Consider the following 115,343-nt stretch of genomic DNA (forward strand, 5'->3'; position numbering starts at 1 on the left):
GACTCAGCGGTGTCCTCATCGCCTCACCCGCTCTGGACTTCCATCTGACCGACACCTATTTCATCGTCGCCCACCTGCACTACGTCCTGTTCGGAACGATCGTCTTCGCCATGTTCGGCGGCTTCTACTTCTGGTGGCCCAAGCTGACGGGCCGCATGCTGGACGAGCGCATCGGCAAAATCCACTTCTGGACCCTGTTCGTGGGCTTCCAGACCACGTTCCTCGTCCAGCACTGGCTGGGAGAGGGCGGGATGCCGCGGCGCTACGCCGACTACCTGGCCGCCGACGGGTTCACCGCCCTGAACACCGTGTCGTCGATCGGTGCCTTCCTGCTCGGGCTCTCCACCCTTCCGTTCCTCTACAACGTCTGGAAGACCGCCCGGTACGCGCCGAAGGTGGGCATGGACGATCCCTGGGGATACGGCCGGTCACTCGAATGGGCCACCTCCTGTCCCCCGCCCCGGCACAACTTCACGGCGCTGCCCCGGGTCCGGTCCGACTCACCGGCGTTCGACCTGCACCACCCGGAGTTCAAGGAGCAACTGCCCCGGCAGGCGCACGGAGCCGTGGAGGCGACCCCCGACCCGGAAGGGAAACAGAGCGAATGAAGTCCGAGGCGTACCTCTTCGCCGGCGTGGCCGTCTTCTTCCTGGTCACCGACGTCGCCTACATCTGGTTCGCACGGGAGCCCGTCGGTATCGCGGCGCTGGGCGTCTCCTTCCTCATGGCGTCGGTGATCGCGTTCTTCTCGATGGTCAACCACCGGCGCAAGGGCTCTCGTCCCGAGGACCGTTCCGACGCGGAGATCCAGGAGCGCGGTGGCCGCATCGACTTCTTCCCCCCGCACAGCCGGCACCCGGTCGTGACCGCCGCCGGCGCCACGCTGGTCGCCAACGGGATCGTCTACGGAGACTGGCTGATCCTGATGGGCCTCGGCGTCCTCGGGCTCGGGATCTTCGGCCTGGTCTTCCAGTACGGCGGACGCGAGAGCGAGTGAGGCGGGGGGCAGCGGGGACTCAGCCCGTCCCCTGCTCGTCCCCGACGCCGCCCGCCACCGGATCGGCGATGCGGGAGCTGACCTGGAGGCGTTCCTCCGCGGTGGCCGGCATGTCGACCCGGTCGCCGTAGTACCAGGAGCTGAAGGACGCCTGGATCCTGCTCCGCCACGGCGCCCGCCGCCCCGGGTGCTTCAGCGGCTGCGGGATGTCTCGCACCAGCAGCTTGTAGCGCTGCTCCGGACCCACGGGCTCATGCTGCTCGCTGATCCCGCCCGCCAGGTCCTGATACACCTCGCCGGTCTCCTCGCCCTCTTCCAGCAGTTGCCGGTCATGCCGTTGCAGGGCCAGGCAGACACGCTTGGTGACCAGGAAGGAAAGGACCGGCAGAACGAACAGCGCGACCCGGAAGATCCACGTCAGTACGTTGACGGGGACGCCGAACCAGACGGTCAGCACGTCGTTGCCCCCGGCCATGAGCAGCACCGCGTACCAGGCGATGCCCGCCACCCCGAGCCCGGTCCGGGTCGGCCGGTCCCGCGGCCGGTCGCACAGATGGTGCTCCACCATGTCACCGGTCACCCAGCGCTCGAAGAACGGGTACATGTAGAGCAGCACGAACAGCAGGGCCGGCAGCACGACAGCGGGCAGCAGGACGTTCCACATGACCGTGTGCCCGGCGACGTTCCACTCGACGCCGGGCATCAGCCGAAGGGCTCCTTCGAGGAACCCGACGTACCAGTCGGGCTGGGCGTCGGTGGAGACCTGGTCGGGCACGTAGGGGCCGAAGAGCCAGACGGGGTTGATCTGCGCGAGGCCGCCCAGAAGCGCCGTGACGCCGGCGACCATCAGCGACAGCCCGGCCGACTTGGCGGTGAACGAGGGGAACATCGGCTGGCCGACGACGTTCCGGTTGGTCTTCCCGCGGCCGGCCCACTGCGTGTGCTTCAGATACACCACCAGGATCAGGTGCACGGTGATGAGCGCGAGCAGCGCACCGGGGACGAACAGGACGTGGACGATGTACAGACGCCGGTCGATCGCGGTACCGGGGAAGGGGCCGTCCCACAGGAGGAAGCTCAGGTAGGTTCCGACGACCGGGATCGACAGGACGATGGAGTTGGCGGTGCGCAGACCCGTACCGGACAGCAGGTCGTCCGGCAGCGAGTAGCCGCAGAAACCCTCCAGCAAGGACAGCAGGAACAGGGTCACGCCGATGCTCCAGTTCAGCTCCCGGGGCCTGCGGAAGGCACCGGTGAAGAAGACCCTCAGCATGTGGACCCCGATGGCCGCCACGAAGACGAGCGCCGACCAGTGGTGCATCTGACGGATCAGCAGACCGCCGCGCACGTCGAAGCTGATGTGGAGGGTCGACTCGTACGCCTTCGAGACGAGCAGCCCCCGCAAGGGCTCATAGGAGCCGCTGTACGGCACCTCGGCGAGACTGGGGTCGAAGTAGAGCGTCAGGTAGCTCCCCGTCAGCACCAGGACGACGAAGCTGTAGAGCGCGATCTCCCCCAGCAGGAACGACCAGTGATCGGGGAAGGCCTTGCGCAGCAGCCGGGCGGACAGTTCCGACACGGGCGACCGCCGGTCGGTCGCGACGTAGGCCCGGAACCCCGCCTGCCGTACCCATCCCCTCATCCTCTCCCTGCGCCGCCGTAGTAGCACGCCCGACCACTCCTCTTCCGCCCTGCCCTCGTGTGCGCCGCACGGCCTGACGGCTCGCACGACGGGCGCCCGGATACCCGAAGGCCGCGTTCCTCAACCAGCCCGCCCTCGTGCCGGAATGAAACGGCGGCGTGGCGGGCATCCAGGACCGGCATCCGCCGGTGACCACCGGTGCCTCACCTTCAGGGAGCTCGTGTGGGGAGTGACAGCGGCATCATCGAACAGCTCACGGCGGACCACCGCGCGATCCAGGACCTTCTCGACCGGGTGCGGTCCGCTCCGCCCGGCAGTGACGAGCGCGCGTCACTCGTGGCACAGGTCGGCGGCCGTCTGGTGAGCCATCTGGTGGCGGAGAAGGAGTGCCTGTACCCGCTGGTGCGCCGTTACGTCGTGGGCGGGGACCAGGGGGTGGACGAGCTGCTCGCCGTCGACGAGGACATCCAGCGGACACTGAAGTCCCTCGGGGCCGTCCCGGCACACGGCGAAGAGTACGTGCGTCACTTGCTGGGCCTCGTCTCGTGCGTCACCGAGCACGTGGTGGGGCTGGAACAGCGGTTGTTCCCCCGGCTCCAGGCCGTGGGCCCCGCCGACGCCCTGCGCGACGCGGGCGCCGGGACACGTCGCACGCAAGCCGTCGGACCCACCCGGCCGCGCCCTGGCGCGCCCGACTCGCCGGCCCTCACCAGGCTCACCTCCGCCGTCCTGGGCCCCTGGGACCGGCTGCGCGACCGGCTGGGACGCCGCGGCCTTCCGTGACCCCGCGGTCTCGAGGACACCCCTCCCACTCCGGCCGCGCCCGCCACTCGTCGTGGGACGAACGCTGACCGAAACCCCGGCACAGACCTGAGGGCGCCCCCTCCTCAGGGCGGCGGCGGAGCCGGTGCGTCCGCGTCGAGGGCCGCCGCGCGGAGGGCGGCTGCCACGCGGGTGACCGGGTCCGTCGGCGGATGGGGCAGCCGGGCCAGGAGCACGCGCCGCTGTTCCTGGGGCCCGCCGCGGACCGGGAGGACGCGGACACCCGGTGGCGCGGCGGCGGCGAGGGCGGCCGGCACGGTGGTCAGCCCGCAGCCCGCGGCCACGAGGTGGAGCTTGGCCAGCCAGTCGCGCGCGGTGTGGGCGATCTCCGGCCGCTCGTCCAGGCCCGGCCACACGCCCATCAGCTGGTCCTCGCCCGAGGAGGACCCCGCGATCCAGCGTTGCCCGCGCAGGTCGGCCACGTCGACGAAGTCGCCGCGGGCCAGCGGATGGCCGGCGGGCACCGCCAGACACAGCGCGCGTTCGGTGAGGGTCCGCACGACGAGCGGGGGCGACTCGGCGTCCGGCGGCCGGAACGGCGGCGCGGACGCGAGCAGGGCCAGGTCGAGGCTGCCGGCCCGCAGGGCGCGTACCAGCGCCGGGGTGCTGCCCTCCCGGCCGACGACCCGGAGGCCGGGATCGGTGCGGCGCAGTGCCGTGAGGGCGCGCGGCAGCAGGACGGCGCCGGCGCTCGGGAACCAGCCCAGGCGGACCGTCCCGGCCTGCCCGGGCAGGCCCGACAGCTCCCTGGCGGTCGCGTCGATCTCGTCCAGCACGACCGTCGCCCGGCGCATGACGACACGGCCGGCCGCGGTGAGCCGTACGCCCTCGCGCCGCCGTTCCACCAGCTCGGCGCCCGCCGCCCGTTCCAGTGCGGCGATCTGCCGTGACACCGCGGACTGGGTGTAGCCCAGCGACGCCGCGGCGGCGGTGAAGGTCCCCCGCTCGGCGACCGCCCGCAAGACGCGCAGCGCGGTGAGTGACACATCCGTGAAGTCCATGATGGTTCCGCATGCTAGCCGTGTATGACTTTCGCCGGACTCATGGACACGGCGCTCCGACCCATGGCTACGGCGGTCCGACTCACGGCCACGGCGTTCACGGCGTGGCGGTGTCAGGTCCCGGGGCGGACCGCCGGAACGCCGCCGGTGCGCAGCAGGGTCAATGTCGTGTCGAGCGCCGCTTCCAGGTGCCCGATGGCGCCGGTGGACATCAGGATGGTCACGCCGCCCTGCACCGCGGCGACGAGTGCGGCCGCCGTCCGGTCGGCGTCCAGCCTGCGGTCGACCTCGCCGCTGTCCTGCATGTGCCGGATGCCGGTGCGCAGGGCGGACTGCCACTGGCTGATCAACTGGCCCGTGAGTGCCTGTGCGGCCGGGGTGGTGCGGCCCAGCTCGGTGATCAGCACGCCGAGCGGACAGTTGACGCCCTGCTGCTCGTACCGCCGTACGACCGCGTCGCGCCACGCCTGCCAGGCCGCCCACGTGGTCAGGTCGCCGAGGTGCGGTTCCTGGTCCTCCAGGACGCGTTCGGCCTCGCGGCCGGCCACCGCCAGCAGCAACTCCTCCTTTCCGCCCGGGAAGTAGTGGAAGATCTGGCTCTTGCTGGTCCCGGTGCGGGCCCGGATGTCGTCGAGTGTCGTTCCGGCGGCGCCCCGCTCGCGGATCTCCTCGGCCGCGCCCTCCACGATGCGGCGCCGGGTGGCCATGCCCTTGGGCGTCAGCCGCGGTGCGGTCCCGTCATGCATGCTCACGTGCCCTCCTCCACTCCCCGCTCTGGACTTGCGGGTCCATTTTATGCGAGGGGGCGTAGCGCCGCCTTCTTCGGGCACCGCCCTGTCAACCCTCCCGTAGGGTGCCCGGGTTGGCGTGACGGAGAGGCGGGCGGGGACATGGCACCCAGGGCAGTGACGCGGGAGCGGTTGGCGGGTGCGGCACGGGCCGCGCTGGGTGGCGGGCGACGGCTGGAGGCGGTCGAGCGGGTCGCGGGCGGCAGCAAGAAGGGCGTGTACCGGCTGGTGATGGACGACGCGTCGACGGCGGTCGCCTATGTGTGGGACGACGACGAGAACTACTGGCCGGCGGCCCCGGGCGACGACGACCTCACCGACCCGTTCTCACCCGGTCTCGGACTGGACCTGTTCGAGGCCGCCCACGCGCGGCTGGACGCGCTCGGCGTCCGTGTCCCGGCGATCCGCCTGGTCGAGCGGGCCGGCGTCCACGGCCCGTCCGATCTCGCGGTCGTGGAGGACGTCCGGGGGGAGAACCTGCGGGACCTCGTCGCGCGCGACCCACGCGCCGCCGCCCCGGTCCTGGACCGGCTCGGGGAGGCGCTGGAGGCGATGCGGCGCCACCGTGCCCCCGGTTACGGCAAAGTGGCCGTGGTCGACGGCTCAGGGGCGTCACGCGGGACGTCGTGCGAGGGGGTCGTCCTCGACCGCGCGCTGCGGGACCTCGCGGAGGCCGCCTCACGGGATCCGCGGATCGGCGCGGCCCGCGTCCGACTGGAGGAGCGGCTGCGGGACCTGGCGGGCGCGGTGCGGCCCCGCGAGCGGTACGCGGTCGTGCACGGCGAGCTGGGACCCGACCACGTGCTGGTCGACGCGGACGGCCGTCCCGTGCTGATCGACATCGAGGGCACGATGTACTTCGACGTCGAATGGGAGCACGTCTTCCTGCGGATCCGCCTGGGCGACGCGTACGGTCCGCTGGCGGTGGCCGGCCTGGACGAGGACCGGCTCGCGCTCTACCTGCTGGCGCAGCGGCTCTCGCTGACGGCGGGGCCGCTGCGGCTGCTCGACGGGGAATTCCCCGACCGGGCGGCGATGGCGGGCATCGCCGAGCACAACCTGCGAGCGGCGCTCGACCTGTGCTGACCCCCCGACGCCGCTCCAGGGCAGCCGGCGCGACGGTGGTCGGTGCCCCCGGTTACCCTGGTCACCAGCGGCGGCCGGACCAGGCGGTCGCGCGGCGGTGGGGCTCGCCGCACCCCGAACCGCGGCATCGACGCCGCCGACAGTCCCTGCTTGTGAGCGCCCGCGCCCGCATGCCGGGCGGCCGCACGAGTAGGAGACGCGCGTCCATGACAGCTCCCCGCGACCAGATCACGGAGCCCACGGTTTCCGGTGTCGGTCCGTCCGCGCCCACGTGGCGCCGCGGACTCGCCGACGGGCAGGCGCCCGTGATCACGGTGGTGGCGGCCGGTGGCGCGCTGGGGGCCGTGGCCCGCTACGGCGCCTCCCTGCTGTGGCCGACCTCCCCAGGCTCCTTCCCCTGGACCACCCTCGTGGTGAACGCGACCGGCTGCGCGGTGATCGGGGTCTTCATGGTCGTCATCACGGACGTGTGGGCCGCGCACCGGCTGGTACGCCCCTTCTTCGGCACCGGCGTCCTGGGCGGCTTCACCACCTTCTCCACCTACAGCGTCGACATCCAGCAGCTCGTGCAGAGCGGTCACGCCCGCACCGGCCTGGCCTACCTGGCCGCCACCCTGCTCGCCGCGCTCGCGGCCGTGTGGCTCGCGGCAGCGGCGACCCGCCGCCTGATCTCGTGCAGGAGGACGAAGTGACCCGGTTGCACGGCTCCGCGCTACGCCTGACCATCTTCGTCGGCGAGGGCGACACCTTCCGTCACAAGCCGCTCTACGGCGAGATCATCCACCGCGCCCACAAGGCCGGGCTGGCCGGCGCGAGCGCGTTCAAGGGCATCGAGGGCTACGGCGCCTCCTCCCTGATCCACACCAGCCGCCTGCTGTCGCTCAGCGAGGACCTGCCCGTGGCGATCGTCATCGTGGACGACGCGGCCCGGGTCCGCGCCTTCCTGCCCCAACTGGACGACCTGGTCACGGAGGGGCTGGTGATCCTCGACGAGTGCGAGGTCATCCGCTACGTCGGACGTCACGGGGAGAAGCGGGCGAAGTGAACTGGCTCCTCGTCATCGCCGGTGCCGTGGTCGGAGCGCCGCTGCGGTACCTGACCGACCGCACCGTGCAGGCCCGGCACGACACCGTCCTGCCCTGGGGCACCTTCGTCGTGAACGTGACCGGCTGCCTGGTCCTGGGGCTGCTGTCCGGCGCCGTCACCTACGGCGCCGCCTCTCACTCGGTGCAACTGCTGGTCGGCACCGGGTTCTGCGGAGCGCTGTCCACCTACTCGACCTTCTCCTACGAGACGCTGCGGCTGGCCGAGGCCGGCGCCAGGTTCTTCGCCGCCGCCAACGTGGTCGCCAGCGTGGTCACCGGCCTCGGCGCCGCGTTCATCGGCACCGCCGTCGCCCAGGCGATGTGGGCCTGAACGCGACGGGCGGACGGGGCGGTCAGGTCAGAGCCGCACATGACCCCGCGCACATGGCCCGGCAGACACGACCCGGCACACATGACAAAGGCAAGGAGATCACCCACTCCTTGCCACTCTCAACATATAGCGCACAGGGGGCCTTGCGGCAAGGCCCCGGTGGTGTTGCAGAATCTCCGGCCTCGACCAGAACCTGCGGAAATGGGGGGCCTTGATGATCGACGTGCTCGTGGTCGGCGGCGGACCGACCGGCTTGATGCTGGCCTGCGAACTGCGGCTGCACGGCGTACACGTGGTGGTGCTGGAGAAGTTGACCGAGCCGACCCGGGAGTCCCGCGGGCGCGGCCTGCACGCGCGCAGCGTGGAGATCATGGACCAGCGCGGCCTGCTCGACCGGTTCCTGGCGGCCGGTGAGAAGTTCCGCGTCGGCGGGCTCTTCGGCGGTGTCATGAAGCCGTGGCCGGAACGGCTGGACACGGCTCATCCGTACGGCCTCGCCATCTCGCAGCAGGCCACCGAACGGCTGCTGAACGAGCGTGCCCTGGAAGCCGGTGCCGAGATCCGGCGCGGCCACGAGGTGGTCGGGCTGAGCCAGGACGCGGACGGGGTGACGGCCGAACTGGCCGACGGCACGCGGCTGCGCTCGCGGTACCTCGTCGGGTGCGACGGCGGTCGCAGTACGGTGCGCAAGCTGCTCGGCGTCGGCTTCCCCGGTGAGCCCTCCAGGATCGAGACGCTGCTGGGTGACATGGAGGTGACCGAGGATCCGGCCACGATCGCCGCCGTCGTCGCGGAGGTCCGCAAGACCCAGCTCCGGTTCGGCGCCATTCCCGACGTGGACGGGAACAAGGGGCTGTACCGCATCGGCGTCCCCGCCGACGGGGTGGCCGAAGACCGTACGACCGCGCCGACCCTGGAGGAGTTCACGGCACGGCTGCGGGCGGTCGCGGGCACCGACTTCGGGGCGCACTCCCCGCGTTGGCTGTCCCGGTTCGGTGACGCCACCCGGCAGGCCGAGCGCTACCGGGTCTGCCGGGTGCTGCTGGCCGGCGACGCGGCGCACATCCACCCGCCGACCGGCGGGCAGGGGCTCAACCTCGGCGTCCAGGACGCGTTCAACCTGGGCTGGAAGCTGGCCGCCGAGGTGGCCGGCTGGGCGCCGGAGGGCCTGCTGGACAGCTACCACGCCGAACGGCATCCGGTGGGCGCCGCCGTACTGGACAACACCCGTGCGCAGATGACGCTGCTGGGGACCGATCCGGGTGCGACCGCGCTGCGGGAACTGTTCGGCAGGCTCATGGACTTCGAGGAGGTGAACCGGTACGTCACCGGGATCATCACCGCGGTCGACGTCCGCTACGACCTCGGAGAGGGGCACGACCTGCTCGGCCGGCGTCTGCGGGACGTCCAGCTGAAGCGGGGCCGCCTCTACGGGCTGACGCACGGCGGCCGTGGACTGCTGCTCGACCGGACCGGCCGGCTCTCGGCGGCGGGCTGGACGGACCGGGTCGACCATGTCGCCGACGTCAGCGAGGAACTGGAGGTGCCCGCGGTACTGCTGCGACCGGACGGCCATGTGGCCTGGATCGGCGAGGACCAGCGGGAGCTGCACGACCACCTGTCCCGGTGGTTCGGCGCGGCCGTGGGGCAGTGAGCGGGCGGGTGCGGTCACCGGCGCGTACGGCGCCGTACGGCGGCACCCGCCCCTCGGGGTCAGCGGTTGACGAAGGTGAGGCTGGTCGCGTCGTAACGGCTGCCCGCGATGTGCTCGGGCGGGGCCGCGGCCTCGATCGCGGCGATCTCCTCGGCGGACAGCCCCACGTCCAGCGCCGCGAGGTTCTCCTCCAGGTACCGCTGCCGACGGGTGCCGGGGATCGGCACCACGTCGTCGCCCCGGTGCTGCAACCAGGCCAGGGCGAGCTGGCCGGCCGTGACGGACCTGGCGGCGGCCAGCTCGTCCAGCTTCGCGACGATCGCCAGGTTCCGTTCGAGGTTGCCGTCGGCGAACCGCGGCTGGCCGCGCCGTACGTCGGTCTCCGCCAGCCCGTCGACCGAGCTGTAGCGGCCGGTCAGGAAGCCGCGCCCGAGCGGCGAGAAGGGGACCAGCCCGATGCCGAGTTCACGGCAGACCGGGACGGTCTCCGCCTCCAGGTCCCGGGTCCACAGCGACCACTCGCTCTGCAACGCGGAGATCGGATGGACCGCGTGCGCCCGCCGGATGGTCCCCGCGCCGGCCTCGGACAGCCCCAGGTACCGCACCTTGCCGGCCCGCACCAGCTCGGCCATGGCCCCGACGGTCTCCTCGATCGGCACCCGCGGATCGACCCGGTGCTGGTAGTAGAGGTCGATGTGGTCGACCCCGAGCCGGCGCAGGGAGGCCTCGCACGCCTGGCGCACATAGGCGGCGTCGCCGCGGATCAGGGTGGGCTCGCCCAGGCGGTTGGCGAAGCCGAACTTGGTCGCCAGCACCACTTCGTCGCGCCGCCCGGCGACGGCCCTCCCGATCAGCTCCTCGTTGTGCCCGGCGCCGTAGAAGTCGGCGGTGTCGAGGAGGGTGACCCCGAGGTCCAGGGCGTGATGCAGCGTCGCGATCGACTGCGCGTCGTCCGAGGCGCCGTACCCGTGGCTCATGCCCATGCAGCCGAGCCCCTGCGCGGAGACCGCCAGTTCGCCCAGGTACCGGGTGGGGACGTCGGTCATACTGCTGCCTCCTGCGCTCGTCGGACCGTTCACCCGGGACGCTAGGTATTGGAGTGCGCTCCATGTCAAACGACGGCCGGCCGTGGTGGCCGAGACCCTCGTCCGGCGGGACACCGCCAGGCGCGCCCCGGCCCCGGCTCACACGGCATGACAGGACGCCTGCGGTTCGGGCAGCCAGCCCTGGGGTGCCCGGTGCCGGTGCGCCACAGCAGTGACCAGGCGTACAGCGGTGTGGGGTCGACGAGCGGTACGGAGCGCAGTCCGGGGACGTCCGGCAGGGGCACGTCGGCGGGGAGCAGCGAGAGGCGGCGCGGCCCGGCCGCCACCTCGGCGAGGAAGTGGGCGAGGCCGAGGTTGACGCTCGTGGCCCTGTTCCGGATCGCGAACCGGTCGGCGAACTGGTGGAGGAAGCGCGACGGCCCCCGCCCCCGGACGTGTCCCGGGACGAGGGCCGTGCGCGTGCCCGCCGCCGTGCGGCGCGCTACGAGGCCGTTCGGGCCGGTACGCGCAGCCGGACCGGGATGTCCGGCACCCAGTACGGGCCGTCGGTGGCCAGGGTCAGGGACGCCGTCCAGTCGCCGGGCCGGGTCAGCCGGCGCGGGTCGAGGGTCACCGTGAACGTCGCGCTCCGCCCGGGCCGGAGCGTCAGGCGGTGCGGGTTCGCGGTCAGCCAGGGGACGTCCGTCTCGGTGCGGTCGTATCCGGGCAGCACGTCCACGGTGGACACGGGGACGGGGAACCGTGGCTCGCCGCTGCCGCCCACCCGGTACAGGCCGGGTGCGCCGCCGCCCCGGTAGACGGCGGCCGGGGCGTCCGGCAGCCGCTTCCAGGAGTCCGTCCCGGGGGCGTAGGCGTACCCCTGTGCGGTGAGCACCCGGTTGGGGCCGACCCGCTTGAATCCGCCGGAGACGAGGAGCTGTCCGTTGGCGGTGGCGTACGCGCCGGACGCCAGGCCGACCGGCATGGCGGCGATGGGCTGCCAGCTGTCGGAGGCCGGGTCGTAGACGTAGCCGTCGCCGGTCTCCACGTAGTCGTGGACGCCGCCCGCGCAGTACAGCCTGCCGTCGACGGCGCCGCAGTTGGCCCAGCTGATGGTCTGCGGGTAGGCGGCGGCCCGGGACCAGGACCGCGTGCCCGGGTCGTAGGCGTACACGGTGTCCGAGCAGTCGGTGTTCGTGCAGCCGCCGACGACGTAGAGCCGCCCGTCGAGCACGGCGCTCGCCGCGCCGAAGTGCCCCTCGGGGATGTCCGGGCCCTTCGACCAGCGGCCGGCGGCCGCGTCGAAGACCTGGGTGGTCCGGCTGACGGTCTCCTGGGGGCCCCAGCCGCCCACGGTGTACAGGCGGCTGCCGATGAATCCGTGCGCGGTGGCCTGCCGGGGCTCGGGCGCGGCCGGGCCCCGCTTCCAGGCGCCGGTGGCGGGGTCGTACACGTACAGGTCGGCGGTGGGTTCCTGGCCGTCGGAGCCGAGGGCGGAGTAGAGCCTGCCCCGGTAGGTGCCGACCGCGTTGTCCATCACGGGGACGGGCAGGTCGGGCAGCGCGTGCCAGGCGGTGCCCGGGGTCGGGGACCCCGGCGCGGTGCCGGTGCGCTCGCCGACGCGGAGCCGGATCGGCGCGGTGCCGGTGTTCCGCACCGTCACCTTCCGCACCACGGTGGCCCGTCGGGAGGTGGCGTCGATCCGCCCCGGACGGACCGACAGCCGGCCCGCCTTGAGGACGAACGAGGCCTCGGTGACCCGGTCGGCGGGCACCTGGACGGCGCGCGTGGCCGTGACGTACGACGGTTTGGCCGCCGCCGCCGTGGTGGACCGGCCGGAGCCGGGCACGAACAGCCGGTAGGCACCGTCGCCGAGGCGCGGGTCACCGGTCGTGGCGACCGTCGGCGCGGCCGGCCCGTCCGCCGCGCCGGTGTGTACGACGGCTCCGATGAGCCCCTTCCCGGTGTTCGCGTCGGTGACGGTGCCGGTGAGGACGCCGCCGGGCACGGGCGTCGCGACCCGTTCGGTGACCGTGACGTCGTCCACCGCCCAGAACAGGCCGGGTCCGCTGAAGTGGAACCGCACCCGTACCGCGCGCTCGCCGGCGTAGGCGGTCAGCGGGATCTCCACCCGGCCGCTCGTCCACAGCTGGTCCTGGTGCCACACCGTGGTCCAGGTCCGGCCGTCGTCGGCGCTGACCTGCACCTCGCCCTGCTGCTCCGCGGAGCCCTCGTAGTCCGTGTCGAAGCTCAGCGCCGGGTCTCCGGCGCGGCCGAAGTCGTAGGCGGGGCTGAGCAGGGAGGTGTCCAGGGAGCTCCCGGCGTGGTCGGCGTCGGCGACGGCGAAGCCGCCGGAACCGCCGGTGGTGTTGCCCCGGCCGCCGGGGTCGTCGAACGTCCAGCCCGGGGTGCCGGTCACGCTCCAGCCGGCGGGCGGCCCGGAGGTGCCGTCGAACGTCTCGCTGCCGACGGTGTCCGCCCGCACGGTGTACGCCGGGTCGTCCTCGGCCCAGGTGTCCACGGGCAGGGCCAGGCCCACGGTGAGGTCCTTGGCGCCGACCGTCACCTCGCGCTCCAGGGACTGGTAGGCGCTGTCGTCGCTGACCACGCGCAGGGCGTAGGTGTGGTCCTCGGGGAGGTCGAGGCGGTAGGCGCCGGTGACCGGGTCGGACCACACCGGGGCGCCCGGCACCCCGGCCACCGTGATCTTCGCGTGCAGCGGCCAGCCATGCCCGGAACCGTCGGTGACGGTGCCGGAGATCCGGTGGGTGGCGAGCTTGCGCAGGCCGAGGTCGCCGCTCGCGGTGCCGCCGTCGGTGAGGTGGACGCCCGGCAGGGTGCCCGGCGCGTATCCGTAGGCCGTCACCCGGACGTCGTGGTCACCGGCGGGCAGCGGCAGGGTGTAGCGGCCGTGGGCGTCGGTGGTCGTGCTGTACGGGCCGGCCGTCACCTCGGCCGCCGCGACGCCCGCGCCCGAGCCCGCGTCGGTGACCGTGCCGGTCAGCGTGCCGTGCGGGCCCATCGTGAAGGCCGACAGGCCATCGGGGGTGCCGAGGCCGGTGGGGCCGTCGTAGCCCGGACCCGCGGTGCACAGGTAGGCCGGCGCGCAGGTCCCGTTGGCTCCCGAGGTGACGTCGTGCAGTCCCCGGCCGCCGGCGGCGTACGGGTAGACGGCGGGCCGGGAGCCCGCCGCCGGGGTGCCCGCGTTCGCGTACACGCCGGCGATGATCGGCGCCGAGGCGCTGGTGCCGCCCGCCACGCCCCAGCCGCCGGTGTCGCCGTAGCTGTCGTACACGGCGACGCCCGTGTCCGGGTCGGCCACCGCGGAGACGTCGGCGACGGTACGTCCGGGGCAGCCGGTGTCCCGCTGGAACGCGGGCTTGGGCTCGTACCGGGAGCAGCCGGAGCCCGTTCCACCGCCGTCGTGGTCCCACACCGACTCCGACCAGCCGCGCGCGGTGGCCGGGTCCTTGGTGAGCGTGGTGCCGCCGACCGCGGTGACGTGCGGGGAGGCGGCCGGGTACGCCACGCCGTACCCGTAGTCGCCGGAGGAGGCGACGACGGCCACGCCCGGGTGGTCGTAGTGGACGTCGGCCGCCGACTCCGCCGGGTCCTCCGGGAAGAAGGTGTAGTTGGAGCCGTAGGAGTTGGAGACGTACTTCGCGCCGAGCGCGACCGCCTGGTCCACGGCCGCGCCCAGGTCGTCGATCGTGGCGGTGTCCGCCTCGACCAGCAGGATGCGGGCCCTCGGCGCCACCGCGGAGACCATGTCCAGGTCGAGGGAGATCTCGGTCGCCCAGCCGGGGTCGGGGTCCGGGTAGCGGGCGCCGCCGCGCTGGTCGGTCTTGGTGAAGCAGCCGTTGGCGGTGGTGCAGGGCGGCAGCCCGTACTGGGCGCGGTAGACGGCGAGATCGGCCTCGGCGTTCGGGTTGTCGAAGGCGTCGACCACGGCGATGGTGGCGCCGGCGCCGCCGTCCGCGGGGAGGTCGTAGGCACCGCGCAGGTCGGCGGGCCCGTAGCCCTGGGGGTCGTCGTCGGCCCCGCGCAGCTTCTGACGGTCCGTCACATCCGTGCGGAGCAGCCCGAAGCAGGTGAACTCGTGCGGCCTGGGCGGGCCGCAGAGCGGTCGTACGTCGTCCCGTGAGGTCTGCGTGGCGTGTGCCGCGGGCCGGTCCCCGGCCTCCGCGCGGGCGGGGGCCGGGGCGGCGAGGGCCGTCAGTAAGGCGGTGGCCAGGGCGGCCGCGCAGGCGGCCAGGCGTCTGCGCCGGCGGGGCGCGGCGCTCGGGGACACGAGCAGGGATATGGGCAACTCAACTCCTGTGGCATGGGCGGCGATCGGACGCGCCGCCCGGCACACGTTAGTTGAGCCGTGAAGGAGTCTCTGTTCCGGACGGGATCGGGATCTGTACCAGGAGGGAAGTACCGGCGCCGGGGGGCGAGTCGATGGTGAGGGTGCCGTCGAAGGCGGACACCCGGTCCGCCAGGCCGGTCAGGCCGCTGCCGGCGGTGGCGTCGCCGACGCCGCCGACACCGTCGTCCACGATGTGGATCCGCAGGACGTCCGTGAGGTCGAGGGAGATGTCGATCCGGGACGCCTCGGCGTGTTTGACCGCGTTCGTCACCGCCTCGGCCACCACGAAGTACACGTTCGACTCCACGGTGGTGGAGAGCCGCCGCGGGTACTCGCTCCGCACGACGGCCGGGATCGGACACCGGGACGCCAGGTCCTCCACGGCCGCCGCCAGCCCCTTCACCGTCAGCACCAGCGGGTAGATGCCCCTGGCCAGTTCCCGCAGCTCGTCGATCGCCGTCTGCGCGTTGTCGATCGACTGGTCCATCAACTCGGTCACCGACGTGTCCGTGTCGGGCATCATCTCCCGCGCGAGCCGGAGCCCGATCATCAGGCTGACGAGGCGTTGCTGCGCCCCGTCGTGCAGGTCGCGGGCCGTACGCCGGTGCACCGCCTCGACGCTCTCCATGGTCCGTCTGCGGCTGTCCTGCAACGAGGTCGCCATCGTGTTGAAGGACGCGCCGAGCGCGTCGATCTCCGCCACCCTGCTGGGCGGGATCCGGACGCCGAGGTCGCCGCCCGCCAGCCGCCCGGCCGCTGCCGCCGCCCCGCGCACGGGCCGTACGACGGCACGGTGCTGGAGCACCGTGAAGGCGGCCACCAGCGCGGTCGAGGCGGCGATGCCCACGCCGGCCGCGATCACCGCCCGGTGCGCGTTGGCACCGGCGGCGTCCTCGCGCGCGGCGAGCTGGGCCCGCTCGCCCGCCGTGTACGCGTCGAACTGGTCCCGCAGGGTGTCGACGCGCCGCTTCCCCTCGGCCGTCACCGCCAGACCGGACGCGGCGGGATCGCCCCGCCGGACCGACTCCACCAGCGGGATCGAGTAGTCGTCCAGGAAGGACCGGACACCCCGCGTGATCTGCTCGGCGCTGCGTCGCTGCGCGGGGGTGGTGGCGGAGTCGCCGAACCGCCGGATCTCGGCGGGCAGCGCCTTGCGCGCCGCCTGCCACGGCTGGAGGAAGTCGTCCCGTTCGGTGATCACGAAGCCGCGCTGCCCGGTCTCCAGGTCCACGAGGAGCTGCTCCATGCTCCCGGCCTCGACGAGAGCCGTGCGGGAGGCGCGGCGCGCCGACGTGGAGTCGTTCGCGTCGTCGATCGCCCACAGCAGGACCACGAACGCGACACCTATCAGCAGGGCCAGCAGGGCGCTCGCCGCGACTGTGAGGCGCGTCAGCCCCAGCCGTCGGCTCCCGTGCCACCGTCGTACCGTCATGCTCCGCAATGTAGCCGCACATGGCTGGGAAGGTTCGGTGAGGAAGCAGAGCTAGTGGCACATGTTATGTCAATGTCATCGCCGTGGGCTCGACACATTGACTTGAGTGGACCGAAGCGCTCCCGGGACCGTACGTCACCAGGCGCCGTCGCCCCGGTCCGGCGCCACGCTGTACGCGGTCGCCGACAGCAGCCCGGTGATCGTCGCGCCGACGGCCAGGAACACGGCCGCGGTGGCGAGGCGGGCGTCGGACGCGAGGTCCGTGGTGAACGGCAGCAGGGCCAGCGCCGCGGTCGCCAGGCCAGCGATCCAGACGAAGAAGGCGCGCGGCCGGGCGACGGTCAGCAGCAGCAGGTGCAGCAGCCCGGTGCCCACGACGGCGCCGGCCGCCGCCCAGGCCGCCAGGTACCCCGTCGTCACGTCGCCCCACACGCCCGCCCCGCGCGGCGCGAACAGCGGAACGTCGAGGACACCGCGGACGAACATCGTGGCCACGACCGCGACCAGCGCCGCGACCACCGCCGTCGCGGCGCCGGTGGCCCACAGCCGGCCGGCCGCGACGGACCGCGGGCCGGGCGGCGCCTGGTACCCGGGGCCGCCTCCCTGGCGGTAGGAGGGGACGTCGTCGTACGGAGCGGAACCGGCCATGGGGAACCACCTTTCGCACGCGGTCGTCACGACGTGACGTCGCGGTCGGCCTGCGGACACTCGCGCTGACTCCAGCATGCCCCCGCCACCGCCGAGGGCGCGACCTATGCCGGCCAACGCCTGGCTTACCGCGTCCTGCTGACGGCGTGGCAGCTTGGGTGCGTCTGCGCGCACCCACCCCGCGTGCTCGCCGCTCCCCGGCCGCCGCGTACCTTCTTGACCCTCACACCGTGTCAGGCGGTCAGCTCGGAGACATCATGTTCACCATCGGAGACTTCGCCCGGCACGGCCGCGTCTCGGTCCGGATGCTGCGTCACTACGACGCGACCGGCCTGCTGCGCCCGGCCCACGTCGACCCCGTCAGCGGCTACCGCCACTACACCGCGGCCCAACTCGCCCGCCTCAACCGGATCATCGCGCTCAAGGACCTCGGATTCTCCCTCCGTCAGGTCCGCGACATCGTGGACGAGAAGGTGGGCGCCGAGGAACTGCGCGGCATGCTGCGGCTGCGGCGGGCCGAACTGGAGACCGCCATGGCCGCCGCGGGAGCACGGCTGGTCCAGGTCGAGGCGAGGCTCCGAGCGATCGAGAGCGAGGGGCACATGCCCACGAACGACGTCGTCATCAAGACCGTCCCCGGTGTCCGGGTGGCCGAGCTGACCGCGACCGCCGCCAGTTTCGACCCCGAGGACATCGGCCCGGTCATCGGACCGCTCTACGACGAGCTGTTCCGACGCCTGGACTCGGCGGGCATCGCGCCCACGGGCCCCGGTGTCGCCTCCTACGAGGACGCCCCGGAGGGCGGCGGCAGGATCACCGTCCACGCCGCCGTCCAGGTCTCCGCGCCCCTCCAGGACGACGGCGCCTTCCGCGTCCTCGACCTGCCGGCCCTCGACCGGGCGGCGACCATCGTGCACCGCGGCTCGATGGACACCGTGCTGCCCACCGCGCAGACCCTGGCCCACTGGATCGACGCGGGCGGCTACCGGTCGACCGGCTACCCCCGCGAGGTCAGCCTGGAGTGCCCCGAGAACCGCGACGACTGGGTGACGGAACTCCAGGCGCCGGTGAGCCGGGCCTGACCGCCGGCGCGAGGCGCCGACCACACGGGAAGACCACCGGGACCACGGGGGACCGGCCGCCGGGGTCCCGGCGCCCGGTCCCCGGTCGGCCCGCTGGGCCGCACCGCCCCCGTCCCGTTCCGCCGGACAGCCCTACGGCACCTCGTACCCGACCGTCGACACCGCCGCCCGCAAGTCCGTTGGCAGCCGCGCGTCTTGACGGAGGGCCGCGTCGGGGCGAGCCGGTCCGACGCCGTCGTCTATTACGGCGTAATCGTCCGCGGACGCCTTTCCCCACCCGGGTCGCTCCCGGGAGGATCGGTGGCAGGGTCCACGTCGGGGATGCCCGAGGAGAAGGAGACGCTGTTGTCCGGACGTACCGTGCTGATCACAGGAGCGTCCAAGGGGATCGGCCTCGCCACCGCGCGGCGGCTCGCCGACCGCGGACACCGGGTGCTGGGGATCGCCCGCGGTGTCCCGGACGGTGGCTTCCCGGGGGTGCTGCACGCGTGCGACCTCGCCGACGCGGGGGCCACGCGCGAGCTGTTGGAGACGGTCACCCGCGAGGAGCGCGTGGACGCGGTCGTCAACAACGTCGGCCTCGTCCTGCCGGAACCGCTCGGCGAGATCACCCTCGACGCGCTGCGAGAGGTGTACGACCTGAACGTACGCGCCGCCGTACAGGTCACCCAGGCGTGCGTCGGCGGGATGCGGGAGCGCGGCTGGGGCCGGATCGTCAATGTGACGAGCCGTGCGCAGCACGGTTCGCGCACGCGCAGCAGCTACGCGGCGGCCAAGAGCGCGCTGGTGGGGCTGACCGGCACGTGGGCGCTGGAACTGGCGGAGCACGGGGTGACGGTCAACGCGGTCGCCCCGGGCCCGGTGGAGACCGAACTCTTCCGCGCGCAGCACCCGGTGGGCGGCGCGGAGGAGGCCAGGGTGCTGCGCTCCGTGCCCATGGGCCGCTTCGGCCGCCCGGAGGAGGTCGCCGCGGCCGTCTCCTTCCTGCTGAGCGAGGACGCCGGCTTCATCACCGGCCAGGTGCTCGGCGTGGACGGCGGGGGGACGCTCCCCGGCCGGTGAGGGCCGGGCGGCAACGCCTCGGCCGGTCCTGGTGGGCCGGGGCGGCCCGCACCGGGAAGCGATGCCCCGAACGACCGGCTCGGCCCCCTTCCGCAACGAGGGACCGAGCCGGTTGCCGTGCGTACCCGACGGCATCCGGTGGGGTGGTTCAGCCGCAGCTGAGGAGGCCGGCGGCGGCCTTCGCGTCGAGGACGCGGTGCACGCTGTCGGCGACATCGGCGCGGAACGCGGCATCGGTCTTCATGCGGGCGCTGACCGCCTGCGCCATCGCCGGTACGGTGGACGCCTTCACGGTGAGGATCATGTTGCCGCCCGCCGACAGGAAGTTGACGGCCCGCTGGGCCGGGGTGAAGGACCGTACGGCGACGGCCTGCCCGAGGTCGTCCGAGATGACGACGCCCTTGAAACCGAGCTGCGTGCGCAGCAGTTTGCGGATGACCGTCGGCGAGAAGGCCGCGATGTGATGGGAGTCGATCTTCGAGTAGGTGGCCGAGGAGATCATCACGAACGGCGCGCCGGACTTGATGCCGGACCGGAAGGGGTCGAGGTAGGAACTGGAGGCGGTCGTCACCGAGTCGACGACGTTCGCGGTGGTGTCGGTGTTGCCGATCACCCGGCCGAGACCGGGGAAGTGCTTGAGCGTCGTCATCACATGGGCCTGCTTGAACCCGGCGGAGAAGGCCCCGCTGTGCGAGGTGACGATCTCGGGGGTGTGGCCGAACTCGCGGTTGTAGCGGCCGATGGGCGCGTTGCGCGTGCCGAGGCCGGCCGGCACGACGTCCGCGACGGGAGCGAGGTCGAGGTCCACCCCGGCGGACTTCAACTGCGCCGCCCAGCCCGCGGCCCGGGTGCGCAGCGTCGACGTCGACCAGGTGCCCTGGGTGAGCGCGGCCGGGATGGTGGAGAACCCGGGGCCGCTCAGCACCTGCACCTGGCCGCCCTCCTGGTCCGTGGAGACCATCAGGCCCACCCGCCGGCCGGAGACCGTGTCCGCCTGGCCCCGGAAGCCGTCCACCACCTTGCGTGTCGCCGTGGTGCCGGCGCTGCTGCGCCCGGTCAGCATGACGGAGCCCACGTGATGGTCACGCAGCGTACGCAGATCGGTCGCGCTGGGGCGCGCGGCGGACACCCCGCCCATGAAGAGCTGGCCTATGCGCTGTGCCTGGGTCATACCGGAGTAGACGCGGTCGGCGCAGGTGGTGGCGAGGGGCCCCGGGCCCGGGGTGGCGACGGCGCGGACCGGCTGGACGGTATGTGCCTGGGCGGCGGGTTCGCCGCAGGCGACCGCGGTCAGCAGCATGGTGACGAGCGGGATGCCGGTGCGCAGAGCCGCCGAACGGCCCCTTCCTGGCCGGCGGACACGTGCTGTCATGGATGGCGCTCCTGTCTCGGACGATGGGCGGGCAGGGGGATCGATGGCCCGCTGTTCCTGCACGGCGGGGACAGACCGCTCCACCGCGCGCCCCCGCTCCCACACGCTACGCCGCACCGTCCGGAGATGCGCGCCCTGCCTGGTGGGAAGCCGCGGACCGGCCCGTGGAGCCGCGCATCGGCATTGCCATGGACCCGGCCGATCCAGAACGAAGTAAGCAAATCGGACATAGATGACTATTGCTTGATATAAAGATCACTTGAAGGCGTGGCCGGTCCCGGAGGGGGCGGCGGTCGCGCCGGTTGTCTGAGATGGGAGCTTCTAAGGAGAGGCATGCGGCCCTTCAGAATCGCGGCAATCCGACAGGTCCCGGTTTCCGTGCCGCCTCGGCCGGCCCGTCCGGAAGGCACCCAGGCACACTGGTACGCCCCCCTGTCCGTCTGTGTGGATCTGGCCGGCGCGGCACTGCCGGTCACGGCGGCGATCGTGGAGGTCCACGAGCCCCACCCCCTGCGTCTGGCGGCCGTCGCCGCCCTGGTGTGGCCGCTCATCAGAGTGGTCGGCAAGCGGTACACCCCCTCCGCCTGGGGTGACGGCGGTGGCCTGGGAGCCGTGCTGCGGGACTGGCTGCTGCTGGTCGGCGCGCTGGCCACACTGCGTGTGCTGTGCGGCCTGGAGAGCGTGCCAGCCGAAGCCTTCACGGCGCTGATCCCCGCGCTGGTCCTCACCGCGGCCTGCCACAAGGTGATCCACCGTCACCTCCTGGCCGCCCGCCGCAACGGCCGCCTGCTGCGCCATGTCGTGGTGGTCGGGGAGGGTCCGACGATCGACGCGGTGGTCGGTCAGCTGGCCCAGCGCACCGACCACGAGTACGTGATCGTCGGCTGCTGCCCGGTCGGGGAGGACGAGGTGCTCTGCGGTGTCCCCGTGCATGCGCGACTGCCCCGCGAGACCCCCGAGCCCCCCGAGCCTCCCGAGCAGGACGCCACCACGGTGCTCGGGGCGGCCGACGAACTCTGCGCCGACCTGGTCTTCGTGGCGCCGGGCCCGCACCTGTCGGGCGAGCGGCTGCGCCGGCTGTCCTGGTCGATGCACGACCGGGGCTGCCCGATCGTCGTACTGCCCGGCATCGTCGAGGTCGCCCGCCGGCGGGTCCGGCTCACCTCGGCGTCCGGGCTCACCCTGCTGCACATCTCGCCGCCGCTGCGCCGTGGCATGCCGGCCCTGCTGAAGGCGGCCGTGGACCGCGTGGGCGCGCTGCTGCTGATCGCGCTGCTCTCGCCGCTGCTGCTCCTGCTGGCGCTGGCCGTGCGGCTCGGCTCCCCCGGTCCCGCCCTCTACCGCCAGATCCGGGCCGGGCAGTACAACACGCGGTTCCCGATGTGGAAGTTCCGCACGATGGTGGTCGACGCGGACCGCCTCAAGGACGAGCTGGAGGCGGCGAACGAGAACGACGGCCACATGTTCAAGATGCGCCGCGACCCCCGGGTCACGCCCGTGGGGCGCGTCCTGCGCCGCTACTCGCTGGACGAGCTGCCCCAGCTGTTCAACGTCCTCCTCGGCCACATGTCCCTGGTCGGCCCGCGTCCGCCGGTGCCGGAGGAGGTCGTCAAGTACAACCCGGTGGAGATGCGCCGGCTGCACGTCAAGCCGGGGCTGACCGGGCTGTGGCAGGTGAGCGGACGGTCGGACCTGTCCTGGCACGAGACGGTCTCGCTCGACCTGCGCTACGTGGACAACTGGTCCCCCGCCATGGACGTGAACGTGATGGTCCGCACCGTACGCGCGGTGCTGAACGGCCAGGGCGCCTACTGAAGTTCCGCCATCCGGGCAAGCCTGCCGCCAACACGCGCCGATGGCGGCGGGTCCGCCCCCCGGGGCATGAAGGATCTCCCGGAGGACCACCGGGCCGAACGCCTCGGTCCTCCGGGAGACACCGGGAAGGAACCGGAAGGAACACCGTCATGGCGCAGACCGCAGCCGCCCCGCACCGGCCCGTCGTCGAGCGATCCCTGCGCGGCTTCACCGGCGCCGGGTACGACAAGGGGCGCCCCCTGCTCGTACAGGCCGCCTGGTTCGCCGTCCACCACCTGGTCTTCGTCAAATGGTGGTGCCCGGACCGCTGGCGCCCGGTGCTGCTGCGCGCCTTCGGCGCCCGGGTCGGGCAGCGGGTGCTGATCCGGCACGGGGTGCGGGTGCACTGGCCGTGGAAGCTGGAGATCGGCGACGACGTGTGGATCGGCGAGGAAGCCTGGATCCTCAACCTCGAACCCGTCACGATCGGCAGCGACTGCTGCGTCTCGCAGAGCGCGTTGCTGTGCACGGGCAGCCATCGCGCCCGTTCCGCCACGTTCGAGTTCGACAACGGCCCCATCCGGCTGGAGCCGGGCAGCTGGGTCGCGGCCCGTGCCGTCGTCCTGCGCGGTGTCACGGTCGGCCGGGGCGGCGTGGTGGGCGCCGGCGCCGTCGCCCACCGGGACCTCGCGCCCGGCGAGGTCCTGACGACGAAGGGACGTACGGCATGAGACTGCTCCACGTGGTCACGCTCATCAGCGACGACGGTGCCTTCGGCGGTCCGCCGAGCGTCGCGGTCGCCCAGTCGGAAGAACTGGCCGCACGCGGTCACGATGTCGCGCTGATGTCGCTGTGGCGGGGCGACGGCCGGGCACCGGAGCGCGTCGGCGGCGTCCGGCTGCGCTCCCGTCCCGCCCGTACGCTGCTGCCGGGGCGGGGTTTCATCGGCCTGCTGCACCCCCTCCTCGTACGCGATCTGTGGCGGGCCATGGGCGGCGCCGAGGTCGTGCACGTCCACGCGGGGCGCGACCTGGTCTCCCTCTCCGCACTCGCCGTCGCCGCCCTGCGCCGGGTGCCGTGTGTGGCGCAGACGCACGGCATGGTCGAGCCGCGCACCGCGCTCCCCGTCCGGCTCTTCGACCTGCTGTACCTGCCGCTGCTGCGCCGGGCGCGCGCCTGCTGTGTCCTGACCGGGCAGGAGCGCGGGCTGGTGGCGCGGGTGCTGGGGCCGGACGGTCCGCCGCTGCGCATCCTGCCCAACGGGATCGAGCCGGGGCCGCCCGAACCGGAGCCGCGGCAACCGCGCGAGCCGCATGTGCTGTTCCTGGCCCGGCTGCATCCCCGTAAGCGTCCCGAGGCCTTCGTGGAGATGGCCGCGCTGGTCCACCGGGAGATGCCCGAGGCCCGCTTCACGCTGTACGGCCCGGACGACGGATCACTGCCCGCCGTGCGCCGGCTCATCGAGGAGGGACCCGCGGGCGTGGTCCGCTACGGCGGTGCGCTCGACCCCTCCGAAGCGCGCGAGGCCTACCGTACGGCGGCCGTCCATGTGCTGGCGAGCGTGAACGAGCCGTTCGGCATGACGGTCATCGAGGCGTTGGCCGCGGGCACGCCCGTGGTGTGCACCGACACCTGCGGCATCGCCGACGAGTTGGCCCGCCGTGGCGCCGCCCTCGTCACCGACGGCAGTCCCGAGTCCATGGCGGCAGCGGTCCGCCGGCTGCTAGGCGACCCGGAGCTGTGCGCCCGGATGGCGCGGGCCGGCCGCCGCGTGGTCGAGGACGTGTACTCCATCGGCGCCGTGGTGGACCGCCTGGAGGAGATCTACCTGGACACCTGCCGGAACGAGCCCGCCGGCCCAGGCGGTACGGACGGCGGGGCACGTCCGGCCGCCGACCACCCCCGGCGGGAACCGACCGCACCGACCCCGGCCGGCTGACCACCCGAGCCCGGTCGCCGGACGGGCCGGGCGGGGGGGCCGCCGACCGGCGGGCAACCGGTGCGCACCGGGCGGGCGTCCGGGCCCTCTCCCCCACCGCGCGCACGCCGGAGTCATCCGAGTCTGCGGGCCCGAACCGGGGACTGGCAGCCGGCGGGAGACCACCCGGCGGTCAACCGGTGGGCATCGGGCGGGCCTTCGACAGACACCCGGCAGACGCTCGGCGGCCCCCCTCCCGCGCCCCCCGTACGCCGGGATCACCTGAACCTGCGAACCCGGGCGCGGGGCTCGCGACCACCGGGAACACCAACGGCCCGACGCTCGACCACTTCCCCCTCCCGCGCCCGGCGTGCGTCAGGGGCATCTGAGCCTCCAGGCCGGCCGCACCATCGGCGGCCAGGACCGAGCCGCGTGGCAGCTGTGCCGCGCGGGCCGGACCGGTTCCGCGCGCCTCAGGCCGTGCCGGTCCACCAGGCCGTGACGGCGCGCTTGCGTACGCCCCACGCCTCCCCTCGACGCCAGTCCCCACCCGTCCACGCCGCCGTGGCAGCGCTCACGTACACCCCCCTCCGCGCCAGTCCCCCACCCGCCCACGACACCATGGCAACGCTCACGTACACCCCCCGCCGCGCCACCATGGCAGCGCTTGCGCGCGGGCGCCTCCCGCCGCCGGCCCACGAGCGTGCCGGCGGCGGGAGGCGTTCGTTCAGGGGCGGCGGCGGGTTCCGCCGGCGCTCACGCTGTGGAGGATGTCCTCGAAGCGGGAGGCGCAGCCCTCCAGGGCGAACTCCCGCTCGGCCAGGGCGCGGCTCTCCTTGCCGAGCCGCTCGGCGCGGGCCGGGTCGGACAGGACCTCCCGGACCCAGGTGGCCGCACCCTCCAGGGCCGACTCCTCCGGGGGGAAGACCGCCGACCCCGCCTGCCGGAGCAGCCGCGCGGCGAGGTTGTCGGCGGGCATCAGGCCGAGCACGGGCCGCCCGGCGCACAGATAGGACAGCGTCTTGGACGGGACCGAGAACTGCCCCGCCTCCGGGCCCAGCAGGACGACGAGGACGTCGCCCGTGCCCAGCACCTCGGGCAGCCGCTCGTAGGGCTGGAAGGGCAGCAGGGTCAGGTCGACGCCCCGCGCCGCGGCGACGTCCCTGAGGACGGGTACGGCGGGACCGTCGTTGACGACGACGAGACGTACCGGACTCCCCTGCTCGCGCAGGCGCTCGGCCAGCCGCACCAGCAGCGCGGGGTTGTGCTTCAGCCCGAGCGTGCCGGAGTACAGCACCGTCCGCACGCCGTTCAGACCGTGCTCCGCCGACCAGCCGTTGGTCCGTGCCACGGGGACGATCTCGTCCAGCGGCGCCCAGTTGGGGATGACGCTGACCTTGCCGGCGGTGCCCCACCGCTCGTGGACCCGTACGAACGAGTCGGCGATCACCACGACGGCCGCGGCCTGCCGCGCCGACCACTTCTCGCCCGCCCCGAACACCTTGGCCGCCAGGCCCATCGACTTGGCGACATCGGCGGCGGCGAAACTCTCCAGCGCGACCGCGGTCACGTCCTGGTGCCACAGCACCCAGGGGATGCGCAGCCTCTTCAGGACGGCCGCGGTCACGACCAGGACCGGGATCGGCAGGTTGGACAGCAGCGCCACGTCGGGTTGCTCGCGGCGGACCTGCCGGGCCAGTTCGAGACCCAGCCGGGTCTCCTGGCCGAGCCGGTGGAAGTACGCCTCCTTGCGCAGCCTGACGCCGTCCCCGATGGTGGCGAAGCGCAGGCCCGCGGCGGGTGCGGCGAGGTCGCCCTTGCCGGAGACGTAGGCCGTGCACGTCGAGTGGACGACCTGGTGACCGCGACGCGCCAGCTCCCGGCTCAGCTGGGCCTGGAACGGGTGGCCGCTGTAGTCGTGGACGAGGATCCTCATCGTCCCGTGTCCTCGCGACGGCTCCGGCGTCACTGGTGGGATCGCTTGACCTGGTCGTAGACCCACGCGTAGGTCCGTTCCAGTCCGTCGGCCAGGGAGACCGACGGCTCCCAGCCGTAGATCTCGCGGATCAGGGTGTTGTCGGAGTTGCGCCCGCGCACGCCCTGGGGGGCGTCCAGCCGGTGGCTGCGCTCGCAGCGGATGCCGGCGATCCGCTCGACGATGTCGACGAGCTGGTTGATGGTCACCAGCTCCGAGGAGCCGAGGTTGACCGGTTCGCCGCTGTTCCCCTGCATGATCATCTGGGTGCCGTGGAGGCAGTCGTCGATGTACATGAAGGAGCGGGTCTGGAGGCCGTCGCCCCAGATCTCGATCCGGTGGTCGCCCGAGAGCACCGCCTCGGCCACCTTCCGGCACACCGCGGCGGGGGCCTTCTCCCGGCCGCCGGCCCATGTGCCGTGCGGGCCGTAGACGTTGTGGTAGCGGGCGACGCGGGTGGTGAACCCGTAGTCCTCCGTGTAGTGGCGGCACATGCGCTCGGAGAAGAGCTTCTCCCAGCCGTAGCCGTCCTCGGGCTGCGCCGGGTAGGCGTCCTCCTCGCGCAGCGCGGTGACGTCCGGGTCGGTCTGCCTGGCGGCGGCGTAGACGCAGGCGGAGGAGGAGTAGAAGTAGCGCTCCACCCCGGCCTCGTGGGCGGCCTGGAGCATGTGGGTGCTGGTCAGCACCGACATCATGCAGGCGGCCTTGTTGTTCTCGATGAAGCCCATGCCGCCCATGTCGGCGGCCAGCATGTACACGTGCCGTGCGTCCCGGACACCCGCGCGCGCGTTCTCCAGGAGCGACAGGTCGGCGATCACGTTCTCCGCGGCGTCGTGGACCTGGTACCACTCGTGCCGGGGCTTGATGTCGATGGAGCGGACGGTCAGCCCCTGGGCCAGGAGGGAGCCCACGAGATGGCCTCCGATGAATCCCCCGCCACCGGCAACGACGACGTCGACCTGCTTGCCCATGGGCAACTCCTTTGTCCGAAGAGCGGATGACCTGGTGCGATAAAGCAATGCACATTTATGCTGATTTCCGGCAAATGGCACGCCGACCGGCCTCCCCGCGTCACCCGATGACGATGCTGTGCGGGCGACCGCGCGCGGCCCCCAGGATTCGCGCGCGCCTGTACGACTTCATGAGGTACGGGCGCTATAACCCTGTTGATGAGCTTTCAGGTGAAATTCCCGGCAGGCGAAGACCTTCGGTGGCGCAAGGCTCCCGTCCGCAGCGTGCCCGCGGTCTCCCTGTGGTCCGTGGCGCTGCTGGTCCTGCTGCCGGGGCTGATCCTCCAGTCGGACGGCGCGCACCTGTCGGTCCCGCTCGCCGCGCAGGGTGTGGTGCTGGCACACACCGGTGTGGCCCTCATCCGTGTGCTCACCGCGACGACGGTCCGGCTCACCGCCCTCGGTTTCTGGGTCTTCGCCTACGTCTGGCTCGGCCTCGCGCCCCTGGCACAACTCGCCACGGACACCTATCCCTGGGCCTACCGGACCGGTCAGGGGACCGCCCTCACGGCCGTGGCCGTCGTCGAACTCGGCCTGCTCGCCCACAGCGCGGGAGCCGCCGTCGCCGGCCGCCGGGAGCGCGCCCGTACGGCGGCCGGGCCCGCCGCCCCCTCGCCGGGGCCGGTGGAACGGCTGCTGTCCCGCCGCCTCGCGCCCTGGCGCCTGCTGTCGCTGTGCGGGCTCGCCCTCGCCCTGGCGGCGGTGCTCATCCCCGCCCAACCCGGCGGCATGAGCGCCTACTTCACGAGCCGTGAGGCGCTGCGCGAGGCGGGCTCCGCCGACGGTTCGGACAACGCGTTCCTGTCGGCGCTGCGCAACTGGTCCCTGTCCGTGCCCGCGTTCTGGGCGCTGCTGGGCCTGCTGCACGTACCGCGCGTGCCCGGCGGCGACCGTCTGCTGCGCGGCATCCGCCGGCTGCTGCTGCCGCTGCTCCTCGCCCTGAACGTCGTCGTCAACAACCCCGTCAGCAGACCGCGGTTCTGGTTCGGCACGGTCCTGCTGACCCTGCTGTTCGCCGTGCCCCGGCTGTCCCGGCCCCGCGCCTTCCGCGTGATCGCGGCCACGCTCATGGCGAGCGTGCTGCTGCTCTTCCCGTACAGCGACTACTTCCGCTACAGCGACCGGGAGCAGTTCACCGTCGTGTCGCTGTCCGCGCAGTTCACCGCCAACGGCGACTACGACGCCTTCCAGCAGGTGCAGACCGGCATCGACATGGCGCGGGACCAGGGATTCTCACCGCAGGACGTGCTGGGTCCCGTGCTGTTCCCGGTCCCGCGCTCGGTGTGGCCGGACAAGCCGGGGGACACCGGCATCACCCTGGCCCGGTACGCCGGTTACGACTTCCTCAACCTCTCCGCCCCGCTGTGGATCGAGAGTTACCTGTGGGCCGGCCCGCCCGCCGTGGCCGCCGTGTTCTTCCTGCTCGGCGCGGCCGGGCGGCGCATGGACGACGTGCGCCACCGGCTCCGCGACCGGGCGGGCACCCTCGCGACGTTCCTGGTCCCGGCGTTCGCCTTCTACCAGATCGTCTTCCTGCGCGGCAGCCTGCTGGGGATCGTCGGCCCGCTGACGCTGCTGGTGACCGTTCCGCTGCTCGTCACCACCCCCGGCGCCCGCGCGGCCCGGCTTGTCCCGTCGGCGCCGCCGACCGCACCCATCCGCCCCGCACAGCTCCCCGGAACAGGAGGGCACCCGTGACCGGCCCCATCCACCTCTACGACCGGTACGACGAGCCGGACCAGCTACACGACCAACTCCGCCGGCTCCTGCGCCACCGCGTCGTCATCGCCCTCGGGATCGTCCTGGGGCTGCTCGGCGGCGCCGCCCTGGCCCTCTCCCGGGCCCACACCTACACCTCCGCCAGCGAAGTCCTCGTACGCTCCACCGCCGACCCCTTCGGCACGGTCAGCGTGGCCGCCGACAACCAGGTCAGCATGGGCACCGAGCAGCAGATCGCCGCCAGCACCGCGGTCGCCGTCCGCGCGGCACGCCTCATGGGCCAGGCCGACGGCAAGGCCGCCGCGCTGGAGGGCGGTCTGCGGATCACCAACCAGGCCAGGTCCCAGGTGCTGCGCTTCGAGTTCACCGCCCGCACCCCGAAGCGCGCGGCGCGCGGCGCCAACGCCTTCGCCGAGGCCTATCTGGCCGACCGCAAGGCGCGCAACCAGGCCGCCGTCCAGCGGGCCACCCGCGGCGTGGAGCAGCAGATCAAGACGGTGGAGGCGGCGCAGAAGAAGGAGCCGGAGGACGACGACGCCACCAAGGCCGTGCAGAGCCAGCTGGACACCCTGCGCAAGCGCGTCGTCGACATCAACTCCCACGACACCGACGGGGGCGACGTCGTCCGCCGCGGCGAGGTGCCCGCCCGGCCCTCGGTGCCCGGCTGGCCGACCCTGCTCGCGCTCGGGCTGGCGGCCGGACTGGCCCTCGGCATCCTGCTGGCCTGGCTGCGCTCCGCCCTCGACACCCGGGTCCGGTCGGCCGACGAGGCCCGGGCCGCGCTGCGCACCCCGGTGCTCGGCCTGCTGCCCCCGGGGCACGGCGAGGACGACGACCTGCCGGCGGTCGGCCGCCAGGGCGGTGACCGGGCCGAGACCCTGCGCGCCCTCGCCTACCGGCTGCGCGGGACCTGCCTGCCCGCCGGCACCGGCCGGCTCCTCGTCGTCTCCCCCCGGCGCGGTGCCGCCACCGAGGAGGTGGCCGTGAACCTCGCCGCGGCCCTCGCGGAGTGCGGCGACGAGGTGCTGCTGGTGGACGCCGACCCCGGCACGGCCGCCCTCACGGCCCGGCTGCCACTGCTGCCGGACGACGCCCGCACGCCCGGGGACGCCTCCTCCCTCCCCGACGGGAGCCGGCTGGTCGACGCCGGGACCGCCGGGCGGTTCGCCTGCTGCGCCGGCGGCACCGGTTCGCCCGCCCGGACGGGCGGGTCCGCCGCCGTCCACCGGCTGCCGGCCGGGTCCGGCTCCCGTACCACGGTCGTCGTCGCCCGGCCGCTCCTGGAGCACGCCGACGCCCTGGCCCTCGCCCAGCGTGTCGACGGCGTCCTGCTGGTCGCCGGCCTCGGCACCACCCGGCGCGACGACCTCAGGCGGGCGCACGAGCTGATCGACTGCTCCGGCGGGACCCTCCTCGGCATCGTGCTCGACGCCGGCCGGCGCGGACGACTCCGTGCCGTCCTGCGCCGCCGCCCCGCGCGCCGCCCGGAGGCGGAGACCGTCACGCCGGTCGTGGAACTTCCGGCGCAGGACGACACGCTCTCGGTCTCCCGCGGATGACCGCCCCCGAAGCGACCGCCGCCGCCCCCGCCGCCGACAGCGTCGCCGCCGCCGCGCGGGGCGGGTGGTGGGGGGTGGCGGGTTCCGCGACGAACGCCGTCTTCGCCTTCGTCTTCGTCGGCCTGATCACCCGCGCCCTCGGAGCCCAGGGCGCGGGCGCGGTCTTCACGGGCGTGGCCCTGTTCACCATCCTCAGCAACACCTGCAAGCTCGGCGCCGACACCGGGCTCGTCCGTCTGGTCTCGCGCGACATCGCCGTGGGCGGTGGCCGCTCGGTGGGCGGTCTGCTGCGCGCGGCCGTCGTGCCCGCGGCCGTGGCCAGTACGGCGGCATCGCTGCCCCTGCTGCTGTACCCGGCGGTGGCCACCACGCTCCTGCCGCACCTGCCGCCGGCCGACGCGGTCGCCCTGGTCCGGCTCTTCGGGCTGTTCCTGCCCGTCGCCACCGTCGGACTGGTCCTGCTCGGCGCCACCCAGGGCCTTGGCACCGTGGTGCCGTTCGTCGGCGTGGAGCAGGTCGGCAAGCCGGTGCTGCGCGTGCTGATCGCCGTACCGGTGGCCGCTTGGGTGCCGGGCCTGCTCCCTCTGGCCGCGGCCTGGTTGCTGCCCGCGCTGGCCGGCACCCTGGCCGCCTGGCCGGCCCTGCGCCGCTGCCGCGCCCTCCGCGGCAGCGCGCGGCCGGCCGTGCGCGGGGCCGTTCCCTGGCGCGCCTTCTGGACCTTCGCGGCACCCCGCGCGATCTCGTCCGTCTTCGACATCAGCGCGGTCTGGGTCGGCGTCATCCTGCTGTCCGCGCTGGCCACCGGCGCCGAGGCGGGTGTCTACACCGCCATCGGCCGCGTCGTCACCGCGGGCACCCTGCTGCAACTGGCCGTCCGGCTCGCCGTGGCGCCCCAGATCAGCAGACTGCTCGCCGTCGACCAGGTCGCCGAGGCGCGCCACCTGCACCGGGTCTCGACCTGCTGGATCGTGCTCTTCTCCTGGCCGCTGTTCGTCCTCGTCGCCGCCTTCCCCCGGACCGTGCTGTCGGTCTTCGGCCCGGAGTTCGTCGGCGGAGCGCCCGCCCTGGTCGTGCTGTGCGTGGCCTCGATGGTCAACGTCGCGGTCGGCAACGCCCAGACCGTGCTGCTGATGTCCGGCAGGAGTTCCTGGCACCTGGCCGTCACCGCGGCCGCGTTCACGGTGCAGTTGACGGTCGGCCTGCTCGCCGTGCCGCGGTGGGGCGTCCTCGGGGCCGCCGTGTCCTGGGGCGCGGCCATCGTGGTGGAGAACCTCTGGGCCGCCCTGCTCATCCGGCTGCGCCTCGGCTTCACGACCGTGGACCGGGGCTACACCACCGCCCTCGGGACCGGACTCGCCGTCTCGGTGGTGCTGGCCGCCGTGCGCTCACTGGGAGGTGACACCCCGTCAGGACTCGCCGCCGGGATGACTTTGGGATTGTGTGCGTTCGGTACTACTTTGTGGTGGTATCGCAGGCCGCTGGGAGTGAGTGAGCTGGTCGGAGTTCTGCGCCGTCGCGCCGCATGAGCCCAGGCAAGGGTGTGCGGTCGTCGTGCGGCGGACCCCGCGTCACTCCCCGCGTGTCGCCCACACCACTGCCATCCGGGGTGTCCTTTGCGCCTGAGAAATCTCCCGTCGAGGGCGGCCACCAGTGCTGTCGCCGCCACGCTCCTGTGCTCCGCCGCCCTGCTCCATCCCGCCCCCGCCACGGCCGCCGGTGAACCCAGGTCGTCGTTCACCGCCGATCCGCTGACGACCTGGCAGACGAACGGCATCGTCTGGTCGCTGGCCGCCGCGCACGGTGTCGTGTACGTCGGGGGGACCTTCGACGCGGTGCGGCCGCCCGGCGCCAAGCCGGGCGACCGGGAGGTCCCGCGCCGCAACTTCGCCGCGTTCGACGCGGTCACCGGCGCCCTGCTGCCCTGCGCGCCGTCGTTCACCGGCGGTGAGGGAACCGTCCGCGCGCTCAAGACCTCGCCGGACGGCCGGGTGCTGTACGTGGGCGGCTCCTTCAGTCATGTCGGGTCCACCGGCGTGGCCAGCGCCATCGCCCTGAACACGGCCGACTGCTCCCTGCGCGGGGACTTCCGGCCGGCGGTGTCCGCGACCGTCCGGGCGATCGACGTCACCGACCGGACGGTCTATCTCGGCGGTGACTTCGGGCAGGTCGACGGCCGGACCCGGAAGCGCATCGCCGCCTTCACCCCCGAGGGCGACCTGCGGCCGTTCCGGGCCGACGTCGACGCTCCGGTGCGCGCGCTGTCGGTGGTGCCCTCGCACGAGAAGATCTACGCCGGCGGTGACTTCGAGTGGGTCAACGGCCGGCGGGCCCACTCGCTGGTCGCCCTGAACTCCACCAGCGGGGCGACCGAGCGCACCTTCCCGGACTGGCTGCCGCCCCGGTCGTCGGTGAAGTCGATCGCGCAGGACGGCACCCGGTTCTACGTGGGTGCCGAGGGCCACGGCCCGGGCATCTTCGACGGCCGCATCGCGGGCCGTCTCGACAACGACCGCATGGTGTGGAAGGACACCTGCCGCGGCGCCACCCAGGTCGTCCTGCCCTACCAGGGCGTCCTCTACAGCGCCTCGCACGCGCACGACTGCCGTGAGACGCCGGGCGGGTTCCCCGAGCGGCACGACCGGCAGCACCTGCTGGCCCAGTCGCCCGGGGACAGCAGGATCCTGCACTGGTTCCCCGATACCGACGAGGGGACGGGGGAGCAGATCGGCCCCCGGGCGCTGACGGTCGCCCGTGGCGTCCTCTGGGTGGGCGGCGAGTTCACCAAGGTCAACGGCGAGCCCCAGCAGGCCCTCACCCGCTTCGGGGCCGGCCCCGACACCGGGGCACCGGAGGTTCCCGCCCTCTCGCTCGCCGCCGGGCGCGCCGGACAGGTCACCCTGCGCTGGAATGCCTCGTGGGACCGGGACGACGCGTCGCTCACCTACCGGCTCTACCGGGACGGCCGGCTGATCTCCCGGCAGACGCGGTCGTCCACCTACTGGGACCGGCCGTTGATGAGCTACACCGACTCCGTGGGCGCCGGCACCCGTCACCAGTACCGGATCGAGGTGACGGACGGGACGAACACCTCGCCGAAGTCGCCGCCGCTGCAGGTGACCGTGCCCGCTACCAAGGCGGGTGACACGGCCAAGTGACCCGCATCGGATTCGCACCCGGCGTCTACGACCTCTTCCACATCGGGCACCTCAACATCCTGCGCGAGGCGCGCCGGCACTGCGACCGCCTCGTCGCCGGAGTCACCTCGGACGACCTGGCCGTCCGCCTCAAGGGCAGACCGCCGGTCGTGCCGCTCGCCGAGCGCCTGGAGATCGTCGGCAGCCTGCGCTGCGTCGACGTGGCCGTCGTCGAGTCGGAGGAGGACAAACTGGAGACGTGGAAGCGGGTCGGCTTCCACACCATCTTCAAGGGCGACGACTGGCGGGGAACGCCCAAGTGGAACCGGCTGGAGCGGCGTTTCGCGGAGGTCGGCGTCGAGGTCGTCTACTTCCCCTACACCCTGCACACCTCCAGCACCCTCCTGCGCGGCGCCCTGGAACTGCTCGCCCGGCCCACGTCGCCGGAGATCCCCTCAGCGCAGCTCCCGGAACGACTTGACCAGGAAGACCGCCATGAACAGGAGGTGGGCCAGCAGCAGGGCGCAGTACACGGAAAGGAAGACGTGCTGGCTGCCCAGGAATAGGAAGCCGAGGCAGGTGACGCCGTAATCGACGGGCAGGAGCAGCAAGGACCGCAGCGCCGGCGCGGGCTCCGCCGGCGCCGGGGCCGCCGTCCGCCGCTTGAGCTGCTCGGTCAGGATACCGACGAAGAAGATCACCACGGCCGCCAGCTCGAACAGCATCGGAGCCAGCAGGAAGGCCGGGTCGGGCAGGGAGAAGAACCGGTAGAACGACACCAGGACGACCAGGTGGACCGTGACCAGCTTGACGCAGTCCAGCACATGGTCCAGCCACTCGCCGGACGGGCTTCCGGAGCGCTGCGTGCGGGCGAGCTGTCCGTCCGCCGCGTCGAGGGCGAACCCCACGGCCAGGGCCGCGCAGACGCAGACCGACAGCCCCGGACCGGGTCGCACCAGGGCCACGGCGGCCAGGGCGGGAAAGGTGAACAGGGCACCGAGCACGGTCAGCTGGTTGGGGGTCGCGCCGACCCGGTAGGCCAGCGCCGCCAGGACGCGACCGGCCGGGCGGTTGACGAACAGGGTGTAGACCGAGACTCCCTTCGCCGGCTTCTGCGCTGCCGACATATACCTGAGCACCTCGATGAACCCGGTCATTTGTCTCCTTACCCGCTGGAAAGAAGAGAATCATGACAGAACGGGATAAACATATGTCCCGTGTCAGCCGTCGGCGACTTCTGCGCGGCGGCGCCTCGGCGCTGGCGGCGACGGCCCTGTCCACCCGCGGCGCGTCCGCCGTCCCGCGCCCGCCCGCCGATGCGGACACCGTGGTCGACGTGGCCGAGCTGGGGGCGGTCGGCGACGGGCAGACCGACGACACCGAGGCGTTCGAGATCGCCTACACGTTCGCCGCCGCGCGTGTCTCCGAGGGGGTCGGCCGCGTGGTGATCGAGATCCCCGCCGGCCAGTTCCTGATCACCCGTCCGCACGCGCTGCTGAACGGAGTCGCCCCGCCGCGGCCCGCGAGCGGCCTGCGGTTCTCCGGTGCGGGCAGGCGCATGACCAGTCTCGTCTTCCGCCCCGGCACCGGCCCCGGCTCCTTCCTCTGCCGCAACCAGGACGTGTGGTCGAACCTCTCCTTCGAACGCATGCAGTTCCGCTCGGCCACACCGGGCGCCTCCTTCTTCGACTCGTACTCGACCGGGCAGGCGCAGGACTACCGGTTCTCCGAGTGCGAGTGGATGGGGGAATGGGAGTACGGGCTCGTCCTGAGCGGCACGGACACCAACTCGGAGATGCGGTGGGAGGCGTGCCGGGTCGGTGGCCGCTACCGCCGGGCGTTCCTGTACTCGGGGCTGACCCGGGACGGGCAGCGGGAGCCGAACGACCAGGACCAGTTCCTCAACTACTGGTTCACCGACATGAAGGTCGAATACGAGTGGGGCAACTTCCTGGAGTTCCCCTACGGCGGCTCCATCGCCTGCCGGGGCGGCTCGTACATCATCACGGACAGACGTCCGCAGAGCACCCCGGAATACGGCACCACCAGCACGTTCTTCCGCTTCCCCGTGGCCCGGCACCACGACTCGGTGCAGCGGTTCCACGCCCAGGACATCCGTTTCGAGGTGCGCAACCCCGACGTGGTCGTCATCGACTGCGTGTGGAACGGCGGCACGGTCCACTTCAGCGACTGCGACGACACCGGCCTCGCCTACAAGGACTTCTCCGCCGAAGTCCGCCCGCACCGCTACGACGTGGGCCCGCGCGGACCGCTGATCCGCTACGACTCCTGCCAGTTGGTGGGCCGCCACGAGTACCGGCCGGCCTCCGCACCGGACCCCCTTCCGGTCCTCGCCCGCTACGACATGTGTCTGCTCCGCAGCCATACGGCACATGACTTCGCGGTCACCGGCGGTACCGGGCAGGTGCCCTTCGTGCAGTTCGTCAACTGCGTCGACGCCGGCAACACGAACGACTCGCCCGTGTCCACCCCGTCCACCCCGTCCACCCCGCCCGCCCCGCCCCCGTGCCTCGCGCCGAGCCCGAGCCCCGCGACGGCACCCGAGCCGAGTCCCGCCACGACCCCCTCGCCGCAGCCGGCGACGCCCCCCGAGCCCAGCCCCGCGACGACCGGCACCCCGGACACCCCGGCGCCGCGTGACACCGGTCAGGCGGACTGCCCCTCCCCGCAGCAGAAGTCCCCCTGACCGGTGTACTCCGTCCGCGCCCGTCCGCGCGGCGGCGCATCACCCGTGGGAGGGACTTCCCGGCGCCGATGACCGGCAGCGGAACACGTCGGCGCGCAAGCTCACTGGTATCCGCAGTCCCGACGCCGGGAAACGGCCCGTCAGCACGACGGGCCGACCCCGGTGGCCATCGCTTCAGGGGGCGCCTGGAACTCCGGGAAGGAGTCGTCGCCACGCTCCGGCCCACGCCCTTCCCACCGGGTTCGCCACGGTGCGGCGCGGCGATGAGCACCCCCCTCGTATCGCAGTCGGCCGCGTCGTTCCGTCCCGGAATCCACGTGGTCGCGCCACGACATGAAAGGCATCAGGATGTCACGCTTGGCGCATTCGGCGCTGCATCGGGTCCGTCCGGGCATGGCCGCGCTCACCGCTGTCGCCGCCGTCACGACACTCGGCGTGTCCGTGCCGCCCGCGACGGCCGCGCACTCCCCCTCCGGCTCCCGTGCGGGTGGCACACCGTCAGGGATCGGCAAGCTCACGGGCGAGCTGACGACGCCCTGGGGGATTTCGTTCCTCCGGGACGGCAAGACGGCGCTGGTGACTGAACGCGACACCGCCGTGGTCTGGAAGGTCGCCCTGGACGGCGCCAAGAAGAAGGTCGGCACGGTGCCGAACGCGGTGTGGAGCCTCCAGACGCAGGACAAGGGCGGTCTGCTGGGTGTCGCCACGTCACCGACCTGGAACGGGACCACCGACAAGGACGTGTTCTTCATGGAGACCACGGCCAAGGACAACCGTGTGGTCAGGATGAAGTTCGACGGCACCCGGCTGAGCAACTACACCCCCATCCTGACCGGTATCGTCCGGGACACCCAGCACAACGGCGGACAGATCGCCTTCGGGCCCGACGGATATCTGTACGTCGCCACCGGCGACGCCCAGAAGAGCCACCTGGCGCAGGACAAGAAGTCACTCAACGGGAAGATCCTGCGGATCACCAAGAAGGGTGCCGCGGCTCCCGGCAACCCGTTCGGAACCCGCGTCTACAGCTACGGCCACCGCAATCCCCAGGGACTGGCCTGGGACCGCGCCGGACGGTTGTGGTCCACCGAGATCGGCCTGTCAACCTGGGACGAACTCAACCTCGTCAAGCCGGGCCGGAACTACGGCTGGCCCACCTGCGAGGGCTCCTGCCGCGCCGCGGGCATGACCAACCCGAGGATGGTCTGGGACCCGAACAAGGGAGGCGTGCCCGCGCAGATCGCGATCGTCAACAACGTGATCTACGCCTCCACGCTGAGCGGCCGCCGGCTGTGGCGGGTGCCGATCGACTCCACCGGCCAGGACGTCGGACGGGCGACGGCCTACTACAACGGCGCCTACGGCCGGCTGCGGGCACTGGTGAAGGTCCCCGGCGCGGACCAGCTGTGGCTGGGCACGAGCGACCGCGGCGTCGACAAGGACCTGCTCCTCAAGGTGACCATCAAGTAACGACGATCGACCGAAGGCTCCCTCCCGCCCGGGGAGGGCAACACCCCCTCGCAGAAAGGAAGGTACGCACCATGACCGAAGCCGTCGAGCAGGTCGAGCAGCCCGCCCGTACGACCGAGGAGATCGACCGGACCGCCTGGCAGACCCCCGGATACGTGGTCGTCGACACCGCGCTGGAGGTCACCGCCTACTCCCTCAGCGTCCGCTAACCGCCGGCATGCTGCTGCAGGTGCTCGGTACCGCGGCCGGCGGCGGCATCCCCCAGTGGAACTGCGCGTGCCCCGGGTGTTCCGGGGCACGCGCCCACCCCGGGCGGCGCCGCCGACACGCCTCGCTGGCCGTCCGTGCCGACGAGGGCCGCTGGTACCTCGTCAACGCCACCCCCGACATCGGCGACCAGATCGAGGCCCACCCGGTCCTCCACCCCGGGCCGGGGCCCCGGCAGACACCGATCGCCGGAGTCGTGCTCACCGACGCCGAACTCGACCACACGCTGGGGATCGGGCGGCTGCGCGAGGCGGACGGCGTGGAGATCCTCGCCACCGCCCCGGTCCGCGAGGCGGTCGACACCCGCCTGCGTCTCGGCGCGGTCCTCTCCCCGTACACCACCCTGACCTGGCGGGAGCTGCGGTGCCGGGGGGCACAGCCGCTGCACGCCGACCCGGGCGTCCCGGCCGGATCCGGCGTGCTGATCAGCGCCGTACCCGTCTCCGGCAAGCGCCCGCGCTACGCCGCCGACGCCCCCGACGACGACTCCTGGGTCGTCGCGCTGCGCCTGTACGACCCGGCCACCGGCGGGACCGCCCTGTATGCCCCGGCCGTGGCCGCCTGGTCCGACGCGCTGCACCGAGCCGCCGCCGAGGCCGACTGCGTCATCGTCGACGGCACCTTCTGGGACGACGAGGAGCCCCGCCGCACCGGCATCTCCCCCCGCACCGCCACGGGCATGGGGCACCTGCCCGTCGACGGACCCGGCGGCACCGCCGGCATCCTCGCCGCGCTGTCCGCCCGCTGCCTCTACACCCACCTCAACAACACGAACCCCCTCGTCGACCCCGCCGCGCCGCAGCACAAGCGGCTCGCCCGGCTGGGCATCGAGGTGGCCGAAGACGGAATGGTGATCGAGCTGTGACCACGACACTCGCCCCGCCGGTGAAGCCCTGGAGCCGCGCCGAGTTCGAGGACCGCCTGCGTGCGGTGGGCCAGGACCGCTACCACGACCGCCATCCCTTCAACGTCCGCATGCACCAGGGCGACCTCGGCCCGGACGAGGTGCGCTGCTGGATCACCAACCGCTTCCACTACCAGCGCCACATCCCGGTCAAGGACGCGCTGATCATCGCGAAGCTGGACTCGTCGCGGCTGCGGCGCATGTGGCTGCGGCGGATCGAGGACCACGACGGACGCGGCGAGGGCGAGGGCGGCATCGAGCGCTGGCTGCGGCTCGGCGAGGCGGCCGGCGTGGACCGCGAGACCCTGTTGTCGGGCGGGACCGTGCTGCCGGGCGTCCGGCTGGCCGTGGAGGGCTACGTCAACTTCTGCCGCCTGCGCTCCACCCTGGAGGCCGTCGCCGCCTCGCTCACCGAGCTCACCGCGCCCGACCTGATGCGCCTGCGCATCGAGGCGTTCGAGCGCCACTACCCGTGGATCGCGCCGGACGGGCTCGCCTACTTCCGCGCCCGCGTCGACCAGGGCCGGCGTGACAGCGCCGAGGCGCTGGACCTCGTGCTGGAGTGGGCCCGCACCCGCGAGGAGCAGGAGAAGGCCGTGGCCGCGCTCTCCTTCAAGTGCGATGTGCTGTGGTCCCTGCTCGACGCCGTACAGCAGTACGCGGCGATGCCCAGGCAGGACGAGCGGGCGCACGGCCGGGACAGCGCGTTGGAGCGGGTGTGATGACGCGGACCGCGCAGCAGTGGTGCCCGGCGCTCGCCCCCGCGCTGATGCTGCGGCACGACGCCGTGCGCGGCACGGACCTGCTGGTACTGCCGGAACGCGTGGTCGTGCTCGAAGGACACGGCGGGATGGTCGTCGGGCTGTGCGACGGCACGCGCACCGTGCCCGGGATCGTCGGCGAGCTGGCCGAGCGCTTCCCCGGGGCGCCGGTGGCCACCACCGTCCCCGCGTTCCTCGACAGCCTGCGACAGGAAGGCTGGCTGACGTGACCACCCCCGTGAACCCCGGGTCCGTCGTGGCGCCCGCACCCCCCTGGGCCCTGCTCGCCGAGCTCACCCACGCCTGCCCGCTGCACTGCCCGTACTGCTCGAACCCGCTGGAACTGGCCCGCCGCTCGGCCGAGCTGAGCACCGACGAGTGGACGGACGTACTGCGTCAGGCCGGCGAACTGGGCGTCGTGCACACGCACCTGTCCGGCGGCGAGCCGCTGCTGCGCCCGGACCTGGAGCGGATCGTCGCCGCCGCCGAGGCCGCCGGGATCTACACCCAGCTGGTCACGAGCGGGACCGGCCTGGACGAGGCCCGGCTGGCCGCCCTCACCGGGGCCGGGCTGCGCAGTGTCCAGCTGTCCGTCCAGCACGCCGACCCGGGGGCCAACGACCGCATCGCCGGACGTCCCGCTGCCTTCGCCGCGAAGGAACGGGCCGCGGCGCTCGTCCGCCGGGCCGGGATCCCGCTCGGCCTGAACGTCGTGCTGCACCGCGACAACCTCGACGCCGTCGACGCCGTCGTCGAACTCGGCCTGGCCTGGGGCGCCGACCGCATCGAGCTGGCCAACGCGCAGTTCTACGGCTGGGGCCTGCTCAACCGGACCGCGCTGCTGCCCACCCGCGACCAGCTGGCCCGCGCCCGGGAGACCGTGGAGCGCCGCCGGGAGGAACTCGCCGGGCGGATCGACCTGGTGTGGGTCGTCCCCGACTACTTCGACGGCGTGGCCAAGCCCTGCATGGGCGGCTGGGGAGCGGTCTCGCTCACCGTCGCGCCGGACGGGACCGTGCTGCCCTGCCCGGCGGCTGCCTCCCTGCCGGACCTGGACCCGCCCAACGTCCGCGACCACCGGCTCGCCTGGATCTGGCAGCGGTCCCCGGCCTTCAACCGCTTCCGCGGCACCGACTGGATGACGGGACCCTGCCGGGGCTGTCCCCGCCAGGAGGAGGACTTCGGCGGCTGCCGCTGCCAGGCGTTCGCCCTCACCGGCGACGCCGCCCGCACCGATCCGGCGTGCGCGCTCTCCCCCGACCACCACCTCGTCCGCGAGCCGGCCGACGGCGACCGGCCCGAGGCACCGCCGTACGTCTACCGCCGGCCCGGAGCGGTGCCGGCACCGGCACCGGCACCGGCACCGGCACCCACCGTCCTCACCACCGACGGCCCGAAGGGCAGGAACTGACCGGCGGACCATGTGTTCCCACCGTCTTCCGCGCCCTGCCGGACAGCGGCTAGTGTCGGGCGGCGAGTGACTCACGAGGAGCGAAGACATGGTCGGTCGTCCGAGCACGCGTTGACGTTCTGAGGCCGTGAGCGGCCTGTCATCGCGTGCTGCCCTTCCCGCGCGGCACAGCACACTTCCATCCGAGGGGTCCCTGTGCCCGATTCCGATCGGTCTGCTGCGTCCAGCGTGTGGCGGGACGGCGACTTCCGCCGGCTCTGGGCGGGCCAGACGGCCTCCCAACTGGGCGAACACGCGAGTCTGGTGCTGCTGCCGCTCTTCGCCGTCCTGACGCTGCACGCCGGTGCCGGCCAGTTGGGCGCCCTGCGCGCGGTGGGGCAGGCGCCGATCCTGCTGCTGTCGCTCTTCGCCGGCGCGTGGGTGGACAGGTGGCGGACCCGTACGGTGATGGTGCTGACGGACGCCGGCCGGGCCCTGGCACTGGGCGCCGCCGCCGTGGCCGGCCTCCTCGGTGGGCTCGGCCTGCCGGCGCTGCTCGTGGTGGCCTTCGCCGTCGGGGCGCTGTCCGTGTTCTTCGACGTCGCTTACCAGGCGTCCTTGGTACGACTGGTGGAGCGCGATCAGCTGGTGCCGGGCAACAGCGCGCTTGAGGGCAGTCGGTCCGCCGCGCAGACCGGCGGTCCCGCGCTCGGCGGTGCGTTGGTGTCCGTGCTGTCGGCGCCGGTCGCCGCCGCCTCCGGCGCGCTGTTCTTCGCGCTGTCGTTCCTGTCGATCCGACGGATCGGTCGCCGCGAATCCCTCCCGGACCGCCCGGAACGCGCTGCTCGGGTCTGGCGGCGGATCCACGAGGGCCTCCGCTTCGTCGCCGGTGACACGTTGCTGCGGACCGTGTGCCTGGCATCAGCCGCGTTCCAGTTCTTCTTCGCGGCTGCGATGACCCTCTACCTGCTGTTCCTCCCGAGGGACCTGCACCTGTCCGGCACCGCCGTCGGACTGGCACTCGCGGCGACGGGGCCGGGCGCGCTCCTGGGCTCGCTGCTGGCCGCCCGCCTGCCGGGCCGCTTCGGGCACGGCGCTGTGCTCGTGTCCGCGGCGGCACTCGGCGACGGCGTGTTCCTGTGTGTGCCCGCACTGCACGGCACCCCGGCGGTGACGGTTCCCGCGCTCCTCGCGGTCGGCTTCGTCTTCGGGGCCGCCGGCCAGCTGGTGAACGTCACGGTCATGGCCGTCCGGCAGACCGTCGCCCCGGACGGGATGCAAGGCCGCGTGGCCGCGACGATCAACTTCGTCGGCATGGGGATGACCCCGCTCGGCTCGCTGCTCGGCGGATTCCTCGCGGAAGCGTGGGGGACGCGCGCCAGCCTCCTGATGGCAGCGGCAGGCATGCTGCTGTCACCGGCGCTGATGGCCCTGTCCCCCCTCGCCCGCCTGGGGCGGACGCTCCCCGGCCCGCAGGAGGCGGTGGCGCCGTCCGCGTAACGCGTCGGCCGCGAGGTCACCTGGCGGCTTGCGCGCCGGGGTGGCACGGTCGCCGCCGTGGCCCGTCGCACCGGGCGCCAGCGGTGTGCCTGACCGGCAACTACACCCGTGACCACCACACCCCGGAGGGTGCCGGCCGCGCCGTGTTCGCCGGCCGGCACCTCAACGAGCGGGCCTTCGCCCTCACTTCCCCAGGAAGGCGAGCAGCGCGGTGTTGACCTCCTCGGCGTGCGTCCACAGCAGGCCGTGCGGGGCGCCCTCGATCTCCACGTAGTCGGCGGACGGCAGCGCCTTGTGGAAGGGCCGCGCGGTGCCCTCGACGGGCAGGATCCGGTCGCCGGTACCGTGCAGGATCAGGGTCGGCACGTCGATGGCCGGGATGTCGGCGCGGAAGTCGGTGTACCAGGTGGACGGCGCGGCGGCGGCGGCGAAGAACCCGCCGCCCGCCGCGACGTTCCAGCTGTTGCGCACGGCTTCCTCGCTGATCCGGGTGCCGAGGTTCTCGTCCAGGTTGTAGAAGTCCTTGTAGAAGTCCGTGTAGTAGGCGTAGCGGTCCGCCTTGACGGCCGCGACGACGCCGTCGAAGAACTCCTTCGGGGCGACCCCGTCGGGGTTGTCGTCGCTCTTGAGCAGGCAGGGCTCCAGCGAGGCCAGGAAGGCGACCTTGGCGACCCGGGCGGAGCCGTAGGCGGACACGTACCGGGCGACCTCTCCGGTGCCCATGGAGAAGCCGACCAGAACGGCGTCGCGCAGGTCGAGCGTCTCCATCACGGTGTTCAGGTCGGCCGCGAAGGTGTCGTAGTCGTACCCGGTCGTGGGCTGGCTGGACTGTCCGAAGCCACGGCGGTCGTACGTGATCACGCGGTAGCCGGCCTCCAGCAGTACGGCGCTCTGTCGCTCCCAGGAGTGGCCGTCGAGCGGGAAGCCGTGGATGAGGACGACGGGCTGCCCGGTGCCGTGGTCCTCGTAATACAGGTCGATGCTGGTGGAGTTCTCCTGGCCCACGGTGATGTACGGCACGCTCTCGTATCCTTCGCTGGAAGTGGCTGACGCACTCATGCTAGGGCGGTGGGTGCCACCGCCTGTTGTCGGCGAGCGCACTGGTTTTTGCCTGTCAGTGCCAGGGCGGTCCGCGCTCGCCGTGGCCGGACGGAGCCGCACCAGCCGTACAACCCTGTGTGCGGGTTGTGAGTCTTCTGAGTGATCACCCTGTGATCGGAGCAACGAGGAGACCATCATCAACGCCATACGCAAGACCCTGACCGCCACCGCCGTCGTCGGTGCCGTCCTCGCGGGCTCCGCCGCCTGCGGAACGGTGGAGCAGCTGTCCGCCGGCAAGAAGCTCGACCGGGCCTTCGAGGAGCTGGGCAAGAAGCACAGGCTCTCCTTCGAGCTCGACGTGGACACCGACGCCGCGACCCTGAAGGCGCTGGACGCCGAGTCCGACCCCGCGCCCGGCGAGGAGATCCCGGACGAGGCCGCCGACCTGATCAGCGACGCGAAGATCACGATGACCGTGGAGTCGAAGAAGCCGCTCGCCGAGTCCGGCGAGAAGGACCTCGTCGGCATGGCCATGAAGGTCAGCACCCCCGACGGCGACCTCGCCGAGTACCGGGTGATCGGCGACTACGTCTACGCCCGCGTCGACATGGACGCCATGGGCAGGATGTCGGGCAGCCCGGTGCCGTCCGCCGACGACCTGCCGCCGGAGGCCGGGGCGTTCAAGGCCGTCTTCGAGGGCAAGTGGGTGAAGTTCAGCACCAAGGAGATGGACAAGGCCGGCGGTGGGAACCAGGAGTCCGGGGGCGGCCCCGCGCCCGCGCCGTCCCTCGACGCCAAGACGCAGCAGAAGCTGGTGAAGGCGCTGCGCGACGTCGTCGCCCGCGAGGTGCGCTTCAAGACGGCCGGCGGCGGCGACGGCACCGAGCACGTCACCGCGACGGCGCCCTTCCGCACACTGGTCACCGAGCTGTTCGGCGAGCTGGGGCCGCTGACGAAGGACCTGCCGCCGGGCATGCAGCTGCCGACGGACAAGGACCTGAAGGACGCGCCCAACGCCAAGGTGACGGCGGACTTCACCCTCAAGAACGGCGAGCTGTCCCAGGTGGACGTGGACCTCGCCAAGCTGGCCGAAACCGCCAAGGTCAAGAAGCTGGGCCTGACGCTGCGGATGAGCGAGGGCACCAGGCCCACCGCTCCGGCCGGCGCCACGAAGCTCGACCTGGGCGACCTCGTGCACGGCTTCCTCGGCGGGCCGCCGGTGGACGGCTCCGACATCGACACGAGCGGCCTCGACCAGGCTTTCCCGGAGGACGAGTTCTGAGGGAGGACTCCCCAGGTCCGGGCCCCCTGTGGTGAGGCGGACGGGCCTTGTCGGCACGGAGGCGACGAGGATGGGAACGGGTCCTCGTGGCGATCCTCACGGCAGCTCCGGACAGGCTCTAGTCGCAGATCCAGAGGTGCCAGTTCGTGGTCGTCGTTGACTGCTTGCACACGTGATCGGGGAAGCCCTGGCCGGCCGCTTCGCGTTGGGCACGAGTGGCGAAGATGCCGGCGTCAACACACCCCGGGATGACCGGGGTGGACGACGTGCCGGCGACGGCCTCCGCGGGTACCGCCAGTACGGCGGCCGTAGCGCCGGCCAGGAGGCTGACGCTCAACGCCAGGCTGCTGAGCGTGAGTCGACCACGCATGGCTACCTCTCTATGGTCGAATCGGACCTGTAACTCGGCCATACCGATGGGCCGTGTGACGAAGGCGAACGAGCAGTCCCGGAAGAGTTCGAAGAGAGGGCGATCTGAGCCTTCACGGCGTCGGCGGCGTCGTCGGCGGCGGCGGCGGCGGCGCCATCGGCTCGCATCCCGCGACCGCGCTGACGTGACATCCGCGGAAGATGTCCCTCCGAGTATGATAGATACGTATGAGCCTGGGCATGTTCTGAGGTGTGTCTTCGTCGGCCGGGCAATCGAAACACATGCACAGCCCGCATGGGTCGGCCGGGACGGACACACCTCGTCGAGAACACTGGAGAAGTCGTGGATCTGCATCTCGCCGGCCGGCGCGCGGTGGTCACCGGAGCAAGCCGGGGCATCGGCCTCGCGGTCGCCCGGGCCCTGGCCGCGGAAGGCGCCTCGGTCGCCCTCGTCGCCCGGTCCGCAGGCCGTGCCGAGGAACAGGCCGCCCTGCTGCGCGAGGAGACCGGCGCCGAGGTCATCGCGGTCCCGGCCGACACCGGGGACGACACTTCGGTGGCGGAGATGGCCCGGGAGGTGCGGGAGCGGCTCGGTGGCGTGGACATCCTGGTGAACAACGCGGCCACCACCAACCCCGGGGCGTTCCCGGACGACGCCCTGGAAGCCGAGATCAACGTCAAGGTCCGTGGCTACCTGCGCTGCGTACGTGCTTTCGCGCCCGCCATGACCGAGCGGGGCTGGGGCAGGATCATCAATGTCAGCGGGCTGGCGACGCGGCAGAGCGGGTCGGTGACCGGCTCGGTACGCAACGCCGCCGTCGTCGCCATGACGAAGAATCTGGCGGACGAACTCGGGCCCCACGGGGTCAACGTGGTCTCCGTGCAGCCCGGCGCCACGCGGACCCGTACCTGGCTGGACAACCTGGCCAAGCAGGCGACCGCCACCGGACAGAGTCCAGCGGAGCTGGAGGAACGGGTCGCCGCGACCGTCTCCATCGGCCGGATCGTCGAACCGCACGAGGTGGCATCCGTGATCGCCTTCCTGGCCAGCCCGCTCAGCGTGGCGGTCAACGGCGACACGGTGATCACGAGCGGTGGTGTCAAGGGGCCGATCTACTACTGAGTCGACGCCGCGACGCGGTTCGCTCGTGGAACATGTCACTCGCGAAGGGACGGCGGCACGTACCGAAGTGCTGCGCGCCGCCGGGCTGGTGAGCGAGCAGGAGACCGCCCCGCGATCGGGGTCCAGTTGGAGCTTGTGGGGCCGCCCCCCTGTGCCGGGGCACGAAACACCACGACGAGCCGCGGGGTGGTATGCCCGCGGCGGCTGGAACGAGGTGGCTGCCAACGCGGGCCGGAACGCCGGACCGGATGGCTCATGGCTCATCGACAGCCCACACATGTTCGCCCCGTCGTCGAGGGCCGACGTCCTCTTCGCCGCGCTCCCCGACGGCACCTGCTACGAGTCCGGGCCGGCCACGGCCGCAAGGGAAGGACCCCTGCCAGGCGGTCGGCCAGGCAGGGGTCCTTCCCTGTTCAGCGGGTGTCAGCCGGCAAACGGTCAGCCGTCGGACTCCGCCGACGGGATGTAGGCGCCGGGCACGTCGTTCGGGGCGTAGATCTTCTTCTCGCCGGGGTACGGGCGCGCCCAGTTGTGGGTCTGGTACCAGGTGAGGTGGTTCATCTGGGCCGGGTTGGCGTAGTCGGGGATGGCGTGGGTGCCGGTCAGGTGCTGCTTGGACTTCCAGGCGTCCCACGCGGCGGCGAGGGACTTCTTGTCGGCCGGCACCTTCGCCGACGGCACGGCCGCGGCCTTGGGGTCCTGCGGGGCGGGGGTGTCCACGCCGCAGGCCGGCGGGGTCTTCACACCGTCGGTCAGGGAAGTGCGGTTGGGCAGGGCGGTGAACGGCGTGTAGTCGGGGTGCCGGGTGAACGCGCCCCGCATGGGGGTGGCCGCGCTGTCCTTCTGGTTCATCGGGTGGATCCCGAGGATCTGCTCGATGGTGCGGATCATCGTGATCTGCGAGTAGTAGTGGCTGTCGACCGTGCCGTGCTGGGCCCAGGGGCTGATGATCTGGACCGGGGCGCGGTGGCCGTCGACGTGGTCCAGGCCGGCCTGGGAGTCGTCCTCGACGACGAAGATCGCCGAGTCCTTCCAGTACTTGCTGTGCGAGATCTTGTCGATGATCTTGCCGGTGGCGAGGTCGTTGTCGGCGACCTGGGCGGCCGGGCTCGCCGGACCACCGGTGTGGTCGCTGGAGAGCCAGAACATGTTGAGGTTCGCCGGGCCGTTCTTCTCGAAGTCCTGCTTCCAGATCTCGTACCGGTACATGTCCGGGACGCTGGTGTCGAACTTCGGGAAGCCGGGCACCGAGACGCTGTTGAGCGACGGGATCGGCGAGGACGAGTTCAGCGGGTACGCGGTGGCCTGGCCGGTCGCGTCCATGTTCTTGGCGTCGCAGTACAGGTTCTGCCAGCTCGCGCCGGACGGCTTCGTCAGGAACTGCTGGAACTCGCCGAAGTTCCGCACGGACTTGCCGGCCGCCTGCGCGCCCGACCACAGGAAGCCGGTCTTCTGGTGGCCGAGGGCGTCGTCCTCGGTGTCGTAGCTGCGCTTGTACTCGCCGGCCGAGGACTCGGTGTACTCGGGGTTGTCGGCCTGCATGAGCCAGTTGTGGCCCTCGGCGGAGTTGGTGCCGATGTCGTAGGTGTTGTCGTACAGCCCGAACTGCTCGGCCAGCGCGTGCTGGTTCGGCGTCACGTTCTCGCCGAACTGCGTCAGCGACGGGTCGCCGTTGCCCTCGGGGACGTCACCGAGGACCTGGTCGTAGGTGCGGTTCTCCTTGACGATCAGGAAGACGTGCTTGATCGTCGAGGCGTCGCCGATCCGCGTCGGGACCGGCTGCGCCTTGCCGTTGCCGTTGCCCTTGGCCAGCCGGACGGAGTTGGCGCTCCAGCCGTTCTGCTGGAAGACCTTGGCGGTCTGGGAGCGGATGACCCCGTCGCTGGGCAGGGTGAACTGCGTCAGGCTGGAGGTCGTGTCGTGGGTGCCGTGGCCGGCGCCGGCGGGTCGGCGCGCGTCGATGCCGCGGGTGTTGGAGACGACGACCTTCTTGCCCACGGTGGTGATCTCCGCGGGGAAGTAGTCCGTCGGGAGCAGGCCGATGTAGCTGACCGGCTCCTGCGCGGAGGTGTAGCGGTAGACGGCGACGGCGTTGGCGCGGCCGAGCGTCACCAGCAGGTGGCCGTCGTCGGTGAGGGTCACCGCGTCGGGCTCGTAGCCGACCGAGGCCTCCGGCCACGGCTGGGTGGAGATGGTCTGGACGACCTTGTCCTTGGCGGTGTTGATGACCGACACGTTGTTGTCGGCGGTGTTGGTGACGAACACCGCGCCGCGCTGGGCGTACACGGCGGTCGGGTGCAGGCCGACGTCGATGGTGCCGACGGCGGCGGACGGGTCGGCCAGGTCGATGACGCTGACCGTGCCGGTGGTGGTGGCGCCGGTCTTCGGGTCGGCCGGCACCTGGGTGCCGTAGGAGTTGAGCGTGGACTCGCCGGCCTTCGCGGGCCGTCCGCCCTCGTTGCTGACGTAGAGCTTGTCGCCGACGCGGGCCATGCCGCGCGGGGCGTTGCCCACCGTCCAGCTCTGCTTGACGGTGCCGGTCGCCGCGTCGATCGCGACCACCCGGTTCTGGCCGTTGACCGCCGCGTACACGGTGGAGCCGTCGGCCGAGAACACGGCCGCGGCGGCCAGGGCCTGCTTGCTGCCGTCGGCCGGGATCTTGACGGCCACCGGGTTGGCGAGGGTGCCGTCCGCGTTCACGGTGAACTTGGTGTAGCCGTCGAGCTGGCCGAGCCACAGCTGCTTGCCGTCGGGCGAGTACGTCGGGCCTTCCTGGCCCACGGCGTTGCTGCTGATGCGCAGGTCGTCGGCGGCGTTGGTGCCGACGCGCTGCGTGATCCGCCCCGTCGCGAGGTCGACGACGACCAGCGAGGCGTCGCCGTCGGTGACCGAGGCGACGAGGTGGCTGCCGTCCGGGCTGACCGTCGACGACATGATCTTGCCGTCGTTGACGACGAGGCGGTCACCGTACGGGGCGATGTACTGGTCGGCGGAGACGACCTGGCCCTTGTCGGTGACCTGGCCGACCTGCTCGGTGCCGAACTGGCGGGTTTCGGCGACGGCGGTGCCGGTGGCCAGGGCGGCCGTGGTGATGCATGCCGTGACCAGGGCGGCCCGGCGGCTGACACGTCTGCCCAGCAGGTCGTAGTACTTCTTCTCGGCCTGCCGACGGCGGCGTGTTATCTGCATGTGTCATTCCTTGGGGAATCGGAGGAGTTGGGGGGTGGCCGGAGAGGAAGAGTTCAGGGGGTCCGGGAGTCCGGGGAAGTGGAGAGCAGGTCGACGTTGCCGTCGAACTGCCACAGCGGGTTCGGTGCGTCTCCGGTGGAGGTCCGCACCACGAAGTAGCCGTTCACTTCCTTCGGTCCGTCGCCGTCGGCGACGAACCGCCCGTCCGCGGTGATGTCGAGCTGGTAGACGGCCGACCCGGTGGCCGCGACACCCGGCAGGTGCCAGGAGACGACGCATCGCCAGTCGTTGCCCGGGCCCTGGGCGCCGTCCTGGACGCCGGCCTTGGTGCACGCCGCCGAGGTCCTCAACTGCGCCTCGGTGACGGCGGGCCGGTGGAGCTGCTCGGTCTGAAGGCGGTACAGGTGGGCGAACTCCGTGGCGAGCGAGCGCTGCACCTTGGCCTGCTCGATGCCGGAGCCCGTGGCCGTGGTCGTCGCCGCCACGACCGCGACCGTCACGCCGAGCAACGCGACGAGCGGCAGGGCGGCCGTGGTGACCGCGCGGCGCGCCGAGCCGTCGTCGGTGGGGTTGGTGAAGTCGCGCCGCAGGAAGAGGACATAGGCCAGCACCGTCGCCGTGGCGGCCCACAGGAGACTGACAACGATGCCGATCAGGAGCGGGGTGAGCTGCGCCGGGCTGGTGAACAGGCCGTTCCAGGTGAGGAAGGCGTCGCCGGGCAGGGCGAGGCGTACGGCGACGGGGAGTGGCAGCATCTGGGCGAGCTGCATCGCCAGCGCGACGAGGGCGGGCAGCAGCAGCCCCATCGGGGAGCGGCCCAGTACCACCGACCCGAGCAGGCCGATCCCGGCGAGGGCCAGGGTCGGGGCGAGCACACCGGCCCAGGCGGACAGGACGGTGCCGGCGGCGTCCCCCGGCGTGAGCAGGTGGCCGTCGAGGCCGACGAGCGGCTGGTTGCCGACGGCCGCCAGCCCGCCGACCGTGCTGGAGACGGCCAGCCCGGCCACGAGCAGCAGGATGACGGTGAGGCCGGCCAGTGCCTTCGCGGCGAAGATCCGCCGGGGCGAGCGGACGGCGACGAGGAGGTGGCGCCAGGTGCCGAGCCGGTCCTCGGAGGCGAACACATCGCCGGCGACGACGGAGGTGAGCAGCGGGAGCGCCCAGGTTCCGGCGAAGCCGAGCGTCACCAGGGGGCCGGCCCATCCGGTGGCGTGCATCCAGCGGCCGAAGAGGGTGTCCGTGGGCAGCGTGCTCTGCGCGCTCACCCCGGCCACGAAGAGCGCCGGCGCGATCCAGCAGGCGAGGAGCAGCAGGCGGATCCGCCACTGGGAGAGGAGCTTGACGACTTCGAAGCGGTAGCTCCGGGCAACCGTGACACGGCCTGACGCGGTGATGTGCGCAGGGGGTGCGTCGGGGGCCGGGGACGTGGTCGGGCTTGCGGTGGCGGTCATCGACCGGTCTCCTGCTGCTGGGCGTCGGACTTCTGCGGGGCACCGGCGCCGTCCTGCCGCGGGGCGCCGGACATCTGCGGGGCGCCGGACTTCTGCTGCTCGGTCAGGGCCAGGAACGCCGCCTCCAACGGGGAGACGACCGGGGCGAGTTCGCGCAGGGCGATGCCCTCGTGGACGAGCCGCACCACCAGGTCGTCGAGGGCGGGCACCAGCGCGCGCAGCACGAGCGCCTCTCCGCCCTGGCGTCCCGCGGTGTCGTCGGCCAGGCGGATTCCCGGCGCGTCGGCGGCCAGCCGGCGTGCGCGCTCCGGGTCGGACGTGACCAGCCGGTAGTCGAGTTCACGGTGTTCGGCGGCCAGTTTGCCCAGCGGCCCGGAGAAGACGATCCGTCCGGTGGCGAGGATGGTGACCTCGGAGCACAGGGCCTCCAGGTCGTCCATCCGGTGGCTGGAGAGCACGACGCTCGTGCCCTCGCGAGCGAGCCGGGTGAGGACACCGTGGACGTGCTTCTTCCCGGCCGGGTCGAGGCCGTTGGAGGGCTCGTCCAGGATGAGCAGCCGCGGCCGGGTGAGCAGGGCCGCGGCGAGGCCGAGCCGTTGCCGCATGCCCAGGGAGAAGCCGCGGGTGCGCTCGTCGGCGACGTCCGTGAGCCCGACCTGGCCGAGGGCGTCGTCGATCCCCGCCGCCCGCGTGTCGTCGCCGCGCAGAGCGGCGAGCGCGGCGAGGTTCTGCCGGGCGGTGAGTGAGGGGTACAGCCCCGGGCCGTCCACGAAGCCGGAGACGCCGCCGGGGGCCTCGAAGGCGCGGCCCACCGGTGTGCCGAGGATCTCCAGGCTGCCGCTGTCGGCCACGGCGAGGCCGAGAAGGAGGCCGAGCAGCGTCGTCTTGCCGGCCCCGTTGGGTCCGACCAGGCCGTGGATCTGTCCCCGCGCCACCTCCAGATCCACGCCGTCGAGCGCGACGACATCACCGAAGCACTTGGTGATGCCACGCGCCCGGATCGCGAACTGTGCGTCCATGAGCCCCTTCTTTCGGAAAAGCCTCATGGACCCTAGGAAGCCCACACGACACCGACAGCGTTCCCCGGTTGAACGCTCAGGGAACGGAAAGCCAAACGCGAGTCAACTGGCGTCCGGAGCGCCTGCGGTCGTCCCCTTTGGGTGGTCTGACCGGACGTCAGCACGACGAGAACCGTTCTGTTCCCTGAGTGCACGGATCGTGCGGTCGCGGAACCGCCCGGACGGGCCTTCGCTCTTGCCGGGCGCAGGCAACTGGCAGCTACCGAACCCGAGGAAGACCCCATGTTGAGCAAGATGCGTGCATACGGAGCGATATGCGCGTTCGTCGCCTCCTTCCTGGCGATGGCGGAACCCGCTTCGGCCATCCAGGGAGGCACGGTCAGCAAGCACGGCCCGTGGGCGGCGCGTGTGTACATCGACGGCGAGCCGTCCTGCACGGGCACCGTCGTGGCCCCCGAGTGGGTGATCACCGCCGGTCACTGCGTCCGCTACGACAACTGGGACATCACGTTCCGCGTCGGCAGTCTCGACCAGCGGCACGGGAAGGTCGTGCGTCGCGTCGAGAACGGCACCGTGTTCGCGCCCGGGGCCGACGTGGCCCTCGTGCGGGTGCCCCGCCTGGACGTCCAGCCCATCGAGCTGGGGACCAGCGCCAGTGTGAAGGTGGGGCGCGGCGTGCGGTCCTACGGCTGGGGTGCCACCTGCGCGCCGCCGCGGAGCGAGGGCTCGTGCCAGTCGAACGTGCTCAAGCAGGCGCAGGTCACGATCGTGAAGCACGCGGACAAGCGGTGCGAGCTGCTCGTGGGGACCGGGGACTTCTGCGTGCAGCGCGGCACCGGCCTGCCGGCGGGCGGTGACTCGGGGGGCCCGGCGACGGCGTTCGACAAGGCGGGCCGCGAGGTGCTCGTGGGTGTCCTGTCCGCGTCGGACCGGACGGAGGTCGCCTCGTTCGGAGACGTCACGCGCCTGCGCTCGTGGATCAAGTGGGTCATCCGCACCGGGGGCCACTGACACCGCGAGGAGCGAGGCTGCCGGGCGTACGGGCGTCGTTGTCATAATGCGAACGTCCGTGCGTTGCCCGTCCGATGAAAGGCCTCCCATGAAGCGCTCAGCAGTATCCCGTCGCGGTGTCCTCAGGGCCGGACTCGGCGCGGCGGCGGTGGGGTTACCGGTCCAGGCCGGTGTGGCGTCCGCGTCCCCGGCCGGTCACGCGGAAGCGGTGACCGCCGCCGGCCGGACCCTCCGGTTCACCGCCGGCACCAACGCGTCCGTGGCCGTCTCGCCGGACGGTGGGCGTCTGATCGTGGAAGTGCAGGGCGTGTTGTGGTCGCTGCCCCGGGCGGGCGGTCCGGCGACGGCGCTGACCGGGGCCGAGCTGGAGCCGGCCCGGGTGGCCTGGTCGCCGGACGGTTCCCGGATCGCCGTCTGCGCCTATCAGGGCGGCGGGTTCCACGTGTGGACGATGGCACCGGACGGTTCCGGTCCGCGCCGGCTGACGTCCGGGCCGTGGGACGACCGGGGCGTCAGCTGGTCGCCCGACGGCACCCGGATCGCGTTCGCGTCCGAGCGGGGCGGGGACGCCGTACGCGGCAGCTCGTACTCCATCTGGACGGTGGACGTGCGCACCGGTGAGCTGACGCGGCTGACCCGGGACACCGGGGTGGAGGACTACGACCCGGCCTGGCACCCCGACGGCGGCACGGTGGTCTTCGTCCGGGCCGGCGCCGACGGCGGACGCACACTGGCCTCCGTCCCGGCCGGGGGCGGGAACGTCACGGTGGTGCGTACGGTCGGCGCGGGGACGCTGGTGGGACCCGCGGTCGGTGCGGACGGCCGGGTGGCCTGTGTGCGAGTGGACGACGCCGCGCAGGGCACGAACGCGGCGCACTGCACGCTGCTGGTGGACGGCGAACCGGTCACGGACGGCGAGGACGTCTCCCCGCTGCCGCCGTCCTGGACGGCGGAGGGTGAGCTGTTCTACGTCGCGGACGGGCAGGTGAGGGTACGGCGGCCGGGTACGGCTCGGAGCGGAGCGGAGACGGTTCCCTTCGCGGCGGAACTGCCGGTGCCGCGGCCGGCCGGGTCCCGCAAGCGGTACGACTTCGACTCGGTGGCCCGGCGTCCGGTCCGGGGTGTGCACCTGCCGGTCCTCTCCCCCGACGGCGGGTCCGTGGCGTTCGTCGCGCTCGACGCGTTGTGGGTGATGCCGGTGCGCGGTGGCCGCCCGCGCAGGCTGGTGCAGGCGCCGCCGTCCGCCTACGCGCAGATGCCGTCCTGGGCGCCGGACGGCCGAAGCGTCCTGTACTGCCGGGAGAGCGGGCCGGGCGGCGACGGACTGATCGGTGTGCGCCGGGTCCGGCTCGACAGCGGCCGGGAGGAGGTGCTGGCGACGGGGGGACGCCTCAACCCGGTGCTCTCGCCCGACGGCGCCCGGCTCGCCTGCCAGGACTCCACCGGCAATCTGCTCGTCCGTGACCTCGCCACCGGCGCGGAACGGACCCTCGCCGCTCCGCTGGGCGCCAACGGGCTCCCGGGGCGGCCGAGTTGGTCGCCCGACGGCCGGTACCTCGCGTTCAGTGACCGCAACCGGCTCAACCGCCGGTTCCGCGAGGGCTACAACGTCATCCGTGTCGTGGACACCGAGACCGGGCAGTGGGCCACGTATCTGCCGGCCGAGCACGCCTCGCTGTCCGACCGTGGCAACAGCGGTCCCGTGTGGTCGCCGGACGGCACGGCCATGGCGTTCGTCATGGAGTCCGCGCTGTGGGTGATGCCGGTGCACCCGGACGGCTCCCCCGCCGGTGATCCCCGGCGCCTGACCGACGAGGCCGCCGACCATCCTTCCTGGTCGGGGGATTCCCGCACCCTGCTGTACGAGGCGAGCGGGCGGCTCAGGCTCGTGGCCCGGGACGGTTCCGGCCGGCGTGACGTCCCGGTGCCGCTCACCTGGCGGCGGCGGCTGCCGTCCCGGTCCGACACCGTCCGGGTGCACGCCGGGCGGCTGTGGGACGGCACGGGCGAGTCGCCCCGGGACGACGTGGACCTGGTCATCCGCGGCCACCGCATCGCCGCCGTCGAACCCCACCGGGCGCGGGCCCGCAGGGGCGAACGGATCGTCGACGCCTCCGCCTGCACCGTCATCCCGGGACTGTGGGACTCCCACACCCACCCGTGGCAGTACACCTACGGCAGCCGGCAGGGCAGCCTGATGCTCGCGTACGGCATCACCACCAACGTCTCCCTCGGCGGCTTCGCCCACGAGGCCGTCCGCATCCGGGAGGCGGTGGCGGCCGGCCGTATGACCGCACCGCGCCTGTTCGCCACCGGTGAGCTGATCGACGGCAGCCGGGTGGCCTACAGCATGGCCCGCGCGCACCGGACGCGGGAGGGTCTGGAGCGGACCCTGAGCCGGGCCGTCGCGCTCGACGTCGACTTCGTCAAGACCTACGTCCGCGCGCCCGCCTCGGTCATGCGGGAGGCCGCCCGCACCGCCCACCGGGACCTCGGCGTGCTCACCGGCAGCCACTTCCTGTCCCCCGGAGCCGCCGTCGGCCAGGACCTCACCACCCATCTCCACGCCACCCAGCGCACCGAGTACGGGCGCGCCCTCAGCCCCACCGGCCACTCCTACCAGGACGTCCACGAGACGTACCGGGGCGGCGACTTCGCGCTCATCGCGACCCCGTTCACCGCGCTCACCCAGCTCGGCGCCGATCCCTCGCTCGCCGACGACACCCGCGTCACCCGGCTCGCCGCGCCGTGGGACGCCGCGCTCGTACGGAGGCTGGCGCAGACCCCGCCCGACGAAGCGGCCACGCGCGCCGTCGAGCGGGAGACGGCCGTCTACCGGCGGATCCTCGACGACGGCGGGGTACTCGCCCTGGGCACGGACGCGCCCCTGACCCCCCTCGGCCTCCACCTCCACCTCGCCCTGCGGGCCCTGCACCGCTTCGGCGGCCTGTCCGTCGCCCAGGCGCTGCGCACGGCGACGGTCGTCCCGGCCCGGCTCTTCGGGGTCGCGGACGATCTGGGCACCCTGGAGCCGGGGAAGCTCGCCGACCTCACGGTGATCGACGGCGACCCGTTCCACGACATCGACGACCTCGTCCGTACCGCCTGGGTCATGCGGGACGGCAGGGTGCACCGCCGCGAGGACCTGGTGAACGCGTTCCCGGCCGGCCCGTCGGCGCCGTCCGGCCCGGCACACGCCGACTGGCTCGCCGTCAGCCGGGCACTGCGCCGCGAACCGTGCTGTTCGGAGCACACCGTCTAGTGGTCCGCTCGTCGGTCTTCCGAGTCCTGACAGGCGTCCCGGTGATGGTCTGCATAGCATCCTTGTGTGACAGACATTCCCGACGAATTGGTCAACCTGGAACGTTCCTGTGAAGCGGAGCGTGCGAGGCTGGCCGGCCTGTGCGGTGAGGAGTACGACGCCCAGTGGCGGGCGTGGCGAGGGGCGACCGAGGCGTTCCAGGCCGCGCTGTCCGCGTACGCGGCGCGCGAGGGCGTGTCGCGGTACGAGCTGGAGCAGTCCGTGAAGGAGGCGGTCCGGCACACACAGGAGGACCCGGCGCCGTAGCCGCACGGGACCGCCGCCGCGCGCCGCGAGGGCGATGTCCCCGCAGGCGTGCGGCTGACCCCTGCCCCTCGCACCCCTACGACGGCGAGGCGTCCGTGAGGCCGGCCGTGACCGGCGGTGCTTCGTCGGGGGCCGCTCCGGCCGGGTTCCGGGAGTGCTTCCGCCGGCGGGGGGCGGCGGTGAGGACCGTGAGGCAGGCGATGACCAGTGCTATGCCCGCCCAGCCCGCGGCGGGGAGGCGTTCGCCGACGACCAGGACCGCGAGTACGGCCGCGACGGCCGGCTCCAGCAGGGAGAGGGTGGTGGCGGTGCTGGCGGGCACGTGCGCGAGGCCCCAGCCGAACAGGACGTAGCCGGTGAACATGGGGATGAGGGCCATGTACGTGCCGACCGCCGCGTTGGACCAGGAGCCGGTGAGCGGGGCGCCGGTGGCCAGCAGGACGGGCAGGAGGAGCAGTCCGCCGAGTCCGAAGACGGCGCCCATCGCCGCGCGGGAGGGGATCCGGCGGGTGATGAGCCGGTGCGCGGCCCAGGAGTAGAGGGCGTAGGTGGCGGCGGCGACCAGGCCGAGGCCCACGCCGAGCAGCGTCGCGGCCACGGACGCCCGGCCCGTGCCGTCGCCCGCGTGCGCGGCCTCGGCGACGCACAGCAAGGCGGTGCCGAGCAGGCCCAGGGCGGCGGCGATCGTCCAGCGGCGGGTGAGCCGGTGGCCGTCCATCACGCGTTCGATCAGGGCCGAGGCGAGCGGGGCGGTGCCGAGGGACACCACGGTGCCCACGGCGACTCCGGCCAGGTGCATGGAGGTGTAGAACGCCAGGGGGTACACCGCGACGGAGACGGCGCCGAGCAGCACCGTGCCGCGCTGCTCGCGCAGACGGGGCGCGTGGCGGGCGATCGGCCGGGCGGCGACGAGGGCCTGGAGGAGTCCGCCCAGGCCCATGGCGACGGCGCCGATGGCGAGCGGGCCGACCTCCGGGGCGAACGTGGCGGCCGTACCCGTCGTACCCCACAGGACGGAGGCCGCCAGCACGCACAGCGCTCCTGTCCCGGCGGACCGGCCGGGTCCGGCGGGCCGGCTCACAGCCGGTCCAGCAGGGTGGCCGCCATCGCGCGGGCGTGACGGAGGCGGTCGCCGTCGCCTTCCAGACCGGCGCGGGCCATCGCGCCCTCCAGGAGGAAGGCGAGGTGCTCGGCCGTCGCCCGGGCCTCGTCGGGCCGCTCGGGCAGCAGTTCCTCCACGTGTCCGGCGATCAGCCGCTCGACCTCCTCCTTGTGGGCGCGCACCACGGCACGGCCCGCGTCACCGGCCGGCAGCTCGGCGGCGGCGTTGAGCAGTCCACAGCCGCGGAAGCCGTGCTCGTAGGCGAAGGCCGCGTGGTCGGCGTAGGCGTCGAACACCGCCAGTACGCCGTCCCGCGGGCCCCGCGCGTGCTCCAGCCGAGCCCGGTACAGGCCGAGCCACTCCTCGTGCCGGGCGTCCAGGTAGGCCCTGACCAGGTCGGCCTTGGAGGAGAAGTTGTTGTAGAGGCTCATCTTCGCGACGCCGGCCTCGGCGGTGATCGTGTCGATGCCGGTCGCCGCCACGCCGTCGGCGTAGAAGCGGCGGGCCGCCGCCGCGAGGAGGCGTTCGCGGGCCGGACGGCGTCGCGCGCCGTCCGTCGTGCTCACATCGGTTCCGCTCATCACAGTCCAGACTAGGTAGGTCGGTCTACCTAGCGTAAGACAGTCGAGGGTCCTCGTCCACATCAGCCGGCAGTCGCGGAAGGGACAAGCCCCGGCTGATCGGCCCGCGGTCCCGCGGCGGTGACGAAGGCAGCGGCACACATGTCTTCGTGTCCCACTCGACATGTGTGTCCGGTCCCGCTCGGTGTCGCGCCACCGGGCGGGCGGGAGCGAGTAACGGGGGCGTGAATACGTCACGGCGGCAAGACGCCAGAGGCAGCGCATTGACGGGTCCGGTCTCCGGGGTGATCTTTCTTCTCACTGGTCAACCCCCTTGATGGACAACCGGACCAGACCGGTTTCGCTCCCCCAGCCCGCCCTCCTCCATCGGAGCTGTTCCGTGCGAAGACTCCCCGTCCCGCGCCTCGGCCGAGGCCGCGCGAGACCCGCCCTGGGCGCGGTCACGGCCGTGCTGCTGACCGCGCTCACGGCCCAACTGCCCGCCGCGGCGGCGGCATCGGCCGCCCCCGCCCCGACCTCGGCGACGTCCTCTTCGTCCGCCACTCCCGGCACCCCCGGCACCCCCGGCACCGAGTCCCTGTGCGGCACCCCCCGTCCGGGACACTTCGGCTGCTTCGCCGTCCGCCGTACCGACGCCCCGAAAACACGTGTGCGCGCCGACGGCACGGTCACACCCGAGGGCTACGGCCCCGCGGACCTCCGCTCGGCCTACTCCCTGCCCGCCGACGGCGGCGCCGGCGCGACGATCGCGATCGTCGACGCGTACGACAACCCCCGCGCCGAGCAGGACCTCGCCACGTACCGTGCGCAGTACGGCCTGCCGGCCTGCACCACGGACAACGGCTGCTTCCGCAAGACCGACCAGCGCGGCGGGGCGGACTACCCCGTGTCCGACGACGGCTGGGCGGGGGAGATCTCCCTCGACCTGGACATGGTGTCCGCGGTGGCGCCCAAGGCGCACATCCTCCTCGTGGAGGCCGACAGCACCTCGACGGACGACCTGGGCGCCGCGGTCAACACGGCGGTCGCGCTCGGCGCCCGTTACGTGTCCAACTCCTACGGCGCCTACCACGAGGACGCGAGCCTGCCCGCCCTGGACGCCGCGTACTTCGACCACCCCGGCACCGCCCTGCTCTTCAGCTCCGGTGACAACGGCTACGGCGTCAGCTACCCCGCCTCCTCCCCGTTCGTGACCTCGGTCGGCGGCACCTCGCTGACCCGGGACACGGGTACCGCCCGCGGCTGGTCGGAGAAGGTCTGGAACACCGTCGTCACCTCCCCCTCGGGCCAGCCGTCCTGGGGTGCCACCGGGTCGGGCTGCTCGGCGGTCGAGCCCAAGCCGTCGTTCCAGCCGGACACCGGCTGCGCGGGCCGTTCGGTCGCGGACGTCAGCGCGGTCGCCGACCCCACGACCGGCGTGGCCGTCTACAACAGCTTCTCCGACGCCGGCTGGAACGTGTACGGCGGCACCAGCGCCTCCGCTCCCATCATCGCGGGCGTCTACGCACTGGCCGGCACCCCGGCCGAAGGCACCTATCCCGCCTCCTACCCCTACCTCACCCCGGGCGCCCTGCACGACGTCACCGAGGGCGACGACGCGAGCTGCGGCGACTCCGGACTGTGCGGCTACGGCCCGACCCCGCACTGCGAACCGGCGATGAGCTGCACCGCCGGCCCCGGTTACGACGGGCCGACCGGCCTCGGCACACCCGACGGCCTGGCCGCCTTCCGGCCCGGGGCGCACGGCACCGTCGCCGGCACGGTCACCGACCGCGCCGGAGGCAGGGCGATCCCCGGTGCCACCGTACGCCTGGGGGACTACCACACCCTGTCCGGCGCCGACGGCACCTGGTCACTGGTCGTCCCGCCCGGCACGTACCGGCTGACCGTGAGCACCTTCGGCTACGCCGAGAAGGACCTCGGGGAGATCGAGGTGGCCGACGGCGCCCAGGTCCGCGGCGACGCGGTACTGGACGCCATACCCACCGTGACCCTCTCCGGCAGCGTCCGCGACGGCGGCGGACACGGCTGGGGTGTGTACGCCCGGCTGACCGTCGACGGAGTGCCCGGAACCGCGTTCACCGACCCGGCGACCGGCCACTACGCGATCCGGTTGCCCCGCGGGGCGAAGTACACCCTGCGGGCCACCGGCCTGTACCCCGGCTACCGGCCCGCCACCGTCGTGGCCGACCTGAGGTCGGCCGGGAGTACCGCGAACCTGGAACTGCCGCTCACCGGCACCGGTGTCCTCCCGCCCGGTTACGCGGTCTCCTACCACGGCGGCGGCCTCCAGCCCTTCGACAAGGCCACCGCCCCCGACGGCTGGAGCGTGGTCGACCACACCGACGCCGGCGGCTGGGACTTCGGCGACCCGCTCACCCGCGGCAACCAGACCGGCGGCGAGGGCCGCTTCGCCCAGACCGACGACTACGCCCTCGGCTGGGCCCCCGTCGACACCGAACTCATCAGTCCCGCCTACGACTTCTCGGCCCTCACCCACCCGGCCCTGGAGTTCGACACGGCGCTGCCCGGCAGCTACCGCTTCAACGACCCGACCGCCGACGTCGACGTGAGCACCGACTCCGGGACCACCTGGGAGAACGTCTGGCACCACACGGACGTCGTGAACGGCCCCGCGCACGAGAAGGTGGCGCTCACGAAGTACGCGGGCGAGAAGTCCGTACGCGTCCGGTTCCACTACACCGGCTCCCTGACCGGCTTCTGGCAGGTCGACAACGTGGCCCTCGGCACCCGCACCCTGGACACCGTGCCCGGCGGCCTGCTGACCGGTCACGTCCGGGACGCCCACACGGGTGCCGGCGTCCTCGGCGCGACGGTCGCCGCCCGCCGCACCCCCGCCGACAGCGGCCGGAGCATCGCCTCCCCGGACGACCCGGCCGTGGACGACGGCCTGTACTGGGCCTTCTCCTCCGGCACCGGCCGGCAGGAGTTCACCGCGGACCTGGCCGGGTTCGGCTATCCGGCGCAGACCCGCGCGGTGAAGGTCCGGGCGGACGCCGTGACGACCGCCGACTTCCGGCTGAGTCCGGCGAAGCTGGAGGTCAAGCCCTCCGCCATCGGCGTCACCGTGCCCTGGGGCACCAGGAGCGACGTCACCGTCCGACTGCGCGACACCGGCAGCGCCCCGGCCACGGTCACCCTCGGCGAGCAGAACGTCAAGGACGGCACCTCGGCGACGGCCGAGGGCGCCCCGCGCAGGCGCGCGGCCACCGGGGCCGGCCCGCTGGACACGCCCAGGACCACCGCGAGCACCGCCGCCACCGCCACCGCCACCGCCGACCCGGCATGGCAGCCGGTCACGGACCTTCCCCAAGGCGCCGCGGGCGGCATCGCCGCCACCTACCGCGGCGTCGTCTACACCGGACTCGGCGCGACCCCCGACGGCCGGTGGAGCAACGCCCTGCGCTCCTACGACCCGGCCACCGGCGCCTGGAAGACCCTGGCCCCGGCCGCGACCAAGCGGTACGAGCCGGCGGCCGGCTTCATCCGGGGCAAGCTGTACGTGACCGGCGGCAAGAACGCCGCCGGACAGCCCGTCGCAGGCGGCGAGGTGTACGACCCGGCGACCGACTCCTGGTCGGCGATCGCCGACGAGCCCGTCGCCTACGCCGCTTCCGCGGCGGCGGTCGTGGGGGACAAGCTGTACGTCATCGGCGGCTGCGCGCAGTTCAGCTGCGGCACCGGTGACGTCCAGGTCTACGACCCGGCCACCGACACCTGGTCGTCCGGTCCGGCCTACCCCACGCCGACCTCGTGGCAGACCTGCGGCACCGTCGACGCGACCGTGTACTGCGCGGGCGGCGTCTCCCAGAGCGACGGCGGCACTCCGCGGGCGACCGCCGTCGGATACGCCCTGGACGCCGCCGCCGGCCACTGGACGCCCATCGCCGACCCGCCCGTCGACACCTGGGGCGCGGCCGGCACCAGCGCCGGGGGCCGCCTGCTGACGGCGGGCGGCATCCTCACCGGGGCCGGCGCCCTCACCAACGAGGCGTACGCCTATGACCCCGTCGCCGACACCTGGACCGCGCTGCCCAACCTGCCGCAACCGCTGTACGCGGCGGCGTCCGCGCCGGGCTGGTACGTGCTGGGCGGACAGGGCACGGGCGGCGTCGTCCAGTCCGGCGCCCAGGTGCTGCCGGGCTGGAGCACGCCGCACGCCGACGTGCCGTGGCTCGACGAGAAGGCCGGGACGACGACCGTCGCCCCCGGCCGGACGGTCCGGCTGACGGTGACCGCCGACGCCCGCGCGATGGGGCCCGCCGACGCGGGTGTCCACCGGGCCCGGTTGATCATCGACAGCGACGGTCCGTACGGCGCCGTGACCGTACCGGTCACCATGGCGGTGGTACCGCCGCGGGGCGCGGTCCACCTCACCGGCACCGTGACGGGGGCCGGCCCGTCCGCCGCACCCCTGGCCGGGGCGAGGGTGAAGGTCACCGCCCGGGGCGCGACGCACACCCTGCGCACCGCCGTGGACGGCCGCTACGAGGTGTGGCTCATGGACGCGCCCGCCACGATCGGCGTCACCGCGGACGCCGAGGGCCACCGGACCGGGCGGCGCACCGTACACCCGCACGGCACGGCCACCGTCACCGCCGGCCTCGCCCTCACCAGGCGGTAACCGGCACGACGGACACCGTGGGGCCGGCCGGCACCCGGCCGGCCCCACGGTCACACCTCGGGCACCGGCTCGGGGGCCGGCACGGGCATGGCCTCCGCAACGGGCTCAGGCACCGGCACCGGCACCGACGGACCCGGCTCCTCGTCGGGCCTCCACCAGCCCCGCCGAGCCGCCAGCACGCCGGCCTGGAACCGGCTGGTGGCACCGAGCCGCACCAGGAGCGCCTGCACCCGCCGCTGCACCGTGCGGTGTCCGATGCCGAGATGACGGGCGATCGCCTCGTCGGGCAGCCCGAGGCCCAGCAGGGACACGATGCGCCGCTCCTCCTCGCTGACGAAGTCACCCGCGTCGTCGGAGCCCGCACGGTCCGGTACGAAGGGCTGCGCCTGCTCCCACAGCGTCTCGAAGAGGACGCTCAGCGCGTCGAGCAGGGACGAGGGGTGCACCAGGATGCACGTGTCCAGCACCCGGGGGGTCGACACCAGCGGGATGAGCCCCGCCTGGTCGTCGGCGAGCAACAGCTTCATCGGCGCCCGGGGCACCACCCGTACCGTCTCGCCGGCCGCGACGTCCCGCTCGATCCGGCTCACCACGCCGGGCAGGTCGAGGGCGTCCCGGCCGTGGATGAAACGACTGCTGATCTGCCCGCCGGTGATGTTGACGACCGAGTTGACCCGGCCGCCGTCCCCCGGCACCGCGTAGGGCGGCGCGTCGATACCGCGGATCTCCCGCTCGGCCCGGCGGAACAACTGCTCACCGCAGCGCGCCACGCCGTCCACTCCCGTGATCACCTCGATCAGCGACGCGGAGTCCTGTCCGCCCCTGGCCCGGTGATGGCGTTCGCCCAGGCGCTGCGCGAGGGCCCTGACCCGCTGGATGTCACGTTCCCTGGCGAGCAGCAGCACCTCCACCGCGTGCTCCGGCGGCAGTGCCGTGTACCGCGGCGGACGGCCGGGGACCCGGGCGATCAGCCCCCCGCTCTCCAGCCGGGCGAGCGCGCCCTCCAGATCGTGCCGGTCCGCGCGGGTCAGCGCCGCCAGTTCCGTCACGGTGAGCGACCGGTTGTCGACGAGAGCGAGATAGGCGGTCTCGGCACGCTCGTCCAGACCAAGGGCCTCCAGCACCACGCACCCCCACGACGACCGGTCGGGGCAGTCTATCCGGTGCACACGTGGGCATGAGGTGACAGGCGAGGGCCTTCCTCCGGGACACCCGGAGCCGTACGCGGGTGGCGGCGCGGGCCGTCAGCCCGCCGCTCCGTCCGCGAGGTCGAGCAGCGCCCGTCCGCAGGCCTCCCGGTTCGGGTCCGGGACGATGTTCGCGTGGGACAGCGCGACCTCCATGTCCCGCCAGACGCGCTGCACCGGGCAGCCCGTCGAGAAACCCGCGCTGCCGAGTGCCGTGAGGAGGTGCCGGACGGCCTGACGCAGGCACCGAGCCGCCAGGGCCGCGTCCATGTGGATACCTCCGGGTGGTCGTCCGCGTAGCCGCCGGTCGTCATGCGGGTCAGCGACAGCAGCCGGTGGTCCGGCACGGACACCTCGTCGAGCACGAGCGTGTCACTGCCGGTGGCCCGCAGACCCGTCACGTCCCACGTGTCGTCGACGGATCCGGCCGCCGTCGGAACCACGGCCAGGGCGAGGTCCGCGTCGTCACCGGTCGCCACCGCCACCATCGCCCACTCACTGTGGTGGACGCCCGAGGTCGGCCACCACCGGCCCTCCCTCGGCCGCCCGCCCCGTGCCCGCGGCGGGCAGTCGGCCGGCGACGACCGCCCGGGCATCCGTACCCCACAGCTCCTGACGCGCCCGCTCCCCGAGCAACGCGGCCAGTCCGAGGGGGAGACCGCGGACGAGGACGGAACGGAGGAGCCGGAGGAACCGGAGGAGCCGGAAACGGCCGTGGCGTTCATGCCCACCAGTACGAACCCCGCATATGTGTCTGGGTGAGGAGATGCCTCGAACGACACACGTGTCTCGCGGTCGCCCCCGTCGCGGATGACGGTATGCCGGTCAGAACCTCGGGCCGGTGCCCTTGGCGAGCGGGGTGATGTCGATGCGGCCCTTCTGGAGGACCTCGCCCAGCTTCCAGGCGGTGTTCAGGTGGTGGCGGGAGTCGGGCGGGGTGACCTCCAGCCGCGTCGGGTCCTTCTCCGCCTTCGTCGGCTCGCCGGCGCCCGCCACGGCCCCCCAGTGCAGCCGGGTGTAGGCGCTCTGGCCCGGCTTGAGGGTGATCGGCTCGGCCCGGCCGCGGTCGCGCACGACGTGCGTGGGAACGTCCTTGCCGTGGGGGTCGAGCAGTTGCAGGCCCACATAGCCCTGGGTCCGGACGGTCTTGTGGGTCTTGTTGGTGAGGATCACCGTCGCGTAGCGCTGGCCGGCGCCCGAGTCCAGCGCGTGGACGCGGACGGACAGCGAGGAGGTGTCCGCCCAGCCGGGCCGGGTCGCGGCCTGCGAGGGTCCCGCGGCGATGCCTATCAGGGTCACGGCGGAGAGCGCGGCGGGTGCGACGAAGAGGCGGGTGCGGCGGGTGCGCTTACCGAAGAGCATGGTCAAACCCTTTCCGGATGCCCCATTTGGGTATCTCTGAGAGGTATGAGGCGCACCCGCGGGGAACGGTTCTGGCACATACTCGATCTTTGCCGCACGGGTACGCCTGTTGACCTGGCATTGGCGTGGTGATGACCTCTCCGAGCCGAAGACCTCGCTGGAGGGCTCAGGCCGCGAAGCCGATGTTGGTGACGTACTCGTACTGGCCCCACTCGGATCCGAGGTCCACCACCGCGTCGTAGATCCAGGCGTCGTCCAGCGCCTGCGCGTCGCCCGCCGCCCAGGCCTCGACGATGCGGTCCCAGCGGCGGACGTTGAGCGTGCGGTAGGCGACCACCCGCTGACGGGGGCGGAGGACCTGGGACTGGTTGAGCGGGTGGAACTCCACGCGGGTGCCACGGCCCTCGCGGTTGAGGCGCGCCAGCAGGTAGCGGGAGACGTTCTGGCGGCGGACCGCGCGGTACGCCGTCTCGATCCGCTCCAGGTTCCTCCGCGACGGGTTGCGTTCGCCCCGCAGCCAGGCCCGGAGCGTGCGGTCGGTGACGGTCAGGCCGGCCGCGCGGGCCGCCTGGCGGGACTGGTCGCTGCGGGTGAGGTACCGCAGGCGGGCGAGCAGGCCGCGCCGGGCCGTGACCGGGGTGGCGACGAACCCGGCCAGCGCGTCCAGCTGCCGGGCGACGGCCTCGTACCCCTTGATGCCACGCGCCCCGTACGCGCCGAAGTTGAGCGTCCTCTCCGGCATCTCCCCGTCTCCTGCCGCCCCTCGACCCGATACGACCTCACGTACGCGTCACGCTACACGTCCTGGCCGGCCGCCACCGGGGTGCCGACGGTGTACACGTCCTTCACCTTCACCTCGCTGACCCCGCGCCCCTCGGGGAACACCGCGCGCCACTCGCCGATCACGTGGAGTTCGTCGGTGCCCATCGCGCGGACGACCATCAGCCCCTCGTCGTAGGCGCGGTGCGCCTTCCACCACAGGTTCGCGAAGGCCTGGGAGCGGATCAGGTGCATCCAGTCGGTGCGGTACAGCTCCCGGTTGTAGTTCGACTCCCCCATCGTGGAGACGAACTTGGAGTACATGGCCTTGACGTACTCCAGCGTCACGTCGTCGTTCTCGGCGATCGCGCGGTCCCGGGCGTCCTTCAGGGCCACGCGGAACTTCTCCAGCAGGCCCTCGGTGGCGCCGGAGGTCCAGGACTCGTGGATCTCCGGGGGGTCGCACAGGCCGTACTTCGGTCCCGACAGGCGCAGCAGCAGGCGCAGCGTCGGCTCGGTCACCCAGAGCGGGCCCGGCTCGTCGCGGCTGCCGATGGGGTTGGGCAGGTAGGCGTCGTGCTCCCAGGCGGGCGGGGTGATCAGGTGCACGCCCGCGCGGCGGCGGTCGTGCCGGTCGCCGGTGGAGTGTTCCAGCTGGCCGAGCGGCAGGTGCGTCTTGAGCGCGGACAGGTAGGCGCCGTTGACGTCGAGTGCCGTGACCTCGAACTCGCCGGGCGGCAGTTCGGCGCGCGTCCACTTGGGGCGGGCCTCCCAGATCTGGTCCGGGCCGCGGGAGGTCTGCTTGCGCAGGACGTCGGGCAGCCAGGGGTGCGCGACGATGTCGTACCGGCCGCCCTTGCGGGTCTGGTCCAGCAATGCCATGGCGTCCGGGATGGCCCGCCTGACCAGCGCGGCGGTCGCCGCCTCGACGTCACCGCCGTGCTGGTCGAGGGCGGCCGACACGGCGGCGGCGATCAGGTCGGGGTCGTCGGCGGTCTTGAGCCTGCGGCCGGCGGGGACGACCTTGACACCCCCGCCCGTCCGCGGGCGGGGGTGTGCGGAGGCGGGCGGGAGCGAGGGCTCGGTCGGCGGCGCCTGGTGGAGCGTACGCGTGCGCTCGGGTGTGCCGCAGTGCGAGGGGTCCAGGTGCTGGGGGAATCCGGCCACCTGGTGGCGGGCGGGCTGTCCGCACAGGACGCAGGGCTGGGGCGTGGACAGGGCCACCACGTCTTCATCGCCGTCGTCGCCGCTGCCGTGGGCGGAGGGCTGCTCGGTCCCGGCCTCCGCCGGTGCGGTCTCCTCCGGCCGCTCGGTCCCGGCCTCCGCCGGTGCGGTCTCCTCCGGCCGCTCGGTCCCGGCTTCCGCCGGTGCGGTCTCCTCCGGCTGCTCGGCCGGGGCCGCCGCGGCCAGTTTCGTCCGCGCTCCCTTGAGGAAGTACGCGTACTTCTCCCGGACTTCGCCGCTCGGGTCGCGTCCGGACTCCCACCCCCCGACCGTGGACGGGCTGACCTCCAGGGCCCGCGCGAGCTGGGTGCGGGAGAGGTTCAGTCCCTCGCGCAGGGCACGCCGTTCCCCGGCGGGCGGCAGCGGGACCTCCTGCCTGGCGCCGGCGAGGAGGGCGTCGATCGCGTCGAAGTCCGTCATCGGGTTCCCCCGTCCGGTACGGCCGCGGGGCGGGCGGTGGTGGTGTGGCCGCCGGGGAGGCGCCGGCGTGCCGCGGGCAGCGCCTCGACGGCGCGGGTGGGGCCGGCGAGGAGGTCGAGGACGTCCACGCCGTAGTGTGCGGCGACCGCGTCGCAGTCGGCGAGGCTCCAGGCCGCGCTGCCGGACTGACGGCGGCTCACCTGGGCCTGGCTCACCCCGAGCGCGGCGGCGAGGGCGGTCTGCGACTCGCCGGTCGCGTGCAGCAACGCGGCCACCGCGGACCGCACTCGCTCGGCCAGGCCCATACTCATAGGGCCGAACCTAGCACGCCGTGCACATTCCTCATGCGTGAGACGCATGATGTCCGGCCCGGTGGACGGCGTGGAGAGATCGCGGCATCTCACATGTTCAGGTGAGGAAGGTATGAGGACGCCGACCTAGCATCGGTGTGTGTGCCCTCATGGGAAAGACGAGAAGCCCTTCGGTAAGCGCGTGCGCGGACGGCTGGAGGCCGCCGCCGCGGGCGCGGCGCTGCTGCTGGCCGGTGTCTACGGCGCGTTCGTGCGGACGGCGACCGGACAGCGCTGAGAGAACGCGGTGCTGGCGGGGCGGCGCGAGGACGAGACCCTGGCCGCCGCCCGGGCCGCGAACGGCATGCTGGACCACATCACCCTGTCCTCGCTCGGCGCGGCGGTGGCGGTGCTGCTCCTGATCGGGCTGGCGCGGCGCCGCTCCGCCCTGACGGTGGTCGCCGTCGGTACGGTAGGCGTCTCCCTGCTGCTCGCCGAGGTGCTCAAGCGGTACGTGCTGCCCCGTCCGGATCTCGTGAACGCCCCGGAGCGGCTGCTGGGCAACAGCTTCCCGAGCGGACACACCACCATCGCGATGAGCGTGCTGTTCGGGCTCACCCTGGTGGTTCCCTACCGGTGGCGGGGCGTCGCCGTCGGCGTCTGCGCACTGTGGGCCACCTTCGTCGGCGCCTACACGGTGGCGGCGGGCTGGCACCGGCCCAGTGACACCATCGGGGCCGACCTGCTCGTACTGGCCGTCGCCGGCTCGCTCACCGCGCTCCTGGCGCGCAGCGGGCGGGTGCGTCCCGTCGCGGACCACGCTCGTCCGTTGCGCGCGCTGTTCGTGATCGCCCCGCTGTGCGGTGTGGCGCTGGCCGGGCTCGGCTGCGGCACGGTGCTGCTGGTGGACTCGATGTTCCGCTTGCCGCCCGGCGACCCGGCGGTGCCGCGCCTGGCGTACGCGGGCGGGCACGTGCTGGCCGCGGGGGCCAGTGCGGCGGTCACCCTCGTGCTGCTCGCCCTGCTGCACCGGGTCGACCTGGACCGGCCCGGGAGGCCGGACGGCACCTGAGCTCCGCTGCTGAGCGGGCTCCCCGCTCCCGCCGGAAACAGCGCGGCACCGGGTGGCCACGTCCACCCGGTGCCGCTTCGCGCGTCAGGCGCCGGCCGGGGCCGGTGACAGGGCCACCACGGCCTCGCTGGTGTACGCCAGGAAGGTCAGGGTCTCCTGGAAGTACAGGGTGACGCTCGTCGCGTCGTGCGACAGGTAGCCGATCGACACGTCCTGGCCGAGGCGCAGTTCGAAGTCGCCGCCACGGGTGGAGAGCAGGAAGGCGCCGTCGATCGCGGGTGCCCAGACGATGTCGCCGTCGAGCAGCCGGGCGAGGTGCTTGATGACCGGGTAGCCGTGGTCGGACGTCTCGCTGACGGCCGTGTACGCCTCGGCGCTCAGCGCCAGTGTGTAGGCGCCGTCCACACCGGCCAGGCGCAGGGCCGTCACCGCCTGGCTGATGGCGTCCGGGTAGTCGCGCACGTCGGCGGGGAGCGTCAGCTCCGGGTTGGAGGAGCTCGCCCGCAGCCCGGTGATCCCGGCCGCCGGGTAGCCCTCGAACACGGCCCGGTCCTCGGCGAACGCCAGCCGCCGGGCCGCGTCCTTCACCGGCTGCCAGTCGGCGTCCTTGGCACCCCGGGCGACGTCGTCCACCTGCCGCCGGTCCACGGTGAACGGCACGCGCAGTTCGACCAGCGGCTGGAAGCGGCGGGTGTGCGCGATGACCCCGTCCGCGGGGGTGTCGACGGCGTCCAGGTGACCGGTGCCCACGCCGGCGAGCGCGACGCCGCCCGGTTCGGGCACGTCGACGATACGGCGGGCCGCGACATGGCGCTTGAAGGTGCGGCGGGCCTCCTCCTCCAGGTCGGCCCACGCGGCATCGGAGACGGGCGCGAGTTCACGGTGCAGATTGTTCATCGGGACATGCTCCGCTTCATACTGCCGATCCCGAGGGAGGACCCGGAGGATCGGACCTGGCTGTCGGTCGGTGTGACGGCGGCGACGGCCCCGGCGGCCGGCGGCTCGGGGAGGTCTTCGAGGAAGTCCGCGGTAGGTGTGAAGAACAGGGTGCCGGTGACCGCGGTGGAGAAGTCCAGGATCCGGTCGTGCGGTGCCGACTCCGTGCCCAGGAACATCCGCTCCAGCATCGTCTCCGTCACCTCGGGGGTGCGGGCGTAGCCGATGAAGTAGGTGCCGAACTCCCCGCGGCCCGCCGCGCCGAAGGGCATGTTGTCGCGCAGGATCTCGCGTTCGGTGCCGTCCGGGTCGATGACGGTGGTGAGGGCGACGTGCGAGTCGGCCGGTTTGACGTCGTCGGCGAGTTCCACGTCGGACAGCTTGCGCCGGCCGATCACGTGTTCCTGCGCCTCGACCGGCAGGGCCTCCCAGGCCTCCATGTCGTGCAGGTACTTCTGTACGACGACGTAACTGCCGCCCGCGAACGACGGGTCCTCGTCGCCGACGAGGACGGCCGCGCGCGCCGCGGCACCCGTCGGGTTCTCCGTGCCGTCCACGAAGCCGAGCAGGTCGCGTTCGTCGAAGTACTTGAAGCCCTGTACCTCGTCCTGGACCGTGACCGCGCCGCGCAGCCGGTTCATGATCTCCGTGGCGAGCGCGAAGCACAGGTCGAGCCGCGCGGCCCGGATGTGGAAGAGCAGGTCGCCGGGGGTGGCCACGGCCCGGTGCACGGGTCCCCGCAGTTCCCGGAAGGGGTGCAGCCGGGCCGGGCGCGGCCCGGTGAACAGGCGGTCCCAGGCGTGCGAGCCGATACTGGTGACACAGCTGAGCCGGCCCTCGGGCTGGGCGCGGAACCCCACGGCGCGTTCCAGTGAGCCGATGTCGGACAGCAGCTCACGGACCGTGGTCTCGCCGCCGCTGTCGACGGTGACCACCAGGAAGATCGCCGCGCTGGTCAGCGGGGACAAAACCAGCTGCGGCACCGGTTCGGGGACGTCTTGGGTCATGCGTGTCATACCCTTCCCAGCCGAGTCGACGGCGGACGAATGCGTGGACCAGCCACACTCTAGGTCGAACCCTTGGCCCGCGCGCGACAGATCGCACTGACATGGGCGGACACCGTGTGCGGCCGGTGACATACGTGTGTACCGGCACATGACGCAACACGCGTGTGTAGGCTGGGCGCACCCATCACCCCACCTCCGCGAAGGCAGCCATGCGCATCGGATTCGCACTCCCCCAGTTCCACCGTCAGGCGTTCGAGGTCGCCCGGGTCGCGGAATTCGCGCGGGAGGTGGAGCGGGCCGGTGCCGCGAGCCTCTGGGTCGGCGACCGCAACCTGGCGGCGGTGCGGCCCAGCGTCGGCTACGGCGGGCAGGGCACCACCATTCCGCCGGAGCTCAACCCGGCCGCCGACCCCTTCGTGCTCCTCGGGGTGGCCGCCGCCGCGACCGAACACGTGCTGCTCGGTTCGCATGTGCTCATCGCACCCCTGTATCCGCCCGTGCAGCTGGCGCGGGCGCTGACCACCATCGACCTGATCAGCGGCGGCCGGCTGCTGGCCGGGTTCGGCATCGGCTGGTCGCCGGAGGAGTACGAGGCCGCGGGGCGGGACTTCAGCCGGCGCGGGGCCCTGCTGGACGAACTCCTCGACGCGCTCCAGGCCGTGTGGACCGAGGACCCCGCCGAGTACTCCGGGGCGCTGTTGTCGGTGCCCCGGCACCACGCCCCGCTCAAGCCCGCGCGGCTGCCGCGTCCCCCGGTGTATCTGGGCGCGCTCTCCGAGCGGGCGCTGCTCCGGGTCGCGCGGCGCGCGGACGGGTGGCTGCCGCTGTGCGTGGTGCCGGAATACGTGGACACCGACGGCCTGACCGCCCAGCGGGCGCAGCTCGACACGTGGGCGCGTGCCGCCGGGCGGGAGCCGGAGGACATCGACACCGTACTGCGGGTCAACGTCTCCACGGGCACGGGCGTGCGGGCGGTGGCGGAGGCGATCCGCACCGTGCACGACCGGACGGGCATCGAGCACGTCATGGTGGACACCATGTACGAGGTGGACACGGTGGAGGAGTCCCTCGCGTACGCGCGTGAGCTGCTCGCGCTGCTGCCCGCCGAGTGACACACGCGATCTCCCGGACACGGCGGCCCTAGTCATGCGGGGCCGGTTCGGCGGCGTCGACCCGGCCCATGACCCGGAACAGCAGGACCAGGGACGGCAGGATGAGGATGCCCGCGGCGCAGGCGACGCCGACGAGGACGGTGAGGGTGGCGTGCGGTGCCGCCGCGTCCTGGACCGGCAGGTGGGTGCCGAGGAGGTAGGGGTACTGGGAGACGCCCCAGCCGCTGACGATGAGGGCGACGGCCGCCGCCGCGGTCGCGCGCAGGCCGCGGGTCCGCTCGGCGCGCAGCAGGGCCAGGCCCAGCAGGCCGCAGAGCGCCGCGAGCAGGGCGAGCGGCAGCGCGCGGTGGCTGAGCTGGTGGAACAGGCGGGGGGCGTCCGCCCGCAGGACGAAGATCCCCGCGATGCTGACGGCACCGGTGACGACGCCCGCCGCGAGGGCACGGTCGCGGAAGTACCGCAGCAGGTGCGGGTCCCCGTGCCGCCTGGCGGCCACCGTCAGGTAGGTGGCCGCCAGGTAGGCGCAGGCCAGCACGGCGAGCACACCGCCGAGGACGCCGGTCGGGTTCAGCCAGCTGGTGACGGGGTCCCCGTCGCCCCGGGTGGGTACGCGCCCGGAGGCCAGGGCGCCCGCGACGGAACCGAAGCAGTAGGGCGTCAGCACGGAGGAGAACGCGAACGCGGCGCCGTACACGCGCTGTTCGGGTGTGCGGATCGACGCCTTGCGGAAGGCGAAGCCCGCTCCGCGCAGCACGATGCCGAGCGCGGCGATCCCCAGCGGGAGGTACAGCGTCGAGGTCAGCGCGGCGAACGCCGGGGGGAAGCCGCTCCACAGCATGACCAGGCAGTAGATCAGCCAGGTGTGGTTCGCCTCCCAGACGGGGGCGAGGGAGTCGTCGATCAGATGGCGGGGCTCCCGGCCGCGCCCGGCCCCGCCCGCGATCAGGTCCCAGAACCCGGCGCCGAAGTCGGCGCCGCCGAGGACGCAGTAGGCGATCACCCCGATGAAGAGGAACACCGCGACCAGGTCGGCCATGTCAGGACGCCTTTCCCGTGGTGGTCCCGGCGGGGCGTTCGGGACCGTAGGGCACGGACACGGCCTCGTCGCCCTGCTGTCGCCAGCGCCGGGTCATGGACCGCAGCACCCACAGGGCGGCGGCGCCGACGGCCAGGTAGAGCAGGAGGACGGCGCCGAAGAAGGGCCACAGGTCGCCCCGGGTGGCCACCGCGTCCCGGGTCAGCAGGTGGCCGACGACGATCCACGGCTGGCGGCCGACCTCGGTGACCACCCAGCCGCTCTCCAGGCAGAGGATCGCCACGATCCCGCACGCGGCGGCGGACCGCAGGAACCAGCGGTCGGTCGCCAGCGTGTGCCGGCGGCGCCACCACAGCCAGGCGAACCAGAGGGCGACGGCGAGCATGAGGAAGGAGGTGCCGACCATGATGTCGAACGCCCAGTGGACGATGTTCGCCTGCGCGTCGGTCGGCCGGACGCCGGCGGGGACGGCCTCCAGTCCCTTGATGGTGGTCGAGGGCTTGAAGCCGGCCAGCAGGGACGCCATGTCGGGGATCTTGACGCCGTAGCGCACCTCGCCGTCGACCAGTACGCCGCCCAGGGTCTCGGGGACGTGGGAGCCGGTGTCGGGGAGCAGTTCGATGGCCGCGAACTTCGCCGGTTCGTCGTCGAAGACCTGCCGGGCGATGGTGTCGCCGACGATGATCTGCACCGGCAGCGCGCAGGCCGCGGTGACGAATCCGGTGAGGAAGCCGACCCGGTGGTGGCGGTCGCGCCGGCCGCGCAGCATGCCCACCGCGTAGACGCCGGCCACGACGAAGCCGGCGACGATGTACGCCGCGATCAGCATGTGCCAGAACTCCAGCCAGAAGGCGTCGTTGAAGAACACCTCGGCGGGCCGGACGGCGACCACCTTGCCGTGCTCGACGGTGATGCCGCCGGGCTGGTTCATCCAGGCGTTGGCGGCGACGACCGAGGCGGTTCCGCCGACGCCGGCCAGGGAGACGGGCACCCCGGTCCAGAAGTGCGCCCAGGGCGGCATCCGGTCCCAGCCGTAGATGTAGAGGGCCACGAAGATGGCTTCGAGGAAGAAGAACAGACCCTCGATCGCGAAGGGGAAGCCGAAGGCGGAGCCGTAGTCGCCCATCAGCCGGGGCCACAGGATGCCCAGCTCGAAGGAGAGGACGGTCCCGGTGATGGCCCCGACCGCGAACAGCACGGCGGCCACCTTCGACCAGCGGCGGGCGAGCAGCAGGGCTTCGGCGTCCCCCTTGCGCAGACCCCGCCAGTGCGCGATCAGCATGAGGGTGGTCAGGGCGACGCCGAACGGCACGAGGATGATGTGGAACCCGAGGGTGAAGGCCATCTGCTCCCGGGCGGGCAGCAGTTGCGCGGGGTCCGCGGCGGCCAGTGCGGGCAGGTGGGCGAGCGCGCCGGCTGTCGTCATGGCAGGTCAGTCCTCGGCACTGGGCGCGACCCGCACCTTGATGTTCTTCATCAGGGGCTGGTTGCTCTGCTTGCTGTAGTCGCTCGCGGCGACCAGGACGTTCATCTCCGGCATGTACCCGGCGGCGCAGCCCCTGGGCATGCTGTACTCGATCGCCGTGTACCGCTTGAGGTGCCGCGTGCTGCCGTCGCGGGCGGTGGCGGTGATGTCGACGAGGCTGTCGGGCTTGATGCCACGGGCGCGCATGTCGTCGCCGTTCATCAGGACGAGGGTGCGCAGGTTGCTGATGCCGCGGTAGCGGTCGTTGTCGGAGTAGATCGTGGTGTTCCACTGGTCGTGGCTGCGCATGGTCTGGAGGACGAGGACGTCGTCCCGCGGCGGCGTCTCGGGCAGCGGCGCGGCGGAGAACTCGGCGCGGCCGGACGGGGTGAGGAAGACCAGTTCCCGGGCGGGCTGTTTGATGCGGAAGCCGAGCGGGAGCCGCACCCTGCGGTTGAAGTCCTCGAAGCCGTCCAGGACCTTCGCCATGGTGTCGCGGATGCGGTCGTAGTCCTCGACGTACGACTCCCAGGGCGTGCTGCTCTCGGGGAGGGTGGCCCGCGCCATGCCGGCGATGATGGCCGGCTCGGACAGCAGGTGCGGGGAGGCGGGCTTCTTCATGCCGACCGACAGGTGCACCATGCTCATCGAGTCCTCCACGGAGACGGACTGGAGGCCCCGCCGCTGGTGGTCCTTCTCGGTGCGGCCGAGGCAGGGCAGGATCAGCGCCTTCCGGCCGTGCACCAGGTGGCTGCGGTTGAGCTTGGTACTGACGTGCACGGTGAGTTCGCAGTTGCGCAGCCCCTGGGAGGTGTACGCGGTGTCCGGCGCGGCGAGCACGAAGTTGCCGCCCATGCCGACGAAGACCTTCACCCGGCCCTGGTTCATGGCCTCGATGGTGTCGACCGTGTCCATGCCGTGCTCGCGCGGCGGGTCGATGCTGCACACGTCCGCGAGCCGGTCCAGGAACTCGGGCCGGGGCCGGTGGTCGATGCCGCAGGTGCGGTTGCCCTGGACGTTGCTGTGCCCGCGCACCGGGGAGGGGCCGGCGCCCTCCCGGCCGAGGTTGCCGCGCAGCAGCAGGACGTTGACGATCTCGCGGACGGTGTCGACGCCGTGTTCGTGCTGGGTGAGGCCGAGGCACCAGCTGATCAGGGTGCGGTCGGAGCGGGAGTAGATCTCGGCGGCCTTGAGGATGTCGGTCCGGGTGAGGCCGGACTGCTCCTCCAGTTCCTCCCAGGAGGTGGCCTCGCACAGCTCACGGTAGGTCTCGAAGCCGTGCGTGTGGCGCTCGATGAACTCCTTGTCGAGCGCCTTGGGGTCGCTGCGGCTCTCCTCCAGGACCGCCTTGGCGATGCCCCGCAGCAGGGCCATGTCGCCGCCCGCGCGGACCTGGAGGTTGAGGGTGCTGGTGCGGGTGGCCTTGAACAGGGCCATGTCCGTGAACTCGTGCGGCACGATCGTGCTGGTCGCCGCCGCCTCGACGAGGGGGTTCACATGGACGACCTGGGCGCCCCGCCGGTAGGCCTCGGCTAGCGCGGTGAGCATGCGGGGGGCGTTGGAGGCCGCGTTGACGCCCATGACGAACAGGGCGTCGGCGGTCTCCCAGTCCTTGAGGTCGGCGGTTCCCTTGCCGGTGCCGAGGGCCGCCGTCAGGGCCCGGCCGGAGGCCTCGTGGCACATGTTGGAGCAGTCGGGCAGGTTGTTGGTGCCGAACTCGCGGGCCATCAGCTGGTAGAGGAAGGTCGCCTCGTTGCTCAGCCGGCCCGAGGTGTAGAAGGCGGCCTCGTCGGGGCTGTCCAGGGTTCGCAGTTCGCGGCCGATCAGGGCGAAGGCGTCCTGCCAGGTGATCGGGAGGTACCGGTCGCTCGTCTGGTCGTAGACGAGGGGCTCGGTCAGCCGGCCCTGGTCCTCCAGCGCGAAGTCGGACCACTCGGACAGCTCGGCGACGGTGTGCCGGGCGAAGAAGTCGGCGCCGACCCGCTTGCCGGTCATCTCCCAGGTGACGTGCTTGATGCCGTTCTCGCAGATGTCGAGCTTGAGGCCCTTGGTGTCGTCGGGCCAGGCGCAGCCCGGACAGTCGAAGCCGCCGTTCTCGTGGTTCATCTTGAGGATGGCCCGCGGCCCCTCGAACAGCGCCCGTTCCTTGATCAGCACCCGGCCGACGCTCTTGGCGGCACCCCAGCCGGCCGCCGGGTGGTGGTAGGAGCGGTGGGACGGCCGCTTGTCACTGGCCGGGCCGTCGCCGCCGGTGGCCGAGCGGCCGACCGCGCCGTCCTGCGGGTTCGGCGTCGGGTCAACATCGGATGCGGTCATGTCGTGCGCTCTCTCTGTCGAAGCGGGCCGTGCGTCGGGGGACTTGGAGGCGGGGGACGGACTCGGAGACAGCGGCTGCGAGACGGGGCTCGGGAGGCTCAGAGCCGCAGCGGGACGGCGGCCGGGCGGGTCGGCGCGCGCAGCCAGGTCGCCGCCAGCGCCGCGGTGACGAGCAGGGCCGGCACCAGCGGGGCTCCGGGGCGCAGCCAGCGGTAGACGGCGCCGTCGACGGCCGCCCCGGCGATCAGCGTGGCCACGATGCCGACGCTGCGGGCCTGGAGGCGTCCGCGGGTGGCGAACGCCGTGACGGTGGAGGTGAGCAGACCCGTCAGATACGCGGTGGTGATCTCGCTGCCGGCGGTGACCCGGACGCTGCCGTTCTGGCAGCCCATGGCGACGGCCGTGAGGAACAGCAGCAGGGTGCGGGCCGCGCCGTGCGGTGCCGTGTGCCAGCCCAGCCAGCCGCAGACCACCAGCCACAGCAGCAGGGCCTCCAGGAGCAGACCGCCCCGGATGCCCGCGCCGCGGAGCCGGCCCCGGCCTGCCGCCACCAGGCCGCCGGCCGCCGCCCCGACGACATAGCCGAGCAGGGCTACGGCGACGAGGCGGGCGGCGGCCAGGTGGGCGTTGCCCAGGTGCAGGCCGAGGAGGGCGGAGTTCGCCGTGACGACGCTGGTGAAGACGCCGTCGAGGGCGAGGAACCCGAAGGCGTTCGCCGCTCCGGCCGCGAGGGTCAGCAGGTGCCGGGTGGCTCCGTTCCGTCCGGGCCACGGGGACCGGTCGGGGCTCGGCGTGGTCACTTGGCGAGGAACTCCAGCAGGGCGGCGTTGACTTCCTCCGGGTGGGTCCAGGCGATGTTGTGCGGGCCGCCCTCGACCGTCACGAACGTCAGGTCCTTGATCAGCCCGGGCAGTCGCTCGGCGGTGTTCTCGTACGGCAGGATGCGGTCCGCGTCGCCGTGCACCAGCAGCGTCGGCACGTCGATCTTCGGCAGGTCGTCGCGGAAGTCCGTCAGCCAGGTGTCCACGCACGCGTACGCCGCCCAGGCCGACGCCGACACCGCGACGTTGAAGCTGTTCTGCCACGCCTGGTCGCTGATCCGCGTCCCGGCGTACATGTCGACGTTGTAGAAGTTGTCGAGGAAGTCCTTGAAGTACGCGGGCCGGTCCTTCAGCACGGCTTCCTTGATCCCCTCGAACACCGACCCGTCGACACCCTCGGGATTGTCGTCGGTCTTCAGCAGGAACGGCGGGATCGCGCCCAGCAGTGCCGCCTTCGCCACCCGCTCCGAGCCGTACCGGCCCAGGTACCGGGTGACCTCGCCCGTCCCCATCGAGAACCCGACGAGGACGACGTCCCGCAGGTCCAGGTGCTCCAGCAGCGCCTTCAGGTCCGCCGCGAAGGTGTCGTAGTCGTAGCCCACCGTCGGCTGGCTCGACCGGCCGAACCCCCGCCGGTCGTACGTGATCACGCGGTACCCCGCCTCCAGCAGGACCCGCTCCTGCTTCTCCCACGAGTGCCCGTTGAGCGGATACCCGTGGATCAGCACGACCGGACGGCCACTGCCGTGATCCTCGTAATACAGCTCGATCGACTCGGAGTTCTCCCGGCCCACCGTCACGAATCCCATGGCGCACACCTCTCGTCGGCCTTCTGCTGCTGTTGAGCCTTCCAGCGGTACGGCCGTTCCGCATCACATGAACGTGTGAGGCCCGGGATGCGGACGGTGGGGCCGGCCCTCCTCGACGCGTTCCGGTGTCGGGAAGTACCGGCCGTCGGCGAGGACGGTGAGCACGGCCGTGACCTTCCGCACCCGGACCGGCGCCTGCCGGGCAGGCGCCGTCAGGCGTCGGCCGGGTGCGCGGTCAGCAGGTCGTCCAGGCCGATCCGGGTCAGGAACTCACGGCGGATCCGGTCGGCGACCTGCGAGACCTCTTCGGAGCCGTCGTTCGCCGGGTCGATGTGGACCCGGTAGGGGCGCTCGCCGTCGGGCAGGGCCACGATGCGGGCGATCTCGTCGGAGACCAGTGAGGCCTCCGCGCCCTCGGGGGCGAGCGCCGCGAGCTTCCGGGAGACCTGCTGGAGCAGTCCCGGGTACCTGGTCTCGTACTCCGCCTCGACGGCCCCGTCGGCCGGGTGACCGGAGTGGGCGAAGTGGTTGGTGCCGCTGGTGAAGGAGCCGGGCACCACGATCGAGGTCTCGACACCCCAGCGGGCCAGCTCGCCGGCGTAGCTCACCGCGAGCGAGTCCATCGCGGCCTTCGCGGCGAAGTACGGGGCGAGACAGGGCGGGGTGCCGCCCTTGACGCTGGAGCTGGAGACCCAGACGACCAGACCCCGGCCGGCCCGGCGCAGGTGGGGCAGCACGGCCCGGTTGACCCGCTGCGTGGACAGCACGTTGATGTCGTAGAGCTGTGCGAGCTGCTCCGGGGTGAAGGCCTCGGCCGGCCCGGTGACCATGTGACCGGCGTTGTGGATCACGACGTCGATACGGCCGTGCTCCCCGATGATCCGCTTGACCGCCGAATCGACGGAGTCGTCGGAGTTGACGTCCAGTTCGATGGAGCGCAGGTCGGCCCCGTGCTCCTTGGCGTAGTCGGCGGCGGCCAAGACCTGTGGCGCGTTCCGGCCGGCGGTCTCCCGCATACCGGCGTAGACGGTGTTGCCGGCGTCGGCGAGGGCGCGGGCGGTGAGCGCGCCGAAGCCGCTGGAGGCACCGGTGATGACGACGATCCTGCTCATGGGAATCTCCTTGACCGCGGGGTGGACTGCCGACGGGGCGGGGTGGATGGAGGCGGGGGGCCGAGCAGAGGCGCCGGATGTCAGGCGATGCCGCCGTTGGCGTAGATGGTCTGGCCGTTGATCCAGCGGGCCGGGCCGGCCAGGAAGGCGATGGGCTCGGCGATGTCCTCGGGGGTGCCCAGCCGCTCCAGTGGGGCGGCCTTGGAGAGGTTGTCGAGCGCCGCCTGGTCCTTGCCCTCCAGGAACAGGGGGGTGGCGGTGGGGCCGGGGGAGACCGCGTTGACGGTGATGTCCTTGCCCCGCAGCTCACGGGCGAGCACCAGGGTCATCGCCTCGACGGCTCCCTTGCTCGCGGCGTAGGCGCCGTAGGTGGGGAACTGGAGCCGGGTGAGCGACGAGGAGACGTTGATCAGGGCACCGCCGCGGCGCAGGCGCCGGGCCGCCTGCTGGGAGACGACGAACGTGCCGCGGATGTTGGTGCGGTGCATGCGGTCCAGGTCGTCCAGGTTCAGCGTGGCGATCGGCGACAGGAGCATGATGCCCGCGGTGTTGACCACTACGTCGATGCCGCCGAACTCCGCCTCGACGGCGTCGAAGGCCGCGGCCATGGCGACCTCGTCGGCCACGTCGCCGGCCACCGCGATCGCCCTGCCGCCGCGCGCCTCGACGGCCTTGACCGCCTCGTCGGCCTTGGCCTTGTTGCCCGCGTAGTGCACCGCGAGGGCGAAGCCGTCCTCGGCCAGGCGGTCGACCACGGCCCGGCCGATGCCTCCGGTACCGCCCGTGACCAGCGCGACGCGGGTGTTCGTCTCCGTCATGGTGACCAGTCCTCCGTGGGGTGGGGCAATGTGTCCGATCCAGCGGATACATCGCCGATCTCGTCCTTGCGTTATCGACGATAACAGGAGGGCGGAGTGGTGGCAACGCATTTCCGTGAGCATCGATAACGGCGCCACGGCAACACCGACATCACCGACAGCGCCGCCGCGTGACCGACCGTTTGACCGACCGCTTGACTGTGGGCATGTGGCCTGCCCTGACATGCGGTGGGGCGCAGCCCCACAGGCATGGACTCAAGGTCATGTCATATGGCTGACATGACCAGTGACGTGTTCTCCCCCGCGCATGCCTCGACGTCTCCTGCGCCGTAGGGCGGGAGAACAGAAGGACTGCCGGTGCGGGCCTCAGGCCGGCGGGTGGAAGATGCCCTTGAGATCGGCGTCGAACAGCCGGTCCTTGGCGATGAAGGACTCGATGCCCGCCTGCTCCAGTTCCTCCGCGGACCAGAACGACTGCTCGGTGGAGGTCAGCACGATCCGGGGCGGGGTGTCCCCTTCGCGCACCATGCGCGCGACGGTCACGCCGTCATGGTCGGGAAGATGCAGGTCCAGCAGCAGTCCGTCCGGTCGGTGCTCGCGCACCGCCGCCAGAGCCGACGCGCCGTCCTCCGACTCCGCGACGACGTGCAGACCGCGCGCCGCCAGCAGCAGCCTGGCGATGCGGCGGAATCCTGGGTCGTCGTCCACGACCACGATGTTGACGGACATGCTCACCAGAATGCCTCGTGCTCCGAGTGCTGAACCATAGGGGCAGCCCCACGTTACCGCTCGGTGCGGGGCGGGGATTCCCACACGGCCGCGACGCACCCGTCCAGGAGACTCTTGGGGATCTCCCCACCATCGAGGACCGATCGTGTGGGGGCGGCTCCATCGCGGCGCCGGGAAACGGCGGCCATCCTGGTACGCGGGACGTACTCCCTTCCCTCCCCCATGGTCCTCGGCGGGCCCGGGACCCGAAACGGCGGATGCGAGCATGCAGCGAATTCCGAGAGTGTCCTGGCTGTGGGTGGTCTGTGCCCTGGTGGCCCTCTGGCTGGCGGTCGTCTGCTTCTTCATCCACGAACAGAGCAGCGCCGCCCCGGCCGACCGGGGGGCGAGGAGCGTCGGCGCGCTGGAGACCGCCGCGACGGCGGCCGTCCGTGCCCGGGACACCGCCGCCTTCCAGCGGCTGTTCGAGCCCGACAGCGTCGGCCCCCGGTATGCGAGCCAGTACCTCACCCGGCTCTTCGCCCGTCCGATCACCGGCCTGCGCCTGACGACGGAGCCCTACCAGGACCTCCGGTACCTGGTCCTGCGGGGTGAGCAGGGGAACCGTACGGTCTGCTCGGCCTGGACGATCCAGCGGTACGACGCCCGGAGCGTCCTGAGCGCCGTACCGCCGCTGGCCGATGTGTGCGGCGCGACGGCGTCGCCGGGCGACGTCCACGGAGTCGCCGCGTAGGAAGCCGACGAGCACCGCCCGTGCGGTACGTGTGCCGCCACCGGGCTCGAAGGCCGTGTGCGCCGGTCTGAGCTGGACGCGTGCCTCGGTCACCGCGCGCGAGCGGCGCAGCCGCCCCGGCCAGGAGCCGGTGGGCCGTGTCGACGTGCCCGTCGATGTCGGGGAGCAATATGGGGGGCGGCGGAAACGTAGGTGAGGGAGGCGTGGGCCTGCCGGACCGCGTCCAGCGGCTCCGCCGTGCCCCTCGTCTCCGCCAGGTCCTCCGCGCCGACCCGCTGACGGCGGCACGCGTCGGCGACGGTGTCCGAGAGCTCGGTGACACGGCAGCGGCGCCCCGCCGGCCGACGGGACACCCAGGTGCCGCCCGCCCCGCGCGGACCGGGTGCGCCCGCTCCGTAGGCGCCCCGGTCGTGCGGGTACGGCGGTCAGCGCTCGCTGTCGAGCGTCGCCATCTGCGGGGCCGCGTACCGCTCACCGGCCGCCGCGCCCGCGGGCACCGCCTTCTCGATCTCGGCCAGCGTCTCCGCGTCGAGGCGGAGGCCGGCGGCGCCGAGCGACTCCGCCAGCCGCTCCCGGCGCCGGGCGCCCACCAGCGGCACGATGTCCTCGCCCTGGGCCGCCACCCAGGCGATCGCGACCTGGCTGGTGGTGGCCCCGAGGCGCTCGGCCACCCGGCCCAGCGCCTGGACCAGGCGCAGGTTCGCCTCCAGGTTCTCGCCCTGGAAGCGCGGCGAGTGGGCGCGGAAGTCGTTCCCGGCCAGCTCGCGCGAGGGCGACCAGTGGCCGCTCAGCAGACCGCGGGAGAGCACGCCGTACGCCGTCAGGCCGATGCCCAGCTCCCGCAGCGTCGGGATGATCGACTCCTCCGGGCCGCGCGAGAGCAGCGAGTACTCGATCTGGAGATCGCTGATCGGGGCCACGGCGGCGGCGCGCCGGATGGTGTCGGCGCCCAGCTCGGACAGCCCGATGTGCCGGATGTAGCCGGCCTGGCGCATCTCCTCCAGCGCGCCGACGGTCTCCTCCACCGGGATCTGCGGATTGAGGCGGGCCGGGCGGTAGATGTCGATGTAATCGGTCTCCAGGCGCCGCAGCGAGTAGGCGAGCCGGTCCTTCACGGCCTCCGGCGACACGTCGTAGGGGGCCGGCTGGAAGCTGCCGTCGGGTGCGCGGCGCGAGCCGAACTTGACGCTCAGGACGACGTCCTCGCGTCGTCGTTCGCGCAGGGCACGCGCGATGAGCATCTCGTTCGCGCCCGAGCCGTAGAAGTCACCGGTGTCGATGAGGTTGAGGCCCGCGTCGATCGCCGTGTGCAGGGTGGCGATGCTCTCCGCGTCGTCCGCCGGACCGTACAGGTCCGACATGCCCATGGCGCCCAGGCCGATGGTGGAAACCTCGGGGCCCGACAGGCCCAGCTTGCGCCGAGTCACGGTCATGACGGTTCTCCTTGTGCGAGGGGTGAGGTGTGCGGGGGAAAGTGTGCGGGGAAGGTGTGCGCACGAATGGTGTGTGCGGGGAATGGCGTGGGTTCCGTGTGGACGGAGGACAGGGTGGATCCGTACCCGGGGAGGTCCCGGGACGGTCAGGTTCACAGGCGGTCGAGCAACCCGGTGACGCCCATACGGCGGGCCAGGCGCAGCCGCAGTTCCTCGGCGGCGCCGTTGATGATCTCGGCGCCGCAGTCGGAGCCGTCGGCGACGGTCCGGCGCGGCCGTCGGCCCACGGGCAGTCCGACGACCCGGACGACCTCGTCGGCGGCGATCTGCGGGTCGGCACTCACACCGCCGGCCATCAGCCGCTCGGTGTCCTCGCCCATCGAGGCGAGGAACGGGGCGATCCTGTCGTACCCGGCCGTGCGCTCGGTGTCGGCGGGAATGGCGGCGTCGGCGAAGTGCGCGGTGCCGTGGGTGAAGACGCCGGGCATCAGGATCGTGGTCTCGATGCCGTAGGCGGCGACGTCCCAGGCGGTCGACTCGGCGAAGGCGTCGAAGGCTGCCTTGGCAGCGGAGTAGGGGCGAGGAAGGGCGGGACGGCGCGGGTCGTGCCCGAGCCGATCCACAGCAGCAGGCCCGACTCCTGGCGGCGCAGCACCGGAAGGACGGCCCGGTCGACGCGGAGGGCGCCGACGGCGTTGACGTCGAAGGCGCGCAGCACCTCCTCCGGGCTGAACGCCTCGGTCACCCCGACCAGCAGGTGGGCGGCGTTGTGGACGACGACGTCGAGGCCGTCGGCCTGCCGCACGACCTCGTCGACGGCCGCCGAGGCGGACTCCTCGGACAGCACGTCGAGTTCGACGACGGACAGCTCACCGGGCGCGTCCTCGGTGCGCCGGAGCAGCGCCTGGGCCTTCTCCGCGTTCCGGCCCCCGGGGTCACGCATCGAGGCGAAGACGCGGTGCCCGGCCTGGGCGAGCGAGACGGACGAGAGGGCGCCCGTCCCGGTGCCGGCGCCGGTGACGAGGACCGTCCGCGACTGGGTTCTCCGGGGTGCGGGATCCACGATCTTCCTCCTTGACGGTGACCAACCACCTGCGCGCCGCGGCCCACCGGGGGACATCGCTGCGATCGGCGATCACATACCCGATGCATCGACGATAACGTCAGCATCGATCACGGTCAACCGTTATCATCGATGGCATGACAGCGAGCGAGACGATCCCGCAGCCGCGCGAGCGGATCCTGCGGGCAGCGGCCGACCTGCTGGCCGAAGGCGGACGGGAGGCGGTCTCCACCCGTTCCGTCAGCGCGGCGGCGGGCGTACAGGCCCAGACCATCTACCGGCAGTTCGGTGACATGCAGGGGCTCCTCGACGAGGTCGCCCAGCGAGGCTTCGCCTCCTACCTCGCCGAGAAGCAGGCCAATCTCGCCTCCGGTGACGCGGTCGACCAACTGCGGCACGGCTGGGACCTGCACGTGGCCTTCGGGCTCGCCAACCCGGCCCTCTACCGGCTGCTGTACACCGATCCCCGGCCGGGCGAGGGCGCCACCGTCATGGGCGAGGCCTACGACATCCTGGTGCAGCTCGTCACCCGGGTCGCCGAGGCGGGCCGGCTGCGGATGAGCGTCGAGGCCGCGGCCGCGATGATCCACGCGGCGGGCATCGGCGTGACCGTGACACTGATCAGCGCCGACGCCGCCGGGCTGCTCGCCGAGCACGAGGGCCTGTCGGAGAACACGCGGGACGCCGTCCTCGCGGCCCTGATCGCGGACGAGCGGGACACCGGCGCGGCCGAGTCGCGCGCCGAACGGGGCGCCCGGCACGCCGTGGCGCTCAAGGCCCTGCTCGACGAGAAGGACGGCCGGCAGCCCTTCACCCCGGGCGAGCACCTGCTGCTCACGGAATGGCTCGCCCGTCTGACCAGCAGGCCGGGCAGCGGCGGCGACTAGGCGGACGACCACCCTCGCCCGCCGCGGAACAGGGCACGGCACCGGACTTCGTCAGCTGAGGTCTCTTCAGCGGGCCGTCCGCCGCACGTACCACACATGCCGCCGTGATCCTGGGGGCGGGACATCACACATGGCGTCTCCGCGCAGACCGCATGAACGTGTGATGCGGACCGGCGCGTGACCGGGCACTGTCGGCTCATCCACGTTTCGGGGAGGAAGTCGTGTCCGTGTCGCTCACACACCGTTCGGTCCGGTCCGACCAGAGCGGGCTGTCCCGCATCGGCCGCCGCTGGGGCTGGGTCGCCGTCCTGCTGGTCGGTCTGCTGCTGTTCTGGCTGATCCACTCGGCCCTGATCTCCACGCGCAATCCCAACCTCATCCCCGCTCTGATCTTCTTCGGGGCGGCGCTGGTGCCGTCGGCCTTCGTCGCCTTCGTGGCCGGCCGACGGCTCGACTTCGGCGCCGGCATGGGGGTCGTCGGGGTGACCGCACTGACGGGCGGCGCGATCGGGGTGACCACGGCCGGAGTCCTGGAGTACCGGACGCTGTTGCTGATGGACGTCCTGCCCACGGTCGCCGTCGGAGTGATCGAGGAGGCGGCGAAGCTCATCGTCCCGGTCCTGCTGCTCCTGATCATCCGCGACCGGCACCCCGGTGACGGGCTGCTGATCGGTGTCGCCTCCGGCGCCGGGTTCGCCGTCTTCGAGACGATGGGCTACGCCTTCGTCGAACTCGTCAACTCCAACGGCGACCTCTCGGCGGTGGACGACCTGCTGGTGTGGCGGGGGCTGCTGAGCCCCGCCGCGCACATGGCCTGGACGGGCCTGACGGCCGCGGCCCTGTGGTCCGCCGCCGCCCACGGGTGGCGCCGCCGCTCGGTGGGGCTGTTCGTGCTGGTCTACGCGGTCGCGGTCACCCTGCACACCCTGTGGGACAGCCTGGACAGTGACCTCGCCTACGGTGTGCTGGCCGCGATCAGCCTGTCCCTGCTGGTGTACGCCACACACCGGCTGGCGGCTCCGGGCCGGGTGGCCGCGCCGGTGCCGGTGCGCGGTCAGCGGCACGCGCTCTAGGAGTTCATCCGCCGGACGCGCGCGGGCGTGACGTCTCCGGAGTGGACGGGGCAGTCGACGGGGTCGGTGAGCACACGGCGGTCGGTGCGGACGTCACGCACCGACCGCCGCGCCGGCAGGGCGGGGAAACGGGTGGGAACCGCGCCGGCGTCCCCGGGGAACGGGGAACGCGGTCCCCACGGCCGGGCGAGGCTCTCAGTCCTTCGAGGACGCACGGCCGGCGGCCTGCTTCTCCCGGCCCTCCCTCGCCGTCTCCTCCTCGTCGGCCGGCTCAAGGGCGGCGTAGAACACGGAGTGGCCCTGCTTGAGGCGCTGGGCAGCGCTGCGGGCGACGAGTCCTTCCAGGGTCGTACGCACCACGGTCGTCTTGATGACCCGGTCCGGGTGGGCCTCGCCGAGGGCGGCAGCGATCTCGGCCGCGGAGGACGGCTCCGACTGCTGTGCGAGGTGGGCGCGGATCAGGGCCACCAGGGTCGGCTTGCTCTGCCGCTTCCTCGGGCCCGCCGAGCCGCCGGGCAGCCCGTAGCCGTAATCGCCGCCCGCGCTCCGCCGGCCCTTGGCCACGGGACCCTGCTGCATCGGGATACCGCTCTCCAGTGCCTGCTGCATGGTCGCGAGTACGGAATGATCGTGCTGGAGAGCCAGCAGACGGCCCTGAAGCTGGTCGATCTCGCTCCGGATCCGATCCTGCTCCTGGACGTTGCGTTCGAGGTCGCCCGCCAACTGGGAGCTGTACTGCGTCACCAGCTCCGTCGTACTCGTGTGGGAGTCAGGCATGCCGGGAGCCTCCTGGTTGGTGATGTCACTCCGGAGAAGCTGATTCAGCCATGGATTAAAGCATCATGGCGCATACAGACGTCTCATTCGGTCAGGAGAGTCAACCCGTTCCAGTCAACCTCTGCCGCCTCCTGCCCTAAGGCAGGAGCGCTGCCGCCGCTTGGGCTTCGAGCCATGCTGTCGCCCGGGGGTAGGGCCAGCCCAGTTCCCTCACGGTGCTCCACGAGGAGACGCCGAAGTAGAACCACATGATGTCCCGTGCCTGTTCGCGGGTCACCTCGGCACGTACGTCACCGAGATCGAAGAGCCGGTCGGCGATGACGTCCAGAAGGCCGCGGTAGTGCCCCATCTTGTAGTCAGCGGCTTTGGCCACGTCCGCGTCGGAGTTGCGGGCGTCCATCAGCACCGTGAGCGTCTTGGCGTGCCGCTCGATCACCTTGCCCGTGCCCACCGCCGTCAGCCGCAGGATCTCGCGCCCGTCGTCGGTCGCCAGTACCTGCTGCCTGGTGAGATCCACCTGCTCGTCGTCGGCGCTGTCTTTGGCCAGGGCCAGGATCAGTGCGGGCTTGCCGCCGATGCTGGAGTACACCGTGTTCAGCGCGACGTCGGCCTCCGCGGCGATGGTGGCGAGGCTCACCCGGCCGTATCCCCGCTCGGCGAAGAGATCGCGGGCTGTCGCGAGGATCGCCCTGCGGGTCTGCTCCGCCTTCTGGGCTCGGAGCCGGGAGGTGTACGCGCGCTGACCCATGGAGCGATCCTACCCACCCCCATATTCGCCTTATGTTGCATCCATTGAATGTATGCTCCTTACGATGAATTCGGCCCCAGGCGCCACACGAGTGACGCCGTCGGCGGCCGAACCCCCGTGAAGGAAGCAGAAGGTCATGAGAAACAGACTGGTCGCACTCGCGTGCGCCGTCACGGCCGCGGCGACGACCGCGGTCACCGCCCTCACCCAGGTCTCCGCCTCGGCGGCGACACGACCGGTAGCCGGCCCTCGTATCGCCGCACACTTCGACCTGTCGCACGGTCAGACGCCGGAGAACATCGCGCTGGAGCCCGACGGCACAGCCGTCGTCACCTTCGCCGCCGGCCGCCAGGTGGCCGCCGTCAGTCCGCGGGGCGACACCCGGATCCTGGCCACACTGCCCGCGCCCGCCGACGGCGGTGTGCACACCCCGAAGCTCGGCTTCGCCCTGACCGCGGGCATCGTCCGGGCCCACGACGGGACGCTGTACTTCCTCTACGCCAGCGGCACCTCCGACCTGACCGGCCTGTGGCGGCTGCGCCCGGGAGGCACCCCGCACCGCATCGCGGCACTCCCCGCCGACGGGCTGCCCAACGGGCTGGCGCTGGACGAACACCACGACCGGCTCTACATGGCCGACTCCGCGCTGGGGAGGATCTCCACCGTGCCCACCACGGGCGGGACCCCCACCACCTGGTCCGCCGCTCCCGAACTCGCCTCGACCGGCTTCCTCGGCGTCAACGGGCTGAAGATCCACCGGGGCGCGCTGTGGGCGACCAACCTCGACCGGGGCACGGTGGTGCGCATCCCGTTCGGCCCGGGGGGCCGGCCCGGCCCCGTCCAGATCAGGGCCACGGGGCTGACCGGCATCGACGACTTCGCCTTCACCGGCCGAGGCGACGACATCCTGGCCGCGCTCGACGGCCCCAACAAGGTCGTGCGCATCCACCCGGACGGCACCTGGACGACCGTGCTCACCAGCGCCGACGGACTCCAGAACCCGACCTCGGTCGCGGTGCGCCGCAACGTCGCCTACATACCCAGCGCCGCCTACGCCACCGCCTCCGACCCCAACCTCATGCTCGCTCCCGTAGCGAGCCCGAGGGACGGCGCCGGGCACGCCCCCCACGACCACCCGTAGCAAGGTACGCATTCGACAAGAGGCCAGTGGCCTGTTAAATTCGGAGCCGTAAGGTTCCAGTGGCCTCTTAACGAAGTGCCGGGCCACACAGGCGAAGGTGGGTTCAGGTGATGAGCGAAGGCACCGCACACGCGGCGCGTACTCCGCTGGGTGGATCCGGCATCTCGGTGCGGCCCGTCGGACTCGGGCTCATGGGGATGTCGCAGTTCTACGGCGCGACGGACCCGGACGCCTCGGTCGCCACCATCCGTGACGCGATCGAGGCGGGTGTCGAGCTGTTCGACACCTCGGACTACTACGGGGCGGGCAGCGCCACCCCGGGCCGGCCGGTGGCCGGCTTCGGCCACAACGAGGAACTGCTGGGACGCGCGCTCCAAGGGCGCCGGGACCGGGCGGTCGTGGCGACGAAGTTCTCCGCGCGCCCCACCCCCGAGGGCCGCAGCTTCTTCGACGGCCGCCCCGAGTACGTGAAGGCCGCCTGCGAGGCGAGCCTGAAGCGGCTCGGCACGGACCGGATCGACCTGTACTACTACCACCGGCTCGACCCGGCCGTCCCCGTCGAGGACACCGTGGGCGCCATGGCCGAACTGGTCGCCGAGGGCAAGGTCCGGGCGATCGGCCTGAGCGAGGTCGGCCCGGACATCCTGCGGCGGGCCCACGCCGTCCACCCCGTCGCCGCGCTCCAGAGCGAGTACTCACTGTGGGAGCGCGGCGTCGAGGCCGAAGTACTGCCGCAGTGCCGCCGACTGGGCATCACTCTGGTGCCCTACAGCCCGCTGGGCCGCGGCATGCTCACCGGCTCCTTCAGCCGGGGCACCGAGTTCGAACGTGACGACTTCCGCTCCACGCTGCCCAAGTTCCAGGGCGACAACTTCGACCACAACCGGCGGTTGGTCGACGAGTTGGAGGAGTTCGCCGCGAGCACGGGCAACACCGCCGGTCAGATCGCCCTCGCCTGGCTGCTGGCGCAACACCACGACATCGTCCCGATCCCGGGTTCCCGCCGTCCGGCCTATGTCCGAGCGAACCTCGCCGCCACCTCGGTCCGGCTCAGCGCCGACGACGTGGCCCGTCTCGGCGCCCTGTTCGACCCCGCACGGGTCAAGGGGGGCCGGTACGGAGCCCTCAACACGCTTCCGGACGACACCGCGAAGTGACACCCGGCGCGGAACACCACACACAGGGGCCCGCCGTACCGGCCGCCCCCTCGCACGAGGAGCACACCCCATGAACCACGACGACCAGTTCGCCGGCAGGACCGCGCTCGTGACCGGCGCCGGAAGCGGCATAGGTTCCGACATCGCCCGCCTGCTCGCCGCACGCGGGGCCGACGTCACCCTGGTCAGCCGCCAGGAGGCGCCGCTCAGGGAGCTCGCCGACGAGATCACCGAGGCGGGCGGCAAGGCCCTCGTCGTCGCCGGTGACGTCAGCGACCCGCACACCGCCGAGCACGCCGTCGCCGAGACCGTCCGCCACTTCGGCGCCCTGCACCTGGCCGTGAACAACGCCGGCACCTCCGGCGTCCACCACGACGTTCCCGACCTGCCCGAGGAGGAGTGGGACAAGACCATCTCGATCAACCTCTCCGGCGTCTTCTACGGGCTGAAGCACCAGCTCCCGGCGATCAAGGCGGCCGGCGGCGGCGCTGTCGTCAACATCTCCAGCGTCTTCGCCGACCGCGGTCTGTCGCACCGCGCCGCCTACAGCGCGAGCAAGCACGGCGTCCGCGGCCTGACCCGCGCCGCCGCGGCCGACTGGGCCCAGCACGGCATCCGGATCAACGAACTCCAGCCCGGCGTCATCCCGGTGCCCCGTCAGCAGGGCAACCCCGAAGAGGTCGCGAAGATCGCCGAGAAGATCCCGGCCCGCCGGCTCGGCACCGGCGAGGAAGTGGCGAAGGCCGTCGCCTTCCTGCTCTCCGACGAGGCGTCCTACGTCACCGGCGCCCACCTCGCGGTCGACGGCGGCTTCCTCATCTGAGCCTCTCCGGCTCCCCCCGTCCCGAGCCTTCGGGCCCGCCCGCACCACCCACTCCCCCCACATTCCCTGTGACAACACTGAAATCGAGGCACATCATGAGCAAGACCTGGCTGGTCACCGGCAGCTCCCGCGGCCTGGGCCGTTCCATCGCCGAGGCCGTCCTCGCGGCCGGCGGCAACCTGGTCGCCACCGCCCGGCGCACCGAATCGCTGAACGACCTCGCCGACAAGTACGGCGACAAGGTCCGCCTCGTCACGCTGGACGTGACCGACGCCGAAGCCTCCCGCCGGGCCGTCCAGGCCGCCGTCGACGCCTTCGGCCGCCTGGACGTGGTCGTCAACAACGCCGGTTACGCCGACATGGCCGCCATCGAGGACATGACCGACGAGGCCTTCCGCAACCAGGTGGACGCCAACTTCTACGGCGTCGTGAACGTCACCAAGGCTGCCCTTCCCGTCCTGCGCGAGCAGGGCTTTGGCCACGTCATCCAGATCTCCTCCGTCGGTGGCCGCGTGGGCGGCCCCGGCCTGGGCGCCTACCAGGCGGCCAAGTGGGCCGTCGGCGGCTTCTCCGAGGTCCTCGCCAAGGAAGTCGCCCCGCTCGGCATCAAGGTGACCGTCGCCGAGCCGGGCGCCATGCGCACCCACTGGGCCGGCTCCTCGATGGACACCCCGCCGGTCAGCGACCCCTACAAGCCGGTCGTCGAGCCGGCCATCGCCCGCCAGCGGGCCTCGGACGGCAACCAGCCGGGCGACCCCGCCCGCGTCGCCCAGATCCTGCTGGACATCGTGGAGGCCGAGGAGCCGCCGCTGCACCTGCTGCTCGGCAAGGACGCCGTCGAGGTCGGCCGGTTCGCGGCCGAGACCCTCGCCGCCTCGGACGCCAAGTGGCGTCACGTGAGCGAGTCCGTGTGATCCGCGCTGACGGACCTGGCGCCCAGGTCCGCCCCCTGCCGGTGCCGCCCCTCCGGACGGCACCGGCAGGCCATAGGGTGACCGGGAGCGGCGCCAGGGGTGGGCCGCGAGAGTTCCCGAGGAAGCGACGATGACAGACGACCGGCCGACCGACTTCCAGCGCGCCCGCAGCGCCGAGCAGCGCGAGATCCGCAAACGGACCATCCTCGAAGCCGCGACACAGCTCCTGACGGAGATGCCGGTCAGCGACATCAGCCTGCGGGAGCTCAGTCGGCGGGTCGGGCTGTCGAAGACGAACGTCGTGCGCTACTTCGAGACCAGGGAAGCGGTCTTCTTCGAGCTCCTCAACCGCGACCTCGCGCGGTGGATCGAGGAGTTGTCCACCGACCTGGCGTCCGTCGGCGCCGCCGGACCGGCATCGCCCCGGGCGGTGACGGACACCCTGGCCCGGTCCCTGGCCCGCCGGACCCTCCTGTGCGAACTGCTCAGCTCGCTGGGCTCCGAACTCGAACGGAACATCTCCGCCGAGTCGGCGCGTGACTTCAAACGAGCCCACGCCCGGTTGCTGGCCGCCCTGGCGGAGCTGCTGCGCCGGCACATCCCCGCGCTGAGCCCCACGGCCGCCCGCGAGCTGGTCTCCCTGACCGTCGTCTACACGGCCGGGCTGTGGCCCTTCGCGCATCCCTCACCGGCCGTCGCCGAGGCGCAGCAGGACCCGGAACTCGCCGCCACGAAGGTGGACTTCGCCGAGCGGCTGGGCCGTACCCTGCACATCGCCGCCGTCGGCCTGCTCGACCTGGAGGGGCGGGCCACCTGACCCAGCGCCACGCCGGACCGGACCTGGTACTGCCGGGGGAGCTCCGGTCGACCGCGCGCGGTCCGGCTGGACCCGGGCTCGGCGGGGCCGCTTCCAGGCCGGAGTGCCGCCGTGTCCGCGGCGGCCGTTCAGCGCGGTGGCGAGGGGAGCCCGGGCAGGCGCAGGGTGAAGGTGGAGCCGGTGCCCGGGGTGCTGTGGGCCTCCACCGTGCCGCCGTGTGCCTCGATCAGCTTGCGCACGATCGACAGGCCGAGCCCGCTGCCACCGGTCTGGCGCGAGCGGGACTTCTCGGCCCGCCAGAACCGGTCGAAGACGTACGGCAGGTCCTCGGGCGCGATCCCCGAGCCCGTGTCGGAGACCTCGATGCGGACGCCCGCCGCCCTGCCGGCCCCTGCGGGGAGGGGCAGGTCACCGGCCGCTCTCAGCAGCACGGTGCCGCCGGGCGGTGTGTGGCGGATGGCGTTCGACACGAGGTTGCCGACCGCCTGCCGCAGCCGTACCGGGTCGGCCGGCACCTCCAGTTCGGGGTCGGCCGCCACGACGAGCCGCACCCCCGCGGCCTCGGCCCGCGGACCGTGGCCCTGAGCCGTCTGGGCGAGGACGTCGGCCACACTCAACGGCTCGGCGGCGAGGGGCAGTTCGCCCGCGTCCGCCGCCGAGAGGTCCCGCAGGTCGTCGATGACGTGCTGGAGCAGCACCGCCTCCTCCAGCACCGAGGCCACCAGCTTCTCGTCCGCCGGGACGATGCCGTCCTCGACCGCCTCCAGCCAGCCGCGGATGTTGCTCAGCGGCGTGCGCAGCTCGTGCGCCACATCGCTCACCATCGCCTTGCGGGCCGACTCCAGCTGCTCGCGCCGCCGTGACATCGCGTTGAACGCGGCCGACAGCCGGGCGATCTCGTCGCGGCCGGTCACCTCGACCCGCGCCGAGACGTCCCCGGCCTCCATCCGCTGTGCGGCCAGGGTGAGCCTGCGCAGCGGCCGGACGAGCCGGACGCCCGCGAAGGCGGTGACCGCGACCGTCACGAGCAGCACGAGCGCCGCGCCCCACGCGATCCGCAGCTTGTTGGGTGCCGACAGGGAGAGGAAGGTGGTGGCGGTCCGGTCGCCGGGACCGCTGACGTAGAGCTGGGCGGCGGGCGCCACGTACGGCCGCAGTTGCTCCGCGCGCCCGCTCGCGACGCAGTCCCGCACGTCCTTGTCGGACTTGTCGGACGGGGGGCCCGGGGGCGTACGGGACGGTGTGCGCACCGCCTGCCAGGACCCGTCGAGCAGCACGTCCACCCCGCCGAGCCCCCGCCGTGCCAGGCAGCTGTCGACCAGGTCGTCGAGGCTGTCGAGTGCCTTGCGCTCGGAGGGCATCGGGTCGTTCAGCACCGGCTCCTCGCACCGGGAGTCGACGCGCTGTCCGGCCGGCGTCCGAACGGTGGGCCGGCCGCCGGGGCCGAGCACCACCCGCGCCGCGGTGCCCGCCGCCCGCAGACACGCGACGACTTCCCGGGCCGTACCCAGCAGTCTCGCGCTCTCGACGTCCGACAGCCGGTACGGGCCGACGGCACGTGGGTCGATCCCGCCGTTCCGCGCCGCGGCCGGCAGCCGTTGCGGATCGACCGACAGCGGGTCGACGACGACGGTCGGCCTGCGGGAGACCACGTACGGGTGGCCGGGCACCGGGGCGGAGTCCGCCAGCGTCCGGCCGCCGTCCCGCAGGACGATCCGGTGCCCGGTCGTCCGCCCCAGCGCGGCCACCGTGGGGCCCACCCCGTGCCAGTTCCGGTGCCGCGCGGCGTAACCGATCAGCACGTCGTACGTCTTGGTGTCGTCGGCGAGGTCCTTGCCCTGCTCCTCGCGGATCGCCACGGCCGTCGTCCGTACGACCACCCACGCGGTGGCCGCGATCGAGCACACCGACACCAGGGCCGCCACGGCGAGCAGGCGCAGGAGCAGGCTGCGCCCCAGGGGCACGGCGAAACCCGAGCCCGTGGACGGGCGGCCGGGCCGGACGTCACCGCGCACGGCGCACGTCCCCGGGCTGGGACGGGCGTTTGTCGTCGGACAGCTTGTAGCCCACCCCGTACACGGTCACCAGGCACTTCGGCCGGCGCGGGTTCTCCTCGATCTTCTTGCGCAGGTTCATGACGTGCACATCGACCGTCCGCGTGGTGATGTACCGGTCGAAGCCGTGCAGCCGCTCCAGGATCTGCGACCGGGTGAACACCTGCCCCGGCCGGCCCGCGAGCACCTCCAGCAGCCGGAACTCGCCCGGGGTGCAGGGTATGTGCCTACCGTGCGCCCAGACCTCGTGCCGGGCCGGGTCGACGGTCACCGGGCCCGCGGTCAGCAGGGTGCCGCCCGGCGTGCCGCCCGCCGCGCCGGACGCCGCCCGGGTGCGCCCGCTGCGCCGCAGCAGCGACCGGATGCGGGCCATCAGCTCGCGCGGGCTGAACGGTTTGGTCAGGTAGTCGTCCGCGCCCAGGTCCAGTCCGAGCAGCAGGTCGTCCTCGGTGGACCGGGCGGTCAGCATCAGCAGGGGCAGCCCTTCGAGGCCGGCCTCCGACCGGACGGTCCGGCAGACGTCGAGCCCGTCCAGCCCGGGCATCATCACGTCGAGCACCAGCAGATCGGGCAGACGCCGGCGGATCTGGTCGAGCGCGGCCCGGCCGTCCTGGACGAGGATCACGTCGTGGCCCTCGTGTTCCAGGTAGCGGCGGATCAGCTCGGCCTGTTTGGCGTCATCCTCAGCGACGACAACGTGCGCACACATGTGAGGAGTCTAGGAACGCCCACGGCGTCCTCGGACGCCTCGCGGACGAGGAAACGGCAGGGCCATCGCTTTCTGACAAACCTCTGACATTCGCTCGGCAGCCTCTGCCGTCATGGACAACCAGACAGACCGGCCGCACCCCGCCGCCGGCACCCCCGGCACGACGCGCGCCCCGCGTCGGACGCGCCGCGTCCGGGCCGCCGTCCTGGCCACCGCCCTCCTGACGGCGGGCGTCGCTCTCACGGCCTGCGGAGGCACAGGCGGCACCGACAGCGGCCAGAAGGCGTCGGACAGCGGCATCGCGTCGTTGGCGACCCCCTCGTCCGGCGGCGGCGCGCCGGGGGCGACCTCTTCGGCACGGTCCTCCACGGCCGCCATCGAGGCCAAGCGCCCGCAGCTACGCCTCGACAGCTCCCAGGAGGAGACCGACCGTCTCTGGGACGCGTACTGGGCGTGCCTGCAAGCCCACGGCGTCCCCATGAACAACGCGCGGGTCGACCACCCCGGCAAGCAGGCGCCTCCCGTGGACGACCCGAAGGTCGCGGACCAGTACAAGGCGCAGTACCACGCGTGCCTGTCCAAGATGCCGCTCCAGCCGGTCGAGGAACGCCCCGAGACCAACCCGCACTACGCGGACGACTACCGCGCCTACGTCGGCTGCCTGAAGTCGAAGGGCATGAAGGTCCACGAGGTCTTCGGCGACGACGGGAGCCCTGACGGCTGGACCTACGACAAGGACATCCCGAAGGACGGCGGCGGACTCCCGACCGAGAAGATCGACCACGACTGCCGCCTGGAGGCGTTCGGTGGCAAGGGCGCGAACTAGGACCGCCGCACACGTGTCCGCCGACGGCGGCACACGCGACGGCAGCCGGATCGCGGTCGCCGACGGCGGCGGACGGACCGGCGGCAGGATCGCGGTCGCCGTCGCCGTCCTCGCCGTCATCGCGGGCGGGGTCTACGGCGGGACCGCGCTGAAGCGACACGGGGACGCCGGCCGTGCGAAGCCCGCCGGGGTGCCGTCCGCGCAGACCACGGTCATCCGGCGCACCGATCTGTCCGACAGCGAGACGCTGCCCGGCACCCTCGGTTACGGCGCGGCGGTCACGGTCAAGGGTGCGGGCAAGGGCCTGATCACCAAGCTGCCGGCGAGCGGATCGACGGTGACCCGGGGCAAGCCCCTGTACTGGGTGGACGACCAGCCGGTCACGGTCCTCTACGGCGACACCCCGGTGTTCCGCACGCTGGACGAGGCGGCCGTGAAGGCCGGGGCGAGCGGTTCCGACGTGACCGTCCTCGCGGACAACCTGAAGGCCCTCGGTTACGACATCGGCCCCGAGCCGCACCACACGCGGTCGTCCACCGGTACGGGCGAAGCCCCCGGGGCCGTCCTGACGTCGTCACTCCTCGGCGCGCTGAAGCGCTGGCAACGCGACACGGGCCGGCAGCAGACCGGCACGCTCTCGGTGGGCGAGGTGGTGGTGCTGCCCGGCGCGGTCCGCGTGGGCGCGGTGAAGGCCCAGCTCGGCGACCCGGCGGCGGCGGACGTCCTGTCGGTGACGTCCCTGCGGAAGTCGGTGTCGGTGACGGTCGACGCCGGTGACGCGGCCCAGGTCCACCAGGGCGACAAGGTCGTCATCACCCTTCCCGACACCAAGCGGATACCCGGAAGGGTGACCTCGGTCGGTACGACGGTGCAGGGCGGCCCGGGTGACGACGCGTCCGACGGCGACACCTCGCCGTCGGTGCGGGTCACCGTGGTGCCGCGGGACAGCGCCTCGGTCGGGAACCTGGACGCCGCGTCCGTGCGGGTGACCTTCACGACGGAGACCCGCGAGAACGTCCTCACCGTGCCGGTGGGCGCGCTGCTGGCGCTCCAGGAGGGCGGGTACGCGCTCCAGCGCCCGGGTGGAGAGCTGGTCGCCGTGAAGACGGGACTGTTCGCCAGGGGCCAGGTGGAGGTCTCGGGCACCGGGATCGAGGAGGGGCAGCGGGTGGTGACGGCGTCGTGAGAGCCCCCGGCAGGCACCGCGAGGGCGGTCGCCGCGAGCACGGTCACCACGAGGACGCGGGGTACGGCGGCACCGCGCACGCCGCGACGGCCTCCGCCTCCGCCTCCGCCTCCGACACGCTCCCCGTGCGCGCGGGCGACGACACGCTGACCCTGCGTGCCGTACCCGCCGCGGCCGGTCCCGCCGAGCCGTCACCCGTGCTGCGGCTCACGAACGCGACCAAGGCGTACCCCGGCGGCGTGACCGCGCTCGACGACGTGTCCCTGACCATCCACGAGGGCGAGCTGCTCGCCATCGTCGGCCCTTCCGGCTCCGGCAAGTCCACGCTGCTGAACATCATGGGGACGCTCGACCTGCCCACCCGCGGCACCGTGGAGATCGCGGGGCAGGACACGGCGTCCCTGGGCGACCGGCGGCTGTCCGCACTGCGCGGACAGCGGCTCGGCTTCGTCTTCCAGCAGTTCCACCTGACGGACGGGCTGACCGCGGCGGAGAACGTCGCCACCAGCCTGCTGTACGCGGGGGTGCCGCGCAGGCGGCGCACCCCGCTCGCGCTCGCCGCGCTGGAACGGGTCGGGCTCGGCCACCGGGTCGGGCATCTGCCGCACCAGCTGTCCGGTGGCGAACGGCAGCGCGTCGCGATCGCCCGCGCGCTGGTGGGCGAGCCGGCGCTGGTGCTCGCGGACGAGCCGACGGGCGCATTGGACTCCGCCAACGGCCAGGCCGTTCTCGACCTGCTCGTCCGGCTGAACAGAGAGGGCACCACCATCGCCGTGATCACGCACGACGGGAACATCGCGGCGCGGCTGCCACGCCAGGTGGAGATGCGCGACGGGCGGATCGTCAGGGACACGGGACCGCGCCGCGGCCCGGCGGCGGACCGGGGCACCGGCTCCGCACCGTCGGCCGGGCCCGCCGCGGCCGGACGGTCCGCGGACCCCGCCGCCGGCCCGGCCCGGGGAGGCGACCGGTGAGCGCCGCACCGCGCGGAGGGCTCGCCCGTCCGGCCCGGCAGAGCCCGTCCGACGTAGTGCGGCTCGGACTGATCGGCATCCGCACCCGCAGGCTGCGTGCCGCGCTGTCCGCGCTCGGCATCTCCATCGGCATCGCGACCCTCGTCCTCGTGACGGGGATCCCGGCGTCCAGCCAGCGGGCGCTGAACGACCGGCTGTCCGCGCTCGGCACGAACATGCTCCGGGCGGTCCCGCAGCCCGACCAGAACCCTCCGGTGGTGCTGCCCGCGTCCGCCGACAGGATGGCCGCCCGCATCGGTCCGGTCACGGCGACCAGCGAGGTCGCCAACACCCACCGGCTCGTGCACCGTTCGGACCGGACCGACCCCGGCGACGGGCTCGGCCTCACGGTCCTGGCGAGCGGCGACGGCCTGCTGTCGGTGGTGAACGGCCGGGTACGCGCGGGGAAGTTCCTCGACGCCGCGACCGACCGGCTGCCGACGGCGGTCCTCGGCTACGAGGCGGCGTCCCGCCTCGGCGTGACCACCCTGGCACCGGGCCGGCAGGCACCGCAGATCCTCGTCGGAACGAAGTGGTTCACGGTCATCGGCATCCTCGACCCGCTGCCGCTCGCACCGGACCTGGACCGCTCGGTGCTGGTCGGCTGGGAGGCGGCGCGCGAGACCCTCGCGTTCGACGGACATCCGACCGTGGTCTACGTGAAGGCGCACGAGGACGCCGTCGAGGCGGTCTCGTCCGTGCTGCCGGCCACGCTGTACCCGGAGCTGCCGGGCCTGGTCCAGGTCAGCCGCCCTTCGGACGCCCTGGCGGCGAAGCGGGCGACGAACAGCGCCTTCTCGTCGCTGTTCCTGGGCCTCGCCGGGGTGGCGCTGCTCGTGGGCGGGATCGGCGTGGCGAACACCATGTACATCTCGGTGCTGGAACGCCGCAAGGAGATCGGCCTACGGCGCGCGCTCGGCGCGAACCGGGGGCAGATCAGAGGTCAGTTCCTCACCGAGTCGGTGGTGCTGTCCCTGCTCGGCGGGGTCGCGGGCACGGTGACCGGGGTACTGGCCACCGCTGGTTACGCCGTCTACCAGGGCTGGCGGCCCGTCGTCCCGATCACCGTGCTCGGCACGGGTGTCGGCGGTGCCGTGGTCATCGGGGTGCTGGCGGGCGTGTACCCGTCGATCCGTGCGGCGCGGCTCACACCGACCGAGGCACTCGCCACGCCATGACACGAAGAGGCGGCGTGCCGGGCGCCGGCGAAACAGGTGCTTCGGCCGTGCGAGTAGCCTGAGACACGTTGCAGGTCGGCCGTGCCGCTTGGAGGAAACCCATGTCCACATCCACACCCGTGCCCACCGACCCCGCGTCGAGCCACCGGGCCATCGAGAATCTGATCGCGCGGTACGCCGAGCTGGTGGACGACGGCGATTTCGCGGGGCTGGGCAGGCTTCTCGCCGACGCCACCTTCACGGGCAGCGGCGAGCCGGTGAGCGGAAGCGACGCGATCGAGAAGATGTTCCATGACACTCTGATCGTCTACGCCGACGGCACGCCGCGCACCCAGCACGTCACCACCAACATCGCCATCGAGGTCGACGAACAGGCGAGCACGGCGGTCGCGCGTTCCTACGTCACCGTGTTGCAGGCGCTGCCCGAGCTGCCGCTGCAACCGGTGGCGGGCGGTCGGTACCACGACCGTTTCGAGCGCCGGGACGGGCAGTGGCGCTTCGTGGAGCGACGGGTCCGCATCAATCTCGTCGGCGACGTGAGCCGCCATCTGCACCAGGCCGCCGCACAGCGGTAGCCCTGGCCCGGGACGGTGACACGTGTGAACCATGAGGGTGCGCGGATCCGTTGGAGGGATGAGAGAAGAGGTTCTTCTCGTCACCACCTGCCGCGCTTGGAAGTTTATTCACATGTCGGATGAGAATCGCGTGCTGGAGTTCCTGGAGAGGGTGGTCGCCGACCAAGCGGCCGCCTTCGCGGGAGTGTCGACGTCCCTGGGCGTCCGCCTCGGGCTGTACGAGGCGATGTCGGGTGCGGGGGCGCTCACCTCGGACGAACTGGCCGAGAGGACAGGACTCGTCGAGCGCTACGTTCGGGAGTGGCTGGCGGCGCAGGTCGCCGGTGCCTATGTGGTGCACGACCCGCAGACGAACACGTATGTCCTGCCGGACGAGCACGCGGCTGTGCTGGCCGACTCCTCTGTGCCGACGTACCTCGGTGGTGGCTTCACCATGCTGAAGGCCCTCTACGGTGCCGAAGAGGCGCTGGCGAGCGCTTACCGCGACGGTGGCGGTGTGAGCTGGCGGGACTACGGGCCGGAACTGTCGGAGGGCGTCGCCGCCTTCTTCAAGCCTGGCTACGAGGCAGTCCTCGTCCAGGAATGGCTGCCCGCGATGGAGGGCGTCGAGGCCAAGCTTCGGCGCGGCGCCTCGGTGGCCGACGTGGGATGCGGCTTCGGCCACTCGACGGTTCTCATGGCCAAGGCGTTTCCGCGGTCCCGCTTCCACGGCTTCGATTTCCACGAGCCCTCCGTCGAAGCGGCCCGGAAGCTGGCCGAGGAGGAGGGCGTCGGTGACCGCGTGACGTTCGAGGTCGCCGCCGCGCACGACTTCCCCGGTGGCGACTACGATCTCGTCACGTTCTTCGACTGCCTCCACGATCTCGGTGATCCCGGCGCGGCGCTCCAGCGCGCCGAAAAGGCCCTCGCGGACGACGGAAGCTGCCTTGTCGTCGAGCCGAACGTGTCCGCGGAGCCCGGGGAGAACATCAACCCGATCGGCCGGTCCTTCGCCTCCACCTCGGCTGTTCTCTGTCTGCCGGCGGCCATGGCGCAGGGCGGCCCGCACGCGCTCGGCAACCATCCCGGGCCGGAGGCGCTCCAGGCGATCGCCGCCGAGGTGGGTCTGCTCGGCTGGAGGCTCGCCGTCGAGACCCCCACCAACCGCATCTACGACGTCAAGCGTTGAGGTAACCGTCCGGGCCGGTGCCACGGCGGTGACCGCTGAGGGCGCCGGCGTCGCGGCCGGGCGCGAGCAGGGTTCCGGCCTCGCTGCCGCGTTGCCGCGCAGGGACGGTGGCTCGCCCCCAGCACGCGGGCGACCGTCTCGTCCTTCGTCCCGGTGACCATCGGAAGCGGGATCTCCCGCGTCCGCCGGTCCGGTCCCACCACCGGGGAACCGCTCCCGGCACCGACCTCTCGGCACCGACCTCTCGCACCGGTCCGTCAGCGGCCCCGACCCGCCGCACCGGCTCCGACCGCCTCCCACACGCTCTCGAACAGCGCCACGAGGGCCACGAGGGCCACCGCCAACGAGCCCGTCGCCGCGGCCGGCCGGTCACCGCGCACCGGCAGCGGCAGCCGCACCGCGGCCAGGTCGGACGCCACCGGCCTCACCGGCGGTCGTGACGCCGGCCACGACCGGCCGCCGACCTCTGCCGTCCCGCTCAGCGCCGTGCAGCGCCGTAAGGCGCCTGGGCCGGCCTCCCTTCGGCAACCCGACGCAGCGCGCCCGGCACCTCCTCGTCGCACTCCGGCACCAGCGCCGCAGGCTCCGCGCGCGGCCCGGACACCGCCTCTCGTCCGCCTCGTCCACCTCGTGCGACCGAGCTCGGCGCGGGCCGCCTTCGTCCGCCGGCGACATGACGGGGCCTGACCTCGTGCGCCCGCTCCACCACCGATCGCCCCGGTCGCCAGGCGCAGTGAGCCGGGCGCGGATGACGGCCGTCCCGCGCGGGAGCCGCATCCGCACGTGTGCGGCGGGTCCGGCCGTGCCCGCCCCGGCCTCAGGCGCCCCGCACCGGTCCCGTGCTCTGGCGGGCGATCAGTTCCGGGAGCGGTACCTGGACCGTCCCCGGCGTGGCCCCGTCCAGCCGCGAGAGCAGTTCTCGCGCGGCGGTGCGGCCGAAGGCCACGCTGTCCCGGGACAGCGCGGACAGCCAGGGCTTGACCATCCGGCACAGCGCGGAGTCCTCCCACGCGACCACCGACACGTCCTCGGGCACCGCGAAGCCGAGTTCGGCCGCGGCGGCCACCCCGGCGACCGCCATCACGTCGTTGTCGTAGATGAGCGCGGTGGGCGCGGCGGATCCGGACAGGACCCGGTGGGTGACGGCGGCCCCCTCGGCGTCGGAGTAGTCGGTGGTCACCGAGCGGACCTCGGTCAGGCCGCGCCGTTCGGCCTCGGCCCGCAGGCTGCGCATCCGCCGCTGGGTGTGCGCGAGGCCGGGCAGCCCGGCGATGTGCACGATCCGCCGGTGGCCCAGGGCGTGCAGTTCCCCCACGACCGCGGCCATCGCGCCGGCGTCGTCCGCCCACACCGCCGACAGCCCGGGGTGCAGCTCGGCCGGCGCGCCCCCGATCACCACGGCGGGCAGGCCGAGTTCCTCCAGGAGCGCGGGACGGGGATCGTCGGTGCGGGGGTCGACCATGAGGACGCCGTCGACCCGGTGCTCGGCCCACCAGGTCCGGTATACCGCGCATTCTGCGGCAATGTCCTCTACAACTTGGAAGAGCAGGCCGAGATGGCGTTCGGCCAGCACTTCCTGGATGCCCGAGACCAGTTGGAGGAAGAACGAGTCCACACCGAGGGTGTGCGCGGGCCGGGCCAGCACGAACCCGACCGTGGCCGCGCCCTCACCGGACAACTGGCGGGCGGCGGTGCTCGGCCGCCAGCCGAGCTGTTCGGCCACCCGGCGCACCCGGGCCCGGGTCACCTCGGAGACGCCGGGCCGGTTGTTGAGGGCGAAGGAGACGGCGCTCTCGGAGACCCCGGCCCGCCGCGCGATGTCCTTCATCGTCGGCCGGCGCGCCGGTGAACGCTTGTCCGCCACTTCCGCTCCCATTCTCTGGCACCGAGCACTAAAGCGCTTGAGCTAGACCAGCCTAAAGCGCATTAGCGATCGGAGCAAGAGTCGCGTCCGGCACTTGTCCGGCTCGCGTCAACACGCCCTGACCTGCGGCTTCTATCGGCGCAGGGAAGTTTTCGGCCGAATCCATTGACATTTTTCCGCCGAAGGATGCAATGTCTGCCCCTGAACCCGTGGCCGGCATCGTCGCCGTGGCCCGCCGTCCGAAGGAGCCTCCAGCCGTGCGCATATCCCGTAGAACCCTCGCCACCGCTGTCGCCGTCGCGGCCCTGCTGCCGCTGTCCGCCTGCGGCTCCGGGAACGACGACAGCTCGTCGGGCGACGCCTCGGGCAAGATCGAGGGCAACATCACGTTCCAGACCTGGAACCTGAGGGCGAACTTCAAGTCGTACTTCGAGGGCGTCATCGCCGACTTCGAGCAGAAGTACCCGGGCACCCACGTGAAGTGGGTCGACCAGCCCGCCGAGGGCTACGCCGACAAGCTCAGCGCGGAGGCGGCCGGCGGCACGCTGCCCGACGTCGTCAACGTCTCCCCCGACCTGGCCGCCCCGCTCGCCAAGGCCGGGCTCGCCCTGGACCTGGACAAGGACAAGGCGGCGGCGAAGTACAAGAGCGAGTACCTGCCGGGCGCGTGGAGCAGCACTGACATCCCGGGCCTGCCGGGCACCTGGGCGTTCCCCTGGTACCTGAACACCGGGCCGCTGTTCTACAACAAGGCCCTGTTCAAGGAGGCCGGTCTCAACCCGGACCAGCCGCCGAAGACGTACGCCGACCTGTTCAAGGACGGCCTCCAGATCGCCGAGAAGACCGACGGCAAGGTCGCCACCCTCGCCAACGTGCCGGCCATCGAGGACTTCGGCCGCTACGGCGTCCAGCTGGTGAACAAGGAAGGCACCGGTTTCGCCTTCAATGACGCCAAGGGTGTCGAACTCCTCACCAAGTACAAGGAGTTGTACGACGCCAAGGCCCTCGACCCGCAGGCGCTGACGGCCACGCCCGAGTCGGCCGGACGCAAGTTCCTCACCGGGGCCGTCGCCATGAACCCCGGCAGCGCGCTGGACCTGAAGAACTTCAAGACGCAGGCGCCGAGCCTGTACAAGAACATCGGCATCACCGACCAGATCACCAGCACCGGCCACGTCAACATGTACGTGCAGAACCTGATGGTGAACGCGCAGTCCAAGCAGAAGCCCGCGGCCGTGGCCTTCGCGCACTTCGTCACCGACGCGAAGAACCAGATGGCCTTCGCCAAGCAGGTCGCCATCTTCCCGAGCACCGCCGGCTCCCTGAAGGACCCGTACTTCACCAAGGAGGACGGCACCGACGAGACCCGCGTCCGGGTGGCCGCCGCCAAGTCGCTGAAGACCGCCGTGAACTACACGCCGGTGCTGTTCAGCGACCAGATGAAGACCGCGCTCCAGCAGGAGGTCGCCAAGGCGCTCCAGGGCAAGGAGAGCCCCAAGCAGGCGCTCGACAACGCTGTCAAGGCCTGCGACCAGCTGCTCAAGCAGGGCTGATCCGCCGTGGCCCTCTCCTCCCCTGCCCGTAGGGGCTCCCGGGTGCGGCGTCAGCTGCCCACCAGTCCGTGGCTGTTCGCCGCACCCGGGTTGCTGGTCACCGCCGCGTTCGTGCTGTACCCGTTCGTGTCGACCGTGGTGAACTCCTTCACCGACCGTCGCACCCTGATCCCGGGCCACTTCGTCGGTCTCGCCAACTACCGCGAGATGCTCCACGACGACGCGTTCTGGATTGCCCTGCGCAACAGCACGCTGTACGTCCTCGGAGTCGTCCCGGCGCTGGTGGTCCTGCCGCTGCTGCTCGCGCTTCTGGTGCAGAAGCACATCCCCGGCATCGCCTTCTTCCGGTCCGCCTTCTACACCCCGGTCGTCGCCTCGATCGTGGTCGTCGGCCTGATCTGGGTGTGGCTGCTGGACGAACGCGGTCTGGTCAACTCGCTGCTGGAGACGCTGGGCGCGAGCCCGGTCGGGTTCCTCAGCGACCAGTGGCTGATCCTGCTCAGCGCCATGACGGTCACGGTGTGGAAGGGCCTCGGCTACTACATGATCGTCTACTTGGCGGCGCTCGCGAACGTACCGCGCGAACTCCACGAGGCCGCCGCCGTGGACGGCGCGGGCGCGGTCCGCCGCTTCCTCAGCGTCACCGTGCCCGCCGTGCGGTCCACGATGGTCCTGGTGGCCGCGCTCGCCGCGGTCTCCGCCTTCAAGGTGTTCTCCGAGGTGTACCTGATGGCCGGCCCGACCGGCGGCCCGGCCGGCGAGGACACGACTCTCGTGATGCTCGTGCAGCGCTCCGGCACCGGCCTCAGCGGCCGGGTCGGTTACGCCTCCGCGATCTCCGTGGTGGTCTTCGTGATCACCGTGGTGCTGATGCTGCTGGTACTGCGCGCGGACCGGAAGGACGAGACCCAGGCATGACCGACACCCTGCGCACCCCGGACGGGCGGACCGCCCGCCCGGGGCACCCGACGACCGAGCGCGCGCGGCGGACCGGCCGCCGCTCCCGTTTCACCGACGACACCGGCCAGCGCGTGCGGCCCTGGGAACTCGTCCTCCGCTACCTGCTGCTGCTCGGCGTGCTGGCCCTGACGATCGGCCCGTTCCTGTGGCAGCTGTCGACCTCGCTGAAGGGCCCGACGGAGGACATCTACAGCTCCCCGCCGTCGTTCCTGCCCGAGCACCCCACCCTGCACAACTACAGCCGGGTCGCCGGCGTCATCCCCGTCTGGGACTACGCCCTGAACTCCGTCAAGGTCGCCGTCGCCAGCGTGGTCACCAACTGCGTCGGCTCCGCCCTCGCCGGCTACGCCCTGGCCCGGCTGCGCTACCGGGGCCGCGGGGTACTGACCCTGGTCTTCATCCTGGCCCTGCTGGTGCCCGCCGAGAGCATCATCATCGCCCAGTTCACGACCATGCGGTCGCTGGAGCTGAACAACACGCTCATCGGCGTGGTGCTGCCCGGCTGCGTCGGCGCGCTGAACGTGCTGCTGATGCGCAACGCCTTCCTCAACCTGCCGTACGAGATCGAGGAGGCGGCCTTCGTCGACGGCGCCAACGTCTGGCAGCGGTTCCTGCGGATCGCGCTGCCGTCGGTCAAGGGCACCCTCGCCGTCGTCTCGATCTTCGCCTTCATGGGCGCCTGGGACGACTTCCTGTGGCCGCTGATCGTGCTCGGCGACCCGTCCAAGTTCACCCTCACCGTCGGCCTCAACTACCTGCACGGCACCTTCGCCAACGACCAGCGGCTGGTCGCCGCCGGCACGGTCATCGCCGTGGCCCCGCTCATCGTCCTCTTCGCCTGCCTCCAGCGGTACTTCTTCCGCGGGGTCGGCGAGGGCGCCGTCAAGGGCTGACCGCCGCATTCGAACCCCCCGCAAGGACACCCATGCCTCCTGCCGTGCGCTTCGGCGTCAACTACACCCCCAGCGAAGGGTGGTTCCACCACTGGCTCGACTTCGACCTCGACTCCGTACGCGCCGACCTCGACTCGATCGCCGCGCTCGGCCTGGACCACGTCCGGGTCTTCCCGCTGTGGCCGTACTTCCAGCCGAACCGGGCTCTCATCCGGCCGCGCGCGGTGGAACAGCTCGTGGCCCTCGCCGACGCCGCCGCCGAGCGCGGCCTGGACGTGAACGTGGACGGCCTGCAAGGCCATCTGTCCAGCTTCGACTTCCTCCCCGCCTGGACGCGCACCTGGCACCGGCGCAACCTCTTCACCGACCCCGAGGTCATCGACGGCCAGGCCGCCTACCTGCGCACCCTCGCCGCCGCCCTCGCCGACCGGCCCAACTTCATCGGCATGACCGTCGGCAACGAGGTCAACCAGTTCAGCGCCGACCCCCACCCCGACCCCGACCGGGCCACCCCCGAGCAGATCGACACCTGGCTGGAGCGCATGCTCGCCGCCTGCGAGGAGGGCGCCCCCGGCCGGCTGCACCTGCACGCCGAGTACGACGCCACCTGGTACCAGCACGACATGCCGTTCACCCCGGCCCAGGCCGCCCGGTACGGCGGCGTCACCGCCGTGCACTCCTGGGTGTTCAACGGCACCGCCCAGCGCCACGGCCGTACCTCCGTACCCAGCGAGCACCACGCCGCCTACCTGGTCGAGCTGAGCAAGGCGTGGGCGGACGACCCGCACCGGCCGGTGTGGCTCCAGGAGGTCGGCGCCCCCGCCCCGCTGGTCCCCGCCGAGCACGCCGCCGCCTTCACCGAGGCGACCGTCACCAACGCCCTGGACTGCCCCGGCCTGTGGGGCATCACCTGGTGGTGCTCCCACGACGTCTCCCGCGGCCTCGCCGACTTCCCCGAGCTCGAATACTCCCTCGGGCTGCTGACCAACGACCGGCGGCCGAAGGACATCGCGCGGGTGCTCGCCGACGCGGCCCGCCGGACCCACCCCACCCCGGCACCGCGCACGACCGCCCTTGTCGTACCCGCCGACCCCGAGGGGCGTACGGCGCTCGCTCCGGGCGGGGCCCTGTACGACGCCTTCTTCCGGCTGACCGCCGACGGGGCCCGGCCCACCACCGTCCTCGACGTCCGCGCGGGCGACGCGGACCATCTCCGGGCACGTGGCATCACCGAGGTGGTCACGGCCGGGCAGGTGCTCCCGGCAGCGGGGGCGGCTCGGGCGACCGGTGCCGAGTGACATCCCCGCGCCCGTCACCCACCCTGGTAACCACCCTCCCGACGTACGACCTACGGAGCATCCCGCATGCATGACGACCGCACTCTGGTGGAAGCCCGCCTCAAGCGGGTCCTCGACGAACGCATCCGCCCCGCCGTGTACCCCGAGTCCGTACCGCTTCGGGTCGCGGTGTGGCACGCGCCCGGCGAGCCGGTGCCGGTCGCGGAGGGGCTGGCCGCCGAGCCCGAGCCGATCGAGGTGGGCGCCCGCTGGGGTGCTCCCTGGGGCACCAGCTGGTTCCGGGTGACGGGAACCGTGCCCGCGTCGTGGGCGGGCCGGACCGTCGAGGCCCTGCTGGACCTCGGCTTCGACGAGAACATGCCCGGTTTCCAGTGCGAGGGCCTGGTCTACCGGCCCGACGGCACGCCGGTGAAGGGCCTGAACCCGCGCAACCAGTGGGTGCGGATCGGCGCGCCCGTGGCGGGCGGCGAGGAGGTGCGGCTGCACATCGAGGCCGCCTCCAACCCGGTCATCCTGGACTACCACCCCTTCCTGCCGACCCAGCTCGGCGACAAGGAGACCGCCGGCAGCGAGCCGCAGTACACCCTGACCCGCATGGACCTCGCCGTCTTCGACGAGACCGTGTGGCAGCTCGTGATGGACCTGGAGGTCCTCGGTGAGCTGATGGCGGAGCTGCCCGAGGACTCCGCCCGCCGCTACGACATCCTGCGCGCCGTGGACCGCGCGCTGGACTCCGTCGACCTCCAGGACGTGAACGGCACCGCCGGCCGGGCCCGCGAGCAGCTCACCGAGGTCCTGTCGTCCCCCGCCGTCCCGTCGGCGCACCGCATCAGCGCCGTCGGGCACGCGCACATCGACTCCGCCTGGCTGTGGCCGCTGCGGGAGACGGTGCGCAAGGTGGCCCGTACGACGTCCAACATGACCGCGCTGATCGAGGACGAGCCGGAGTTCGTCTTCGCCATGTCCCAGGCGCAGCAGTGGGCGTGGGTGAAGGAGCACCGGCCCGAGGTGTGGGCACGGGTGAAGAAGGCCGTGGCGGAGGGGCGGTTCGTGCCGGCCGGCGGGATGTGGGTGGAGTCGGACACCAACATGCCCGGTTCGGAGGCGATGGCCCGGCAGTTCGTGCACGGCAAGCGGTTCTTCCTCGACGAGTTCGGCATCGAGAACGAGGAGGCCTGGCTGCCCGACACCTTCGGCTTCGCCGCGGGCCTGCCGCAGATCATCAAGGCGGCCGGCTCCAAGTGGCTGCTGACCCAGAAGATCTCCTGGTCGCAGACGAACAAGTTCCCCCACCACACCTTCCAGTGGGAGGGCATCGACGGCACCCGGATCTTCACGCACTTCCCGCCCGTCGACACCTACAACTGCTCCATGAAGGGCAGCGAGATCGCCCACGCGGCGCGGAACTTCAAGGACAAGGGCCGGGCCCGGCACTCGCTCGCGCCCACGGGCTGGGGTGACGGCGGCGGCGGCACCACCCGCGAGATGGTCGCCAAGGCGGCCCGGCTGCGCGACCTCGAAGGCTCGGCGACCGTCGAGTGGGAGACCCCGCGCGCGTTCTTCGAGAAGGCCGAGGCCGAGTACCCCGAGCCGCCGGTCTGGGTGGGCGAGCTGTACCTCGAACTGCACCGGGCGACGCTGACCAGCCAGGCCAAGACCAAGCAGGGCAACCGGCGCAGCGAACACCTGCTGCGCGAGGCGGAGCTGTGGGCGGCCACCGCGGCCGTGCGCACCGGCTTCCCCTACCCGTACGAGGAGCTGGACCGGATCTGGAAGACGGTGCTGCTGCACCAGTTCCACGACATCCTGCCCGGCTCGTCCATCGCCTGGGTCCACCGCGAGGCACGGGCCACGTACGAACGGATCGCGGGTGAGCTGACCGCGATCATCGACGGCGCCCAGCGTGCCCTGGCCGGCGAGGGCGGCACCGAGCTGGTCTTCAACGCGGCCCCGCACCCCCGTCACGGTGTCCCGGCGGGCGGCGCCGCCACCCCGGCCGTGACCGGCGGCACCACGCTCGCGCCGCGCGCGAGCGGCGGGTTCACGCTGGACAACGGCAGCCTGCGGATCGAGGTCGACGCCCGGGGCCTGGTGGTGTCGGCGTACGACATCGCGGCCGGCCGGGAGACGGTCGCGCCGGGGCAGGCCGCCAACCTGCTCCAGCTGCACCCCGACTTCCCGAACATGTGGGACGCCTGGGACGTCGACGAGTTCTACCGCAACACCGTCACCGACCTCACCGACGCCGAGTCGGTGCTGCCGGGCGACGACGGGGCGTCGGTGCGGGTCGTCCGCGCCTTCGGCGACTCCCGGGTCACCCAGGTGCTGTCCCTGCGGGCGGGCGAGCGGCGGCTGGTCATCGACACCGAGGTCGACTGGCACGAGACGGAGAAGTTCCTCAAGCTGGCCTTCCCGCTCGACGTGCGCGCCGAACGGTACGCCTCCGAGACGCAGTTCGGGCACTTCCACCGGCCCACCCACACCAACACGTCCTGGGAGGCGGCCAAGTTCGAGGCCTGCAACCACCGCTTCGTCCACCTGGAGGAGCCCGGCTGGGGCGTCGCCGTCGTCAACGACTCGACGTACGGCCATGACGTGACCCGGATCGTGCGGTCCGACGGCGACCGCGGTACGACCACGACGGTCCGGGTGTCGTTGCTGCGCGCCCCGCGCTTCCCCGACCCCGAGACCGATCAGGGCGTCCACCGCTTCCGGCACGCCCTGGTGCCCGGCGCCGGGATCGGGGACGCGGTGCGCGAGGGCTGGCGCGTCAATCTGCCGGAACGGCGCCTGACCGGCGCCCACGAGGTCGCTCCGCTGGTCACCGTGGACGACGACGCGGTCGTGGTCACGGCGGTGAAGCTCGCCGACGACGGCAGCGGGGACGTGGTGGTCCGCTTCCACGAGGCCCACGGCGGCCGGGCCCTGGCCACGTTCACGGCCGGCTTCGAGGTCGCGGAGGTGACGGTGACGGACCTGCTGGAGCGCCCGCTCGCCACGGCGACCGCCCCGGAGCGGGACGGCGACCGGATCACCGTACGGCTGCGGCCGTTCGAGCTGGTGACGCTGCGGCTGCGGCGCGCCTGAGCGACGCGGCGCCGGCCGCGGCCCGTCACCGGGTCGCCGCCGGCGCCGCGGTCGGTGTCCGTCGGGGACCGCCGCTCGCGGGTGACCCGCTCAGCCGGGTGGGCGGAATCGGAACTGATCCGACGAGCGGCGAAATCCGTTACCCATGGGGGGACATGGCGCGCGAACGACATTTCCGGCCGCCGTGCCGGGCGGCGCGGGCCGCCAGGCAGTCGGCTTAACTAACGTGTCGGCGGCGCGAACGATCACGAGCGTTAGTAAGGTACCCCCATGAGTTCTCCAGCCTCCTCCGGCGACCGCGACAAGGTCGTCTCCAAGCTGCCGGGCCAGCTTCGGCAGGACCTGAAAATCAGAGCCGCCCAGCACGGCATCGAGATCCAGGCCGCCGTCGAGCAGGGCATCAGGGACTGGTGCGCCCTCGCCTCGGCCACCGAACCCGTCGACACCGCGGGCGCCGACTCCTTCTCCACCTTCCTCCCGCCCGGACAGTGGGAGACGTTCCGCAAGGTGGCGGCGGACCGCAGCGTCTCCCTCATCCAGGGACTCGCCCAGTCCGTCAGGTTGTGGCTCGACTCCAACCCCGCGCCCGACGTCGAGCGGCCGAGCGTCACCCGCCGCGTCATCGTCTGCAACCAGAAGGGCGGGGTGGGCAAGACCGCCATCACGGCCGGCGTCGGCGAGGCGCTCGCCGAGTCCCCCAACGCCCTGCACGCCGTACGCGTGTCGAAGGCGCTCGCCAAGGCCCTGCGGGCCAGCGACGCCGCGGCGGGCGAGGACGAGCCCCTGGAGATCGAGAGCCTGCCCGGCCTCGGCATGCGGGTCCTGCTGGTGGACTTCGACCCCCAGTGCCACCTCACCAACCAGCTCGGCGCCGCTCCCCTGCCGATGAACGGCGACAGCCTCACCAACCACATGGCGGGCGACCCCAAGGGCGACCTGCGCGACCTCGTCGTGCCCATCGACGAGGAGACCTTCGGCAACCGTCTGCACCTGCTGCCCGCGTGCAACGACGCCTTCCTCCTCGACGTGCGGCTGTCCGCCGTACGGGCCCGTGAAGCCGCGCTGGAGCGGGCACTCGCCCCGCTGGAGGCGGACTACGACGTCATCATCGTCGACTGCCCGCCCAGCCTGGGCCTCAGCATGGACGCCGCCGCCTACTACGGCAGGCGGCGCGACGGCGAGAAGCCCGGTCAGTCCGGTGCGCTCATCGTCGTGCAGGCCGAGGACAGTTCGGCCGACGCCTACGAGCTGCTCACCACGCAGATCGACGACCTGCGCGACGACCTCCAGATCGACATCGACTACCTCGGTATCGTCGTCAACCTCTACGACTCGCGCCGCGGTTACATCGCCACCTCCTCGCTCCAGGGCTGGGTCGACATAAAGGATCCGAGGGTGGTGGGACTGATCGGCGACCTGAAGGAACAGAAGGAAGCGGTCCGCATGAAGCAGCCCCTGCTGTCCTACGCCCCCAAGTCGCAGCAGGCCATCGGGATGCGCGCACTGGCCCGGGAGATCTCATGAGCAAGGCCGACCAGCTGGGCGCCGGGCGTTTCGGCGGCGCCCGGCCCGTCAGCGCACGCCGGCAGGCCGTGGCCGCGGCGACCGGAGTGCCGACCGAGGGCGTGGCTCCGCCCAGTGAACTGCCCGTCCACCAGATCAGCCCCAACCCCGACAACCCCCGCTCGCAGCTGGGCGATCTGACGGACCTCGCGGGAAGCCTGAAGACCCACGGTCAGAAGCAGGCCATCACGGTCATGAACCGCGATGCCTATCTCACGGCCAACCCGGACCGCGCGGGCGACCTGGAGCCGAACACCACCCATGTCGTCATCGACGGCAGCAGCCGCCTGGCCGCCGCCCGCGAAGCCGGCCTCGCCACCGTCAAGGTCATGGTGAGCGACGAACAGGGCAGCACCTCGGAGGAGTTGCTCGAATCCGCGCTGGTCGCGAACATCCACCGGCAGGACCTGGAGGAACTCGACGAGGCCCGGGCGCTCCAGCGGCTGCTCGTCATCCACGGCAGCCAGACGGCCCTGGCCAAGCGGCTGCACCGCTCCCAGGGCTGGGTGTCGCAACGGCTGGCGCTGCTCACCCTCACACCCGAACTCCAGGCGCGGATCGGCCGGGAACCCATCGACCTGCTGCGCGCCGTCGGCAACAAGCCGGCCGACCAGCAGATGGCGGCGCTCGAAGCGCTCAAGGCCGAACGCGCCCGCAAGGAGGCGGAGAAGGCGGCGCTCAAGGCCGCGCGCCAGGCGGAAGCGGCGGCGGCCGACCCCGGTGCGGCCGAGAGCGGCCACCCGGCCGTGTCCGATGCCGGGCAGGCCGTCGGTGCCGCGGCACCGGCGGTGCACGACGAACCGCCCACGGTGCACGACGAACCGCCCACGGTGCACGACGAGCCGCCGACGGTGCCGGTCCAGGCGCCACCGCCCCAGGCAGCCACCGCCGACAGCGTCCAGGCGCCGCCGGCACCGGCGAAGACCCCCGAGCCGGTCCGGACGCCACAGGCCCAGGCAGCCACCACGGACGGCGTCCAGGCGCCGCCGACGCCGGCCGGCACCGCCGACGCCGACCGGGAAGCCGCCCGGTCCGAGGCGTCACCCGCCGTGTCCTCCCCGGTGCCGTCGAAGCCGGCCCCGCCTGTCGCCCCTCCGCGCACGGCCGCCCCCGCCGACGGCACCCCGCCCCCGGCCGCCAACGGGCAACCCACCCGGACACTGCCGTACGACGAGCCCGGCCCCCTCGCGATGCTGCTGGACCGGAAGATCGAGAGCGACGACACGTTCTTCGACCTCATCGACTTCCTGGGCGTCTGGGCACTCAAGCGCGACCCCGCCCGGCTGGGCGAACTCGCGCAGCGCCTCGTCGACCAGGCCACCGCTCAGGTCGACTGAACCGGTGGGCCCCCGTCCGCCCCGCTCCGCCCACCCGCCGGAGCGGGGCTTGGTGTGCGGTCGTCCGGGCCGGCGCCGCCCGTGCGTGAGCCGGGTGGGGCCTCCGACCAGGCCCCACCCGGCCGCCGGCCGGGGGACCGGCCGATGCGGGTGCGGGCCCGGTGTCCGCGGACACCGGGCCCGCACCGCGGGGAAGGTGACGCTCGGCCCCCGGGGGGTGGGGCCGCTGCGCCACACGTGGTCCAAGGCGGTCGGATGTCCCGATCGCCGGGATCCGGCACGGTCCGGATCCCGTCCGAACCGAACACCTCCACTCTCGCGCCGTACGGCCTCCGCCACCATGGGGCACACCCCACGATCGGAACGCGGACGGCGTGAGGAAGTCCCTACACGGCTGGGCCAGTTGCCCACTCCGTGGCGAAGTGGCAGGCGGAGGCGTGGGCGGCAGGGCCGGTCGTGTGCCGGAACACCTCCGGGACCGCGAGCACGGGGACGTCGACAGCACACCGTTCGTCGGCCTTCCAGCAGCGGGTGCGGAACCGGCAACCGGAGGGGACGTTCGTCGGGGAGGGCACGTCTCCGCTGAGGATGATCCGCTCCCGGTGGCCTCTGGCCTCCGGGTCCGGGACGGGCACGGCGGACAGCAGCGCCTGGGTGTAGGGGTGGGTGGGGTGGTCGTAGATCTCGGCTTCGGTGCCGGTCTCCACGATCCGTCCGAGGTACATCACCGCGACCCGGTCGGAGATGTGCCGCACGATCGACAGGTCGTGCGCGATGAAGAGGTACGACAGGTCGAACTCGCTCTGGAGCCGGTCGAGCAGGTTGACGACCTGCGCCTGGACGGAGACGTCGAGCGCCGAGACCGGCTCGTCGGCCACGATGATCTCCGGGCGCAGCGCGAGTCCGCGGGCAATGCCGATGCGCTGGCGCTGGCCGCCGGAGAACTGGTGGGGGTAGCGGTTGATGTACTCGGGGTTGAGACCGACGACGTCCAGCAGTTCCTGGACCCTGCGGCGGCGGTCGCCCTTGGGGGCCGCCTCGGGGTGGATCTCGTACGGCTCGCCGATGATGTCCCCCACCGTCATGCGGGGGTTGAGGGAGGTGTACGGGTCCTGGAACACCATCTGGATGTTGCGGCGTACGGCCTTCAAGGCGCGGCCCGAGAGCCTGG

Annotated in this window: 99 protein-coding genes and 1 pseudogene (2 of these 100 only partly in view); 56 read left to right on the top strand and 44 right to left on the bottom strand. The window is 72.5% G+C overall.

Translation table 11 applies throughout. The features are described 5' to 3' along the window. Together ctaD and ctaF are read left to right on the top strand one after the other, a co-directional pair. Positions 1-608 carry the 3' portion of an aa3-type cytochrome oxidase subunit I gene (gene ctaD, locus IE273_RS25995; RefSeq protein WP_189817715.1) on the top strand. Its footprint begins 1,111 nt before the window's first position, so 608 of the gene's 1,719 nt are visible here — the last part of the coding sequence; its start codon lies beyond the left edge, outside the window; its stop codon occupies positions 606-608. Next, positions 605-997 (top strand): aa3-type cytochrome oxidase subunit IV, encoded by a 393-nt coding sequence (gene ctaF / locus IE273_RS26000; RefSeq protein ID WP_014669281.1) that lies wholly within the window; start codon positions 605-607, stop codon positions 995-997. Before ctaD ends, ctaF begins: the two co-directional genes overlap by 4 nt. A gap of 19 nt (positions 998-1,016) precedes the next feature. On the opposite strand, the gene qcrB is transcribed toward ctaF, so the two are convergent. Then, the gene (gene qcrB, locus IE273_RS26005; RefSeq protein WP_189817587.1) at positions 1,017-2,639 is read right to left on the bottom strand and encodes a cytochrome bc1 complex cytochrome b subunit; all 1,623 of its coding nucleotides are present in this window, start codon (positions 2,637-2,639) and stop codon (positions 1,017-1,019) included. A 222-nt stretch (positions 2,640-2,861) separates the two neighbouring features. On the opposite strand from qcrB, the gene IE273_RS26010 reads away from it, so the two are divergent. Continuing rightward, on the top strand, positions 2,862-3,422 hold the full coding sequence (locus IE273_RS26010) for a hemerythrin domain-containing protein (protein ID WP_189817588.1): 561 nt from the start codon (positions 2,862-2,864) through the stop codon (positions 3,420-3,422). A 104-nt stretch (positions 3,423-3,526) separates the two neighbouring features. Here the strand turns inward: IE273_RS26010 and IE273_RS26015 are convergent, their stop codons facing one another. Further along, positions 3,527-4,462, bottom strand: a complete 936-nt coding sequence (locus tag IE273_RS26015) for a LysR family transcriptional regulator (RefSeq protein ID WP_189817589.1) — start codon at positions 4,460-4,462, stop codon at positions 3,527-3,529. 113 nt (positions 4,463-4,575) lie between these two features. Further along, on the bottom strand, positions 4,576-5,208 hold the full coding sequence (locus tag IE273_RS26020; RefSeq protein ID WP_189817716.1) for a TetR/AcrR family transcriptional regulator: 633 nt from the start codon (positions 5,206-5,208) through the stop codon (positions 4,576-4,578). 144 nt (positions 5,209-5,352) lie between these two features. Between IE273_RS26020 and IE273_RS26025 the strand changes: the two genes are divergently transcribed. From IE273_RS26025 to rox, 5 genes are all read left to right on the top strand, one after another. Further along, positions 5,353-6,336, top strand: coding sequence for a phosphotransferase (locus tag IE273_RS26025; RefSeq protein WP_189817590.1), 984 nt, complete (start codon positions 5,353-5,355; stop codon positions 6,334-6,336). A 206-nt stretch (positions 6,337-6,542) separates the two neighbouring features. Next, positions 6,543-7,028 carry a fluoride efflux transporter CrcB gene (gene crcB / locus IE273_RS26030; RefSeq protein ID WP_189817591.1) on the top strand — a complete coding sequence of 162 codons (486 nt, stop codon included), beginning with the start codon at positions 6,543-6,545 and terminating at the stop codon, positions 7,026-7,028. Further along, a complete protein-coding gene (locus IE273_RS26035; protein ID WP_189817592.1) occupies positions 7,025-7,381 on the top strand; it encodes a DUF190 domain-containing protein in 357 nt (118 codons plus the stop codon). The genes crcB (IE273_RS26030) and IE273_RS26035 overlap by 4 nt, the downstream gene beginning before the upstream one ends. Then, positions 7,378-7,752: a fluoride efflux transporter CrcB gene (gene crcB, locus IE273_RS26040; protein WP_189817593.1), complete on the top strand. Its 375-nt coding sequence runs from the start codon at positions 7,378-7,380 to the stop codon at positions 7,750-7,752. Before IE273_RS26035 ends, crcB (IE273_RS26040) begins: the two co-directional genes overlap by 4 nt. Positions 7,753-7,966: 214 nt before the next feature. Further along, entirely contained in the window at positions 7,967-9,406 is a 1,440-nt protein-coding gene (gene rox / locus IE273_RS26045) for a rifampin monooxygenase (protein WP_189817594.1), read from the top strand. A gap of 59 nt (positions 9,407-9,465) precedes the next feature. On the opposite strand, the gene IE273_RS26050 is transcribed toward rox, so the two are convergent. The 4 genes from IE273_RS26050 to IE273_RS26065 form a co-directional block, all read right to left on the bottom strand. Then, positions 9,466-10,452 (bottom strand): aldo/keto reductase, encoded by a 987-nt coding sequence (locus IE273_RS26050; RefSeq protein ID WP_189817595.1) that lies wholly within the window; start codon positions 10,450-10,452, stop codon positions 9,466-9,468. A gap of 481 nt (positions 10,453-10,933) precedes the next feature. Then, complete coding sequence (locus tag IE273_RS26055; protein WP_189817596.1) at positions 10,934-14,740, bottom strand: carboxypeptidase regulatory-like domain-containing protein; 3,807 nt, start codon at positions 14,738-14,740, stop codon at positions 10,934-10,936. A gap of 49 nt (positions 14,741-14,789) precedes the next feature. Beyond that, on the bottom strand, positions 14,790-16,214 hold the full coding sequence (locus tag IE273_RS26060; RefSeq protein ID WP_229887545.1) for a CHASE3 domain-containing protein: 1,425 nt from the start codon (positions 16,212-16,214) through the stop codon (positions 14,790-14,792). A 135-nt stretch (positions 16,215-16,349) separates the two neighbouring features. Then, on the bottom strand, positions 16,350-16,862 hold the full coding sequence (locus tag IE273_RS26065) for a DUF6069 family protein (protein WP_189817597.1): 513 nt from the start codon (positions 16,860-16,862) through the stop codon (positions 16,350-16,352). A gap of 257 nt (positions 16,863-17,119) precedes the next feature. Between IE273_RS26065 and IE273_RS26070 the strand changes: the two genes are divergently transcribed. Further along, on the top strand, positions 17,120-17,944 hold the full coding sequence (locus IE273_RS26070; protein ID WP_189817598.1) for a MerR family transcriptional regulator: 825 nt from the start codon (positions 17,120-17,122) through the stop codon (positions 17,942-17,944). A gap of 300 nt (positions 17,945-18,244) precedes the next feature. Beyond that, complete coding sequence (locus IE273_RS26075; protein WP_229887546.1) at positions 18,245-19,006, top strand: SDR family oxidoreductase; 762 nt, start codon at positions 18,245-18,247, stop codon at positions 19,004-19,006. Between the two features lie 148 nt (positions 19,007-19,154). Here IE273_RS26075 and IE273_RS26080 read toward each other — a convergent pair whose 3' ends face one another. Next, positions 19,155-20,378, bottom strand: coding sequence for a glycoside hydrolase family 3 N-terminal domain-containing protein (locus tag IE273_RS26080; protein ID WP_189817599.1), 1,224 nt, complete (start codon positions 20,376-20,378; stop codon positions 19,155-19,157). Positions 20,379-20,822: 444 nt separating this feature from the next. Here IE273_RS26080 and IE273_RS26085 point away from each other — a divergent pair, with 444 nt between their 5' ends. From IE273_RS26085 to IE273_RS26095, 3 genes are all read left to right on the top strand, one after another. Continuing rightward, positions 20,823-22,193: a sugar transferase gene (locus IE273_RS26085; protein ID WP_189817719.1), complete on the top strand. Its 1,371-nt coding sequence runs from the start codon at positions 20,823-20,825 to the stop codon at positions 22,191-22,193. A 149-nt stretch (positions 22,194-22,342) separates the two neighbouring features. Continuing rightward, complete coding sequence (locus IE273_RS26090) at positions 22,343-22,903, top strand: LbetaH domain-containing protein (protein ID WP_189817600.1); 561 nt, start codon at positions 22,343-22,345, stop codon at positions 22,901-22,903. Next, complete coding sequence (locus tag IE273_RS26095) at positions 22,900-24,111, top strand: glycosyltransferase family 4 protein (protein WP_189817601.1); 1,212 nt, start codon at positions 22,900-22,902, stop codon at positions 24,109-24,111. The genes IE273_RS26090 and IE273_RS26095 overlap by 4 nt, the downstream gene beginning before the upstream one ends. A gap of 706 nt (positions 24,112-24,817) precedes the next feature. Here IE273_RS26095 and IE273_RS26100 read toward each other — a convergent pair. Both IE273_RS26100 and IE273_RS26105 read right to left on the bottom strand, forming a co-directional pair. Next, positions 24,818-26,026, bottom strand: a complete 1,209-nt coding sequence (locus IE273_RS26100; RefSeq protein ID WP_189817602.1) for a glycosyltransferase family 4 protein — start codon at positions 26,024-26,026, stop codon at positions 24,818-24,820. Positions 26,027-26,055: 29 nt separating this feature from the next. After that, positions 26,056-27,036 carry an NAD-dependent epimerase/dehydratase family protein gene (locus IE273_RS26105; RefSeq protein ID WP_189817603.1) on the bottom strand — a complete coding sequence of 327 codons (981 nt, stop codon included), beginning with the start codon at positions 27,034-27,036 and terminating at the stop codon, positions 26,056-26,058. A 264-nt stretch (positions 27,037-27,300) separates the two neighbouring features. Here IE273_RS26105 and IE273_RS26110 point away from each other — a divergent pair, with 264 nt between their 5' ends. The 5 genes and pseudogenes from IE273_RS26110 to IE273_RS26130 all read left to right on the top strand — a co-directional run. After that, positions 27,301-28,773: a hypothetical protein gene (locus IE273_RS26110; protein WP_189817604.1), complete on the top strand. Its 1,473-nt coding sequence runs from the start codon at positions 27,301-27,303 to the stop codon at positions 28,771-28,773. Then, positions 28,770-30,353 (top strand): hypothetical protein, encoded by a 1,584-nt coding sequence (locus IE273_RS26115; RefSeq protein WP_189817605.1) that lies wholly within the window; start codon positions 28,770-28,772, stop codon positions 30,351-30,353. Before IE273_RS26110 ends, IE273_RS26115 begins: the two co-directional genes overlap by 4 nt. Continuing rightward, on the top strand, positions 30,350-31,879 hold the full coding sequence (locus IE273_RS26120; protein ID WP_189817606.1) for an oligosaccharide flippase family protein: 1,530 nt from the start codon (positions 30,350-30,352) through the stop codon (positions 31,877-31,879). Before IE273_RS26115 ends, IE273_RS26120 begins: the two co-directional genes overlap by 4 nt. Positions 31,880-31,966: 87 nt before the next feature. Further along, positions 31,967-33,508: a fibronectin type III domain-containing protein gene (locus tag IE273_RS26125; protein WP_189817607.1), complete on the top strand. Its 1,542-nt coding sequence runs from the start codon at positions 31,967-31,969 to the stop codon at positions 33,506-33,508. Further along, a pseudogene (locus IE273_RS26130) lies at positions 33,505-33,942 on the top strand (FAD synthase family protein); the annotation flags it as partial. The gene IE273_RS26125 and the pseudogene IE273_RS26130, both read left to right, overlap by 4 nt. Here the strand turns inward: IE273_RS26130 and IE273_RS26135 are convergent. Continuing rightward, positions 33,943-34,644: a CDP-alcohol phosphatidyltransferase family protein gene (locus IE273_RS26135; RefSeq protein WP_189817608.1), complete on the bottom strand. Its 702-nt coding sequence runs from the start codon at positions 34,642-34,644 to the stop codon at positions 33,943-33,945. Positions 34,645-34,676: 32 nt separating this feature from the next. Between IE273_RS26135 and IE273_RS26140 the strand changes: the two genes are divergently transcribed. From IE273_RS26140 to IE273_RS26175, 8 genes are all read left to right on the top strand, one after another. Then, positions 34,677-36,194 (top strand): glycosyl hydrolase family 28-related protein, encoded by a 1,518-nt coding sequence (locus tag IE273_RS26140; protein WP_229887548.1) that lies wholly within the window; start codon positions 34,677-34,679, stop codon positions 36,192-36,194. A 393-nt stretch (positions 36,195-36,587) separates the two neighbouring features. Continuing rightward, positions 36,588-37,664, top strand: coding sequence for a PQQ-dependent sugar dehydrogenase (locus IE273_RS26145; RefSeq protein WP_189817609.1), 1,077 nt, complete (start codon positions 36,588-36,590; stop codon positions 37,662-37,664). 71 nt (positions 37,665-37,735) lie between these two features. After that, on the top strand, positions 37,736-37,873 hold the full coding sequence (pqqA, locus tag IE273_RS26150; protein WP_014669248.1) for a pyrroloquinoline quinone precursor peptide PqqA: 138 nt from the start codon (positions 37,736-37,738) through the stop codon (positions 37,871-37,873). 8 nt (positions 37,874-37,881) lie between these two features. Beyond that, complete coding sequence (gene pqqB / locus IE273_RS26155; RefSeq protein WP_189817610.1) at positions 37,882-38,796, top strand: pyrroloquinoline quinone biosynthesis protein PqqB; 915 nt, start codon at positions 37,882-37,884, stop codon at positions 38,794-38,796. Continuing rightward, positions 38,793-39,557: a pyrroloquinoline-quinone synthase PqqC gene (pqqC, locus tag IE273_RS26160; RefSeq protein ID WP_189817611.1), complete on the top strand. Its 765-nt coding sequence runs from the start codon at positions 38,793-38,795 to the stop codon at positions 39,555-39,557. The genes pqqB and pqqC overlap by 4 nt, the downstream gene beginning before the upstream one ends. Next, positions 39,557-39,826: a pyrroloquinoline quinone biosynthesis peptide chaperone PqqD gene (gene pqqD, locus IE273_RS26165; protein WP_229887549.1), complete on the top strand. Its 270-nt coding sequence runs from the start codon at positions 39,557-39,559 to the stop codon at positions 39,824-39,826. Before pqqC ends, pqqD begins: the two co-directional genes overlap by 1 nt. Next, a complete protein-coding gene (gene pqqE / locus IE273_RS26170; protein ID WP_189817613.1) occupies positions 39,823-41,007 on the top strand; it encodes a pyrroloquinoline quinone biosynthesis protein PqqE in 1,185 nt (394 codons plus the stop codon). Before pqqD ends, pqqE begins: the two co-directional genes overlap by 4 nt. 195 nt (positions 41,008-41,202) lie before the next feature. Then, the gene (locus IE273_RS26175) at positions 41,203-42,486 is read left to right on the top strand and encodes an MFS transporter (RefSeq protein WP_308437062.1); all 1,284 of its coding nucleotides are present in this window, start codon (positions 41,203-41,205) and stop codon (positions 42,484-42,486) included. Positions 42,487-42,669: 183 nt separating this feature from the next. On the opposite strand, the gene IE273_RS26180 is transcribed toward IE273_RS26175, so the two are convergent. Continuing rightward, a complete protein-coding gene (locus IE273_RS26180) occupies positions 42,670-43,506 on the bottom strand; it encodes an alpha/beta fold hydrolase (protein WP_189817614.1) in 837 nt (278 codons plus the stop codon). Between the two features lie 295 nt (positions 43,507-43,801). Between IE273_RS26180 and IE273_RS26185 the strand changes: the two genes are divergently transcribed. Then, positions 43,802-44,809 (top strand): hypothetical protein, encoded by a 1,008-nt coding sequence (locus IE273_RS26185; RefSeq protein WP_189817615.1) that lies wholly within the window; start codon positions 43,802-43,804, stop codon positions 44,807-44,809. A 118-nt stretch (positions 44,810-44,927) separates the two neighbouring features. Here IE273_RS26185 and IE273_RS26190 read toward each other — a convergent pair whose 3' ends face one another. Then, positions 44,928-45,179, bottom strand: coding sequence for a hypothetical protein (locus IE273_RS26190; RefSeq protein WP_189817616.1), 252 nt, complete (start codon positions 45,177-45,179; stop codon positions 44,928-44,930). 342 nt (positions 45,180-45,521) lie between these two features. Here IE273_RS26190 and IE273_RS26195 point away from each other — a divergent pair, with 342 nt between their 5' ends. Next, positions 45,522-46,301 (top strand): SDR family NAD(P)-dependent oxidoreductase, encoded by a 780-nt coding sequence (locus IE273_RS26195; protein WP_189817617.1) that lies wholly within the window; start codon positions 45,522-45,524, stop codon positions 46,299-46,301. A gap of 438 nt (positions 46,302-46,739) precedes the next feature. Here IE273_RS26195 and IE273_RS26200 read toward each other — a convergent pair whose 3' ends face one another. From IE273_RS26200 to IE273_RS26210, 3 genes are read right to left on the bottom strand one after another with little or no spacing between them, the layout of a single operon-like run. Next, a complete protein-coding gene (locus tag IE273_RS26200; protein WP_189817618.1) occupies positions 46,740-49,490 on the bottom strand; it encodes a bifunctional YncE/alkaline phosphatase family protein in 2,751 nt (916 codons plus the stop codon). 53 nt (positions 49,491-49,543) lie between these two features. Then, positions 49,544-50,941: an ABC transporter permease gene (locus tag IE273_RS26205; RefSeq protein WP_189817619.1), complete on the bottom strand. Its 1,398-nt coding sequence runs from the start codon at positions 50,939-50,941 to the stop codon at positions 49,544-49,546. Continuing rightward, positions 50,938-51,960 (bottom strand): ABC transporter ATP-binding protein, encoded by a 1,023-nt coding sequence (locus IE273_RS26210; RefSeq protein WP_229887551.1) that lies wholly within the window; start codon positions 51,958-51,960, stop codon positions 50,938-50,940. Before IE273_RS26210 ends, IE273_RS26205 begins: the two co-directional genes overlap by 4 nt. A gap of 294 nt (positions 51,961-52,254) precedes the next feature. Here IE273_RS26210 and IE273_RS26215 point away from each other — a divergent pair, with 294 nt between their 5' ends. The 3 genes from IE273_RS26215 to IE273_RS26225 all read left to right on the top strand — a co-directional run bounded on the left by IE273_RS26215 (position 52,255) and on the right by IE273_RS26225 (position 56,539). Beyond that, positions 52,255-52,971, top strand: a complete 717-nt coding sequence (locus IE273_RS26215; protein WP_229887553.1) for a S1 family peptidase — start codon at positions 52,255-52,257, stop codon at positions 52,969-52,971. A gap of 88 nt (positions 52,972-53,059) precedes the next feature. Beyond that, positions 53,060-56,233 (top strand): amidohydrolase family protein, encoded by a 3,174-nt coding sequence (locus IE273_RS26220; protein WP_229887554.1) that lies wholly within the window; start codon positions 53,060-53,062, stop codon positions 56,231-56,233. Between the two features lie 66 nt (positions 56,234-56,299). Further along, complete coding sequence (locus IE273_RS26225) at positions 56,300-56,539, top strand: hypothetical protein (protein ID WP_229887556.1); 240 nt, start codon at positions 56,300-56,302, stop codon at positions 56,537-56,539. A gap of 76 nt (positions 56,540-56,615) precedes the next feature. Here the strand turns inward: IE273_RS26225 and IE273_RS26230 are convergent, their stop codons facing one another. Continuing rightward, a complete protein-coding gene (locus IE273_RS26230; protein WP_189817622.1) occupies positions 56,616-57,569 on the bottom strand; it encodes a DMT family transporter in 954 nt (317 codons plus the stop codon). Positions 57,570-57,616: 47 nt separating this feature from the next. Then, positions 57,617-58,222, bottom strand: coding sequence for a TetR/AcrR family transcriptional regulator (locus tag IE273_RS26235; protein ID WP_059266778.1), 606 nt, complete (start codon positions 58,220-58,222; stop codon positions 57,617-57,619). Positions 58,223-58,601: 379 nt separating this feature from the next. On the opposite strand from IE273_RS26235, the gene IE273_RS26240 reads away from it, so the two are divergent. Then, a complete protein-coding gene (locus tag IE273_RS26240) occupies positions 58,602-62,867 on the top strand; it encodes a carboxypeptidase regulatory-like domain-containing protein (RefSeq protein ID WP_189817623.1) in 4,266 nt (1,421 codons plus the stop codon). A gap of 50 nt (positions 62,868-62,917) precedes the next feature. Here the strand turns inward: IE273_RS26240 and IE273_RS26245 are convergent, their stop codons facing one another. Continuing rightward, positions 62,918-63,991 carry a helix-turn-helix transcriptional regulator gene (locus tag IE273_RS26245; protein ID WP_189817624.1) on the bottom strand — a complete coding sequence of 358 codons (1,074 nt, stop codon included), beginning with the start codon at positions 63,989-63,991 and terminating at the stop codon, positions 62,918-62,920. A 120-nt stretch (positions 63,992-64,111) separates the two neighbouring features. Further along, the gene (locus tag IE273_RS26250) at positions 64,112-64,324 is read right to left on the bottom strand and encodes a hypothetical protein (protein WP_189817625.1); all 213 of its coding nucleotides are present in this window, start codon (positions 64,322-64,324) and stop codon (positions 64,112-64,114) included. Between the two features lie 42 nt (positions 64,325-64,366). Here IE273_RS26250 and IE273_RS26255 point away from each other — a divergent pair, with 42 nt between their 5' ends. Further along, on the top strand, positions 64,367-64,816 hold the full coding sequence (locus IE273_RS26255; RefSeq protein WP_189817626.1) for a hypothetical protein: 450 nt from the start codon (positions 64,367-64,369) through the stop codon (positions 64,814-64,816). A gap of 63 nt (positions 64,817-64,879) precedes the next feature. On the opposite strand, the gene IE273_RS26260 is transcribed toward IE273_RS26255, so the two are convergent. The 4 genes from IE273_RS26260 to IE273_RS26275 form a co-directional block, all read right to left on the bottom strand. Then, entirely contained in the window at positions 64,880-65,416 is a 537-nt protein-coding gene (locus tag IE273_RS26260; protein WP_189817627.1) for a DUF4232 domain-containing protein, read from the bottom strand. 166 nt (positions 65,417-65,582) lie between these two features. Then, positions 65,583-66,158 (bottom strand): helix-turn-helix domain-containing protein, encoded by a 576-nt coding sequence (locus tag IE273_RS26265; protein WP_189817628.1) that lies wholly within the window; start codon positions 66,156-66,158, stop codon positions 65,583-65,585. 53 nt (positions 66,159-66,211) lie between these two features. After that, positions 66,212-67,819: a helix-turn-helix domain-containing protein gene (locus IE273_RS26270; RefSeq protein ID WP_189817629.1), complete on the bottom strand. Its 1,608-nt coding sequence runs from the start codon at positions 67,817-67,819 to the stop codon at positions 66,212-66,214. After that, entirely contained in the window at positions 67,816-68,130 is a 315-nt protein-coding gene (locus IE273_RS26275; protein ID WP_189817630.1) for a helix-turn-helix domain-containing protein, read from the bottom strand. Before IE273_RS26275 ends, IE273_RS26270 begins: the two co-directional genes overlap by 4 nt. Before the next feature lie 286 nt (positions 68,131-68,416). On the opposite strand from IE273_RS26275, the gene IE273_RS26280 reads away from it, so the two are divergent. Continuing rightward, positions 68,417-69,181 carry a phosphatase PAP2 family protein gene (locus IE273_RS26280; protein ID WP_229887557.1) on the top strand — a complete coding sequence of 255 codons (765 nt, stop codon included), beginning with the start codon at positions 68,417-68,419 and terminating at the stop codon, positions 69,179-69,181. An 84-nt stretch (positions 69,182-69,265) separates the two neighbouring features. Here IE273_RS26280 and IE273_RS26285 read toward each other — a convergent pair whose 3' ends face one another. Together IE273_RS26285 and IE273_RS26290 are read right to left on the bottom strand one after the other, a co-directional pair. After that, a complete protein-coding gene (locus IE273_RS26285; protein ID WP_189817631.1) occupies positions 69,266-70,078 on the bottom strand; it encodes a family 1 encapsulin nanocompartment shell protein in 813 nt (270 codons plus the stop codon). Next, a complete protein-coding gene (locus tag IE273_RS26290; protein ID WP_189817632.1) occupies positions 70,075-71,124 on the bottom strand; it encodes a Dyp-type peroxidase in 1,050 nt (349 codons plus the stop codon). Before IE273_RS26290 ends, IE273_RS26285 begins: the two co-directional genes overlap by 4 nt. Before the next feature lie 209 nt (positions 71,125-71,333). Here IE273_RS26290 and IE273_RS26295 point away from each other — a divergent pair, with 209 nt between their 5' ends. After that, positions 71,334-72,236, top strand: a complete 903-nt coding sequence (locus IE273_RS26295; protein WP_189817633.1) for a TIGR03619 family F420-dependent LLM class oxidoreductase — start codon at positions 71,334-71,336, stop codon at positions 72,234-72,236. A 28-nt stretch (positions 72,237-72,264) separates the two neighbouring features. Here the strand turns inward: IE273_RS26295 and IE273_RS26300 are convergent, their stop codons facing one another. The 8 genes from IE273_RS26300 to IE273_RS26335 all read right to left on the bottom strand — a co-directional run bounded on the left by IE273_RS26300 (position 72,265) and on the right by IE273_RS26335 (position 81,342). Next, entirely contained in the window at positions 72,265-73,272 is a 1,008-nt protein-coding gene (locus tag IE273_RS26300) for a cytochrome d ubiquinol oxidase subunit II (RefSeq protein ID WP_189817634.1), read from the bottom strand. A gap of 1 nt (position 73,273) precedes the next feature. Then, positions 73,274-74,698 (bottom strand): cytochrome ubiquinol oxidase subunit I, encoded by a 1,425-nt coding sequence (locus tag IE273_RS26305; RefSeq protein WP_189817635.1) that lies wholly within the window; start codon positions 74,696-74,698, stop codon positions 73,274-73,276. Between the two features lie 6 nt (positions 74,699-74,704). After that, positions 74,705-77,053 (bottom strand): FdhF/YdeP family oxidoreductase, encoded by a 2,349-nt coding sequence (locus tag IE273_RS26310; RefSeq protein ID WP_189817636.1) that lies wholly within the window; start codon positions 77,051-77,053, stop codon positions 74,705-74,707. A gap of 98 nt (positions 77,054-77,151) precedes the next feature. Next, a complete protein-coding gene (locus IE273_RS26315) occupies positions 77,152-77,853 on the bottom strand; it encodes a YoaK family protein (protein WP_189817637.1) in 702 nt (233 codons plus the stop codon). Then, positions 77,850-78,683 (bottom strand): alpha/beta fold hydrolase, encoded by an 834-nt coding sequence (locus tag IE273_RS26320; RefSeq protein WP_189817638.1) that lies wholly within the window; start codon positions 78,681-78,683, stop codon positions 77,850-77,852. The genes IE273_RS26315 and IE273_RS26320 overlap by 4 nt, the downstream gene beginning before the upstream one ends. Before the next feature lie 212 nt (positions 78,684-78,895). Next, the gene (locus IE273_RS26325; protein ID WP_189817639.1) at positions 78,896-79,795 is read right to left on the bottom strand and encodes an SDR family NAD(P)-dependent oxidoreductase; all 900 of its coding nucleotides are present in this window, start codon (positions 79,793-79,795) and stop codon (positions 78,896-78,898) included. A gap of 80 nt (positions 79,796-79,875) precedes the next feature. Next, on the bottom strand, positions 79,876-80,613 hold the full coding sequence (locus IE273_RS26330) for an SDR family oxidoreductase (protein ID WP_189817640.1): 738 nt from the start codon (positions 80,611-80,613) through the stop codon (positions 79,876-79,878). 366 nt (positions 80,614-80,979) lie between these two features. Then, on the bottom strand, positions 80,980-81,342 hold the full coding sequence (locus tag IE273_RS26335) for a response regulator (RefSeq protein ID WP_189817641.1): 363 nt from the start codon (positions 81,340-81,342) through the stop codon (positions 80,980-80,982). A 265-nt stretch (positions 81,343-81,607) separates the two neighbouring features. On the opposite strand from IE273_RS26335, the gene IE273_RS26340 reads away from it, so the two are divergent. Continuing rightward, complete coding sequence (locus tag IE273_RS26340) at positions 81,608-82,075, top strand: hypothetical protein (RefSeq protein WP_229887559.1); 468 nt, start codon at positions 81,608-81,610, stop codon at positions 82,073-82,075. Positions 82,076-82,500: 425 nt separating this feature from the next. Here the strand turns inward: IE273_RS26340 and IE273_RS26345 are convergent, their stop codons facing one another. The 3 genes from IE273_RS26345 to IE273_RS43845 form a co-directional block, all read right to left on the bottom strand. Next, complete coding sequence (locus IE273_RS26345) at positions 82,501-83,508, bottom strand: aldo/keto reductase (protein WP_189817642.1); 1,008 nt, start codon at positions 83,506-83,508, stop codon at positions 82,501-82,503. 152 nt (positions 83,509-83,660) lie between these two features. After that, positions 83,661-83,996, bottom strand: a complete 336-nt coding sequence (locus tag IE273_RS43840; protein WP_229887562.1) for a hypothetical protein — start codon at positions 83,994-83,996, stop codon at positions 83,661-83,663. Further along, positions 83,996-84,571 (bottom strand): SDR family NAD(P)-dependent oxidoreductase, encoded by a 576-nt coding sequence (locus tag IE273_RS43845; RefSeq protein ID WP_229887563.1) that lies wholly within the window; start codon positions 84,569-84,571, stop codon positions 83,996-83,998. Before IE273_RS43845 ends, IE273_RS43840 begins: the two co-directional genes overlap by 1 nt. 137 nt (positions 84,572-84,708) lie before the next feature. Between IE273_RS43845 and IE273_RS26355 the strand changes: the two genes are divergently transcribed. Continuing rightward, positions 84,709-85,458, top strand: coding sequence for a TetR/AcrR family transcriptional regulator (locus IE273_RS26355; protein WP_189817643.1), 750 nt, complete (start codon positions 84,709-84,711; stop codon positions 85,456-85,458). A 227-nt stretch (positions 85,459-85,685) separates the two neighbouring features. After that, positions 85,686-86,531 (top strand): PrsW family intramembrane metalloprotease, encoded by an 846-nt coding sequence (locus IE273_RS26360; RefSeq protein ID WP_189817644.1) that lies wholly within the window; start codon positions 85,686-85,688, stop codon positions 86,529-86,531. Between the two features lie 195 nt (positions 86,532-86,726). On the opposite strand, the gene IE273_RS26365 is transcribed toward IE273_RS26360, so the two are convergent. Next, entirely contained in the window at positions 86,727-87,308 is a 582-nt protein-coding gene (locus IE273_RS26365) for a hypothetical protein (protein ID WP_189817645.1), read from the bottom strand. Between the two features lie 136 nt (positions 87,309-87,444). Continuing rightward, a complete protein-coding gene (locus IE273_RS26370) occupies positions 87,445-88,056 on the bottom strand; it encodes a TetR/AcrR family transcriptional regulator (RefSeq protein ID WP_189817646.1) in 612 nt (203 codons plus the stop codon). Positions 88,057-88,192: 136 nt separating this feature from the next. On the opposite strand from IE273_RS26370, the gene IE273_RS26375 reads away from it, so the two are divergent. From IE273_RS26375 to IE273_RS26395, 5 genes are all read left to right on the top strand, one after another. Then, positions 88,193-89,197, top strand: a complete 1,005-nt coding sequence (locus IE273_RS26375; RefSeq protein WP_189817647.1) for a hypothetical protein — start codon at positions 88,193-88,195, stop codon at positions 89,195-89,197. A gap of 107 nt (positions 89,198-89,304) precedes the next feature. Beyond that, complete coding sequence (locus IE273_RS26380; RefSeq protein ID WP_373309398.1) at positions 89,305-90,354, top strand: aldo/keto reductase; 1,050 nt, start codon at positions 89,305-89,307, stop codon at positions 90,352-90,354. Positions 90,355-90,424: 70 nt separating this feature from the next. Next, positions 90,425-91,177 (top strand): SDR family NAD(P)-dependent oxidoreductase, encoded by a 753-nt coding sequence (locus tag IE273_RS26385; RefSeq protein WP_189817649.1) that lies wholly within the window; start codon positions 90,425-90,427, stop codon positions 91,175-91,177. 95 nt (positions 91,178-91,272) lie between these two features. Beyond that, a complete protein-coding gene (locus IE273_RS26390) occupies positions 91,273-92,091 on the top strand; it encodes an SDR family NAD(P)-dependent oxidoreductase (protein ID WP_189817650.1) in 819 nt (272 codons plus the stop codon). A gap of 130 nt (positions 92,092-92,221) precedes the next feature. Next, positions 92,222-92,908, top strand: coding sequence for a TetR/AcrR family transcriptional regulator (locus tag IE273_RS26395; protein WP_189817651.1), 687 nt, complete (start codon positions 92,222-92,224; stop codon positions 92,906-92,908). A 128-nt stretch (positions 92,909-93,036) separates the two neighbouring features. On the opposite strand, the gene IE273_RS26400 is transcribed toward IE273_RS26395, so the two are convergent. Both IE273_RS26400 and IE273_RS26405 read right to left on the bottom strand, forming a co-directional pair. Further along, positions 93,037-94,923 (bottom strand): sensor histidine kinase, encoded by a 1,887-nt coding sequence (locus IE273_RS26400; RefSeq protein WP_189817652.1) that lies wholly within the window; start codon positions 94,921-94,923, stop codon positions 93,037-93,039. After that, complete coding sequence (locus IE273_RS26405; RefSeq protein ID WP_189817653.1) at positions 94,913-95,671, bottom strand: response regulator transcription factor; 759 nt, start codon at positions 95,669-95,671, stop codon at positions 94,913-94,915. The genes IE273_RS26400 and IE273_RS26405 overlap by 11 nt, the downstream gene beginning before the upstream one ends. Before the next feature lie 112 nt (positions 95,672-95,783). Here IE273_RS26405 and IE273_RS26410 point away from each other — a divergent pair, with 112 nt between their 5' ends. The 6 genes from IE273_RS26410 (at position 95,784) to IE273_RS26435 (ending at position 101,617) form a co-directional block, all read left to right on the top strand. Beyond that, entirely contained in the window at positions 95,784-96,497 is a 714-nt protein-coding gene (locus IE273_RS26410; RefSeq protein ID WP_189817654.1) for a hypothetical protein, read from the top strand. A gap of 13 nt (positions 96,498-96,510) precedes the next feature. Continuing rightward, positions 96,511-97,683, top strand: coding sequence for an efflux RND transporter periplasmic adaptor subunit (locus tag IE273_RS26415; RefSeq protein ID WP_189817655.1), 1,173 nt, complete (start codon positions 96,511-96,513; stop codon positions 97,681-97,683). A gap of 197 nt (positions 97,684-97,880) precedes the next feature. Beyond that, positions 97,881-98,657: an ABC transporter ATP-binding protein gene (locus IE273_RS26420; RefSeq protein ID WP_373309400.1), complete on the top strand. Its 777-nt coding sequence runs from the start codon at positions 97,881-97,883 to the stop codon at positions 98,655-98,657. Continuing rightward, the gene (locus IE273_RS26425; RefSeq protein WP_189817657.1) at positions 98,654-99,874 is read left to right on the top strand and encodes an ABC transporter permease; all 1,221 of its coding nucleotides are present in this window, start codon (positions 98,654-98,656) and stop codon (positions 99,872-99,874) included. Before IE273_RS26420 ends, IE273_RS26425 begins: the two co-directional genes overlap by 4 nt. Positions 99,875-99,975: 101 nt before the next feature. Further along, complete coding sequence (locus IE273_RS26430; RefSeq protein WP_189817658.1) at positions 99,976-100,449, top strand: nuclear transport factor 2 family protein; 474 nt, start codon at positions 99,976-99,978, stop codon at positions 100,447-100,449. 112 nt (positions 100,450-100,561) lie between these two features. After that, entirely contained in the window at positions 100,562-101,617 is a 1,056-nt protein-coding gene (locus tag IE273_RS26435) for a class I SAM-dependent methyltransferase (RefSeq protein WP_189817659.1), read from the top strand. 257 nt (positions 101,618-101,874) lie between these two features. On the opposite strand, the gene IE273_RS26440 is transcribed toward IE273_RS26435, so the two are convergent. Beyond that, complete coding sequence (locus tag IE273_RS26440; protein ID WP_189817660.1) at positions 101,875-102,036, bottom strand: hypothetical protein; 162 nt, start codon at positions 102,034-102,036, stop codon at positions 101,875-101,877. Positions 102,037-102,434: 398 nt separating this feature from the next. Continuing rightward, positions 102,435-103,445 (bottom strand): LacI family DNA-binding transcriptional regulator, encoded by a 1,011-nt coding sequence (locus tag IE273_RS26445; RefSeq protein WP_373309401.1) that lies wholly within the window; start codon positions 103,443-103,445, stop codon positions 102,435-102,437. Between the two features lie 293 nt (positions 103,446-103,738). Between IE273_RS26445 and IE273_RS26450 the strand changes: the two genes are divergently transcribed. From IE273_RS26450 to IE273_RS26480, 7 genes are all read left to right on the top strand, one after another. Beyond that, complete coding sequence (locus IE273_RS26450; protein WP_189817662.1) at positions 103,739-105,034, top strand: ABC transporter substrate-binding protein; 1,296 nt, start codon at positions 103,739-103,741, stop codon at positions 105,032-105,034. A 42-nt stretch (positions 105,035-105,076) separates the two neighbouring features. Continuing rightward, positions 105,077-105,952: a carbohydrate ABC transporter permease gene (locus IE273_RS26455; RefSeq protein ID WP_189817663.1), complete on the top strand. Its 876-nt coding sequence runs from the start codon at positions 105,077-105,079 to the stop codon at positions 105,950-105,952. Next, on the top strand, positions 105,949-106,887 hold the full coding sequence (locus IE273_RS26460) for a carbohydrate ABC transporter permease (RefSeq protein WP_189817664.1): 939 nt from the start codon (positions 105,949-105,951) through the stop codon (positions 106,885-106,887). The genes IE273_RS26455 and IE273_RS26460 overlap by 4 nt, the downstream gene beginning before the upstream one ends. A gap of 32 nt (positions 106,888-106,919) precedes the next feature. Further along, positions 106,920-108,185, top strand: a complete 1,266-nt coding sequence (locus IE273_RS26465) for a glycoside hydrolase 5 family protein (protein WP_189817665.1) — start codon at positions 106,920-106,922, stop codon at positions 108,183-108,185. Positions 108,186-108,251: 66 nt separating this feature from the next. Beyond that, entirely contained in the window at positions 108,252-111,272 is a 3,021-nt protein-coding gene (locus IE273_RS26470; RefSeq protein WP_189817666.1) for an alpha-mannosidase, read from the top strand. Positions 111,273-111,542: 270 nt separating this feature from the next. Beyond that, the gene (locus tag IE273_RS26475; RefSeq protein ID WP_189817667.1) at positions 111,543-112,796 is read left to right on the top strand and encodes a ParA family protein; all 1,254 of its coding nucleotides are present in this window, start codon (positions 111,543-111,545) and stop codon (positions 112,794-112,796) included. Then, the gene (locus tag IE273_RS26480) at positions 112,793-114,172 is read left to right on the top strand and encodes a ParB/RepB/Spo0J family partition protein (protein ID WP_189817668.1); all 1,380 of its coding nucleotides are present in this window, start codon (positions 112,793-112,795) and stop codon (positions 114,170-114,172) included. Before IE273_RS26475 ends, IE273_RS26480 begins: the two co-directional genes overlap by 4 nt. Positions 114,173-114,558: 386 nt before the next feature. Here the strand turns inward: IE273_RS26480 and IE273_RS26485 are convergent, their stop codons facing one another. Further along, on the bottom strand, positions 114,559-115,343 hold the 3' portion of the coding sequence (locus tag IE273_RS26485) for an ABC transporter ATP-binding protein (RefSeq protein ID WP_189817669.1). Its footprint extends 244 nt past the window's final position; 785 of the gene's 1,029 nt are visible here — the last part of the coding sequence; the start codon falls outside the window, past its right edge; the stop codon is at positions 114,559-114,561.

Source organism: Streptomyces olivaceoviridis, from assembly GCF_014650115.1.
Lineage (GTDB): Bacteria > Actinomycetota > Actinomycetes > Streptomycetales > Streptomycetaceae > Streptomyces > Streptomyces olivaceoviridis.

What these genes read in the sequence shown, in the direction of transcription:
- IE273_RS26235 (WP_059266778.1), bottom strand. Translation starts at nt 58,222, where the DNA reads ATGAGCGGAACCGATGTGAGCACGACGGACGGCGCGCGACGCCGTCCG.
- IE273_RS26220 (WP_229887554.1), top strand. Translation starts at nt 53,060, where the DNA reads ATGAAGCGCTCAGCAGTATCCCGTCGCGGTGTCCTCAGGGCCGGACTC.
- IE273_RS26305 (WP_189817635.1), bottom strand. Translation starts at nt 74,698, where the DNA reads ATGACGACAGCCGGCGCGCTCGCCCACCTGCCCGCACTGGCCGCCGCG.
- IE273_RS26250 (WP_189817625.1), bottom strand. Translation starts at nt 64,324, where the DNA reads ATGGACGCGGCCCTGGCGGCTCGGTGCCTGCGTCAGGCCGTCCGGCAC.
- IE273_RS26285 (WP_189817631.1), bottom strand. Translation starts at nt 70,078, where the DNA reads ATGAACAATCTGCACCGTGAACTCGCGCCCGTCTCCGATGCCGCGTGG.
- IE273_RS26270 (WP_189817629.1), bottom strand. Translation starts at nt 67,819, where the DNA reads ATGACGGACTTCGACGCGATCGACGCCCTCCTCGCCGGCGCCAGGCAG.
- IE273_RS26465 (WP_189817665.1), top strand. Translation starts at nt 106,920, where the DNA reads ATGCCTCCTGCCGTGCGCTTCGGCGTCAACTACACCCCCAGCGAAGGG.
- pqqA (WP_014669248.1), top strand. Translation starts at nt 37,736, where the DNA reads ATGACCGAAGCCGTCGAGCAGGTCGAGCAGCCCGCCCGTACGACCGAG.
- IE273_RS26295 (WP_189817633.1), top strand. Translation starts at nt 71,334, where the DNA reads ATGCGCATCGGATTCGCACTCCCCCAGTTCCACCGTCAGGCGTTCGAG.
- pqqD (WP_229887549.1), top strand. Translation starts at nt 39,557, where the DNA reads ATGACGCGGACCGCGCAGCAGTGGTGCCCGGCGCTCGCCCCCGCGCTG.
- IE273_RS26140 (WP_229887548.1), top strand. Translation starts at nt 34,677, where the DNA reads ATGACAGAACGGGATAAACATATGTCCCGTGTCAGCCGTCGGCGACTT.
- IE273_RS26275 (WP_189817630.1), bottom strand. Translation starts at nt 68,130, where the DNA reads ATGAGTATGGGCCTGGCCGAGCGAGTGCGGTCCGCGGTGGCCGCGTTG.
- IE273_RS26120 (WP_189817606.1), top strand. Translation starts at nt 30,350, where the DNA reads ATGACCGCCCCCGAAGCGACCGCCGCCGCCCCCGCCGCCGACAGCGTC.
- IE273_RS26290 (WP_189817632.1), bottom strand. Translation starts at nt 71,124, where the DNA reads ATGACCCAAGACGTCCCCGAACCGGTGCCGCAGCTGGTTTTGTCCCCG.
- IE273_RS26480 (WP_189817668.1), top strand. Translation starts at nt 112,793, where the DNA reads ATGAGCAAGGCCGACCAGCTGGGCGCCGGGCGTTTCGGCGGCGCCCGG.
- IE273_RS26205 (WP_189817619.1), bottom strand. Translation starts at nt 50,941, where the DNA reads ATGACCGCCACCGCAAGCCCGACCACGTCCCCGGCCCCCGACGCACCC.
- IE273_RS26065 (WP_189817597.1), bottom strand. Translation starts at nt 16,862, where the DNA reads ATGGCCGGTTCCGCTCCGTACGACGACGTCCCCTCCTACCGCCAGGGA.
- IE273_RS26025 (WP_189817590.1), top strand. Translation starts at nt 5,353, where the DNA reads ATGGCACCCAGGGCAGTGACGCGGGAGCGGTTGGCGGGTGCGGCACGG.
- rox (WP_189817594.1), top strand. Translation starts at nt 7,967, where the DNA reads ATGATCGACGTGCTCGTGGTCGGCGGCGGACCGACCGGCTTGATGCTG.
- IE273_RS26020 (WP_189817716.1), bottom strand. Translation starts at nt 5,208, where the DNA reads ATGCATGACGGGACCGCACCGCGGCTGACGCCCAAGGGCATGGCCACC.
- IE273_RS26395 (WP_189817651.1), top strand. Translation starts at nt 92,222, where the DNA reads ATGACAGACGACCGGCCGACCGACTTCCAGCGCGCCCGCAGCGCCGAG.
- IE273_RS26365 (WP_189817645.1), bottom strand. Translation starts at nt 87,308, where the DNA reads ATGCCTGACTCCCACACGAGTACGACGGAGCTGGTGACGCAGTACAGC.
- IE273_RS26080 (WP_189817599.1), bottom strand. Translation starts at nt 20,378, where the DNA reads ATGACAGCACGTGTCCGCCGGCCAGGAAGGGGCCGTTCGGCGGCTCTG.
- IE273_RS26200 (WP_189817618.1), bottom strand. Translation starts at nt 49,490, where the DNA reads ATGCAGATAACACGCCGCCGTCGGCAGGCCGAGAAGAAGTACTACGAC.
- IE273_RS26135 (WP_189817608.1), bottom strand. Translation starts at nt 34,644, where the DNA reads ATGACCGGGTTCATCGAGGTGCTCAGGTATATGTCGGCAGCGCAGAAG.
- IE273_RS26355 (WP_189817643.1), top strand. Translation starts at nt 84,709, where the DNA reads ATGACAGCGAGCGAGACGATCCCGCAGCCGCGCGAGCGGATCCTGCGG.
- IE273_RS43840 (WP_229887562.1), bottom strand. Translation starts at nt 83,996, where the DNA reads ATGCCCGGCGTCTTCACCCACGGCACCGCGCACTTCGCCGACGCCGCC.
- IE273_RS26385 (WP_189817649.1), top strand. Translation starts at nt 90,425, where the DNA reads ATGAACCACGACGACCAGTTCGCCGGCAGGACCGCGCTCGTGACCGGC.
- IE273_RS26390 (WP_189817650.1), top strand. Translation starts at nt 91,273, where the DNA reads ATGAGCAAGACCTGGCTGGTCACCGGCAGCTCCCGCGGCCTGGGCCGT.
- IE273_RS26335 (WP_189817641.1), bottom strand. Translation starts at nt 81,342, where the DNA reads ATGTCCGTCAACATCGTGGTCGTGGACGACGACCCAGGATTCCGCCGC.
- IE273_RS26070 (WP_189817598.1), top strand. Translation starts at nt 17,120, where the DNA reads ATGTTCACCATCGGAGACTTCGCCCGGCACGGCCGCGTCTCGGTCCGG.
- ctaF (WP_014669281.1), top strand. Translation starts at nt 605, where the DNA reads ATGAAGTCCGAGGCGTACCTCTTCGCCGGCGTGGCCGTCTTCTTCCTG.
- IE273_RS26095 (WP_189817601.1), top strand. Translation starts at nt 22,900, where the DNA reads ATGAGACTGCTCCACGTGGTCACGCTCATCAGCGACGACGGTGCCTTC.
- IE273_RS26475 (WP_189817667.1), top strand. Translation starts at nt 111,543, where the DNA reads ATGAGTTCTCCAGCCTCCTCCGGCGACCGCGACAAGGTCGTCTCCAAG.
- IE273_RS26435 (WP_189817659.1), top strand. Translation starts at nt 100,562, where the DNA reads ATGTCGGATGAGAATCGCGTGCTGGAGTTCCTGGAGAGGGTGGTCGCC.
- IE273_RS26090 (WP_189817600.1), top strand. Translation starts at nt 22,343, where the DNA reads ATGGCGCAGACCGCAGCCGCCCCGCACCGGCCCGTCGTCGAGCGATCC.
- IE273_RS26345 (WP_189817642.1), bottom strand. Translation starts at nt 83,508, where the DNA reads ATGACCGTGACTCGGCGCAAGCTGGGCCTGTCGGGCCCCGAGGTTTCC.
- IE273_RS26460 (WP_189817664.1), top strand. Translation starts at nt 105,949, where the DNA reads ATGACCGACACCCTGCGCACCCCGGACGGGCGGACCGCCCGCCCGGGG.
- IE273_RS26265 (WP_189817628.1), bottom strand. Translation starts at nt 66,158, where the DNA reads ATGCCGGAGAGGACGCTCAACTTCGGCGCGTACGGGGCGCGTGGCATC.
- IE273_RS26060 (WP_229887545.1), bottom strand. Translation starts at nt 16,214, where the DNA reads ATGACGGTACGACGGTGGCACGGGAGCCGACGGCTGGGGCTGACGCGC.
- IE273_RS26100 (WP_189817602.1), bottom strand. Translation starts at nt 26,026, where the DNA reads ATGAGGATCCTCGTCCACGACTACAGCGGCCACCCGTTCCAGGCCCAG.
- IE273_RS26405 (WP_189817653.1), bottom strand. Translation starts at nt 95,671, where the DNA reads ATGTGTGCGCACGTTGTCGTCGCTGAGGATGACGCCAAACAGGCCGAG.
- IE273_RS26370 (WP_189817646.1), bottom strand. Translation starts at nt 88,056, where the DNA reads ATGGGTCAGCGCGCGTACACCTCCCGGCTCCGAGCCCAGAAGGCGGAG.
- IE273_RS26470 (WP_189817666.1), top strand. Translation starts at nt 108,252, where the DNA reads ATGCATGACGACCGCACTCTGGTGGAAGCCCGCCTCAAGCGGGTCCTC.
- IE273_RS26445 (WP_373309401.1), bottom strand. Translation starts at nt 103,445, where the DNA reads ATGAAGGACATCGCGCGGCGGGCCGGGGTCTCCGAGAGCGCCGTCTCC.
- IE273_RS26430 (WP_189817658.1), top strand. Translation starts at nt 99,976, where the DNA reads ATGTCCACATCCACACCCGTGCCCACCGACCCCGCGTCGAGCCACCGG.
- IE273_RS26300 (WP_189817634.1), bottom strand. Translation starts at nt 73,272, where the DNA reads ATGGCCGACCTGGTCGCGGTGTTCCTCTTCATCGGGGTGATCGCCTAC.
- IE273_RS26310 (WP_189817636.1), bottom strand. Translation starts at nt 77,053, where the DNA reads ATGACCGCATCCGATGTTGACCCGACGCCGAACCCGCAGGACGGCGCG.
- IE273_RS26375 (WP_189817647.1), top strand. Translation starts at nt 88,193, where the DNA reads ATGAGAAACAGACTGGTCGCACTCGCGTGCGCCGTCACGGCCGCGGCG.
- IE273_RS26145 (WP_189817609.1), top strand. Translation starts at nt 36,588, where the DNA reads ATGGCCGCGCTCACCGCTGTCGCCGCCGTCACGACACTCGGCGTGTCC.
- qcrB (WP_189817587.1), bottom strand. Translation starts at nt 2,639, where the DNA reads ATGAGGGGATGGGTACGGCAGGCGGGGTTCCGGGCCTACGTCGCGACC.
- IE273_RS26330 (WP_189817640.1), bottom strand. Translation starts at nt 80,613, where the DNA reads ATGACGGAGACGAACACCCGCGTCGCGCTGGTCACGGGCGGTACCGGA.
- IE273_RS26320 (WP_189817638.1), bottom strand. Translation starts at nt 78,683, where the DNA reads ATGGGATTCGTGACGGTGGGCCGGGAGAACTCCGAGTCGATCGAGCTG.
- crcB (WP_189817591.1), top strand. Translation starts at nt 6,543, where the DNA reads ATGACAGCTCCCCGCGACCAGATCACGGAGCCCACGGTTTCCGGTGTC.
- IE273_RS26215 (WP_229887553.1), top strand. Translation starts at nt 52,255, where the DNA reads ATGCGTGCATACGGAGCGATATGCGCGTTCGTCGCCTCCTTCCTGGCG.
- IE273_RS26105 (WP_189817603.1), bottom strand. Translation starts at nt 27,036, where the DNA reads ATGGGCAAGCAGGTCGACGTCGTCGTTGCCGGTGGCGGGGGATTCATC.
- IE273_RS26050 (WP_189817595.1), bottom strand. Translation starts at nt 10,452, where the DNA reads ATGACCGACGTCCCCACCCGGTACCTGGGCGAACTGGCGGTCTCCGCG.
- IE273_RS26255 (WP_189817626.1), top strand. Translation starts at nt 64,367, where the DNA reads ATGCGGGTCAGCGACAGCAGCCGGTGGTCCGGCACGGACACCTCGTCG.
- pqqB (WP_189817610.1), top strand. Translation starts at nt 37,882, where the DNA reads ATGCTGCTGCAGGTGCTCGGTACCGCGGCCGGCGGCGGCATCCCCCAG.
- IE273_RS26340 (WP_229887559.1), top strand. Translation starts at nt 81,608, where the DNA reads ATGCAGCGAATTCCGAGAGTGTCCTGGCTGTGGGTGGTCTGTGCCCTG.
- IE273_RS26210 (WP_229887551.1), bottom strand. Translation starts at nt 51,960, where the DNA reads ATGGACGCACAGTTCGCGATCCGGGCGCGTGGCATCACCAAGTGCTTC.
- IE273_RS26190 (WP_189817616.1), bottom strand. Translation starts at nt 45,179, where the DNA reads ATGCGTGGTCGACTCACGCTCAGCAGCCTGGCGTTGAGCGTCAGCCTC.
- IE273_RS26410 (WP_189817654.1), top strand. Translation starts at nt 95,784, where the DNA reads ATGGACAACCAGACAGACCGGCCGCACCCCGCCGCCGGCACCCCCGGC.
- IE273_RS26325 (WP_189817639.1), bottom strand. Translation starts at nt 79,795, where the DNA reads ATGAGCAGGATCGTCGTCATCACCGGTGCCTCCAGCGGCTTCGGCGCG.
- IE273_RS26015 (WP_189817589.1), bottom strand. Translation starts at nt 4,462, where the DNA reads ATGGACTTCACGGATGTGTCACTCACCGCGCTGCGCGTCTTGCGGGCG.
- IE273_RS26260 (WP_189817627.1), bottom strand. Translation starts at nt 65,416, where the DNA reads ATGCTCTTCGGTAAGCGCACCCGCCGCACCCGCCTCTTCGTCGCACCC.